General features: G+C 58.7%; 92 protein-coding genes and 3 pseudogenes (1 of these 95 cut by a window edge). 50 read left to right on the top strand and 45 right to left on the bottom strand.

Translation table 11 applies throughout. The features are described 5' to 3' along the window. Nucleotides 1–235: 235 nt before the first annotated feature. Nucleotides 236–1,933, bottom strand: coding sequence for a methyl-accepting chemotaxis protein (locus DXX3274_RS18300; protein WP_042860990.1), 1,698 nt, complete (start codon nt 1,931–1,933; stop codon nt 236–238). Nucleotides 1,934–3,089: 1,156 nt separating this feature from the next. Between DXX3274_RS18300 and DXX3274_RS18305 the strand changes: the two genes are divergently transcribed. Both DXX3274_RS18305 and DXX3274_RS18310 read left to right on the top strand, forming a co-directional pair. After that, a complete protein-coding gene (locus DXX3274_RS18305; RefSeq protein ID WP_238556057.1) occupies nt 3,090–4,520 on the top strand; it encodes a sensor domain-containing diguanylate cyclase in 1,431 nt (476 codons plus the stop codon). Between the two features lie 274 nt (nt 4,521–4,794). After that, nucleotides 4,795–6,117 (top strand): diguanylate cyclase, encoded by a 1,323-nt coding sequence (locus DXX3274_RS18310; RefSeq protein WP_193747046.1) that lies wholly within the window; start codon nt 4,795–4,797, stop codon nt 6,115–6,117. 4 nt (nt 6,118–6,121) lie between these two features. On the opposite strand, the gene DXX3274_RS18315 is transcribed toward DXX3274_RS18310, so the two are convergent. Both DXX3274_RS18315 and uvrA read right to left on the bottom strand, forming a co-directional pair. Continuing rightward, nucleotides 6,122–6,541: a secondary thiamine-phosphate synthase enzyme YjbQ gene (locus tag DXX3274_RS18315; RefSeq protein ID WP_042860993.1), complete on the bottom strand. Its 420-nt coding sequence runs from the start codon at nt 6,539–6,541 to the stop codon at nt 6,122–6,124. A gap of 90 nt (nt 6,542–6,631) precedes the next feature. Next, nucleotides 6,632–9,463, bottom strand: a complete 2,832-nt coding sequence (uvrA, locus tag DXX3274_RS18320; RefSeq protein WP_042860994.1) for an excinuclease ABC subunit UvrA — start codon at nt 9,461–9,463, stop codon at nt 6,632–6,634. Between the two features lie 243 nt (nt 9,464–9,706). Here uvrA and ssb1 point away from each other — a divergent pair. From ssb1 to DXX3274_RS22435, 3 genes and pseudogenes are all read left to right on the top strand, one after another. Then, nucleotides 9,707–10,253 (top strand): annotated as a pseudogene (gene ssb1, locus DXX3274_RS18325) (single-stranded DNA-binding protein SSB1). A gap of 108 nt (nt 10,254–10,361) precedes the next feature. Further along, nucleotides 10,362–10,559: a hypothetical protein gene (locus DXX3274_RS18330; protein ID WP_042860995.1), complete on the top strand. Its 198-nt coding sequence runs from the start codon at nt 10,362–10,364 to the stop codon at nt 10,557–10,559. 53 nt (nt 10,560–10,612) lie between these two features. Continuing rightward, nucleotides 10,613–11,302 (top strand): hypothetical protein, encoded by a 690-nt coding sequence (locus tag DXX3274_RS22435; protein WP_152495279.1) that lies wholly within the window; start codon nt 10,613–10,615, stop codon nt 11,300–11,302. Between the two features lie 71 nt (nt 11,303–11,373). Here the strand turns inward: DXX3274_RS22435 and DXX3274_RS18340 are convergent, their stop codons facing one another. From DXX3274_RS18340 to DXX3274_RS18350, 3 genes are all read right to left on the bottom strand, one after another. Continuing rightward, a complete protein-coding gene (locus DXX3274_RS18340) occupies nt 11,374–11,952 on the bottom strand; it encodes a flavin reductase family protein (protein ID WP_042860997.1) in 579 nt (192 codons plus the stop codon). 34 nt (nt 11,953–11,986) lie between these two features. Then, nucleotides 11,987–12,616 carry an NAD-dependent dehydratase gene (locus DXX3274_RS18345; protein WP_042860998.1) on the bottom strand — a complete coding sequence of 210 codons (630 nt, stop codon included), beginning with the start codon at nt 12,614–12,616 and terminating at the stop codon, nt 11,987–11,989. Nucleotides 12,617–13,017: 401 nt separating this feature from the next. Further along, on the bottom strand, nt 13,018–13,527 hold the full coding sequence (locus tag DXX3274_RS18350; RefSeq protein WP_042860999.1) for a hypothetical protein: 510 nt from the start codon (nt 13,525–13,527) through the stop codon (nt 13,018–13,020). Between the two features lie 384 nt (nt 13,528–13,911). On the opposite strand from DXX3274_RS18350, the gene DXX3274_RS18355 reads away from it, so the two are divergent. From DXX3274_RS18355 to DXX3274_RS18425, 15 genes are all read left to right on the top strand, one after another. Beyond that, entirely contained in the window at nt 13,912–14,484 is a 573-nt protein-coding gene (locus DXX3274_RS18355; RefSeq protein WP_042861000.1) for a DUF4255 domain-containing protein, read from the top strand. 22 nt (nt 14,485–14,506) lie between these two features. After that, nucleotides 14,507–15,316 carry a hypothetical protein gene (locus tag DXX3274_RS18360; RefSeq protein WP_042861001.1) on the top strand — a complete coding sequence of 270 codons (810 nt, stop codon included), beginning with the start codon at nt 14,507–14,509 and terminating at the stop codon, nt 15,314–15,316. A gap of 133 nt (nt 15,317–15,449) precedes the next feature. Beyond that, nucleotides 15,450–17,003: a phage tail sheath C-terminal domain-containing protein gene (locus DXX3274_RS18365; protein ID WP_039692527.1), complete on the top strand. Its 1,554-nt coding sequence runs from the start codon at nt 15,450–15,452 to the stop codon at nt 17,001–17,003. Nucleotides 17,004–17,054: 51 nt separating this feature from the next. Beyond that, entirely contained in the window at nt 17,055–17,525 is a 471-nt protein-coding gene (locus tag DXX3274_RS18370; RefSeq protein WP_042861002.1) for a phage tail protein, read from the top strand. Between the two features lie 80 nt (nt 17,526–17,605). After that, nucleotides 17,606–18,064 carry a phage tail protein gene (locus DXX3274_RS18375; RefSeq protein ID WP_042861003.1) on the top strand — a complete coding sequence of 153 codons (459 nt, stop codon included), beginning with the start codon at nt 17,606–17,608 and terminating at the stop codon, nt 18,062–18,064. Between the two features lie 19 nt (nt 18,065–18,083). Then, a complete protein-coding gene (locus tag DXX3274_RS18380) occupies nt 18,084–18,266 on the top strand; it encodes a hypothetical protein (protein WP_042862209.1) in 183 nt (60 codons plus the stop codon). A 15-nt stretch (nt 18,267–18,281) separates the two neighbouring features. Continuing rightward, nucleotides 18,282–18,929: a peptidoglycan-binding protein gene (locus tag DXX3274_RS18385; RefSeq protein ID WP_042861004.1), complete on the top strand. Its 648-nt coding sequence runs from the start codon at nt 18,282–18,284 to the stop codon at nt 18,927–18,929. 12 nt (nt 18,930–18,941) lie between these two features. After that, nucleotides 18,942–20,732 (top strand): type VI secretion system tip protein VgrG, encoded by a 1,791-nt coding sequence (gene vgrG, locus DXX3274_RS18390; protein WP_042861005.1) that lies wholly within the window; start codon nt 18,942–18,944, stop codon nt 20,730–20,732. Nucleotides 20,733–20,893: 161 nt separating this feature from the next. After that, nucleotides 20,894–21,193 carry a PAAR domain-containing protein gene (locus DXX3274_RS18395; protein ID WP_042861006.1) on the top strand — a complete coding sequence of 100 codons (300 nt, stop codon included), beginning with the start codon at nt 20,894–20,896 and terminating at the stop codon, nt 21,191–21,193. Between the two features lies 1 nt (nt 21,194). After that, on the top strand, nt 21,195–21,614 hold the full coding sequence (locus DXX3274_RS18400; RefSeq protein ID WP_042861007.1) for a GPW/gp25 family protein: 420 nt from the start codon (nt 21,195–21,197) through the stop codon (nt 21,612–21,614). Between the two features lie 70 nt (nt 21,615–21,684). Beyond that, nucleotides 21,685–25,770: a baseplate J/gp47 family protein gene (locus DXX3274_RS18405; protein ID WP_042861008.1), complete on the top strand. Its 4,086-nt coding sequence runs from the start codon at nt 21,685–21,687 to the stop codon at nt 25,768–25,770. A gap of 81 nt (nt 25,771–25,851) precedes the next feature. Further along, on the top strand, nt 25,852–26,679 hold the full coding sequence (locus DXX3274_RS18410) for a hypothetical protein (RefSeq protein ID WP_042861009.1): 828 nt from the start codon (nt 25,852–25,854) through the stop codon (nt 26,677–26,679). A 3-nt stretch (nt 26,680–26,682) separates the two neighbouring features. Further along, nucleotides 26,683–29,217 carry a hypothetical protein gene (locus DXX3274_RS18415; protein WP_042861010.1) on the top strand — a complete coding sequence of 845 codons (2,535 nt, stop codon included), beginning with the start codon at nt 26,683–26,685 and terminating at the stop codon, nt 29,215–29,217. Continuing rightward, the gene (locus DXX3274_RS18420; protein ID WP_042861011.1) at nt 29,214–32,978 is read left to right on the top strand and encodes a contractile injection system tape measure protein; all 3,765 of its coding nucleotides are present in this window, start codon (nt 29,214–29,216) and stop codon (nt 32,976–32,978) included. Before DXX3274_RS18415 ends, DXX3274_RS18420 begins: the two co-directional genes overlap by 4 nt. Before the next feature lie 59 nt (nt 32,979–33,037). Continuing rightward, a complete protein-coding gene (locus tag DXX3274_RS18425) occupies nt 33,038–35,569 on the top strand; it encodes a hypothetical protein (RefSeq protein WP_042861012.1) in 2,532 nt (843 codons plus the stop codon). A 16-nt stretch (nt 35,570–35,585) separates the two neighbouring features. On the opposite strand, the gene DXX3274_RS18430 is transcribed toward DXX3274_RS18425, so the two are convergent. Next, nucleotides 35,586–37,064, bottom strand: coding sequence for a PLP-dependent aminotransferase family protein (locus DXX3274_RS18430; RefSeq protein WP_042861013.1), 1,479 nt, complete (start codon nt 37,062–37,064; stop codon nt 35,586–35,588). Between the two features lie 139 nt (nt 37,065–37,203). Between DXX3274_RS18430 and DXX3274_RS18435 the strand changes: the two genes are divergently transcribed. The 4 genes from DXX3274_RS18435 to DXX3274_RS18450 all read left to right on the top strand — a co-directional run bounded on the left by DXX3274_RS18435 (nt 37,204) and on the right by DXX3274_RS18450 (nt 39,828). Then, a complete protein-coding gene (locus DXX3274_RS18435; protein ID WP_039692509.1) occupies nt 37,204–37,644 on the top strand; it encodes a carboxymuconolactone decarboxylase family protein in 441 nt (146 codons plus the stop codon). A gap of 138 nt (nt 37,645–37,782) precedes the next feature. Next, nucleotides 37,783–37,911, top strand: coding sequence for a hypothetical protein (locus tag DXX3274_RS24420; protein WP_256379564.1), 129 nt, complete (start codon nt 37,783–37,785; stop codon nt 37,909–37,911). 134 nt (nt 37,912–38,045) lie between these two features. Beyond that, the gene (locus DXX3274_RS18445) at nt 38,046–39,155 is read left to right on the top strand and encodes an AAA family ATPase (protein WP_238556058.1); all 1,110 of its coding nucleotides are present in this window, start codon (nt 38,046–38,048) and stop codon (nt 39,153–39,155) included. Then, nucleotides 39,148–39,828, top strand: a complete 681-nt coding sequence (locus tag DXX3274_RS18450; RefSeq protein ID WP_042861016.1) for a DUF4276 family protein — start codon at nt 39,148–39,150, stop codon at nt 39,826–39,828. Before DXX3274_RS18445 ends, DXX3274_RS18450 begins: the two co-directional genes overlap by 8 nt. A 21-nt stretch (nt 39,829–39,849) precedes the next feature. Here DXX3274_RS18450 and DXX3274_RS18455 read toward each other — a convergent pair whose 3' ends face one another. The 6 genes from DXX3274_RS18455 to DXX3274_RS18480 form a co-directional block, all read right to left on the bottom strand. Next, nucleotides 39,850–40,926, bottom strand: a complete 1,077-nt coding sequence (locus tag DXX3274_RS18455; RefSeq protein WP_042861017.1) for a LacI family DNA-binding transcriptional regulator — start codon at nt 40,924–40,926, stop codon at nt 39,850–39,852. Then, nucleotides 40,927–41,979, bottom strand: coding sequence for a carbohydrate ABC transporter permease (locus tag DXX3274_RS18460; RefSeq protein ID WP_042861019.1), 1,053 nt, complete (start codon nt 41,977–41,979; stop codon nt 40,927–40,929). 15 nt (nt 41,980–41,994) lie between these two features. Further along, the gene (locus tag DXX3274_RS18465) at nt 41,995–42,993 is read right to left on the bottom strand and encodes a carbohydrate ABC transporter permease (protein ID WP_042861021.1); all 999 of its coding nucleotides are present in this window, start codon (nt 42,991–42,993) and stop codon (nt 41,995–41,997) included. A 15-nt stretch (nt 42,994–43,008) separates the two neighbouring features. Beyond that, on the bottom strand, nt 43,009–44,109 hold the full coding sequence (locus DXX3274_RS18470; protein ID WP_042861022.1) for an ABC transporter ATP-binding protein: 1,101 nt from the start codon (nt 44,107–44,109) through the stop codon (nt 43,009–43,011). A 66-nt stretch (nt 44,110–44,175) separates the two neighbouring features. After that, nucleotides 44,176–45,297, bottom strand: a complete 1,122-nt coding sequence (locus DXX3274_RS18475) for a glycoside hydrolase family 105 protein (RefSeq protein WP_071603984.1) — start codon at nt 45,295–45,297, stop codon at nt 44,176–44,178. Nucleotide 45,298: 1 nt separating this feature from the next. Continuing rightward, nucleotides 45,299–47,764 (bottom strand): hypothetical protein, encoded by a 2,466-nt coding sequence (locus DXX3274_RS18480; protein WP_042861023.1) that lies wholly within the window; start codon nt 47,762–47,764, stop codon nt 45,299–45,301. 745 nt (nt 47,765–48,509) lie between these two features. Between DXX3274_RS18480 and DXX3274_RS18485 the strand changes: the two genes are divergently transcribed. From DXX3274_RS18485 to DXX3274_RS18495, 3 genes are read left to right on the top strand one after another with little or no spacing between them, the layout of a single operon-like run. Beyond that, nucleotides 48,510–49,817, top strand: a complete 1,308-nt coding sequence (locus tag DXX3274_RS18485) for an ABC transporter substrate-binding protein (RefSeq protein WP_042862211.1) — start codon at nt 48,510–48,512, stop codon at nt 49,815–49,817. A gap of 9 nt (nt 49,818–49,826) precedes the next feature. After that, entirely contained in the window at nt 49,827–50,375 is a 549-nt protein-coding gene (locus DXX3274_RS18490) for a glucosamine kinase (RefSeq protein ID WP_042861024.1), read from the top strand. Next, nucleotides 50,372–51,283, top strand: a complete 912-nt coding sequence (locus DXX3274_RS18495; protein WP_050569904.1) for a BadF/BadG/BcrA/BcrD ATPase family protein — start codon at nt 50,372–50,374, stop codon at nt 51,281–51,283. Before DXX3274_RS18490 ends, DXX3274_RS18495 begins: the two co-directional genes overlap by 4 nt. A gap of 11 nt (nt 51,284–51,294) precedes the next feature. Here DXX3274_RS18495 and DXX3274_RS18500 read toward each other — a convergent pair whose 3' ends face one another. After that, complete coding sequence (locus DXX3274_RS18500; RefSeq protein ID WP_042861025.1) at nt 51,295–52,062, bottom strand: ABC transporter permease subunit; 768 nt, start codon at nt 52,060–52,062, stop codon at nt 51,295–51,297. Nucleotides 52,063–52,070: 8 nt separating this feature from the next. After that, nucleotides 52,071–53,006 (bottom strand): extracellular solute-binding protein, encoded by a 936-nt coding sequence (locus tag DXX3274_RS18505; RefSeq protein ID WP_042861027.1) that lies wholly within the window; start codon nt 53,004–53,006, stop codon nt 52,071–52,073. Between the two features lie 384 nt (nt 53,007–53,390). Here DXX3274_RS18505 and DXX3274_RS18510 point away from each other — a divergent pair, with 384 nt between their 5' ends. The 4 genes from DXX3274_RS18510 to DXX3274_RS18525 all read left to right on the top strand — a co-directional run bounded on the left by DXX3274_RS18510 (nt 53,391) and on the right by DXX3274_RS18525 (nt 56,689). Further along, nucleotides 53,391–54,128: a metal ABC transporter ATP-binding protein gene (locus tag DXX3274_RS18510; RefSeq protein WP_042861029.1), complete on the top strand. Its 738-nt coding sequence runs from the start codon at nt 53,391–53,393 to the stop codon at nt 54,126–54,128. After that, a complete protein-coding gene (locus tag DXX3274_RS18515; RefSeq protein WP_042861030.1) occupies nt 54,125–54,979 on the top strand; it encodes a metal ABC transporter permease in 855 nt (284 codons plus the stop codon). Before DXX3274_RS18510 ends, DXX3274_RS18515 begins: the two co-directional genes overlap by 4 nt. A 50-nt stretch (nt 54,980–55,029) precedes the next feature. Further along, on the top strand, nt 55,030–55,908 hold the full coding sequence (locus DXX3274_RS18520) for a metal ABC transporter substrate-binding protein (protein WP_042861031.1): 879 nt from the start codon (nt 55,030–55,032) through the stop codon (nt 55,906–55,908). A gap of 214 nt (nt 55,909–56,122) precedes the next feature. Next, nucleotides 56,123–56,689, top strand: coding sequence for a TIGR00730 family Rossman fold protein (locus DXX3274_RS18525; protein WP_042861032.1), 567 nt, complete (start codon nt 56,123–56,125; stop codon nt 56,687–56,689). Nucleotides 56,690–56,819: 130 nt separating this feature from the next. Here DXX3274_RS18525 and DXX3274_RS18530 read toward each other — a convergent pair whose 3' ends face one another. The 4 genes from DXX3274_RS18530 to DXX3274_RS18545 form a co-directional block, all read right to left on the bottom strand. Further along, nucleotides 56,820–57,317 (bottom strand): VOC family protein, encoded by a 498-nt coding sequence (locus tag DXX3274_RS18530; protein WP_042861034.1) that lies wholly within the window; start codon nt 57,315–57,317, stop codon nt 56,820–56,822. Nucleotides 57,318–57,544: 227 nt separating this feature from the next. After that, nucleotides 57,545–58,372, bottom strand: a complete 828-nt coding sequence (locus DXX3274_RS18535; protein ID WP_042861035.1) for a DeoR/GlpR family DNA-binding transcription regulator — start codon at nt 58,370–58,372, stop codon at nt 57,545–57,547. A gap of 226 nt (nt 58,373–58,598) precedes the next feature. Beyond that, a complete protein-coding gene (locus tag DXX3274_RS18540) occupies nt 58,599–59,579 on the bottom strand; it encodes a D-threonate 4-phosphate dehydrogenase (RefSeq protein WP_042861036.1) in 981 nt (326 codons plus the stop codon). After that, nucleotides 59,572–60,858 (bottom strand): four-carbon acid sugar kinase family protein, encoded by a 1,287-nt coding sequence (locus tag DXX3274_RS18545; protein ID WP_042861037.1) that lies wholly within the window; start codon nt 60,856–60,858, stop codon nt 59,572–59,574. The genes DXX3274_RS18540 and DXX3274_RS18545 overlap by 8 nt, the downstream gene beginning before the upstream one ends. A 214-nt stretch (nt 60,859–61,072) precedes the next feature. On the opposite strand from DXX3274_RS18545, the gene DXX3274_RS18550 reads away from it, so the two are divergent. The 7 genes from DXX3274_RS18550 to DXX3274_RS18580 all read left to right on the top strand — a co-directional run bounded on the left by DXX3274_RS18550 (nt 61,073) and on the right by DXX3274_RS18580 (nt 68,006). Next, the gene (locus DXX3274_RS18550) at nt 61,073–62,209 is read left to right on the top strand and encodes an iron-containing alcohol dehydrogenase (protein ID WP_042862214.1); all 1,137 of its coding nucleotides are present in this window, start codon (nt 61,073–61,075) and stop codon (nt 62,207–62,209) included. Nucleotides 62,210–62,316: 107 nt separating this feature from the next. Further along, entirely contained in the window at nt 62,317–63,201 is an 885-nt protein-coding gene (locus tag DXX3274_RS18555; RefSeq protein WP_042861038.1) for a dihydrodipicolinate synthase family protein, read from the top strand. Between the two features lie 37 nt (nt 63,202–63,238). Beyond that, nucleotides 63,239–64,660 carry a sodium:solute symporter family protein gene (locus DXX3274_RS18560; protein ID WP_038920201.1) on the top strand — a complete coding sequence of 474 codons (1,422 nt, stop codon included), beginning with the start codon at nt 63,239–63,241 and terminating at the stop codon, nt 64,658–64,660. A 6-nt stretch (nt 64,661–64,666) separates the two neighbouring features. After that, nucleotides 64,667–65,842 (top strand): exo-alpha-sialidase, encoded by a 1,176-nt coding sequence (locus DXX3274_RS18565; RefSeq protein WP_042861039.1) that lies wholly within the window; start codon nt 64,667–64,669, stop codon nt 65,840–65,842. 140 nt (nt 65,843–65,982) lie between these two features. Then, nucleotides 65,983–66,456: a YhcH/YjgK/YiaL family protein gene (locus DXX3274_RS18570; protein WP_038665800.1), complete on the top strand. Its 474-nt coding sequence runs from the start codon at nt 65,983–65,985 to the stop codon at nt 66,454–66,456. Between the two features lie 6 nt (nt 66,457–66,462). After that, on the top strand, nt 66,463–67,146 hold the full coding sequence (locus DXX3274_RS18575) for an SDR family NAD(P)-dependent oxidoreductase (RefSeq protein ID WP_042861040.1): 684 nt from the start codon (nt 66,463–66,465) through the stop codon (nt 67,144–67,146). A gap of 119 nt (nt 67,147–67,265) precedes the next feature. Further along, the gene (locus DXX3274_RS18580) at nt 67,266–68,006 is read left to right on the top strand and encodes a TerC family protein (RefSeq protein ID WP_042861041.1); all 741 of its coding nucleotides are present in this window, start codon (nt 67,266–67,268) and stop codon (nt 68,004–68,006) included. A 45-nt stretch (nt 68,007–68,051) separates the two neighbouring features. Here the strand turns inward: DXX3274_RS18580 and yacL are convergent, their stop codons facing one another. From yacL to DXX3274_RS18600, 4 genes are all read right to left on the bottom strand, one after another. Beyond that, on the bottom strand, nt 68,052–68,414 hold the full coding sequence (yacL, locus tag DXX3274_RS18585; protein ID WP_042861042.1) for a protein YacL: 363 nt from the start codon (nt 68,412–68,414) through the stop codon (nt 68,052–68,054). Nucleotides 68,415–68,515: 101 nt separating this feature from the next. Beyond that, a complete protein-coding gene (gene acnB, locus DXX3274_RS18590; RefSeq protein WP_071603987.1) occupies nt 68,516–71,113 on the bottom strand; it encodes a bifunctional aconitate hydratase 2/2-methylisocitrate dehydratase in 2,598 nt (865 codons plus the stop codon). 359 nt (nt 71,114–71,472) lie between these two features. Further along, nucleotides 71,473–72,339: an alpha/beta hydrolase gene (locus tag DXX3274_RS18595; RefSeq protein WP_042861044.1), complete on the bottom strand. Its 867-nt coding sequence runs from the start codon at nt 72,337–72,339 to the stop codon at nt 71,473–71,475. 70 nt (nt 72,340–72,409) lie between these two features. Next, entirely contained in the window at nt 72,410–74,782 is a 2,373-nt protein-coding gene (locus tag DXX3274_RS18600; RefSeq protein ID WP_042861045.1) for a TonB-dependent siderophore receptor, read from the bottom strand. Nucleotides 74,783–74,963: 181 nt separating this feature from the next. Here DXX3274_RS18600 and DXX3274_RS18605 point away from each other — a divergent pair, with 181 nt between their 5' ends. Together DXX3274_RS18605 and DXX3274_RS18610 are read left to right on the top strand one after the other, a co-directional pair. Then, nucleotides 74,964–75,950, top strand: coding sequence for an AraC family transcriptional regulator (locus tag DXX3274_RS18605; RefSeq protein WP_042861046.1), 987 nt, complete (start codon nt 74,964–74,966; stop codon nt 75,948–75,950). 124 nt (nt 75,951–76,074) lie between these two features. Beyond that, nucleotides 76,075–77,452, top strand: a pseudogene (locus tag DXX3274_RS18610) (MmgE/PrpD family protein). 65 nt (nt 77,453–77,517) lie between these two features. On the opposite strand, the gene DXX3274_RS18615 reads toward DXX3274_RS18610, so the two are convergent. From DXX3274_RS18615 to pdhR, 5 genes are all read right to left on the bottom strand, one after another. Beyond that, a complete protein-coding gene (locus DXX3274_RS18615; protein WP_042861048.1) occupies nt 77,518–78,687 on the bottom strand; it encodes a dienelactone hydrolase family protein in 1,170 nt (389 codons plus the stop codon). A 187-nt stretch (nt 78,688–78,874) separates the two neighbouring features. Then, nucleotides 78,875–80,299, bottom strand: coding sequence for a dihydrolipoyl dehydrogenase (lpdA, locus tag DXX3274_RS18620; RefSeq protein ID WP_042861049.1), 1,425 nt, complete (start codon nt 80,297–80,299; stop codon nt 78,875–78,877). A 213-nt stretch (nt 80,300–80,512) separates the two neighbouring features. Beyond that, on the bottom strand, nt 80,513–82,393 hold the full coding sequence (aceF, locus tag DXX3274_RS18625; RefSeq protein ID WP_042861050.1) for a pyruvate dehydrogenase complex dihydrolipoyllysine-residue acetyltransferase: 1,881 nt from the start codon (nt 82,391–82,393) through the stop codon (nt 80,513–80,515). Nucleotides 82,394–82,406: 13 nt separating this feature from the next. Beyond that, complete coding sequence (gene aceE / locus DXX3274_RS18630) at nt 82,407–85,070, bottom strand: pyruvate dehydrogenase (acetyl-transferring), homodimeric type (protein ID WP_042861052.1); 2,664 nt, start codon at nt 85,068–85,070, stop codon at nt 82,407–82,409. A 132-nt stretch (nt 85,071–85,202) separates the two neighbouring features. Further along, nucleotides 85,203–85,967: a pyruvate dehydrogenase complex transcriptional repressor PdhR gene (pdhR, locus tag DXX3274_RS18635; RefSeq protein ID WP_038665766.1), complete on the bottom strand. Its 765-nt coding sequence runs from the start codon at nt 85,965–85,967 to the stop codon at nt 85,203–85,205. 647 nt (nt 85,968–86,614) lie between these two features. On the opposite strand from pdhR, the gene DXX3274_RS18640 reads away from it, so the two are divergent. After that, complete coding sequence (locus tag DXX3274_RS18640) at nt 86,615–87,961, top strand: amino acid permease (protein WP_042861053.1); 1,347 nt, start codon at nt 86,615–86,617, stop codon at nt 87,959–87,961. 59 nt (nt 87,962–88,020) lie between these two features. Here the strand turns inward: DXX3274_RS18640 and ampE are convergent, their stop codons facing one another. Beyond that, nucleotides 88,021–88,875, bottom strand: a complete 855-nt coding sequence (gene ampE, locus DXX3274_RS18645; protein WP_038665760.1) for a beta-lactamase regulator AmpE — start codon at nt 88,873–88,875, stop codon at nt 88,021–88,023. A gap of 6 nt (nt 88,876–88,881) precedes the next feature. Continuing rightward, nucleotides 88,882–89,442: a 1,6-anhydro-N-acetylmuramyl-L-alanine amidase AmpD gene (gene ampD, locus DXX3274_RS18650; RefSeq protein ID WP_042861055.1), complete on the bottom strand. Its 561-nt coding sequence runs from the start codon at nt 89,440–89,442 to the stop codon at nt 88,882–88,884. Between the two features lie 439 nt (nt 89,443–89,881). On the opposite strand from ampD, the gene DXX3274_RS18655 reads away from it, so the two are divergent. From DXX3274_RS18655 to hofC, 5 genes and pseudogenes are all read left to right on the top strand, one after another. Further along, the gene (locus DXX3274_RS18655) at nt 89,882–90,745 is read left to right on the top strand and encodes a nucleoside-specific channel-forming protein Tsx (RefSeq protein ID WP_042861056.1); all 864 of its coding nucleotides are present in this window, start codon (nt 89,882–89,884) and stop codon (nt 90,743–90,745) included. A 142-nt stretch (nt 90,746–90,887) separates the two neighbouring features. After that, the gene (gene nadC, locus DXX3274_RS18660; RefSeq protein ID WP_042862216.1) at nt 90,888–91,778 is read left to right on the top strand and encodes a carboxylating nicotinate-nucleotide diphosphorylase; all 891 of its coding nucleotides are present in this window, start codon (nt 90,888–90,890) and stop codon (nt 91,776–91,778) included. 261 nt (nt 91,779–92,039) lie between these two features. After that, nucleotides 92,040–92,483: a prepilin peptidase-dependent pilin gene (gene ppdD / locus DXX3274_RS18665; RefSeq protein WP_042861057.1), complete on the top strand. Its 444-nt coding sequence runs from the start codon at nt 92,040–92,042 to the stop codon at nt 92,481–92,483. 5 nt (nt 92,484–92,488) lie between these two features. Then, a pseudogene (gene gspE, locus DXX3274_RS18670) lies at nt 92,489–93,911 on the top strand (type II secretion system protein GspE). A gap of 9 nt (nt 93,912–93,920) precedes the next feature. After that, nucleotides 93,921–95,126 carry a protein transport protein HofC gene (hofC, locus tag DXX3274_RS18675; RefSeq protein ID WP_042862217.1) on the top strand — a complete coding sequence of 402 codons (1,206 nt, stop codon included), beginning with the start codon at nt 93,921–93,923 and terminating at the stop codon, nt 95,124–95,126. A gap of 110 nt (nt 95,127–95,236) precedes the next feature. Here hofC and DXX3274_RS18680 read toward each other — a convergent pair whose 3' ends face one another. Further along, nucleotides 95,237–96,277 (bottom strand): GMP reductase, encoded by a 1,041-nt coding sequence (locus DXX3274_RS18680; protein ID WP_042861058.1) that lies wholly within the window; start codon nt 96,275–96,277, stop codon nt 95,237–95,239. A 165-nt stretch (nt 96,278–96,442) separates the two neighbouring features. Between DXX3274_RS18680 and coaE the strand changes: the two genes are divergently transcribed. The 3 genes from coaE to yacG are packed head-to-tail and all read left to right on the top strand — an operon-like array spanning nt 96,443 to nt 98,040. Continuing rightward, nucleotides 96,443–97,069 (top strand): dephospho-CoA kinase, encoded by a 627-nt coding sequence (coaE, locus tag DXX3274_RS18685; RefSeq protein ID WP_038665742.1) that lies wholly within the window; start codon nt 96,443–96,445, stop codon nt 97,067–97,069. Further along, nucleotides 97,062–97,811, top strand: a complete 750-nt coding sequence (gene zapD, locus DXX3274_RS18690; protein ID WP_042861059.1) for a cell division protein ZapD — start codon at nt 97,062–97,064, stop codon at nt 97,809–97,811. The genes coaE and zapD overlap by 8 nt, the downstream gene beginning before the upstream one ends. Before the next feature lie 43 nt (nt 97,812–97,854). Continuing rightward, nucleotides 97,855–98,040, top strand: a complete 186-nt coding sequence (yacG, locus tag DXX3274_RS18695) for a DNA gyrase inhibitor YacG (protein ID WP_042861060.1) — start codon at nt 97,855–97,857, stop codon at nt 98,038–98,040. Between the two features lie 128 nt (nt 98,041–98,168). Here the strand turns inward: yacG and mutT are convergent, their stop codons facing one another. From mutT to secM, 3 genes are all read right to left on the bottom strand, one after another. Continuing rightward, complete coding sequence (gene mutT, locus DXX3274_RS18700; protein ID WP_084478828.1) at nt 98,169–98,570, bottom strand: 8-oxo-dGTP diphosphatase MutT; 402 nt, start codon at nt 98,568–98,570, stop codon at nt 98,169–98,171. Nucleotides 98,571–98,639: 69 nt separating this feature from the next. Next, nucleotides 98,640–101,333, bottom strand: a complete 2,694-nt coding sequence (secA, locus tag DXX3274_RS18705; RefSeq protein WP_042861063.1) for a preprotein translocase subunit SecA — start codon at nt 101,331–101,333, stop codon at nt 98,640–98,642. A 97-nt stretch (nt 101,334–101,430) separates the two neighbouring features. Continuing rightward, nucleotides 101,431–101,931, bottom strand: coding sequence for a secA translation cis-regulator SecM (gene secM, locus DXX3274_RS18710; RefSeq protein WP_042861065.1), 501 nt, complete (start codon nt 101,929–101,931; stop codon nt 101,431–101,433). Between the two features lie 27 nt (nt 101,932–101,958). On the opposite strand from secM, the gene DXX3274_RS18715 reads away from it, so the two are divergent. Beyond that, nucleotides 101,959–102,480, top strand: a complete 522-nt coding sequence (locus DXX3274_RS18715) for a DUF721 domain-containing protein (RefSeq protein WP_042861066.1) — start codon at nt 101,959–101,961, stop codon at nt 102,478–102,480. A 16-nt stretch (nt 102,481–102,496) separates the two neighbouring features. Here the strand turns inward: DXX3274_RS18715 and lpxC are convergent, their stop codons facing one another. From lpxC to murE, 11 genes are all read right to left on the bottom strand, one after another. Continuing rightward, nucleotides 102,497–103,414 (bottom strand): UDP-3-O-acyl-N-acetylglucosamine deacetylase, encoded by a 918-nt coding sequence (gene lpxC / locus DXX3274_RS18720; protein WP_024107274.1) that lies wholly within the window; start codon nt 103,412–103,414, stop codon nt 102,497–102,499. Nucleotides 103,415–103,508: 94 nt separating this feature from the next. After that, entirely contained in the window at nt 103,509–104,660 is a 1,152-nt protein-coding gene (gene ftsZ, locus DXX3274_RS18725; protein ID WP_012886159.1) for a cell division protein FtsZ, read from the bottom strand. Between the two features lie 74 nt (nt 104,661–104,734). Then, nucleotides 104,735–105,991 (bottom strand): cell division protein FtsA, encoded by a 1,257-nt coding sequence (gene ftsA / locus DXX3274_RS18730; RefSeq protein WP_013319461.1) that lies wholly within the window; start codon nt 105,989–105,991, stop codon nt 104,735–104,737. Next, a complete protein-coding gene (gene ftsQ / locus DXX3274_RS18735) occupies nt 105,988–106,842 on the bottom strand; it encodes a cell division protein FtsQ (RefSeq protein ID WP_042861067.1) in 855 nt (284 codons plus the stop codon). The genes ftsA and ftsQ overlap by 4 nt, the downstream gene beginning before the upstream one ends. A 164-nt stretch (nt 106,843–107,006) precedes the next feature. Beyond that, a complete protein-coding gene (gene murC, locus DXX3274_RS18740; protein WP_042861068.1) occupies nt 107,007–108,467 on the bottom strand; it encodes a UDP-N-acetylmuramate--L-alanine ligase in 1,461 nt (486 codons plus the stop codon). A gap of 50 nt (nt 108,468–108,517) precedes the next feature. Beyond that, entirely contained in the window at nt 108,518–109,609 is a 1,092-nt protein-coding gene (gene murG / locus DXX3274_RS18745) for an undecaprenyldiphospho-muramoylpentapeptide beta-N-acetylglucosaminyltransferase (protein WP_042861069.1), read from the bottom strand. After that, nucleotides 109,606–110,808, bottom strand: a complete 1,203-nt coding sequence (gene ftsW / locus DXX3274_RS18750; protein WP_042861070.1) for a cell division protein FtsW — start codon at nt 110,806–110,808, stop codon at nt 109,606–109,608. Before ftsW ends, murG begins: the two co-directional genes overlap by 4 nt. After that, nucleotides 110,808–112,121, bottom strand: a complete 1,314-nt coding sequence (gene murD / locus DXX3274_RS18755) for a UDP-N-acetylmuramoyl-L-alanine--D-glutamate ligase (protein WP_042861071.1) — start codon at nt 112,119–112,121, stop codon at nt 110,808–110,810. The genes ftsW and murD overlap by 1 nt, the downstream gene beginning before the upstream one ends. A 3-nt stretch (nt 112,122–112,124) precedes the next feature. After that, the gene (mraY, locus tag DXX3274_RS18760) at nt 112,125–113,207 is read right to left on the bottom strand and encodes a phospho-N-acetylmuramoyl-pentapeptide-transferase (protein WP_042861072.1); all 1,083 of its coding nucleotides are present in this window, start codon (nt 113,205–113,207) and stop codon (nt 112,125–112,127) included. Further along, the gene (gene murF, locus DXX3274_RS18765; RefSeq protein WP_042861073.1) at nt 113,201–114,562 is read right to left on the bottom strand and encodes a UDP-N-acetylmuramoyl-tripeptide--D-alanyl-D-alanine ligase; all 1,362 of its coding nucleotides are present in this window, start codon (nt 114,560–114,562) and stop codon (nt 113,201–113,203) included. Before murF ends, mraY begins: the two co-directional genes overlap by 7 nt. Continuing rightward, nucleotides 114,559–115,343, bottom strand: partial view of a UDP-N-acetylmuramoyl-L-alanyl-D-glutamate--2,6-diaminopimelate ligase gene (murE, locus tag DXX3274_RS18770; protein ID WP_042861075.1) — the 3' portion only. The gene runs 700 nt beyond the window's last position; 785 of the gene's 1,485 nt are visible here — the last part of the coding sequence; the start codon falls outside the window, past its right edge; its stop codon occupies nt 114,559–114,561. The genes murF and murE overlap by 4 nt, the downstream gene beginning before the upstream one ends.

Below are 115,343 nucleotides of genomic sequence, written 5' to 3' on the forward strand. Positions count from 1 at the left end.
TTTAACTCAATCACAAGGTTTATAGCCCTGGCTCTCATTCGAAGCTCACTCTGTTTCATATCGTGATAGCTGATCACGACATGAGCAAGATACAAGCCTCTCCTTGTCGTACGGGCGATGAAGTGGCAAAGAAACGACACCGTTTATCCCGCACGAAACCCTTCACAGCACCGACATGTTCTCTCTACCCTCATCCGGCAGTATTCCCTCCCCCACTCGGGGAGGGAAATATCACTCAGAACGACGTCCAGTCGTCATTGCTGCCGGCGGCGGCGGCACGTTTTTCAGTCGCAACCGGGCGAACGGAAGCGGCAGACGGCAGCGCGTGGGATAGCGTCGCCGACTGGCGGACCGGCGACGGCGCGCCGTTGTTGCCCTGCGGCGTCAGGCGGAACGCGCTGACCGCTTCGGCCAGCAGCGACGCCTGCGATTGCAGCGACAGCGCGGCGGATGCCGACTCTTCCACCAGCGCCGCGTTCTGCTGGGTGGTGGTGTCGATTTGTCCGACCGCGATGTTGATCTGGCTGATGCCATCGCTCTGCTCATGGCTGGCCTGCGAGATCTCGTTGATAATGCTATGCACATCTTTAACGTGACCAGTCAGTCCATCCATCGTGGACTCGGCGGTATCCACCAGTTGCATCCCTTCCTGAATCTTGTCCACCGAATCGTCGATCAGTTCCTTGATCTCTTTAGCCGCCGTGGCGCTGCGCTGCGCCAGCGAACGCACTTCGCCGGCCACCACCGCGAAACCGCGCCCCTGCTCGCCGGCGCGCGCGGCTTCCACCGCGGCGTTCAGCGCCAGAATGTTGGTCTGGAACGCGATGCCATCGATCACGCCGATGATTTCAGCCATACGCATTGAGGCTTCACGAATACTCCGCATCTTATTGGTGACCGACAGCATCACTTCACCGCTACGGTGCGCGGCCGACGACGCCTGATTGGCGATCGACGTAGCCTGCTGGGTGTTTTCCGCGGTGTTTTTAATGGTCGACACCAGTTCTTCCATCGACGCCGCCGTCTGCTCCAGCGAGCTGGCTTGTTCTTCGGTACGGGACGAGAGATCCTGATTACCCGCGGCGATTTGCGAGGCGGCGGTGGAAATGGCCTCCGCGCCGTCGCGCACCTGGCCGACAATCTGGCGCAGGCTGTCGTTCATGTTGTCCAGCGCCTGCAATAGTAATCCGGCTTCGTCCTTACGAGTGGAGGAGATCTGCAAGGTGAGGTCGCCCTGCGATACGCGGTCCGCCATGACCAACGCCTGTTGAATCGGCTGGGTGACGCTACGGGTGATCGCCATCGCCACCCAGACGCTAAGCGCCACGCCAATACCCAGAATCGTCAGCAGGACCAGCCGGATATCGTGATAAGTGGCCGACATGGCATCAACGGTGCTCATCATCGCATTGTCCTGATAATCCACCAGTTGGCGCACCGCATTACGGTACTCCCGCTGCGCCGGGTTGAGACGCTGATTAAATTCATTCAGCGCTTCTTCCCGATTGTTGGCTTTCACCAGTGCCACGACTTTTTGCCCGGATTCCAGAAACTGCGCACGGATACGACGAATATCGCCAATCTGTTGCTGGAGTTTCGCATCGTTGGATTCATTGGCATTTTTTTCCAGCGCATCCATCAGACGGGTGATTTCTTTCGATATGGGGGGAATTTGATCAGACACCGCTTTGATACGGTCATCGCCCGATACCAGCAGCAGTTGCTGGAAAATCCGCACGCCTTCATTCACATTTTCGATCAGGGTGTTGGCATCAACGGTTTGGGGATAAATCTCCTGAACAATATCACGCGCACTGTCATGAAAACTCGACAGCCTGGTTATCGATAATATGCCCACAACGACCAGCATGACGGCCAGAACGGCAAAACCAGCCCCCAGCCGATACCCGATTCGCCAATCAGATAAACGCATATTCAGCTCCTCACTCCTTTATTAAGAACAAAATGTCATAAAACATGACTTCCTCAGGGGCAAAACGCAGAGCCGCGGCTAAATACAGCAGGTATCGCATCCGTTACTGTTAGTAATCGTGATAAAAAAAGAAACAACCTCGCCAGTTGGTAACTGTCCATCACGATGAAATACTTCTCATCGCCTTTTCAGGCGACAAAAATCATTTCTTTTCCACAGTGTGTAAGACAAAAACATTATAAAAAAAAGAAATTCAAAAATAGTAAGGCTAAGACCGGACGCGAAATAGTATTCACCGGCTGCCATGACATGCACTCTGGCCTGCTCCCTGACCTACTATCGGCACCTCATTCTAGCAACCTTTATGATTCGATCGATAAAAACATTCAAATAATAACTATAAATAGCAATAGGCTATTGGTTTTCAGATATCGATCGGAAATAACCACAAAAAAGACATACTATTATCAAGGTTAACGCACACCAGCAGCGAAATGTTAACAAGGCACAACGGTAGCGCCGGTTAAAAAAGAGCGGTGGAAAAGAGGCGCGGCCTGATTACTTTTCATTAATAAAAATAATCAGTTGCAAAAAAATGTTACCAACAGCGGCCGTGGTGAACGGCTCGTCTGAGTTAAAAAGACAGCCGCCAGACGGGTTTTCTTATTACCTGTCGTCAGGTAAGCCAGGATAAAAAGCGAAACAACCGAAATTAATACCAAGCTAATAAAAATCAGTCGGATATGATAACAATTCTTATATCTGACACTCGCAATCAGACAATGTAATTTATTAAAACACGGTTTCTTTCCCTATTACCGTTCCTGCTAAAAATTTCCCATAACCTGTGTTGACACTATTTTAAACCTTGACTAATACTTAATCATTAAGGCCGACATTCCACCTTAATTGGGAAATGAATTAATTGCACATTTTGTGCAACCAGAAATGGTAATAAGCCGGTAAATATAACTAAATGCGGATAAAAAAACTGCTACAAATAAATCTTTTGCATTTAATACTGTTCATTTCTCTCGCCAGCATGTTCGTTACGCTATTGAATAGCTATTTCACTTTTTATCACGTTCAAAAGAAAATTCTTGTTGAACAAGCAGTTAAAGTCAACTCAAGTTATTCAGCCAAATTATCCGCGACCGTGGATAACTTTTTCTCTACGTCGGAAGAACAGCTGGGCTACAGCGCCAGGCTGATCGCCAACCATATCCAGTCCGGTAATATTCGGTCGTTACAAGCCGAGTTGCAACGTATTCATCAGTTAAGCCACGGATTTAACTCAATGCTGGTGATTACGGCAAACAGCCAGATCATTGCAGCCTCGCCGACGTCACTTAATTTGACGGGCATCACACTTACCTCAAACCGGCATCTGACCACGTTAAGAGAAAAGCGGTTTTTTATCAGCCCTCCTTACACGTCCCTGAGCGGCAATTATATTATCTTTATTTCCCACCCTATTCTGGATGATGGCGGGAATTATCTCGGTTATATCGGCGGTTCCCTTTATCTTAATAACCGTCGTATTCTGAATGAATTCATGAATACGCAATTCAGTAATGACAGCTTTAATACTTATGTGATTGATAAAGAAGGCACCATTATTTATCACCGCGACGCCAGTCAGATTGGCAGAAAATTCAACGACTCGAATATTCTGGGTTCGATCGCCAACCAGGATAAAGGCAGCTTTATGATGCCTGATGAACAGGGTATTCCGTCACCAGCATCGTTTATCCGAACCCAGAAGGCGGACTGGATTATTATCACCCAGCAGTCGTTCCATTCGCTTGAGGAAGCGCTGAATGATGTGATGCTCAGCGTCCTGAAGCAAGGCACGCCGTTGGGTATCATCACCCTGCTGGCGCTCAGCATTCTGGCCTATTACATCTCCAAACCGCTGCGCCAGTTGGCCAAATCGGCCAGCAGCATGGATCAGCTCGGCGTCATTAGCAAAATCCGCTCGGTCAAATCCTGGTACCTGGAAGCAGAACAGCTAAAACGGGTCTTGCTGATGGGCACAGTCTTGCTGCACAAGCGTATTGGCCGCCTCAGCTCGGAAGCCCATACCGACCTGCTTTCTGGCATGCTGAACCGACGGGGCATGCTGGAAAGTATGGAAGAGATCCGCAGCGAATATAAGAAAGTCTCGGTGATCGCCATTGATATCGATCACTTCAAAACGATCAATGACTCGTTTGGTCATGACGTCGGTGACGAGGTGATTCGCAAACTGAGCCAGCAGATCCGTAAAAACTTCCGCAAGACCGACCTGGTCTGCCGCATCGGCGGCGAAGAGTTCCTGATTCTGCTGCCGGGCGCGGATGTTCATGTCGCCACGGTGATTGCCGAGCGGTTGCGTAATAACGTCGCCAACACCGTCTATATGCCGGGTTCCCGTCACCATCAGGTCACCATTTCCATTGGCGTGACGACCTTTAACCCGCAGAAGTCGGCGCTGGATATCGCCATCAAAACGGCGGACAACGCGCTGTACAAAGCCAAAAATGGCGGCCGTAATCAGGTGGTGGTGGAATACCTCTCCGACGATATTTCTCTGGCACAACATTAACCGCGCCCGACTTCTTGTGTCGCGGCGCGGTTCCTCCGTCTGCCGAAAGGCTCGCTTCTGACGCATCCGCTGAATTGTGAGACCCTGCCTAATGTTATAGATTCGTGTATCAGAACAAAAAATCGGACTTTCAACGACAATGGCAGACTGTCAAAAAACCAAACTTTTTTTTACCGGTTTATTGGTATCATTTTGTTTGTCTTATTTATTTCTGTTTAACATCCAGAATGCGAAAATTGCCCCGCTCTGGCCGGTTAACGCTTTTATGGCTTTCATGGCGATAACCAACAGAAAACAGCTGCATTACTCCGTTTTTTTCGTCCTGTTTTTTATTAGCCACACCGCGGCCTCATTCAGCATCCCGCAGGATATTTCCCGGCAAAATCAGACGCTGCTCGGCATTATCGACAGCCTGTTTGTGCCGCTCTATTTCCTGTCCTTGCAGACTGTTATCCGGTTTAAGAACCTGTACTACCCCATTCGAAGAACGGTCATTTTGTGTGCGCCGATAGTGATAACCAGCATTCTTCAGTCGCTGGTGTATTGCAGCCTGCTGTACTCGCTTGATAACGGCAATTATGTGGTGGCGTCGCTCGACTGGGCTACCGAACAGATCGCCACCGGCGTTCTGCTGTTCCTGATTCTTAACGGATTCATGGCCTATAAACGGGCAGGAGCGCCATTATTAAAGGCAGTTCAGCGGCATAAAGCCGACGCGATGCTGATCGCCGCCTCGGTGCTGGTGCAAATTCTGCTGATACAGAGCAGCACGCTGGAACAAACCATCCTGCTGCTCATCCCGCTGGCGCTGGTCTCGATAAAACTGAATTTCTATCCGTCGGCCCTGCTGTCGGGCCTGACGCTATCCATCGTCTATACCCTTATCTCCACACGTTATTATGGCGATTACTGGAAAGACACCTCGCTTATCTATCTTGAAAACCTGATTTCCTATCGCCTGAACACCCTAATTTCCTGTCTGGTGATCATGCTCATTTGTGAAAAGAATTATGCCAAACGTTTTGCCATCAACATTATCAAGCGGAAAGTTTATACCGATTATCTGTCGGGGCTATATAACCGGAAATTCCTGTGGAAAAAGGTCCGCGAAATACCGAAAGAGACCACGCTGTCGGTATTGATCTGCGATATTGATAACTTCAAACATATTAACGACACCTATGGACACGGCAATGGCGATAAAATTATCCAGGCCGTCTCCCAGACCATAAAAACGCATATTTCGAACCACGATCTCGCCGTGCGCTGGGGTGGCGAAGAATTTCTGATTTTGTCGCGCTCACCGGACAAGCAGTATCTCGATACCCTCAGCACGCGCATTCTGGACAGCATCCGTCAGTTACAAATTACGCTTGACGGCGACATTGCCCGGCACGTCACGGTGAGTATCGGCGGTTGCACATTCGAGTATCAGCAATCGCCGGATTTTGTCATGGCGATCGAAACGGCGGATAAATTACTGTATCAGTCCAAGCAGGCGGGGAAAGATAGAGTCACCCTGCGCTCGCTGACGCAGGACGCTAACGAATCGGAATCATACCTGCCCGTCTTGCCGGCGGAACACGAAAAACGGTAATAACCTACTCGCCCTGCAGCGTCGCCACCAGCGAACGGCTGCCGCCGTGGTTGCGGTGTTCGCACAGGTAAATCCCCTGCCAGGTGCCGACATGCAGCCGACCATTGCGCACCGGCAACATCAGGCTGCTGCCCAGCAAACTGCTTTTCAGGTGCGCCGGCATGTCGTCGCTGCCTTCGTAGGTATGCCGGTAATAGGGCTCATCTTCCGGCACCAGATGGTTGAAGGCGCTTTCGAAATCCTGCCGTACCGTCGGATCGGCGTTTTCATTGAGCGTCAGCGAGGCCGAAGTATGGCAGATAAACACATGCAGCAACCCCACCTTCACGTCACGCAGATCCGTCACCTGCGCCAGCACCTCATCGGTGATCAAATGAAAACCGCGGGGACGGGGCTTCAGCCGAATATCGTATTGTTTCCACATTGCGCGTCTCCTGTGGTGATGAATGATTGCCAGAGGATGCCATAAAAAAGCGCGGCAAGCCGCGCTTAACAACCTCCATCTGGAACACGCTTAACCGCGTTCCAGAATCGGTTTCAGGAAACGGGCGGTGTGGGATTTCTCACACTGCGCCACCGTTTCCGGCGTGCCGGAAACCAGAATTTCACCGCCGCCGCTGCCGCCTTCCGGCCCCAGATCGACGATCCAGTCCGCGGTCTTGATCACGTCCAGATTGTGTTCGATCACCACAATGGTGTTGCCCTGATCGCGTAATTGATGCAGTACCGCCAGCAGTTGCTGGATATCGGCGAAGTGCAGGCCGGTGGTGGGTTCGTCCAGAATATAGAGCGTCTGCCCGGTGCCGCGTTTCGACAGCTCGCGCGCCAGCTTCACGCGCTGCGCCTCGCCGCCGGACAAGGTGGTGGCGGACTGCCCCAGCCGGATGTAGGACAAACCGACATCGATCAGCGTTTGCAGTTTACGCGCCAGCGCCGGAATGGCGTCGAAGAACTCGCGCGCTTCTTCGATAGTCATCTCCAGTACTTCATGGATGCTCTTGCCCTTGTATTTAATCTCCAGCGTTTCGCGGTTATAGCGTTTGCCTTTGCACTGATCGCAGGGGACATAAATATCCGGCAGGAAGTGCATTTCCACCTTGATCACGCCATCGCCCTGACAGGCTTCGCAACGCCCGCCGCGCACGTTAAAGCTGAAACGGCCGGGGTTATAACCGCGGCTGCGCGCTTCCGGCACGCCGGCGAACAACTCGCGGATCGGCGTGAACACGCCGGTGTAGGTGGCCGGATTGGAGCGTGGAGTGCGGCCGATCGGGCTTTGATCGATGTCGATCACCTTGTCGAAATGCTCCAGCCCCTGAATGTCGCGGTACGGCGCCGGTTCGTTCAGCTCGCCGCCGTTGAGCTGGCGTTGGGCGATCGGGAACAGGGTATCGTTGATCAACGTCGACTTGCCTGAGCCGGACACCCCGGTAATGCAGGTGAACAGCCCGACCGGCAGGGTCAGAGTAACGTCTTTCAGGTTGTTGCCGCGTGCGCCAATCAGCTTAAGAACTTTGCCCGGATCCGCCGGTATGCGCTGCGCCGGGATCTCGATTTTGCGCGCGCCGCTCAGGAACTGGCCGGTCAGCGATTCCGGCACCGCCATGATCTGAGAGGCAGTCCCTTCGGCGATCACCTGCCCGCCGTGAACGCCCGCGCCGGGGCCGATGTCGATGATATGGTCGGCGGCGCGGATAGCGTCTTCATCGTGCTCCACCACAATCACGGTGTTGCCAAGATTACGTAGATGGATCAGCGTCTCCAGCAGGCGCTCGTTATCGCGCTGGTGTAGGCCAATGGACGGTTCGTCCAGCACGTACATCACCCCGACCAGACCGGCGCCGATCTGGCTAGCCAGACGAATACGCTGCGCCTCGCCGCCGGACAACGTCTCCGCCGAGCGCGACAGCGACAGGTAATTCAGGCCGACGTTAACCAGAAAACGCAGGCGGTCGCCAATCTCTTTCAGCACTTTCTCGGCGATTTTCGCCCGCTGACCGCTCAGTTTGATGTTATGGAAAAACTCCATCGCGTGGCCGATGCTCATATCGGCGATCTGCGGCAGCGTGGTCTGCTCCACATAGACGTGGCGCGCTTCTTCACGCAGCCGGGTGCCGTTACAGCTGGCGCACGGCCGGTTGCTGATGAACTTAGCCAGTTCCTCGCGCACCGCGGTCGATTCGGTCTCTTTGTAGCGGCGCTCCATATTATTGAGCACCCCTTCGAACGGATGGCGGCGCACCGACGTATCGCCGCGATCGTTAATGTATTTGAACTCGATATTTTCCTTGCCGGAGCCGTAAAGAATGACTTTCTGAATCGCCGGACTAAGGCTATCGAACGGCGCTTCAACGTCGAATTCGTAATGATCCGCCAGCGAGCGCAGCATCTGGAAATAGTAGAAGTTACGGCGATCCCAGCCGCGAATGGCGCCGCCGGCCAGCGACAGTTCGCCGTTTTGCACCACGCGCGCCGGGTCGAAAAACTGCTGTACGCCAAGCCCGTCGCAGGTCGGGCAGGCGCCCGCCGGGTTGTTGAATGAAAACAGCCGGGGCTCCAGCTCATGCATGCTATAGCCGCACACCGGGCAGGCGAAGTTGGCGGAGAACAGCAGTTCCGGCGCGTTCGGGTCATCCATATCCGCCACCACGGCGGTGCCGCCGGACAGCTCCAGCGCGGTTTCAAACGATTCGGCCAGACGCTGCGCCAAATCGTTGCGCACTTTAAAACGGTCCACTACCACTTCAATGGTGTGCTTTTTCTGCAACTCCAGTTTCGGCGGGTCCGACAGGTCGCACACTTCGCCGTCGATACGGGCGCGGATGTAGCCCTGCGTCGCCAGATTTTCCAGCGTCTTAGTGTGTTCGCCCTTACGTTCTTTAACGATCGGCGCCAACAGCATCAGCCGTTTGCCTTCCGGCTGCGACAAGACGTTGTCCACCATCTGGCTCACGGTCTGGGCATCAAGCGGAATATCGTGTTCCGGGCAGCGCGGCTCGCCGACGCGGGCGAACAGCAAACGCAGGTAATCGTGGATTTCAGTGATGGTGCCGACGGTAGAACGCGGGTTGTGCGAGGTGGATTTCTGCTCGATGGAAATGGCGGGCGACAACCCTTCGATGTGATCCACATCCGGCTTTTCCATCAGCGACAGGAACTGGCGGGCGTAGGCCGACAGCGATTCCACGTAACGACGTTGCCCTTCGGCATACAGCGTATCGAACGCCAGCGAGGATTTGCCGGAACCGGATAACCCCGTCACGACGATCAGTTTATCGCGTGGAATAATCAGGTTGATATTCTTCAGGTTATGGGTACGGGCACCACGAATTTCGATCTTATCCATGCACACTTTTCCCGCAATAGACGCTGTTCTTTCATCCTTTCCGTACGAAAGGAAACCGGTAGAAACGGCCGATTATGGCACAAAATAAACTGAATGGATATCCAGTATCCGATTGCAACAACGGCAACGCAGGAAAAAAGACCGGAGCTGGCTCGCGACTCTCACACCGGTATAATCTGCGGCACTGACATGCTAGAATTCTTCGCTTAAACTTTAAAAAGTGATTGATCAGGAGACACCAACATGGCCAGCAGAGGCGTTAATAAAGTGATTCTTATCGGGAATCTGGGTCAGGACCCGGAAGTCCGTTATATGCCGAATGGCGGTGCAGTTGCTAACCTGACTCTGGCCACGTCGGATAGTTGGCGCGACAAGCAGACCGGCGAGCAGAAAGAGCGTACCGAGTGGCACCGCGTCGCGCTGTACGGCAAGACTGGCGGAAATCGCCGGTGAGTACCTGCGCAAAGGTTCTCAGGTGTATATCGAAGGTCAGTTGCGTACCCGTAAATGGCAGGATCAGGGTGGTCAGGATCGCTACACCACTGAAGTGGTGGTCGATATCTCCGGCAGCATGCAGATGCTGGGCGGCCGTGCCGGCGGCGGCGCTCCGGCCGGCGGCGGCATGGGCAACAATGCGGGTGGCAACGCGCCACAAGGCGGTTGGGGGCAACCACAGCAGCCGCAGCAAGCGAACCAGTTCAGCGGCGGCGGTCAGTCCCGTCCGCAGCAAAGCGCGCCGATGCCGAGCAACGAGCCGCCGATGGATTTTGATGACGATATTCCGTTCTGATAAGCGTCATCAGTGCCGGGGCCAACACTGGCTTCGGCATTATGTACAGGTTCAAGGATGAACCCGGTTACCACAATAAATTCAGAAAAAAGGACGAGGATATTGCCTATGTCACGTTCATTTGAATTGCAGAGAATTTCCGAAGCACACCGCCAGGCTATGTTGCAATCCGTCGAACAGGCATCAAACCGCAACAGCGCCGCAGGTGTGGCGGCAACAGTCAGAACACTCTCTCAGTCGGATCTGAACGAGATGATTCATCAGGCTATGAGTCAGGTATTACGCTCCAGTGACGAACAAGGCTAACATTAACTGCTGCTTGAAAAACCTTTCGTGTTAACAAAGGACGTTGTTTTAGAGTGATGGAAAGCGATAATTCTTTGGTTATAGCTAATGAAAAATCATGGGTTTTTCAGTTACTGGTAAAAAGTCCAGAAGACAGTATTGGCTTGATAGCCTACTCATTCTATAAACTTGAAAAAAACCAATACGCTGAAAAACTGCGTGCTAATGGTCAATCCGATCAGGAAATTGATCTTGCCGTAAAGCAATTTCATGAGCAGGTTGTACATACTCAACGACGTTTAGATGCTTACCGTGATAATGCCAGAACAATGTTTTCTCGCCTGTTGGAAGACTGGGAAGAGGAAATCAGGAAGGATTATCAGCAGCAACTCGATATTATTGATAAGAAAAACTCGGAAATAGAAAATCTTAAAATAGAAATAGATAAAAAAAATCGAACAATAGCCGAGAACGACATAATAAAAAATCGGGCCATTGAGAATGCAAAAGAAGAGGCTATCAAAGAATTTTTTCGAGCCGCATCAAGAAAAGAAAAACAAAAAACACCAATTACATTACGTGTATTATCCTGGATATGGAGTGGCTTCTCAGGAATCATTGCCAGCGTTATCTTATTTATTTTCTTCTATGGCATGGTGGGGTTATTAACTACACCAGAAAGAAAATCACAAATCTGGCAATGGGGTATAGAATCATTTAAATCCTCATCCCCTTTACCGCCAATAGAAAACAGTAAACCATAATAAATACGGTCAGCTGTATTATGACGCTTATTTCCCCCAACGCCCTGCCCTTGCAGGGCGTTCGTTTATGGTCACGACGCTTTCGCATCCAGCGCATCGCCGATGGCGTAGTAGTGCCCGCCCGCCACATGATGCAGGCTGCGCCATTTCGGGTCGGCGTCTTCAAAATGCCAGTGACCGTGGCTGAATACGTGCGAATCAGCCCAGGCGCCGATGATCTCGCCGATAAACAGGTCGTAGGTTTGCTGGTTGTGAGGTTCAGGAATCAGTTTGCACAGCAACCAGGCGGCGCAACCGGCAACCAGCGGAACATCCGATTCACCGGTGCGGAACAGTTCCACCTGACAGAGCGCCAGCTTGTCCGGGCTATCCCGCAGGCTAATGCTGCCGACCTGATTGGTCAGTTCCAGCTGTGCCGCCGTCGGCACCTGAATGGCGAAATAACCGCTGTTTTCCAGCAGCTCGCGTGTTTTTGTCGCCTTATCCAGCACCACGGTCAGCTTGGGCGGTGTGAAATCCAGCGCACAGCACCAGGCCGCCGCCATCACATCGTCCACACCATCATGACAAGCCGACACCAGCACCGTCGGTCCGTGGTTAACCAGACGATAGGCTTTTGCCAGTTCAACCGGTGAAATCGCGCTATTCATATTGACTCCTGCGTTATGCACTTTGCCCTTCACTTTACACCAGATGTTCAGAGGTAATCGCCCGCACGCCAGCGGCAGGGTTCAGCGCCGCCGCCAGCAACGCATCCGCAATCCGTTCAGCCGGATTGATACGCCAGCTTAACGGCAGCAACGGATGTAGTACGCGCAGCGCCTGCTGCGCTACCCATTCTCCGGGCCGGCGCTCGTCACGCTGGCCGCCTATCAGCCCAGGGCGCACCAGCGTCAACGAGGAGAACCCCACCCCGGCCAGATCCCGTTCCAGTTCGCCTTTCACCCGGTTATAGAAAAAACGTGATGATACGTTGGCGCCCGACGCCGAATTCAGCACATAGGCCGGCGTGCCATGCGCGTGAGCCAGCCGCGCTGCGCTCAGCGGATAGTCGTGATCGACCCGATAGAACGCCGTCTGACTGCCCGCCGCCTTGATAGTGGTGCCCAGCGTGCAAATTACCGCATCCGCCTGCCACCAGTCGGCGTCTTCCGGTAATTGTTCAAAATTCACCTGCGGCGCGCTCAGTTTGTCATGGGCCGGCAATGCACGACGCGCCGGTGCCACCACCTGCGTAATACGTGTATCGGCCAGCGCTTTTACTAACACCTGATGACCGACCAGCCCGGTTGCTCCGATCAGTAATAATCTCATGTTTATTTCTCTGTATTGGGTAATGACGCGAAACAGTTTAGAAAAATAGTAGATCACGCTAAAGGTATGTAGTCCGAATAGTGCGATCGAATTAATCGCCAGATATCACAAATCACCAATCGGGCTGAGTCATATTCGACATAGCATTTAAGCATAATTGCAATCGATGGGCGGTGATGTTGCGGAAATAGAAACGAATGCCCCGTCGGTTGTTTGTGTTTCTAAAACAGATAAAATTCAAAAAACCGTACAATAACAATAATTGTGCTTCATTTCCAAAGCTATAACAAAGCGCCGAAATGAATGAGGCCTAATATAGAAATGAGCGGACCGCGCAACTTTTTGCGCAAGTCCGTTCAACCGGTAGATCCGTTCAACTCAAAGGTTGAGCTGCCTCACCATTATGGTTTGCAAACAATGTCCTTGCCTTCAACCTTCGAAAATTTGACCGTCTTGTCATTGATGCGCCAGGCGTGTTCAACCGTCCTTGGCCATGGTTTTTCCTCCGATGGGATAAACGTAACAAACGTATCGAAGGAATTCGAACCATCAACTACACACGAAACGATTTGTGCTTTAGGGTTTTCTTTCGGTGAACGTGACGATAGGACGTCTTTGACGATTTCGCGACGCTCGAGTAAGAAATACTCCCGACCGCATATTTGCCATGACATAAGCGACCATGGATCACCATCACTTTCCATGCCGTAAGTCCCCAGATCTTTTAGATCAATACTCTTGTAACGCTCTTCAATGGCAACAACACGCTCATTTGGCATATGACGCCCGATTAATGCCGAGGGAATATCACTCTTACAGGTTATACCATCGAATGACTTCGCCGCTCCAATAGCGTGGGAAGAGAGTAAAATAAGGGGTAAAAGTAGACTGACAGAACGCCCCAAGGTCATGTATAGCCTCCGAATAGCTAATATAGAGATAATAAAATCATCAAGAAAAAAGATGAGAAAAACCTCAAATACAGGTTTAAACTCCTGACAATCGGCAGGGTCAAACCCAATAATCGTGTAACAATATCATAAGAATCAAGCACAAAAAAGCGCCAAATAGATTTAACAAAAGCAGGTAAAAAACGTTACATCAAAAACAGAAGCAATAAAAAAGACAATAAAAATGAATAAATCATTTCAAACACCAGTAAAAACCATGATTAATTCAGTCAGAAATCCGAATGATCTTTTCGGCATGAATTTCATCAGCAATACTTGCTGTACGACTTACAGCCACCTCATTTATAGCGAGTTCTAAAGAGGATAATTAATAAAGGAAAACCCATGATTCACGCCTCTCTCAATTATCTCGCAAGACAACTGAATCAATACCTGAAAAACACCCTGAATCTGCATGACGATGTCGTGGTGATAGCTAACCCGGCCGATGACGATGGCAAGATGTTTCCGCTGGCGAAAAATAAGCTGGTGGTATTTCTGTCGAATATTGAAAGGGAAACGCTGACGCACCGAAGCAATGCCGCTAATCCCGGTAACCGCTTCGCGGTCGCTACGCCGCCGTTATACGTTCGGGTTTCCATGGTGGTGGCGGCGAATTTTACCGGCGCGCAATACGCGGAAGGATTGCAGGTGATTGCGCATGCAATGGCGTTCCTTCATAAGAATGCCTTGCTTAACCGTTATAACGCCCCAGATATGGACGAGGCAATTGAGCAAATATTATTGGAAATGGACAGCCTGCCGCGCCATGAGCTTGGAAATATGTGGAATATGCTGGGAATCCGTTATTTGCCGTCCGCGGTGTATCGCCTGCGGGTGAGAATCGCCGACAGTCAGGCGATTCAGTCTCAGTCGGAAGGCGTCGGGCAGTTGCATACTGTCGTGACAAAGGATTAAGGTAGCAAAGGATTAATCATCCATGAGCGATTACGGCCTGCTGTTTCAGTTGCGTATTGAGCACGAATTCTTTGCCGGCTGCGCCAGCCTGCCGTTTTATGGCGAACTGGCGCCGTCCAGCCAGCACGCCGCAAAACAAGCCGGACTGCTGTTCAAGCCATTGGCCGACGGGCTGATGGTGTTGGCGGATCGGGCGCAGAGCGCCCTGCTCATAACGGAAGCGTTATCGTTGCAATGGTGGTTTTGCAGTCGGGACGCCGGGTTTTTCAGCTATACCGCGATACCTGGGCTGGCGGAGCGGGATACGCCGCGCTTTCGCTACACGCTTGGCGAGTCGGAACCCGGCGAGGTGCGTTTGCAGGCGGCCAACGAAACGGCGCCGGAGGGAACAGCCAATCCGCCCTCCAGTCTGCGCGCCCGGCCGGCGGGCCTGGCCTGGCTGGTTGATATCGAGATAAACGCCGCCGCTATCGCTGCCTTTATCAATCATCAGGCGGCGCCATTATTGATTGTGCCGTTTCTCAGCCAACGGCGGCGCTGGAAATATCTGTTCACCGCGCCGTATGTGAATGCGCAATCGCGTATTCAGGATAGTCGTCAGGACAATCAGTTTGATTATCTGGGAACGGAAACTCTGGCTAACGGAAAAAATGCGCAGGCGTTTATTTCCCGGGAGCCGTTAAAAATGCAGAAAAGGTCTGATTACCATTTTCAGCTTTATCAGGAAAACAAATTATTAATTGACCCATTACCCGTGGCGATGCCGCTTAGTCAATGTCGGTTAAAAACCGAAAAGACATCAGAAGTCGTGTCGGAAATTATTGTTAACTGACATACCGATTAGAAATCGGCAATAAAACATCAACAATCAGCACATTAATCACTGGAGCAGGCACCATCCTTTATTATACGCGCCGTAATGCGGGGGGTGGATATATATACCTCAAATCAGAAGGAATCAAATTATGGGTGTAATGAAAACCCCGGGCGTTTATATTGTTGAGAAAAATGCCTTCCCCAATTCAGTGGTGGAAGTCGCCACCGCGGTGCCGGCATTTATCGGTTATACCGAAAAAGCGGAAAATGGCGGCGTATCGCTACGCAATAAAGCATGGCGTATTACCTCCATGTCGGATTTTCGCCATTATTTCGGCGGCGCGCCGCTGCATAAGTTCGATATCGTCGAAAAAACCGACACGGTATTGGGCGACGCCGCGTTCAGTCAGGCCGGCAAAACCTATGCCCTCACCCAGGCCAATACCCGCTATCTGCTGTATTACAGCATGCTGTTCTTTTTCCAGAACGGCGGCGGCCCCTGTTACATCGTATCGGTGGGCGGCTATCAGGACGCAATCGACGCCGATACCCTGAAAAACGGCATCACCCCGCTGCTCAAGGAGCCGGAACCGACGATGGTGCTGACGCCTGAAGCGGTATGCCTGAAGGAAGACGACTGCATCAATGTGCAGCAGGCGGTGCTGGCTCACTGCGGCGGCACAATGAAAAACCGCGTCGCCATCCTCGACGTCTGGGAAGGTTATAAAGACAGGCAGGACCCCAGCGGCGATTGCATCGCTACCTTTCGTTCCAAGCTGGGCATCAACTACCTGGACTACGCCACCGCGTACTACCCGTGGCTGAACACCTCGATCATTCAGGACAGCGACATCAGCTTCGCCAATATCAATAACCCGGACATCCTGACCACGGTGCTGAACGCCGAGATCGCCGGAGCGTTCAAAGATCTGGACGGGCTGAGCGCCGAGCAGTTGAACAGCGGCGGCAACAAGCTGAAAGCGGCCAAAAAGCAGCAGATGCTGGACGAAGTCGCCAAACTGACGGTGGATCAGAGCGAAGCGGAAAAAACGCTGCTGCACAAGATCCTGTTCTCCATCAGCCCTATCTACAAAAGCGTGCTGGAAAACATCCGGCGCCAGCAGAACCTGCTGCCGCCCGCCGCGTCGATGGCAGGCATCTACACCATGGTCGATAACGCCCGCGGCGTGTGGAAAGCCCCGGCCAACGTCAGTCTGAACGCGGTGGTCTCCCCCAGCGTCAACATCAGCGCCGACGAGCAGGAAGACCTGAACGTCACCACCCAGGGCAAGTCCATCAACGCGCTGCGCACGTTTACCGGCGAAGGCACGCTGGTGTGGGGCGCCCGCACGCTGGACGGCAATAGCCTCGACTGGCGCTACGTCAACGTGCGCCGGACCATGATCATGCTGGAAGAATCCATCAAGCAGGCCGCCAAAGCCTACGTGTTCGAACCCAACACCGCCAATACCTGGGTATCGATGGAAAGCATGATCGAAAACTTTCTGTTTGGGATCTGGAAACGCGGCGGGCTGGCGGGCGCGTCGCCGGAAGACGCCTACAGCGTGGACGTCGGGCTCGGCAAAACCATGACGCCACAGGACATTCTGGAAGGGATCCTGCGCATTACGGTGCTGGTGGCGATCAGCCGCCCGGCCGAATTTATCGAAATCACCTTCCAGCAGCAGATGCAGAAATCCTGATTCTGACCGCTGACGACCTGATGTTTTATCACTTCTTCAAGGAGAACACCCATGGCAGATGACGGTTCCGCTCAGTCAAGCACCGTATGGCCGATGCCCAAATTTCACTTTGAAGTGAAATGGGACGGCGGCGCGGGCGCCAGCATGGTGGCGTCGTTTCAGGAAATTACCGGCCTGGATATCGAAGCCCAGATTATTGAATACCGCGCCGGCAACAGCCCGGTATTTTCCACCATCAAGATGCCCGGCATTATCAAATCCGGCAACGTGACCCTGAAAAAAGGCATTTTCGTCAAAGACAATAACTTCTACGACTGGTTCTCGAAAATAAAGATGAACACCATCGCCCGCACCGCCGTCACCATCAATTTGCTGGATGAAAGCGGCAGCCCGGCCATGACGTGGAAGCTGAAAAATGCCTGGCCGACCAAAGTCAGCGGCACGGATTTGAAATCAGACGGCAATGAAGTGGCGGTGGAAACCATCGAGCTGGCGCACGAAGGGCTGGAGGTTTCGGTGTAACCGCTCCCGGTTTATATACCTGGTTAACGCGGCGATCAGCCGCGTTAACCACATACCAATAAACTGACCCGGTAATGCCGATGCAAAAAAAATCGCCCGGCGGCGAATGGCCGCTACCCGCGTTTTATTTCAGCGTGAATATCGACAACAGCGGCGACGACCAGGCTTTTCAGGAAGTGTCCGGCATCGAATCACGCATTGAAACCGAACCGTTCACCGAAGGCGGCAATAACAGCGTCTATTATCTGCCGACCGCGGTGAAACAGGGGCCGCTGATGCTGCGCCGCGGCCTCAGCCCTGCCGACTCGCCGCTGGTGCGCTGGTGCAAAAGCTGTTTCGAAGGACAGTTGAACCGCCCGATCGTCACCAAAGAGGTGAGCGTCAGTTTGCTGGATGAACGGGGCGACCCCTTGCGGATTTGGCTGTTTTATAACGCCTATCCGATCAGTTGGAGAATCGATCGCTTCCACGCCACCCGTAATGACGTGGCGATTGAAGAGATCGTCTTGTGTTTCAGCCGTTCCAAACGCAAACAGTGACCCAGAAGGAAGCATGATCATGGCAATAGAAGTGCGACAACTGACGATTTATTCCCGGGTCATCCAGCCGAATGAACCGGACTCGCCCCATCAAGCGGAAAGCGCCGCGGAAAACCACGACGCCGGGCCGTCGGCCAACCCGCCCGCCACGCCGGGAGCGATCTCATTTCATCACCTGCAAACCGAGCCGCGGGAACGTTAACCGGAGCCGTTCATCATGCAAAAGCTGACTATCCGCACCGTCGACAAGAAACAGCAATTTGACGTGATGCTTAACCCTGCCGGCATCCGCCATGAACACGGCATCAATTACACCAACCGGTCAGCCGCGGGCAATCGCGCGCTCGGCAGTCTGGCGCCGCGGCTCGGTTTCGCCAGCTATCAGAGCGAAACGCTCAGCTTCGAAATGATGATTGACGGCACCGGCGTGGTGGAGCAACCGCAAAAACCGGACGTCGCCGGCCAAATCACCCAGCTTAAAAACGTGGTGTACCGCTATGTCGGCGACAAGCACGAACCCAGCGTGGTGGTGCTGACCTGGGGCACGCTGTCGTTCAAAGGGCGGCTGACCCGCCTCGCCATCCGCTATTCGCTGTTCGACGCTGCCGGCGCGCCGCTGCGCGCCACCGTCGAGCTGCGTTTTGACAACTATCTGGATAGCAACGAGCAGGCGCTACGCGCCAACCGTTCCTCGCCCGACCTCACCCACAGTGTGGTGGTGAAACAGGGCGATACCCTGCCGCAGCTGTGCCACGCAATCTATCAGGACAGCGCCTATTACGTGGCGGTGGCCCGTTACAACAATCTGACCAGCGTGCGTCACATTGTGCCGGGCACCCGTCTCTACTTTCCTCCACTGGCCTAATGGAATGACGATATGGCGGACTCCCCGGCAGCACACAGTGACGGCGTGGTGACTTATACCATCAGGAGCAACGGCGCCGAAATCGGCAACGATATCCAGCTGTTATCCATTCACGTCTGTAAACGGGTGAATCATATCGCCCGCGCGGAGCTGGTGATTCAGGACGGCGACATGCCGCAAAACCGCTTTCCGCTCAGCAGCGGCGACCTGTTCAAGCCGGGCAACAGCCTGACCATCGCGGCCTGCTACGCCAGTCAGGAACAGCTGCTGTTCGACGGGGTCATCATTCGTCACGGCATCAGCATCAGCGGCGCCGGTCATTCACGGCTGGTGATCGAATGCCGGGACAAGGCTATCGCCATGACGGTGGCCCGCCGCAACGACAACTACCTCAAGCAGAAAGACAGCGACATTTTAAGCCGCCTGATTAGCCGCTGCGCCGGACTCAGCGCCCGCGTCGACACCACCCATACCCAGCACGACGAACTGGTGCAGTTCAACTGTACCGACTGGGATTTTTTGCTCGCCCGGGCGGAAGCCAACGGGCTGGTGGTGTGCAACGACGACGGCGCCGTCGCTGTCGCCGCCCCCAGTCTGAGCGACTCGCCGGTGCTGACCGTCACCTACGGCGACGACCTGATTTCAATCACCGCCGACATCGACGCCCGCCACCAGTTTACCTCGGTGACCGGCGTGGGCTGGGACATCAAAAACCAGCAGCCGCTACAGGAAAAGGCCGCTGCCCAGTCCGTCAGCCGGCAAGGCAACCTGAGCGCCGACGAGCTGGCCCGCGTGCTGGGACTGACGGAATACCGGCTGCAAAGCGCCACGCCGCTGGTTAACACCGTGCTGCGGGATTGGGCCCGCGGCCAGCAGGTAAAATCCGCCCTTTCTCGCCTGCGCGGCACCCTGACCTGCCAGGGCTGCGCCCGCGCGCGCATCAACACGCTGATCGAACTGGCCGGGGTCGGCGCGCGCTTTAACGGTCACCTCTACGTCAGCGGCGTCCGCCATCATATTCAGGACGGCCAGTGGCTGACCCACATCGACTTCGGCATGCCGCCGACGTGGTCGGCCGAACACCGCGATCTGACGCCGCCGCCCGCCGCCGGTCTGCTGCCCGGCGTGGACGGATTACAGATAGGCATCGTCAAAAAACTGGATGGCGACCCGGAACAGCAGCATCGCGTTCAGGTATCGGTGCCGGTGATGCAGGCGGAAAACGACGGTATCTGGGCGCGGCTGGCCAGTTACTACGCCTCAACCGGCATCGGGGCGCAATTCATGCCGGAGGTGGGTGACGAGGTGGTGTTGGGCTACTTCAACAATAACCCGTCGGACCCGGTGATCCTCGGCAGTTTGTACAGCAGCAAAAACCCGCCGCCGGTCACGCCGGACGCCAAAAACACCATCAAAACGCTGGTGACCCGCAGCCAGTTGACGTTGCAGTTCAACGAAGAGGACAAGGTGATCACCATTACCACCCCCGGCGGCAATCAGGCGGTGCTGAGCGACAAGGACAAAATGGTGACGCTGCTGGACCAGAACGGCAACAGCGTCACGCTGGATTCCTCCGGCATCACGCTGGACAGCCCGAAGAACATCACCCTCAACGCCAAAGGAAAAATCGAACTGACCGCCGCCAGCGCCATCAATATCAGCGCCAAAGCCAACGTCACCGCCGAGGGAATGAACGTCAGCCTGTCAGCCAAAACCGGCCTGACCGCCAAAGGCAACGCCACCGCCGAACTGTCGGCCTCCGGCCAGACGGTGGTGAAGGGCGGCATCGTGATGATCAATTAACGCTGATTAACAGAGATCAATAGAGAGGCAGTTATCGAATGTCTGGCGGAATTGAGCAAAGTTTCGTGCGGGATAAACCTCATTTTTTCTTTGCAACGTCATCGCACGCACGACAACGAGACAGCGTTGTTAGTTATCTACAAAAGTGAGGGGAAACACCGATGCCGCCAGCCGCTCGCCTGACCGATTTACACGCCTGCCCGATGGTGACGCCGGGGCTGCCGCCGATCCCCCATGTCGGCGGTCCGGTCATCGGTCCCGGCGTGCCGACCGTATTGATCGGCAAACTGCCGGCGGCGGTGATGGGCGACAACTGTATGTGCGTCGGGCCGCCGGACGTCATCGTTAAAGGCTCCGCCACCGTGCTGATCGGCGGGAAACCGGCCGCCCGCATCGGCGATGCCACCGCTCACGGCGGCAACATCGCGCTCGGCGACTTCACCGTATTGATAGGAGGATAACGTGGATAACGATAATGCGTTTCTCGGCACCGGCTGGGGGTTCCCGCCGCAGTTTGACGCCGCCGCTCAAAGCATCGGCATGGTAAGCGGCGACGAAGACGTCCGGCAAAGTCTGGCACTGCTGCTCTCTACCCGCCCCGGCGAGCGCATCATGGCGCCGGAATACGGTTGCGATATTCAGGGCATGGTGTTTGAAGACCTCACCCTCTCCACCCTCACCGACATGAAAACCCGCATCGAACAAGCCATCCTGTTCTTCGAGCCGCGCATCCGGCTACAGGCGATCGTCATCGACAACCAGCAGGCCATCGACGGCACACTGTTGATTCATCTCGACTACACCCTGATCGCCACCAATACCCGCAGCAACATGGTGTACCCGTTCTATCTGCGCGAAGGCACGCTGGTGGCGACGCCGTGACGCGCGCCGCCACGCCAAACCACCGGTTTTCATCCATCACTGACAACCATTAACCGAGGCCTGCCGCCCCATGACCATGAGCTGGAATCCCCCGCTGCCGCCGCCGGCCACTTCGCAGCAACAGCGCCTGCCGCCGGCACTGGAAGACGGCGCGTTCCTGGCGGATGAGATGTCGTTTGAAACGCTGCTGGTGCTGGCCAGCGACATCGCCGCGCAGTTGTCATTTGACCGCGGCGACGCCGCACAGCCGGGCAACTGGCAGACGCTGTTCGCCAAAAGCGAAGTCACTGGGATGGCGATCATCCTGTCGTTCGACGCCGCGCTGGAACAAAACCGTTTTCGGCAGGCGCAGTCGCGCGGCATGGATCAGACGCTGACGTATCTGATCGCGCTCTACGCCAATCTGGATCGGTGGTACCGCGCCTTTATTCCCGTCCAGACCACCAGCGCCGACCACATCAAACTGGCCATCCAGACGGTACTGAAAGCGCAGCTGGTGCGGCCGTTCCAGTACGTGGTGATTTTGGCGCAGGCGCTGGACGGCTACCGCCCGTCGCTGCTGGCGGACCCCGCGTTGAAAACCCTCGACCCGCTGTGGGGAATTCGCTACGACAACGACCGATTTATCGCCAGCGAACAGCAACAGTTACTGCAACAGCAGTTGCCGGGCATTCAGGTGCTGGAAGAGCAGTTACAGCTCTGTTTTTCCGCCGCCGTCAACGCCGTCAGCCAGTTGCAGACCGACGGCCGCCGCCGGATGCAACAGGCGCTGTCCCACGCCGATCACGCCCCGGAAGTCGCGCTGTACCTGACCTTCCTACAGTTATTCGCCCGAGCGCAGACCCGGCTTAACCGTTTTACCGAACGACACCTCGACTTTTACTACCGTAAGGTACTCCGGCAGCAACCGCAGCCGCTCACGGCTGACGCGGTGTTCCTGAAACTGACGCCGGACAGCGGGCTGACCACGCCGCTATCGCTTGAGCGCGGCGCACTCTTCAGCGCCGGGCAAGACGCCCGCTTGCACGACATCCTCTATCGCAGCGAACAACCGCTACAGGTTAGCGACGCCGAGGTCAAACAGGTGCATTCGCTGCTGCTCAAGCGCGACCCGTTGATGTCGCCGGAACGGGAGCTGGATTTCGTCACCGCCATTCACAGCGACAGCCTGTGGCCGTGGCGCAGCGACCAGCCCCGCTCCCGCACGCTGCTGACGCTGTTTGGCGAAACCCCGGCCTTGCAGCGCCATCATTCGCCGTCGGCGCCGGGCATCGCCATTATCGACCCGGTGCTCTACCTGCCGGAAGGGCGGCGGCGAGTCAGCCTGACCGTCAATCTGGACGAGGCGGAGCGGCCGCATCTGGCGCAGCAACTGTACCTGCTCAGGGATGCCCCTTACCCGGCGATATTGCGAAACCGGCTGACAACCCTGCTGCTGACGCTGGCGAAGACGCTGACGCCGCTGCTGCCCGACGACGACGCGCCCGCCGCCATCGGCGCGCTGGTCGACGCGCTGACGCCCCGCCAGCTACAGGCGTTGCAGCGCAGCCGTGACGATGAAGCCATCGGCCTGCTGTACAAGTATTTCCTGCTTGGCGTACTGCGCCAGACCCGCGATCCGGCGCGTTGTTGTCGTGTGCTGGGGCTCCTGTTCAGCCGCCAGACCCTGAGCCGCGCCGACTGGCTGAATGACGATGAACAGCGGTTGGTGCTGGAAAAAAGCCGCCAGTTGCTGCCCGACGACAGCCAGCCGCCGCTGGCGGAACTGCTGAACGGCAACCGGCAGGTCAATTTTTACCGTCTCTACAGCGAGCTGTTTACGCTGCGTCTCAGCACCGAAAGCGGCTGGCAAACCATCGCCTCTTACCGTATCCACCCGTTGGGCGCGGACGACGACGGCCCGTACGGCTTCCGGCTCACCTTTACCCTGTCGCCCGGCTTCGGGGCGGTAATTCCCTGCGATCCGGCCATTCATGGCGACCTCTGGGATTACCGCGCGCCGGCGCTGCAACTGGAAATGAAGCCGGAAACGCCGTTTTTTCCCTACTCGGTGTTCCGCGATTTCGTGCTTGGCCCGTTGCTCCTCGCCACGCGGGTATCCGGCGTGCAGACGTTCCAGATAGATACCTGCGACGGGCAGGTCGACATCAGCAAAACCTTTTATCCGTTCGGCGCGCAGCCAACCGGGCAGCCGTCTATGACCCTCGCCAGTTACGAACTCGCCCAAAAGTCGGTGCAGGACATTACGCTGACGATCGACTGGGCGAACCTGCCGGGCGGCAGCGACGGCTTTCGCCAGCATTATCAGGGTTACCCCGGCGACTACGCTAACCGCCGTTTTCAGGCGCAGCTAGCGGTGTTGCGCGAAGGCGAGTGGAAGGCGGTCGGCGGCCCGTTTGCGCTGTTCGCCAGTGAACCGGGCAGCGATCGGCTGCGCCCCGGCATCCAGATTCAGGCCGACCTGAAGCAGGATTTTCAGCCCGTCCGCCCCGCCGCCGACGCTGACGCGTTCCGCTTCGGCAGCGCCAGCCGCAACGGGTTGATCCGCCTGTCGTTGTGCGAGCCGGAGCAGGGGTTCGGCCATCATCAGTACGGCACGCTGCTCAGCCAGACGCTGATGCACAACGCCCGACGCCGAAAACCACTGCCGCTGCCCAATCCGCCCTATACCCCGGCGATCAACCGGCTGACGCTCGGCTATCGGGCCTGCGCCCGGATTCATCCGGGCCACTCCGGCCACGAACCGGCGTCAGACAGCCATCTCCTGCATCTGCACCCGTTCGGTCATGAGATGCTGTACCCGGCGGCCGAAAACCGCGGAGATACCCGTCCCGTCGACTTTTTCCCGCGCTATGACGACGACGGCAACCTGTTCATCGGGTTACAGGCGTCGTCGCTCGGCGGCGCGCTGAACCTGTTCTTCCAGCTCGACGATCGGGCCGCCCCCACGGCCATTCGCCACCGGCAGGCGTTCCAGTGGCGTTATCTGGTCGACAACGACTGGCGCGTGCTGCCGCCGCATCAGGTGATCGCCGACACCACCCACGGCTTTATCACCTCCGGCATCGTCACGCTGGATATCCCGCCGGCGATCAACGACCGGCACACCGTGATGCCGGACCGGCTCTACTGGCTGCGGGTCAGCACCCGGCAGGGCATCGGCGAGTACGCCGGTTGCCTGCACGTCGCCGCCCACGTGGTGCGGGCCGTGCGCCAGTGGCCCGACGGGCAGGAGCCGGACGACGAGCCGACGCCGCCTGCCGCTGCGGCAGGCTGGCGAGCGCTCAACCCGCCGGCCGGGCTGGGCGCCATCAGCCAGATGATGCCGTCGACCGGCGGCGCGCCGCGGGAATCTTCGCGGCAATTCCGGCAACGATTAAGCGAACAGCTACGTCATAAAGGGCGGGCGCTAACCGGCTGGGACTACGAGCGGCTGGTGTTGCAACACTTTCCCGAAATCGAACAGGCGCGCTGTTTTCCGCATACCCGTTTCGGCGTGCCGGGTCACCATCCGGGACAGGTACTGCTGTTGGTGCGCCAGCGCCACCCCGCCTGCCGGCACCAGCCGTGCGAACCTTTGCACGCCAGCGCCGCGCTGCTGCACCGGATACAAACCTGGCTGCAGACGCTCGCGCCGCCGGGCGCCGTCGTTACGGTTCGCTCGCCGGTGTACGAAAGGGTTCAGGTGCGCTGTAGCGTCGCCTTCCAACCGGGGCATCATCCGGGGCAGGCGCTGCGCCGGTTGAACCGGGATATCTCCGCCTACCTCTGTCCGTGGCGCGAAGAAAGCCCCAATCAGGGGTTTGGCGCCGGAATGGCGCTGCGGCAAATCGAAGCCTTTATCGCGCATCTGGATTACGTGCGTTTTGTGACCGGCTTTTCGTTGATCACCCTCCGTCAGGCCGGCCTCGGCCAGAGCGACGGGCAAACACAGCGCTGGCGACTGACCGACAGCGCCGCGCCGCACGACCAAACCGGCGATCCCGCCGGAAACAACCCGAGTCTGACCGGGCTAACTCCGCGCTATCCCTGGAATATTATCCTGCCGGTTGAGCAGCATGACCTGCGGCTCAGCCCGGACCTCAGGCTGCGAGCGCCGGAAAAAATCGGTATCGGCGACCTGATCATCGGCGACAGCTTCATCACCGTCCGTTAGTCCATCGCGGACACACGCCCGCGCGGCGATATGGGGAATAGCAGCGACATGGGGAGTAACGGCGATATGAGGAGTATGTGAGTGGCAAAACGAAATCGCGGCACCTTGAAAAACTATTTCCGACAGGGCGCCATGCCGTCCGCCGAGCATTTTTCCGACCTGATCGATTCGTCAGTCAACAAAATCGAGGAAGGATTTGATAAAACGCCGGAACAGGGGCTGAAGATCGCCGCGCTCGATACCCACGCCAGACTAATGACGTTTTACCGCGACAGCGACCCCACCCGGGCGTTGTGGTCGGTCAGCCTGCAACCGGATAGCGACCTGCTGCGGGTCAACCGCCACGCCGGCGACGGGCAGGACGCCATCGCCGACGCCGACCCCTTGCTGACGTTCACCCCCGACGGCCGGGCAGGCATCAACACCACCACGCCGCGCCACGCGCTGGATGTCAACGGGGTGATCGGCGCACAAGGGCGCGCCGGCGTACAATGGGCGGACCGCCTGCCCGCCGACGGCGAGTGGCACGACCTCACGCCGAAACTGGAAGGGTGCCAGGCCTTTGAGGTGGTGGCGGGCGTCGGCATCCGTCACTCCGGGCGCTATGCGCTGATCCACGCCATCGCGCTGAACACCTGCGCGCCGAGCGGTTTTTTCTTCAATTTTTTCAACCGCAAAAATCGCATCAGCGCCCGCCACGCCTATTACCATTCACGCGCCGACAAGCTGACGCTACGCTGGTTGCGCGACGACACGCCAGCCGGCGGCCACGACGGCATCCGCCCCTACCGGTTGCAGATCCGCACCCACACCAGCTATGGCGACGGCATCGTTATTCGTTACCACCTCACCCGGCTGTGGCATGACGCCTACATGCACAACAGCCTGCTGCCGGCGGACGAGGAGTAAGGCATGGCGCAACCGTCATTTATTCCCAGACAGGCGCCCCATGACGACCCTGACAGCGTCGCCAGCCTGCTGCGCGCTGGGCTGGAGCAGGTCCAACGGCTCAGCGGCAACCGCTGGACCGACTACAACCTCCACGACCCCGGCGTCACGCTGCTGGAACTGCTGTGCTTCGCCCTCACCGACCTGATTTACCGCACCGACTTTGAGGTCGCGGACTACCTGACGCAGCCGGACGGGCGCCTCGACTTCGCCGCGCAGGGGCTGATGCTGCCGGAACAGATTTTCCCGCCCCGCCCCTGCACCCGGCAGGATTATCAGCAGGCGCTGCTGGACGCGATGGACGAGGTGGAACAGGCGTGGGTCACGCCGGACGGTCAGGGGCGCTACCACATCGATCTGCTGCTGACCGAGGCGGCGCGTCAGCGTTGCGACCACCATCCGGCGCTGCGCGACGACATTGTCGATGCCGCGGCGCATCTCTACCACTGCGACCGCAATCTGGGCGAAGACCTCGCCGGCATTCGCATCATCGACAGCCGCGGGCTGCGGCTACACGCCGATATCGAGCTGCACTATTACGACAACACCAACAATCTGCACGATAACGCCGACAACCTGGCGGCTGAAATCTACTTTCAGGCCGAACAGTGGCTCCGGGGCGACGAGACCGACAACCACACCGAGAGTTACGCTGATCACGATGCTGATCACCGTGCCGATAGCCATTCTGATCACTACCCTGATAGCCATTCTGATAACTACCCTACTAACTACACCGACACCCACGGCGCGCCGGGCAACGAGCGCGTTGCCGCCGCCAGGCCGCTATCGGCGCTTTATACCCGGTTGATCAACATCGACGGCGTCGGCCATATCCGGCAGTTGCAGCTGATCCCGCAACCCGGTCGGGACGACCATCCCGATAATGCGCCGGATCTCTTTAGCCCCGGCGACTGGATCCTGCTGCCGAAAAAGCACGACGACATCGACCTCAATCTGACCCATCAGGGCCACCCGCTGTCGATTGACTTCAGCGCCATGAGCATCCGGCTGGTACGGCGTCAGGCGCAAAACGACACGCTGCGCGAACAGATCCGCCGCCAGACCGCCGCCCTCACTCCGCCGCCGCGCGGCATCTGGCGCGCGCTGGCGGATTACCGGTCGATCCAGTCGCTGTTCCCCGGCGTCTATCGGCTGGACACGCCGCGCGTTCCGGCGACGCTGAATCGCCAGGAACGGGCGCAGATCCAGCAATTTCGCGGCTATCTGCTGCTGTTTGAGCAGCTAATGGCCAACTTTTGCGCCAACCTGGCCAACCTGCGCGATCTGTTTTCCCCCGCCACCGACGCCGGGCGCAGTTACGCCTTCAACCTGCTGGATGATGAGCAGTTCCGCGGGGTGGACTTTCTGTACCCCGACGACGCGGCGGCGCGTTTTCATCACCTGCTGGCCGACGTCGACCACTACCCGGACCGCAAAGGACGGCTGCTCGATTATCTGTTGGCGTTATACGGTGAAACGCTGGACGCCCGACTGTGGCGTCAGCCGGGCGAAGCGCCGGATGACCGCGTGCAGGGCCGTCAGCAGCTTGAGTACCAGCGCCGGTTTATTCAGGCCATCGACCGCCTGACCCGCGATCGCGGCGCCGGTTTCAACACGCGCCGGCCGATGACCGAACGGGAAAATCGGGGCGGCTTCACTGACCGGGTGGCGCTGCTGCTTGGGATGGACGACGCCGACACATGGCCCTATAGCCAGACGCTGGCCCGGCAGGGGTGGCAGTTGATAGCCGATGACGCCTTCCTGCACAGCGCGGCGGGTCAGTCGCATCTGCAATGGCTGGATCAACCGGCCCTCGACAGTTTGCTGGATGTGCCGCTGAACGACGCGCCGCCGCCGGGCAGCGCCGATGCGGCGGCGCGCGATGTGCTGGCGCTGCGCCTGCGGCCATTGCCGGTCGACCTGCTGCAACGCGGCGTGATGCTGGAGCATTACCGCATTCTGCCGCCCGATGTCAGCGGCTTTTATCAGGCGCTGTTCCGGCTGTCGGCGGCGCCGGGCTCACAAAACGGCTTATGGCTACATCTGGGCGCCAGCAGCCAGCCGGCGCACCTGGTGCGCGTCATCAACCAGCTGCGCCGCGAACTTATCCGCCTTAATCAGCGTTGCGAAGGGGTGTATGTGGTGGAGCATCTGCTGCTGCGCCCGGCGCACGGCGGTGATGACGCCCGCGCCGACAGCGACCCGTTTCCCGGCCAGATCAGTCTGATTCTGCCCGGTTACACCGCCCGCGGCGGCAACCCGGTGTTCCGGGCGCAGGCCGACGCGCTGATCGCCCAACAGTGCCCGGCGCATCTGCTGCCGCGCTGTCACTGGCTCGATATTCGCGCCACCGTCGAGTTTGAAACCGCCTGGCTGGCGTGGCTCGACGCCAGACGGGAAGCCCCCGGCCAGCCATCGTGCGACGACGCGGCCGCCCGGCTGACGGCATTGTTGCAATCGTTGCACGCTCCTCAAAAAAAAGGACAGGACGCATGACGCAGCCACACCGGATTCACACCGCCAGCCTGACGCTCGACTTTCGCCATTCGTCCGAGGCGGAGCGGTTCGAGCGCGACGCCCCGCGCTTGGTGCAGCAACAGCTGCTGCCGTTGATCGACGCGCTGTTCGACCAATTTTCACCGCCTCATCAACTGTGGGTGATCGACCACCTGAGCGTCGATCTGGGCGCGCTGCCCGCGTCGGATCTGGAGTCGGCGCTGCTGGCGGCGCTAAAGCGGCAACTGACGGAGGCGCTGCGCGCGCAGCAACCGTCCGACCCGGCCCAGCCACATCAACGCCACGACGCCGATGCCGCGGAAATACAGGTGCTGGACGGTCCGGCGGCGCAATGGCGTCAGTTGCAGTTCTTCCTGCAACACGGCGTGATGCCCTGGCATTACCCCGGTCGGCAAGGCTGGCGGCAGGCAGACAGCCACCGTCACTGGCTGGCCGACGCCGTGCGCCAGCACCGCGTCGAGCTGAACCGGTTACTGAACGCCAGCGCCCGCCCGGCCAGCCTGATCGCCCGGCTGGTTTCTCAGTTGCCGGCTACCGCGCTAAACGGCTGGCTGGAACAGCTGACGCCCGCGCATCAGGACATTGCGCTGCGTTGTCTGGCGGCCCAGCCGGAAACGGATGCGATGCCTGCCGCGCTAAAGACACGGTTGCATCGCCACTGGCATCAGCGCATCCATCAGGCGCTGCGCCAGCGCCGTCTGCAACAGGAGTTGCTGCCGGTCTGGGCCACGCTGCTCGGCGACCAGCGCACCCGGTTTCTGCTGGCGCTTTACGCCTGCGGGCAACAGCCCGAGGTGGTGCGCGGCATGGCGCAGGCGGTGGATGACCACGCCTTCGACGATCTGCTGAGGTTGCTGGCGCCGCAGGCGCGACCGTTCATCCAACAGGTGCTCAGGCATCCGGCGTGGTTCCATCATCCCGACGACGCGGCGCCCACAGACCCGAGCGCCCCGCTGGATCAGCTGCTGCGTGAATTCACCCTGCATTATCTGCTGGTGCAGCGCGGCAGTCAGTTCAACAAACAGCGCTACATGGCCGGGCTGATTGGCCGCATGGCGGCGCACCACAATCTGGAACGGACCGACCTGCTGCAAACGCTGTACCTGCGGCTGGCGGCGTGGCCGGGCGAGCACGCGCTGAAACAGCCGTTGCTGGCGCTGCTGACCACATTATGGGGAGAAATGGCGCCGCTCGCCCGCGCGCTGCCGGTCATGAGGTCGGGCGCTCAACCGGTGCGACGCGGGCTGGTCAGCGGCGAATCAATCAGCCCTCGGGAAGCGGCCGCGGCAGCACCCGCCGCCCACACGCTGCGGCAGCAGTGGGCAGACGCGCTGCAACAGGCGGATGAAGCGGCGCTGAATCGGGTGTGGTGCCAGTGCACGCCGGCGATGCTGCTGACGTTACGCCCGGCGCTGATCGACTGCGGCCGGCAGAGTCAGGTACGCCAGCGTTGGGTGGTGCGCTTTTCCACGGCGACGCAATATCGGCTGCTGACCCTGCTGGAACCGGCGGACGCGCCGTTTATCCGCGAGCTGATGGAAGAAGTGCGCGCCAGCCAACCGGCTATCGCCGATCATTCCGCCCACGCCCCCGGCGAGCCGCTGTTGACGCACAGCCTGTGGAGCCTCACGTTCAGCTACCTGCTGGCGGAGCGCGGCAGCGAATTCAACCGGCAAAGCTATCTGGACGCGCTGCTGCGGCAACTGGCGGCGCACCATAACCTGTCGCGTCAGGCGCTGATCGACGCCTTGCTGCAACGCCTGCGCCACGCCCCGGCCGATACCGCGGTGCGCCGGGCGCTGCTGACGCTGCTTACCCGGCTGCGTGAAAGCTCGCCTCCCGCGCCGCCGCCGTCACTTCAGCCCGAGCCGCAACCTCAGTCTCAACCTCAACCGCAAGCCGCGGCGCCATGTCACATCGACGCTGACCTGCCGCCGCCGGAGCAGCCGTTGCTTGACGCCGCCTGTTACCACTACCTGTACGACGTGTTAGTCCACGGCGACCCGACGCGCCGCTTTACGCCGCCGGATCAGGCACGCACCGTTTGGCGCGCCGCGTCCTCGTATGCCGGTAGTGACTTACAGCGCTGCCTGCAACGGTTACTGACCCATAACCCGTTGCTGCTCCAGCGCTGGCTGGCGGTATCCACACACCACCCCGCTAGCTGGCTGCGGCTGTGCGCCGCCCTGCGCCCATCGCAGGCCGCCCAGTTGCTTGCCCAGCTAATCACGCTGCGTCAGCCATCGGTCAATCTACGCAGCCTGTCGGCCACGCTCGACAACGTCACCCGTCGCCTGACCGTTGCACAGCGGCAGGCGTTTTACGGGCAGATGATCGACGCGCTGGCCGCCAACCGCACGCCGGACTGGCTGGCTCTGCGCGATGCGGTCAGCCAGTCCGCCCCGCCGTCAGTTGATGCCCCGCGCCAGCCTGTCGGCGCCACGACGCCTGATGCCCCAATGCCATCGGCGATGGATGACGACGCCGCGCTGGCGCTGCTGAACCGGATCGCCGGACACGCATCAGCGACGCTCGCCGCCGATGACATCGCCGCGCTATCCGCCGCGCTGGCGCGCCTGCTGCCCTCGCAGCCGGAAGCGGTACGCCGGTTGCTGCTGCCCGCGCTGCGTTCGCCCGCCCTGATCGAACGGTTGGCGGACACGCTATCCGACAGGCTGCACACCGCCTTACTGCTGCTGTTGCGCCGCACCGACTTTCTGGCGCTATACCCTTACGGCCGCTTTATCGCCAACCTCTGTCATCGTCACCCGGCGTACCGCGGCGCGGCGCAGGCGCTGGAAAACCTGCTGTGGCGCGCGCTGTATCACCGTCTGTTCGCCGCCGGTGCGCCAGCGGATATCGCCGCCTTTATCAGCCATTATCTGGGCAGACAGGCCGCCGACTGGCAACAGCGCAGCCATCAGCCGTCGCCGTCTGCGTTCTACCGTTTTCTGCTGGAACAGGCGCAGGCCGAGCGGTCGCCCACAACCCACACGCTGGCCGACCGCCTGCAACGGCTGATCACCACCGCCGGGTTGCATCAGGACACGCCACCGGTCGTCGCCGTCGCGGATGCCGGGCAACCGCCGGAACGCGACATCGCCGCCGCGTCGCCCCCTGAACAGCCGGACCTCGCTGATGCCGCAGCCGATGCCGATGCACCACAGCCTGCGGCCGTGCCGGCTATCGCGGCTCCGGCGGTTATCGACTGGCGGGGCGACGAGACGCTGGGCACCGATGAGCCGGTGCCGGTCGCCAATGCCGGGCTGGTGCTGGCCGCGCCCTGGCTCCCCCGCTTGCTGACAAAGCTGGCGCTGGTGCGGGACGGCGCCTTCCCGCAGCCAGACGCCCGCTATCAGGCCATCCACTGCCTGCAATATCTGGTCGAGCAGGGGCAAAACTGCGCCGAATACCAGCTGGCGCTGAACAAGCTGCTGTGCGGCCTGCCGCTCAACGCCCCGCTTCCGTTAACGCTACCGCCTGACGCCGCCGCCCGCGACACGCTGGACGCGCTGCTGGCCGCCCTCCTTCAGCACTGGAATGCGCTAGGCCACACCTCGGTTGACGGATTGCGCCAGACCTTCCTGCAACGCGAAGGCACGCTGTGGCGACAGGCGGATAGCTGGAAACTGGAGGTGGTTCCCGGCCCGTTCGACATGCTGCTCGACCGGCTGCCGTGGGGATATTCGACCATCAAATACCCCTGGATGGACCGGCCGCTGCACGTGGTCTGGCGCTGAATACCGATTGCCGGACAGCCTGCGCATCACTGACAACCGTAAGGGAGAGAGCCATCGCCATGAGGATTCACCGTTTCACCGGGCGCAACGCAACGCTGGCGCGGCTGCTGGCCTGGCTGCTTCCATTGGCATTACTGCTCCCGCTGGCGGCCTATACCGCACCGCCGGAACCCGCGCTCATGCCATCCGTCGCACCCGACGCCCCGACTTACGCCCAATGTCTTCAGGCGCTGGAACGGATGGACAGCCGACGCTTTACCCGCATCACGCAGGATAAACTGGCGATTATCTATCACGACGACCCGGCGTATCAGGCGGATTACCGCCAGCCGGGCGACTACCTCGCCGACGGGCTGTTCGGCCCCAAGACGCGCAAATGGCTGGCGACGTTTTGCGGCGAATTCGGCATCACGCCGCCGCCCAACCGCAATACCTTCGCCGAAGCGCTGCTGGTATCGCTGGCCAAAGTATCGGAGCTCGATCAGCTCTACCCTTACTGGCGCAGCCGCATGGGCGCGCCGGAGCTGTTGCAGTGGCCAGCGCAGAAAACCATCGAATTCCTCACCGCGCAAGCGGACGCCGCCGTCGTCCCGCCGCCGCCGGAAGTGGCGTCGCCGCAGTACTACGCCCTGACGGAGGATGACCTGCGCAAACTGGCGGAACGCAACGCCATCCAGAGCCAGCTGGACGGCATGATAGGCCACCAGTTCACCAGCCCGGTGGAACTGAACAACGCGGTGCGCCCGTTGATCCGCCAGTTGCGCGGCAATGAGGAGCGGATCCTGCAACAGATCGTGGACGCCGTACCGGTCAGCGACGGCAACCCCAGCCGCACCCAGACCACGACGCACAGCCAGACCACCACCACGCTTTCCGCGCCGGCCGATATTTCTACGCAGAACGGCAGTTCTTCGCAAAACGACAGTTCTTCGCAGAACGATATTTCTTCGCAGAACGATAATGAGCAACCCGACAATCAGCTACGCACTGAAATCGCCGACACCCGGCAGAACAGCGACGCCAGCACCGCCACGCCGATCACCGTTTATTCGCTTAATCAGAATGCGCTGGAGCTGGCTTATCTGGATCTCAATCTGGTATCCGTAGACAAAGACGCGCTGGCGCGGCTGGCAACGCTGAAAGATACCCCGTTCGCCGACCGCTATCAGCTGGCGGTGGCGATGAAAATGGCTGGGCTTGACCGCCTCAGCCACCAGAGCTGGCAACGCATTCTGGAAATCGCCCGCAAAGACGGTACGCCTCCGTCAACCACCCCGCCGATGGTCTGGCGCGCGCCCGTCGACTGCGGCTGTGAAGACAGCACGGCGAACGTTAACGGCGTCGACGCCACCTTCTACGGTTTTTACCCTTACTGGCAGCCGCTGGCCGACGGGCAGACCCTCAACTTTCGTCAACTGGACCGCATCGGCTATTTCTCCGCCGCGGTCTTGCCGGGCGCGCGCGACCCGCAACTGGTGCTGCCGCCCAACTGGCGGAAAACCCGCCCCTACGCCGATTTTATCCGGCTGGCGCATCGCTACCGCACCCATGTCGATCTGGTGGTGTCCACGCCGAGAAAACTGCCGTCGCCGACGCTGGTCAGCCTGTTCACCTCGTCGCTGATCGCCCGTCTCGGCGCCAGCATTCAGACCCCGCTTGACGATGACTGGATCAATCGGGCCAAACCCTGGCTGACCTTCGGTTTGAGCCCGTCGGATACCCTGGCCGACGGCGTAACGCTGGACTTCGACCTGACCCGGCTCACCACCCGCGCCGGTCAGCAGACGTTTATTCGCTTTGTGCAGGCGCTGCGCAAAACCCTCACGCCCGCCGGACACGCGCCCGACTCACCGCCCCGCTACGCCGTCAACCTGATGGTGCCGGTGGAGCCGCTGCTCAAAGGACAAGGGTTCTATACGCTGGATAACCTGCGGGAACTGCTGCCGTATGTGGATCGGTTTATTTTGCAGCCGGAACCCCCTGACGGGATGGTCAAACCGCGCCGGACGCTCGATCAGTTGAGCGACCTGCGCCGTTTTTTAAGCCAGCAGCCGCAGGCCGCGGTTCCCGAGCTGTATCGCAAGATGGTGCCTGTCCTGATTACCGACGCCAACCGCCATCAGACGACCGAGCTGGCGGAACTGGTGCGTTACAGCAGTTGGAGTTTTCTCAGCGCCGCCTACTGGCCGCTGCCGCTCGACGAAGCCAGCCAGCAGCTCATCAGCCAGACCTACTACCCCACCGCCGATCTGCCCGCGCCGCTGGCGCACATCGCCGCGGCCGCCAATGCGATCATCGACGTTATCTGCCCCAACCGCTGGGTGCTACGGCTGATGCTGTTCATCACCTTCTGGGGGATTGTCGTCACCGGAATCGCCAGTCTGTGGCTGTTCCCGGTGCGCAAGGTCACCGACTCGCTGTGGTTCGCCGGTTTTGTGGTGCTGTTCGCCGCGGCATTGATGCTGGCGCTGGTGGCGGACCCGTACTGGCAGCAATATCAGACGTTAATCCTGCTGCTGTTCGCCGCCGTGGTGGTCGCCGTCGCCGTGCTGCAACGCATCAGGGAAAACCGGCGGGAGCGGAATCCGTGAGCACTGGCGGCAGCGCTTAGTCAAACCCCGCCAGCACGGTCGCCATTGTCGCCACACCGGCGTCAATCTCCTCGGGGGTAAAGGCGGAGAAGCCCAGGATCAGACCGCCGGCTGATGCCGGCTGGGTGTGATAAAACGACAGCGGGCGCGCCGTGATGCCCGCCAGCGCCAGTTGTTGCGCCACCGCGCCGTCACGCACCGAGGTGGTCAACATGGCGGTGGCGTCCAGCCCGGTGGTAATGGGCAGCAGATGCAACGCGCCGGCCAGTCGGCTCTGGCAGGACGCCGCCAGCGCCTGCGCCCGCTGCTGATAGATAAGACGCATACGCCGCAGATGGCGGGCGAAATGCCCGTCGGCGATAAACTCGCTCAAAATGCGTTGGGTAGCGAGCGGGACATGACGGCAAAGGGTGCAGAGGGCGTGGCAGAAGCTCTCCTGCAACCAGTCAGGCAGTACGACGTAAGCCAGACGCACCGATGGGAACAGCAGTTTGCTGAAGGTACCCAGATAAATCACCCGCCCGTCGTCATCCAGACTTTTGAGCGAAGCCAGCGGCATGCCGTGATAGCGGAATTCGCTGTCGTAGTCGTCTTCGATAAGGGTGGCGCGCCGGGCTTTGGCCCATGACAACAGCGCCAACCGACGTTCCAGCGCCAGCGATACGCCGAGCGGCGACTGATGCGCGGCGGTGACATACGCCATGCGGGCGTCCGGCGACCGCCGTATGCCTTCGTCAACCTGCAAACCGTCGCCATCCACCGGTACCGGCACCAGACGAGCGCCGGCGCAGTCAAACATGTGCCTCGCCCCCGGATAGCCGGGTTCTTCCATCCACACCTCGTCGCCGTCATCCAGCAACAGACGGGCGCAAATATCCAGCGCCTGCTGGGCGCTGCCAACAATCGCAATCTGCTGCGCCGAGCAGTGAATCTGCTGCGAATAGCGCAGATGTTCGGCAATCGTCTGTCGAAGCGGCAAATAGCCGGCGGCGTCGGCATACCCCATTGCGGCGCTGCGCAAGGCATTGGCGCGTTTCGCGGCTATACGATTCCAGATAGCCAGCGGAAACTGGCTGAAATCCGGCTGGTTGGGCTGGAACGGCTGGCGCGTTTGCCCGGCTTCGTGCAGCGGAAACGGGCTGCTTGCCAGCCGCACCCCGCGCGCCGACAGCCGGCCGGGGCGGCCTGTACCCGCCGGGGTACGGCTATCGCTCCGCATCTGCAAAGAGTCCGGCAATTTTTGTGACACATAGGTGCCTTTGCCGACATTTGCCGCCAGATAGCCTTCCGCCAACAGTTGGTCGTATGCCGCCAGCACCGTGCCGCGCGATACCCGTTGCTGACGGGCAAAGTCACGTGAGGCAGGCAGCCGTGCGCCGGGTTTGAGGCGGCCGGACAGAATCGCCTGACGGATTTCCCGGTAGATCCACTCCTGCCGGGACAGATGTTCGGGCCTCGGCTGAATAGCCAGCTCCACTTCACTCGCCTGTCTCACATCACCGCCTTAATGGTTCAGTCATTTTTGCACTAAATGGCTACATTGAATAAGCCATTACGCCGCCATAATACCTTCCGACACGACCGGTCTGCACGAGATAAACCACAACACACTGTAAAAGAAGAGGTAAATCATCATGAGTCATCGCTTCACGATTGACCCTAACGGCTACAAGGCGATGTACGGCGTTCATCAGTATGTACAAGGATGTGGGCTGGATATCGGTTTGCTGGAACTACTGCGCCTGCGCATTTCGCAAATCAACGGCTGCGCCTATTGCATCGCCATGCACATTCCGATGGCGCTGGAATCCGGCGTCAGCGGCGATAAGGTGAACCTGGTCGCCGCCTGGCATGAAGCCGGCATTTTTTCGCCGCGGGAGTGCGCCGCGTTGGCCTGGGCGGAAGCCGTCACCCTGCTGCCGCAACGTACCGTGCCGGATGAGGTTTATGCGCAAGCCCGCGCCGAATTCTCCGAGCAAGAGCTGGCAAACCTGACGATGGCGGCGGTGGAAATCAACAGCTGGAACCGGCTGATGATCGCCTCGCAAACCCCTCCGGAGCTGAAAAATAGCTGATGCAGTCCGTCAGGCGGCGTAGAGCCTATTCCACCAGTGCTACCGGGATAGGCTCTTATGCAAAAAACGGACGCGGCTATTGATTGGCGGCGTCCGTGTATTGACTGGAGACAGCGATACCTTTCATTGATTACGTGTGTGCTGCTGGTAGTTGTTCCGTACTGGCAGCAATATCAGACGGTAATCCTGCTGCTGTTCACCGCCCTGGTGGTCGCCGTCGCCATGCTGCAACGCATCAGGGAAAACCGGCGGGAGCGGAATCCGTGAGCACTGGCGGCAGCGCTTCAGCGCCGCCGACGAATACGCTTTGGCTGCCTGTCGGGTTACTGTTACATTACCTGCCGAAATAGCGGGTATTTGATATACGTGAGCAGGCCATGACGAGGGCTGGTTCAGGGGGAATGATGGCAACGACTTTGGATAAACTGACGATCAAAGGGTTTAAATCAATCCGATCACTGGTCGATTTCGAACTGGGTAGCCTGAACGTCGTCGTGGGCGGCAATGGCGCGGGTAAAAGCAACCTGATCGCGTTTTTCAAAATGCTACGGGCATTGATCGACGGCAATCTGAATCGTTACGTTCGCGACAGCGGCGGTGCGGGAGATCTCCTGTTCAACGGCAGGAAAATCACGCAAAAAATGGAATTCGAGGCCCGCTTTGGGTCGCGCGGTTTTCGCTTCAAACTGGTTCCTACCCCAGCCAACAGTTGCGCGATTGAAGACGAGGCACGCTACTATCAGGGCGGTACAACGGGCTGGTGGGTACTGGGCGACAGCCATGACGGCACCTCGCTGATGGTCGCCGAGGTCAAAGATAAAAAACTCGATGCCCGCTTTTCCCAGCCGGTGTACGACGCCATCGCGTCCTGGCAGATTTACCACTTTCACGATACCGGTTCCACCGCCGGTATGCGTAACTATGAAATCGTACAGGATAACCGGGTATTGCGTACCGATGCCGCCAATATCGGTCCATTTTTACTGAAACTGAAACAGTCCCACCCGGCTGAATACAGCGCGATCGTGAACGCTATCCGGCTGGTGACGCCATTTTTTGACGATTTTCTGCTGGAACCCCGCCAGAGCGGCGATCGTGAAGAAGTCAATATTAGCTGGACGCAGAAAGGCTCAGACTATCCGATGCAGCCTTATCACCTCTCTGACGGCTCTATCCGCTTTATTTGTCTGGCGACGGCCCTGCTGCAACCGGTGTTGCCGTCTACCATCATCGTTGACGAACCGGAACTCGGGTTGCATCCGGCCGCTATCGTTATTCTGGCCGAACTGATACAACAGGCCGCCCAGCGCACTCAGGTGCTCATCGCTACCCAATCGCCCGCGCTGATCGATCAGTTCAGTATCAACGATATCATTGTGGTGAATCGTAAAGACGGTGCCTCGTCGTTCGAGCGACTCAACGAGGCTGACTTTGCCGTGTGGCTGGAAGATTACTCAGTGGGCGAGCTCTGGACCAAGAACGTCATTACCGGGGGACCGGTATATGAGTAACTACGCAGAGGTTGTTGCCATTGTTGAAGGCAAAACCGAGCAGGTGTTTATTGCGTCAGTCCTTACCCCTTATCTTGCCGAACGCAACGTTTACCTGAGTGCAACGCAGGTTAGTAAGCCCGGACAGAAAGGCGGTGATGTTCGCTTTGATCGTACTCTTGCAGATATTGGCCTACACCTGAAGCAACGCCCGGATACGTATATCACCACCATGGTGGACTATTACGGCCTCAAATCATGGCCAGGGCTGGAACAATTACCCGCCGTTGCAACCCCCGCCCAGATTGCGGATGCGCTTAACCACGCCGCGTACGACAGCGTCGTGGCGAGATTCGCGCTGCAACAGGCGGAAAGACGGTTTATTCCCTTCATGGTCATGCATGAATTCGAAGCGCTGTTATTCAGCAACAGCGAAATACTGGCCGGTGAATTAGGTATCCGGCAGGCTGATATCGATCGGGTAATTGCACACAGCGGTGGGCCGGAAGGCATTAATAACAGCCCGCATACCGCACCGTCGAAACGGCTGGATGGCTGGTCGGCACACGGAAAATTCGCCAAAACCACCATAGGTATTGCCCTTGCCGGCCGCATTGGCATTCCCCGGATCCGGGAACAATGCCCATTATTTGATCGCTGGCTCAGCCAGATGGAAGCGTTAGTGGGCGCCTAGCGCCCATCCCGCACGTTCCCACTACAGGATTGAATCGTTCCCGGCCGCTTTTGAAACAACCGGCGGCGTAATCCCCCGCACCGAATCCCTTACCTTCAACTGCCCGGCCAGCTCGATGCGCTGGGCGACGCCGAGCGCCTGCGCGGGCAGCAGTTGCTGGGTGAGCAGATGCAGCGCCGCGCGCGCCATCTCTTCAAACGGCAGGTGCACGGTGGTGAGCGCCAGCGGCAGCATATCCAGCGGCAGAATATCGTCCATCCCCATCACCGACATGTCGTCCGGCACCCGCAGGCCGTGCTGGTTGAGCGCCTCCGCCACGCCAATGGCCTGATTGTCGGCGGCGCAGAAGATGGCGGTGACGCCGAGCCGGTCCGGGTGGCGCGTCAGCCAGCCGAGCAGCGCGTCGCGGGCGGTCAGCGGCTGGAAATCCGGCAGCGACAGAATCAACCGCTCGTCCAGCGGGATACCGGCTTCAGCCAGCGCGTCGCGGTAGCCGCGCTCACGCTCGCGGATGGTCAGGCGGGAATGCCAGGTCAGATGCAAAATACGCCGATGCCCTTGCGCAATCAGGTAACGCACCGCCGCCGCGGCCGAATAGTGGTTGGCGGGCATCACGGTGTTGAGCCGCATGGTCGGGTCTTCGCCGTTGATCAGCACCGCCGGCACGCCGCTTTCCGCCACCGCGTTGAGCAACGTGGGGTGGTCGTCGTTGACGATCAGAATGCCGCTTTCCCGTCCGCCGCGCAGCGCCTGCAACAGCTGTTGCTCGTTGATGCTGTCCGGCTCGCCGACAAACGGGCTGAGCTGAATGTTGCGCTGCTGACACAGGGTTTTCAGCCGGTTGATCAGCGTCAGCGACACCAGATTGAGGTCGCTTTCCAGCATCAGGTTGCGCGGCGTCGCCAGCATGATGTGGCGCAGCGGCTCCGGGTTATCCGCCGTTTTGCTCGCCTTATGCAGCGGATACCCCTGCTCGGCGGCGATCGCCATAATCTGCTGGCGCACTTTGGCGCTGATGGGCGCGGTGCCGTTCAGCACCCGGGATACCGTGCTGATCGACACCCCCGCGCGGTCGGCAATATCCTTGAGCGTCGCCATTTATTTCATTCCCGTGTTGGCAATACCGGTGGTGATGTATTTTTGCAGGAACACAAACACCGCCGTCACCGGCAGCAACGACAGCATGGTCATCGCCAGAATGTAGTGCCACTGCACCGAGAACTGCCCCTGAAACGCATTCAGGCCGATCTGCAACGTGAAGTTGTCCTGACTGGACAGCACGATCAGCGGCCACAGGAAGTCGTTCCAGCGCCAGATCACCGAGAAGATCGCCAGCACCGCCAGCGCCGGCGCGGTGAGCGGCAGGATGATTTTCCAGTAGATGCGAAACTCGCTGGCGGCGTCGATACGCGCGGCTTCAATCAGCTCATCCGGGATGGTCAGCATGTACTGGCGCAGCAGGAACACCCCGGTGGGCGTAGCGATGGTGGGAATAATCACCCCCCACAGGTTGTCGCCCATGCGCAGGCCGATCACCACCAGAAAGGTCGGCACCATCACCACCGACAGCGGGATCATCATGGTGGACAGAAATAGCGTCAGCACCGTGCCGCGGCCGCGAAACTGGTATTTCGCCAGCGCGAACGCCGCCATTGAACTCAGCAACAGCGTCAGCAACGTCGCCATCACCGTTACGAACACGGTGTTTTTCAGGTAGGTGGCGAAATGGAATTTCGACATCGGCGTGGTGTAGTTGTCGGTTTCCAGATGCAGGGTTTTCTGCGGCGTCAGGTTCTGCACCGGCACCCGCACCACCTCCTGCGGCGCTTGCGGGTCGACCATCTGCGCCAGCAGACCGATGCGCCGCACCATCGCCAGCGTCTTGCTGCTGCCGTCGTCCTGCTTCGCCTGCCACAGCTCCAGCGGTTTCGGGTAGTCGGGCAGCGTGACGGTGCTGGCGGCCTCCGGCAGAAAACTGGGCGGAAAGCGGTTGATCTCCGAAGGTGTTTTTAACGACGACATCGCCGCCCACATCACCGGGATCAACACCAGCAGCGTGCCCACCACCAGCCAGACCCAGCTCAGGATGTCGGTGACGTGAATCCGCCCCGGATAACGGGTACGGGTAAGAAACGCGATTATCTTCATCATGCCGGCTCCCGGTTATTATTTGCCTTCCAGACGGCGGGTCAGCAGGAACTGCAACGCCGTCAGGATCATCAGCACCACCCCCATCAGCACCGACGCCGCCGAGGCCAGCCCGTACAGCGACGCATTGGACGAAAACGCGGTCTGATAGATGTACTGCACAATAAAGTTGTTGGCGGTGCCCGGCCCGCCGCCGTTGGTCAGCACCCAGGCTTCATCGAAAATCTGTACGCTGTTGATGGTCAGCAGGATCACCACCACCAGAATATTGGGCGCCAGCAACGGCAGCGTCAGGCGATAGAAACCGCGCCAGCGCGAGGTGCCATCCACCGCCGCCGCCTCGTAGATATCACGCGGGATCGCCTGCAACCCGGCCAATAAAATCAGGGTATAAAAACCGACGTGAAACCACACCGACACGAACACCACCCAGAAGCGCGCCAGCGACGGCTCCAGCAAAAACGTAATCGGCTGGCCGCCCAGCGACGACAGCACCAGATTCAGCAGCCCGTTACGGTTGAGGAACCACTGCCACACCAGCCCGACCACCACCGGCGACAGCAGCACCGGGTAGAAGAAGATGGCGCGGAAAAAGCCGCGGGCGATGATCTTGCGGTTGAGGATTAGCGCAGTGACCAGCGCCACGCCGAGCGTGCAGGTCACATTAAAAAAGGTGAACGAGACGGTGTTGTAGACGCCGGTCCAGAACAGGTCCTGCTCGCAGGTGGCCGGCACGGTGTACTGCTCGCAACTCAGCAGGGTGGCGAAATTCTGCCACCCAACGTACGGCCGATCCCACAGCAGGATGTTGGTGCCGCCGGTGAAGGCGTAGCACACCGCCAGCAGGATCGGAATAAACACGAACACGGCGAACAGCAGCATGTTCGGCGCGATGAAAAACCACGGCATCACCCGGCGGCCGCCGAATTTTTGCAGCAGGTTGACCGATTTCTCCACCGGCGTCACCAGCGTATCCACCAGCGATGCACCGGGCTGAATCAACGATTTTCGGTTCATGCTTGTCTCCTGCAATCAGGCATGCTGTTCCGTCAGACGCGGCAGCGTCTGGCCGCTGTCGGCGTCAAACAGGTGGCAATAGGCTTCCGGGAAGCGGACAAACACCCGCTCGCCGGCGCGAAATTCATGATGCCCCGGCAGGTGCACGATCAGTTCGTCGTCGATACCGCCGCAGCGGCCATAGATAAAGGTTTCATGCCCCATCATTTCGCAGCGGTCGATGCACAGCGACACGCCGTCGTCGTGCTCGCCCACCAGTTGACAGTGCGACGGACGAATACCCAGCTCCACCGTTTTACCCTCTGCGCCGCGAAACGGCAGGCGTAGCAGGTTGCCGGACGGACAGCGCACTTCCACCCCGTCATCCGACGCACTGCTGATGGCGGCGTGGAACATGTTCATGCGCGGCGAGCCGATAAAGCCGGCCACAAACTTGTTTTTCGGCCGGTTGAACAGCTCCAGCGGCGTCCCCACCTGTTCGATGCGCCCGCTGTTGAGCACCACGATGCGCTGGGCCATAGTCATCGCCTCCACCTGATCGTGGGTGACGTAAATCATGGTGGTGCGCAGTTTCTGGTGCAGCCGGGTCAGCTCGCCGCGAGTCTGCACCCGCAGTTTGGCGTCAAGGTTGGACAGCGGCTCGTCAAACAGGAACAGATCCGGGTCGCGCACGATGGCGCGGCCGATGGCGACGCGCTGCTGCTGCCCGCCGGACAACGCCCGCGGTTTGCGATCCAGATACGGCTCCAGCCCCAGCATGCGCGCGGCTTCCGTGATGCGCCGTTCAATTTCATCTTTGGGGAAATGCAGGTTTTCCAGCCCGAACGCCAGGTTCTTGCGCACCGACAGATGCGGATACAGCGCATAAGACTGGAACACCATGGCGATTTTGCGCTCCGCCGGGCCAAGATCGTTGACCTTACGATCGCCGATCCACAGCTCGCCGTCGGTGATCGGCTCCAGGCCGGCGATCATCCGTAGCAGCGTGGATTTACCGCAGCCGGACGGCCCGACGAACACCATGAACTCCCCGTCGCGGATCGTCAGATCCACGCCTTTGATAATCTGTATCGACCCATAGCTTTTATGGACGTTTTTCAGTTCCAGACTCGCCATCACCGTTTCCTCAAACCCGTTTCTGTTTTCAAACCTGGCTCTGTTTTTCAAACCCGTTTCTGTTTTTCAAACAGAATGCCGCTGCGCCAGCAGCATCAGCATGACCAGCGCCTGCCCGTACGGCACGGCGACATTGGGGATATCGTGATAAAACTGCAGGTCGTGACCCATCGCGGTGCCGTCCGACACCCCTTGCACCACGCCCTGTTCATCAATCTGCGCCATCACCGCCGCCAGCCCTTTGTCCAGCACCGCCTGCGGGAAATCCGCCAGCATGCCGAGCTGGCGGGCGGTGAGAATGCCGGCGATGAAACCGGCGCTGGCGGAGGTTTCCAGCGGCGAATCCGGGTCGTTGAGCAGGGTGTGCCACAACCCGGAGTTATGCTGACAGGCCGCCAGCGCGCGGGTCTGCTGGGTGAGGATCGCCTCCAGCGTGCGGCGCACCGGCACCGAGAGCGGCGCGTCCGCCAGACAACAGATTTCCGGCAGCACCAGCGTCACCCAGGCGTTGCCGCGCCCCCAGAACGCCCCGGCGTAATGGTGGCGGCCAAGGAACGTCCAGCCGTGATACCACAGCCCGGTGGCGGCGTCCGCCAGATAGCGCGCGTGGGTCAGCAACTGGTATTCGGCTTCATCCAGCAGTTCGCGGCGTTTGAGCACCCCGGCGCTGACCACCAGAAACAACCCGGCCATAAACAGCGTGTCGTCCCACAGTTGCCCGGTGTTGGGGCGCTCCTTGACCGTATGCTGGAAACCGCCGTCTTCGGTTTTCGGCAGCGAGTGCAACAACCACTCCGCCCACTCCGCCACCGCCGCCAGCCAGTGCGGCCGCGGGTTGTCGCGGCACAGCAGCGCCAGCACCAGCATCGGCGCGGTGGAGTTGATTTGCCGCGGCGGCAGCCCGGCCTGCAATTTCTGTTCGTACCACTGTTCCAGCGCCGCCAGCATGGCGTGATCCTGCCGCTGTCGCGCCAGTTTCCAGAAGCCGTACAGGCCGACGCCCACTTCCCAGTCCCACTCTTCGAACTGGATGGTCAGCGTGTCGCTGGCCTGCGCGTCATCGGTCACGCTGTTGATGGCCTTCAGGCGGCAGAACGCCAGCGCCACCTTGTCCAGCAGCGCATCAATCTGCTCGCTGTCGGATGGCCCGATCGTGGATAAAGGCGCATTCATGGATTGAGTCGTCATGTTACCGATCCTCCTCGGTACGCTCAGGCATCACCGACACCGTGTCGGGAAACGCAAAGGGATGATGATTGACAGAAAAACCGCTCGCCGGCTGCCAGGCCATCAGGCCGAAGTCCGGGTCGTCAAACTGCGCCGCGCCGTCGTCCGACAGTTGCGCCTGGCGGTGGCGGAAGCGTTCGATAAACGCCGGGAAACCCGCCGCGCCCTGCCCGCAGTCCACCGCGATGTACCAGACGTTGCGCTCGCCGAAGGCGCGCAATTCGCTGTCCGGCTGTCCGCCGTCCGGCGTATGCAGGTGCAGCCCGGCCGGGTTGTGCAGCGCGGCATAACCGTTGCCGCCGCGCACAAAACACCAGCTCGCCGCCACCACCACCTCATCCAGCGCGGCGCGCGGCAGGTAAAGATGGGTCCAGCGGCGCAGGTCGTGCTGCAAATCGAAAATCATCCAGGCACGATTGCGATGCTGCATCACGTGCGGCAGGCGGCCGTTGCCTGCCCAATAAGATGGGCGATGCACGCCGTCCGGGCGATCTTCGCCGGGATGGTTGACCCACAGCCGGGCGGCGTAATGCCGGCCAAGACGGATGTCCAGCACATGCTGCTGGTGCCCCGGCTGGCCGGGGTGATGATCGAATACCGAGGAAAACGCCACGTCCTGCTGCTTCCAGGCAATCACGCGGGCGCTGCGGTTCAGCCCCTGCACCCAGCGCGCCTGCGCGCCCTGCGGCGACGGCCAGTGGGCGATGGCGAGCGTCTCGTCAGGCGGTTGATACTGGCTCAGGCACAGCAGCGGCAGCGCCGCGCAATGCGGAATCAACCAGCCTTCGCCCCAGACCAGCGCGCACAGGCCGGACAGTTCGGTCAGCATGCCGGAGCGCAGTTCCTTATCGTAGGCCCGGCCCATGGTGCCGACCGCCACGCCGTTCTGATGCACCCAGGCGGTCATCAGCAGGATACGGTCGATAACGGTACGGGCGCGTTCGCGCAGGCTTTCATCGCTGGCCAGTTCGGCTAGCGCCACCAGCCCGATCAGATCGATCGGGTAGTAAGCGGCGGAGTTCCACTCCACCAGCCCGTGTTCCAGAATGGCGTCAAACCAGCGATCCAGCCGCTGATGAGCGATGGCCTGCTGCTCGCGGCCCCGACGGCCGCTGCACACGAATACCGCATCGGGAAAGTTTTGCCCGGCCAGATACTGCGCGACGTGGAAACAGAGGCAGTGGTTCTCGCTCCAGAACCACATGGTGTCGTTGCCCGGCTCGTCGATCCAGTAACGAAAACCGAGGATCACGCTGCGCACGCGCCGCCAGTCATGCGCCGTCAGCCGCTGGCCCTGATAGCGCTGCCACAGCCAGATTAGCGGCACCAGTTGAAAGTCGGCGCAGTCTTCCCGGCGGCTGATCTTGTGCAGCGCCTGATTGAGGGCAGGCATGATACCCGCCGTCCCTTCGCCGGTAGCGAAGGCAGCCAACACCCGGCCAATCCGTTCGAAGCCGTGCAACGCGGTGTGGCGCAGCAGGTGGTCGCGCCGGGCGGCCAGCGTCGGCAGCGACGGCATGGTCTGCGTCGGCAGGCGGCCGAAGCTGACACTGCGATTCAGGGTGATGCCGTCGCACGTCGCGCTGCACGCCAGATCGTAATAGCCCACCAGCCCCGCCGGCAGCGTCACCTGCCAGCCGGCGTTGCCCGCCGCCAGCGATTGCTGTTGCCGCCAGGGCGGCGCCGATTCGTTGACGTTGCATAGCAGCCGATGACTGACGCCGACCGCTTCCGGCAACGGCGCGGCGGCGCGCAGCGTCAGGGTATCGTGATCAATCAGGTTATCGACCAGCGACAGGCTGTTGAGCCAGCGGTCCAGCGCCTGTATGCGTTCGCTGCAGGCGGCGTCCGGCGTGGCCTGCCAGCGCAGCGGCGGCTCACCAAGATAGCGCAGGCTGAACAGGTAGTCGGTATCACGCTCGCACAGCTCCTCGGCGTGCGCCACCAGCGTATTCAGCCCCAGTTGCAGCGGCAGCGTCAGTTCACAGTGTTGTTCGGTGTTGCGGCTGAACGGGGTAAACCGGCAGATCTGACGGCCGTTAAGCCAGACGGTCACGCCGCCGCAGGTAGACAGCAGGAAACGCGCCGGTTGCAGGCTATCGCTGTGCAGGTAACAGCGGGCAAAACGCTGCACATGGGTGGGGCAAGGCCAGAAATCGCTGAAATTGACCGACTGGCTGTCATCGCCGCCGCTCCACAGCGTATGAAAACGGAGATGCTCCGGCAGGCTGACGGCGCGCGGCGCGGTTTCTTTCAGGAACCGCACCCGACAAGGCAATACGCCGACATCCACAAAGCCATTAATAAAGCGGTAATTAACATTATCCGGCAGGGTGTCCGCTTCGGCAGGATAATATTTCTCCTCCAGTTCGGTAATCATAAACCGGTTAATCACGCTATTTTTCTTTAACACCCAACCGATATTCATGGCGAATCCTTGTTACCGCGCGAGCGAATAAATGAAATATCGAAAACGCATTGCCAAATAAAAAACGTTAATGAATAAGAAATACCTGATGACATTTATTTGCACCGTTATCGTGCGTGCGCCGCCTTTATTTGGCGCAATGCAACTTTTCAGTGCCCAACCCGGAAATCAGCGGCGGTTAATGCAAAATTTGCATTCACTGGCAATTTGCACTTAACATCGTATTTTTGCATTATAGAGTAAATTATCGCGTGAACAATATGCGATTCTTATCACAAAAAGACGTTGACTCAGCCATGAGTCGAAATATATTTAATATGCTTCACAAAAAAGAACGCTATTTTTGTTCATGATTAGTCACTGAATAGGCTATTAATGCAAATTTGCATAACGCATCAGGGCTGTCGAATATACCCGGAGTAATAAAGCCAACGCGCCTGTAACTTCCTGCAACTTGAAGTATGACAGGGCTACCCAAAATAATTCGAGTTGCGGGAAGGCAGCAACCGAGTAAATCCCCAGAAGCTTACATAAGTAAGTGACTGGGGTGAGTGAGGGAAGCCAACGCACCGGCAACTTGAAGTATGACGGGGCTACCCAAAATAATTCGAGTTGCGGGAAGGCGGCAACCGAGTGAATCCCCAGGAGCTTACATAAGTAAGTGACTGGGGTGAGTGAGGGAAGCCAACGCACCGGCAACTTGAAGTATGACGGGTATATATATCCATATGGGTGGGAGAGTATGATGAATCGCTATCAGCACGCGCTGTTATTTTCCTTTATGACGCTGGGCGCTTTTGCCAGCAGCAATGCCATTGCCGCCAAAACGCAAATCACCTTTTTATACAGCGACGACGACCCGGAACTGGTCCATTTCATGGAACAGAAGGTTAAGACGTTTTCACAAAGCAACGATCACATCGACGTGAATTTCGTCAGCACCGGCTACAACGCACTGCAAACCCAGTTGCCGATGCAACTGGCCGCCGGTCTGGGGCCGGATATCGCCAAAACCACCCAGATGGGCCTGCTCTCCTACACGCTCGACCTGCGCCCTTATCTGGCCGACCCGGCCGGTTTTGAAAAACGCTACGGCGCCAGTATTGAAAAAATCATGCGCATCAAAGGGGTACACAAGGATAACGCCCTGCCCGGCTTCGTCGCTTCCTGGACCGCCGACCTGCCGTTCGTCAACGTGACCCTGTTCCAGCAGGCCGGCGTGCCGCTGCCGCAACCGGGTTACACCCTGGAACAGCTGATGCAGGCGTCGAAAGAGGTGGCGGCAAAAACCGGCGTCGCCATTCCCTTCACCATTGACCGCAGCGGTTTTCGCTTCTCCGGCCCGGCCTACTCCTACGGCACTCGCTACGATAAAGACGGCCTGATCAACTTCCCGGACGCCGCCGCGCAGGCGTGGATCAAGGACCTGAAGCGCTGGTCGGACGAAGGCATCTTCCCGCGTGAAATGTGGGGCGCCGCCGGCGGCGGTCAGTACAAGAGCATGGCGGACGACTTCGTGAACGGCAACATCGTCACCTACTTCTCCGGCAACTGGCAGTTGAACCAGTTCAGCAAGCAGATCGGCAACGGCTTCGACTGGAAAATGCTGCCCGCCCCCTGTAAGGAAAAATGCATCTCGATGGGCGGCGCCACCTTCATCATGCCGTTCAAGACCACCAAGCATCCGAAAGAAGTGGCGGAATTCATGGAATGGCTGGGCAGCGATGCCAACCAGCGAGACATTGCCGAGCACTTTAATATCATCGTCGGTGCCGATATTCCGGACCTGCATTACCAGACCAAGGATCAGCACGTGATCGACGGGCTGAACACCGCCCGCGCCGAGATCGCCAACATCCCGGCCTACGTGTTCGACTGGGAGAAAATGGAAAGTCTGGGCGGCAACGAGCTGTACCCGATTATCCTGACCCGTTTTACCCAGTATCTGAACAATCAGGTGTCCTACGACGAGTACCTGCGCCTGACGGAAAACGACGTGAAACGGCTCAATCAGACCATCGCCGCCAATCGTCAGCAGCAGAAAGCCCAGTAACGGAGGGGTATGAAACGCCAGCTGATTCACCTGCCCATCGATGGCGACACGCCGTTTGACTGGCAGACGGAAAACGACCTCTGCCAGCAACGGTGGCCGGATGAAGACCGTTTTTTGGTGGTGACCGGCACCTTCACCCGGCTGCTGTGCTGGCGGCAAGGTCGGCTGCAACGCTACGGCGGCAGCCTGTTTCCGGTCGGCGATCCGGCCAGTCAGGCGCGGCTCGGGCTGTGGGGCGTGCAGGCGATGCTGCAGGCGGTGGAAGGCATGACGCCGCTCACGCCGCTGGCCGGCACGCTGTTTGCCCGTTTCGACAGCCACATCGAACAGGTGGTGGATTGGTCGAAACCGGCGCAGGCCGGTGATTACGCCGCGCTGGCGGCCGATATTCTCGCGCAACCGGACGACCCGCTGGCGGTGCCGCTGCTAAAACGCAGCGCCCGTGAACTGGTGGCGCTGCTGCGCATGTCTGAGGCACGCCAGCCGGAGCAGGTCTGCTTTAGCGGCGCGCTGGCGGCGGCCTGTCTCCCTTATTTCACGCAGGAGGCTCGCTCATGACCGCCGCGCCTTATGCCACTGACATACCCTATGCTGGAGAAACGCTTTATGCCGGCGTTGACGGCGGCGGCACCGGCTGTCGGGCACGGATTTACCGGGCCGACGGCACGCCGCTCGGTCAGGGCGGCGGCGGTCGCGCCAATCTGCTGCTGGGCGTGGAAACGGTACGTCAGGCGGTGGACGACGCGCTGATGCAGGCGCTGAAACACAGCGGATTGGGCGAGCAGGACAGCTCGCGTCTGCACGTCGGGCTGGCGCTGGCCGGCGCCGAGCACCGCAGCGCTTATCAGGCGTTTCTGGCTTTGCCGCATTCCTACGCCGCGCAGGTGTTGAATACCGATGCGCTGGGCGCCTGTCTGGCGGTAAATCAGGGAGCAGACGCCGGGGTGGTGATCGCCGGTACCGGCTCGTGCGGGCTGGCATGGCATCAACGCGCCATCACCGCTTACGGCGGCCACGAATTTCCGATTTCCGATCAGGGCAGCGGCGCGCGCCTTGGGCTGGCGGCGCTGCAATACCTCTGGGGAGTCAAACAGGGGTGGGCTTCGCCGTCGGCATTAAGCCGGCAGCAGACGCTGCCGTTTGACGGCGAAGCGCAAGCGACCGACTGGTTGCATCAGGCCAAACCGGGCGATTACGCCCGTTTCGCCCGACCGGTGTTTGACTGTGCCCGTCAGGGCGATGCGCTGGCGACCAGCCTGCTGCAACAGACCGCTCGTGAAATTGAAGGGTTGCTCACTGCGGTGGCGAAACATGAACCGCCCCGCCTGTCGCTGATGGGCAGCATCGGTTTGCATATCCGACCCTGGCTGGCCGAAGCATGGCAGCAGCGGCTGTCGCCGCCCGCCGGCGACGCGCTGGACGGCGCGCGGCTGATCGCCGTCAACCGCTACGCGCTCTACTCCTGACGTTCATACTTCTATACCCCACGCCCTAACGCACGTGCCTGCCGCTGCGTCGCCCAGCGCAGGCAGAGCAACGGCAGCGGCAACGTCATCGCCAGCAGCAGCCACACCAGCGCATACACCGCGTCCACGCCGTCATTTTGCAGGTTGATATACAGCTTCACCGGGATGCCCTGCGGAAAATAGGCGAAAATCATCACGATGCCGAATTCGCCCATCGCCCGCACCCAGGCGATGGCGACAGCCGCCGCCAGCCCGGAAGCGGCCTGCGGCAAGGTCAGGTAGATCAGGCGTTGCCAGGCGGTCGCCCCCAGAATGCGCCCGGCCTCGTCCACCGCCTCCGGAATACCGGCGAAAGCGGAGCGCGCCGCGGTGATGAAATAAGGTAAGGCCCCGTACACCTGCGCCGTCACAAACGCCGCCGGGTTATTCACCAGCGCCAGTCCGGCGCGGGATAACAGGCCGCCGATCGGGCTGTACGGTCCGTACACCGACACCAGCAGGATCCCCATCGCCAGCGGTGGCGTCAGCAGTGGGATCATCACCAGCAGTTCCACCAGCCAGCGACGGCGAGAGCTATTCGCGCGCGCCAGCCAGAGCGCCACCGGCAACCCCAGCAGTATCACCAGCGCAATCGCCAGCAGGCCGAGGCTGACGGAAACGGCGATCGCGTCGCCGTCGCCCCACGCCAGTTGGAAATGATGCCACGGCGTAATACCGAGCAGCGTGACAAACGGCACCGCCAACAGCAGCAGTGCCGGTATCGTCAGCCAAAACGCCATTGTGGCGGTTACTTCGCGGCGTAGAGCGCAGTGCCTTTCGGAACGTCGTAGCCGTTCTGGCGGAACAGCGTCTGCCCTTCCGGGCTGAGCATAAAGTCGACGAATTTACGGGCCTGCGCCGCATCGGGCGCGTTTTTCAGCACCGCGGCGTAGAACACCAGCGGCTGAGTGTGCAGCACCTGATCTTTGCCCGCGCTGTCTTTGATGGTGAAGCTGACGGTGTCATACCACTGTTTCGACATCGCCGGGTTGCTGAGGTTAATCTCATCCGGCAGCGACACATACGGCAGTTTGGCGGAGCGTACCGCGCTTTCGTAACCGGAGGTGGCGTCGATCTGACCGGATTCCAGCCGGGTCAGCAGCCCGCCTTCCATGAACACCTGCGCCGGGTTCTGCACCTCGCCCAGCGCCTTTTTGGCGGCATCCGGCTGATGGTAATACTTCTCGGCCAGCAGCATGGTGAAGACGATATTCTGTCCCTGCGGGTCGTTATACGGATCGGTGCGGCCGAATTTCAGCGATTTGTCCTGCAACACGCTCAGCCAATCACTATTCTGCGCCTTATCGGACGCCGCCAGTCTGGCGGCAAACGGGCTTTTCGGGTTGTAGGCGATAACCATACGGGTGCTGGCGACCGGAATGGCGTCGTCGATAAGTCCGGCATCTTTCAGAATCTGCATCGGCCCCGGCGTGATCGACACGAATACGTCCGCCACCACCTTCTTGCTGGCCAGCAGGCGCGCCATGCCGTACGCGCCCTGTCCCTGTCCCTGATAGGCCAGGTTCTCTTTTTTGGCGAACGTCGGCCCCAATGCCTTGTCCATCACCACGCCCATCGACCCGGCATAGGTTAACTGAATTTTATCCTGCGCCTGTGCCGCACTGCCTGCAAATAACGCCGCAGCCAACACGACTGCAAACTGATACCTCACCCGAATGTTCACTCTCGACTCCATCCGCTATATACAAAAAGAAACAACGAGATTCCTCCTGAATGCAGGCAAATTCAAAAAATAAAATGCGACAAAATATGTGATCCCGATGGTGCGGTAAGGCGTTACAGGGCCGGGTAGCGGCGTCAATACATTGAAATTCCTTGATAACGCCTTTCGCCACGGCGTTTGCCTGACTGACGTGTCGTTTCACGATTCAGACACATTTTTTTACCTCTCGCCGGCTGGCGTAAAATCGTTATGTTATATTATAACGATAATGATGGAGGATACTGTGACCAGTCTTTACGCTTTTTCCGCTTTTGCCCGGCTGGGTATCGCCGGTGTTGTGCTGGCGCTGTTATGGGGTCTGATTTCCTGGGCGGTGACGCTGGCATGATTGCATTACACACGTTGATGTTTGGTTATCCGGGCCAGCCCCCGCTGGGTACGCTGGACGGCTGTTTTGACAGCGGTTCGCTGACCGCGATCGTCGGCGCCAACGGCACCGGTAAATCCACCCTGCTTAAAACCCTGGCCGGCTTGTTGCCGCCGCTTGGCGGTCATTTCTGCATGGCGCCGCAGGCGCGCCGTCAACTGGGCTACCTGCCGCAACTGACCGAGTTCGACCGCCAGTTTCCGCTCAGCGTCAACGATCTGGTGCTGATGGGGTGCGTGCCGCATTGCGGCATGTTCGGTCGCATTTCCGGCGCATGGCGCAAAAACGCGCTCAATGCGCTGGATACCGTCGGCATGGCGGAATTCGCGCAGGCGCACATCGGCACGCTCTCCGGCGGCCAGTTGCAGCGCGTACTGTTTGCCCGGCTGCTGGTGATGCAGTCGCCGGTGATCCTGCTGGATGAGCCCTTCACCGGCATTGATGCCCAGACCACCCGCGCGCTGCTGACGGTGATCCGGCAGTTGCATCAGGAAGGACGCACCATTCTGGCGGTGCTGCACGACCTGGAGCAGGTGGAAGCCCACTTCCCCCGCGTGCTGATGCTTCATCCGGAAGGCCACCGCTGGGGCGACTGCGGCGAGGTGCTGCCGTCCACAGCCCGCGCAGCTACACCTTTGCAAACAGCCTCACCGTTGCAAACCACTACGCCGCCGCAACTGAGGCTGGTGCCATGACGCTGATTCATTTATTGACCGAACCGTTCGGCGATTTTGGTTTCATGCGCCGGGCGCTGGTGGGCTGTCTGGCGCTGACCCTGAGCGCCGCGCCGCTCGGCTGTTTTCTGTTGCTGCGCCGCATGAGTCTGATCGGCGATGCACTGTCTCACGCGGTGCTGCCCGGCGTGGCGATCGGCTACCTGATTTCCGGAATGTCGCTGGTGGCGATGGGCGTGGGCGGGTTTATCGCCGGGCTGGCGGTGGCGATGCTGTCCGGCGTGGTCAGCCGCCACACCGAACTGAAGGAAGACGCCAGTTTCGCCGGGTTCTATCTCGGCTCGCTGGCGCTGGGGGTGACGCTGGTGTCGCTGCGCGGTTCCAGCGTCGATCTGCTGCATGTGCTGTTCGGTTCGATTCTGGCCATCGACGCCGATGCGCTGATCACCATTGGCATCATCAGCTCCTGCTCGGTGCTGGTGCTAGCGCTGATTTACCGGGCGCTGGTGATCGAATCCTTTGACGTCACCTTCCTGAAGATCCTGTCGCGCCGCTCGCGCGCCTTGATCCACGGTCTGTTTCTGTCGCTGGTGGTGCTGAATCTGGTGGCGGGCTTCCAGTTGCTCGGCACGCTGATGGCGGTCGGCATGATGATGCTGCCCGCCGCCTGCGCCCGCTTCTGGAGCCAGCGCCTGCCGGTCATGCTGATGGTGGCGGTGGGTATCGGCGCCTGCGCCAGCCTGGTCGGGCTGACCTGGTCTTATTACGCCGACCTGCCGGCCGGCCCGGCGGTGATCCTCACCACCACGCTGTGGTTCTGTTTTTCGGTACTGTTCGGCTCTAATGGCGGCATGTTGCGTACACGCCGCTGATATTTGATTATTCGATACACTGCCTGTCACACGACACTGAGAGGAAAAAAATGAAGCGTTCTGTTTTGGTTATGGCGTTGTCTAGCCTGCTGTTGAGCCCGCTGGCGATGGCGAAAGATCTGAATGTGGTAGCAAGTTTTTCGGTACTGGGCGATATGGTTAGCCAGATTGGCGGCCAGCACGTGCACGTGACCGACCTGGTGCAGCCGAACGGCGACCCGCATGAGTTCGAACCCTCGCCGAAAGACAGTAAAACCCTGTCGCAGGCCGATGTGGTGTTCGTCAGCGGCCTCGGGTTGGAGGGCTGGCTGGACCGTCTGATCAAAGCCTCCGGCTACAAAGGCGACGTCATCACCGCGTCCAAAGGCATCAAAACCCTGAAAATGGAAGAAGACGGTAAAACCGTAACCGATCCGCACGCCTGGAACAGCATGAAAAACGGCATCACCTACGCTCACAATATCGTCGATGCGCTGGCCAAAGCCGACCCGGAACACGCCGATGATTACCGCAAACAGGGCGACAGCTACATTCAGCAGCTACAAAAACTGGATGACTACGCCACCCAAACGTTTTCCGCTATTCCGAAGGAAAAGCGCAAGGTGCTGACCAGTCATGACGCCTTCGGCTACTTCGCCGCCGCCTACGGCGTACGTTTCCTGTCGCCGATCGGTTACTCCACCGAGTCCGAAGCCAGCAGCAAAACCGTCGCCAGACTGATCAATCAGATCAAGAAAGAGCACGTGAAACTGTACTTCATCGAAAATCAGACCGATCCGCGTCTGGTGAAACAGATCGCCGACGCCAGCGGCGCGCAGCCGGGCGGCGAACTCTATCCGGAAGCGCTGACCGACAGCAACGGCCCGGCCGCTACCTACACCGCCGCGTTTAAACACAACGTCGACACCATTGCGGCAGGCATGAAGTAAGCCGCCAGATTGCCCGGCGACGCCGGGCAATCCCACGATCACTCAATCCGTCCCATGCCGTCCCCCTCTATCGGTCCGATAGCTCCCTCTTCCGGTTTCGATTATGCTGATGACCCACGGTAAACCCCGGTTCGTCGTGTGGATTCATACAGAACTCACCTCTCCGCCGTCACCTTGCAGGCGGCACGGATAAACACAGCTCAAAAGGGATACTATGTTGAAGTTCGGCGTATTTTGCGGTTCAGCCCCCGGCAACAACGCGATTTACCAGCAGCAGACGGAAGCCCTCATCCGTTATCTGGTCGGAAAAAATGCCGGGATTGTCTACGGCGGCGGGAAAGTGGGCCTGATGGGGCTGGTGGCGGATACCGCGTTGCAGCACGGCGGTTCCGTGACCGGAGTCATGCCCGTACACCTGGTGGAAAAAGAGATTGCCCACCCGAAACTGACGGAGCTGGTCATCACCGCGGACATGCATGAGCGCAAAGCGAAAATGGCCGAACTGTCGGATGTCTTCATCGCGCTGCCGGGCGGCGCCGGTACGCTCGAAGAGATCATCGAACAGTGGACCTGGGCGCAGTTGGGCATTCATCACAAGCCCTGTATCCTGTTCAACGTGAATGGCTACTACGACGAATACATCACCTTCGTGAACAAGATCGTCACCGAAGGCTTCATGAAAAAAGAGTACCTCGACATGCTGATTGTTTCCGACTGCCCCGAAACTGTGCTGGACAAGGCACTGTCTTATCAACCGCCCAAAGCCAAGTGGGATAAATAACCGCGGCGCTTACGCTGAGGCAGCCATGCCTCAGCTTTTTACACTATTTATTAACCAGCCAAAACGTCATTAACCAGCCAAAACGTCATTAATCAACCGGAACGTCATTAATCAACCGAAACGTCATCAATCAGCCGAAACGCGCCAGTTCCCGCGCGAAGTCCAGCGGCTGAATGCCCTGTTGATCGCGGTCCGCGTCCGTCAGTTGGTCGGCGGGAATAAACCAGGTGGCCTCAAACAGCAGGCCGTCCGGGTCGTGGCCATACACGCTTTTGTGCACGCCGTGGTCTTCCTCCAGCCCCAGCCGCCCGTCTTGTGCCAGCCGGTCGCGAATCCGCTTCAGTTCATGCAGCGTATCCACTTCCCACGCCAGATGATACAACCCCGCCGGCGGCTCGTGTTCGCCGGGCTGCTCGCCGCGAGCGTGAAACACGCCGGCCCGCTGCTGACCGAGATTTTTGGCAAACAGCGCCAGATCATGATCGTTATCCGATTCCGCCGCCTGGGTAAATACGGCCTGACTGCCGCCCGGTTTGGGGCGAAAACCTAACGTATCGCGGTAGAATGCGGTGCTTTTCTCCACGTCGGACACATACAGCACCGCGTGATTCAGGCGGGTAATCCCCATAGTCATCTCCTTGTGGCCTGATGGCGTAAGCGACCATCCTGACACACTATGGCGGCGGGACATATGCCGATTTCCGGCAACCAAAGTCGCCGCACGCATGAGCCGGTGGAAATCGAAACGGGACAGAGAGCGAAAGGAACAGAGAGTGAAGCGAAACGGAAAAGTGAAGAGAAATAGAGAGTAAAGAGAAAAGAAAGGGAAATAGAGAATAAAGGGAAGGCCGCCGGTCAGCGGCCCGCCACGTTCACCAGTTGCAGATTGAACGGCTGCGCCCGTAGCTGACGCTCCACCTCCGGCGGCAAATTGCTGTCGGTGATGATATCGGTCAGTTCAGACAACGGCGACACACAGAACAGCGAGTAGGCGCCGTATTTGCTGCTGTCCGCCAGCAGCACCCGGCGGCTGGCGTTCGTACCCAGATCCTGCTTGATGCCGGCTTTTTCCTCGGTGGGCGTGGTGATGCCTTTCTCCAGACTCCAGGAGTTGCAGCTGATAAAGGCGATGTCCGGATAGACGCTGCGCAGTAAACGGCGACCGTGCTCGCCGATACAGGACTGGCTGCTGTCGTCGATGCGCCCGCCGATGATCGTCACTTCGATCTGCTTGAACTCGGAGAGAAACAGCGCGATCTGCAAATCGGCGGTGATCACCCGCAGCGGTAGATGCGTTAAATTGCGCGCCAGCTCCAGCATGGTGGTGCCGGCATCCAGCACTACCGCGTTGCCGGGCTGCACCAGCGACGCCGCCTGCCGCGCAATGGCCTGTTTTTCCGACAGATTACGCTGCAGCTTTTCATTGGTGGTCGGCTGGGAAGGGATAAAGCGGTTGAGCGTCACCCCGCCGTGGCTACGGCTGATGACGCCCTGCTCGTCCAGTTTGATCAAATCGCGGCGAATCGTCGCCGGGGACGCATCAATGACCGTTACAAGTTCATCCACCGTCACCAGATTATGGCTTTTCAGATAGTCCAGAATCTGATCGAGACGGCTTTGTCCTTTCACTCGTTCTCCATTTACACGCAACGTATCAGTCAATGTGTGTGCCCCACGACGTATTCAAAAAAATCATACCCGTCATACTTCAAGTTGCAGATGCGTTGGCTGCGTTACTCGGTCCATTTCATGGACCTCGCCCCTTCGGGGCCGCTGCTCGCAGCGTTCAAATTGGCTTCGCCAATTTGTCACTCACCCCAGTCACTTACTCATGTAAGCGCCTGGGGATTCACTCGGTTGCCGCCTTTCTGCAACTCGAATTATTTAGGGTATATACTCTGCGATTCTATCAGGCCAGTTGCATCGCTAATTTGATAGAGATCGCCATGCTCTCAGACTTCGCTTTACCTGTCCAGGCGATATCAAACGCGGTGCCGTGGTCCGCGGAGGTGCGGATAAACGGCAGTCCGGCGGTGATATTCACGCCATCATAAAAGCCCAGCAGCTTGAGCGGAATGTGCCCCTGATCGTGGTACATCGCCACCACCATGTCGTATTGCCCCTCGTACGCCTGCAGGTAGACGGTATCCGGCGGGCACGGGCCGTAGGCGTCGATGCCTTTGGCTTTCATCGCCTCGATGGACGGGCCGACGATCTTGATCTCTTCGTCGCCGAACAGGCCGTTCTCGCCCGCGTGCGGGTTCACCCCGGCCACGGCGATGCGCGGCGTCTGGTAGCCGACACGTTTCAGGAAGGTGTCCGCCATCGCAATCACGGTTTCCACCCGCTCACGATTAAGCGTATCCAGGAATTTGCGCAGCGCAATATGGGTAGTAACGTGGATCACCTTCAGTTTGTCGGTGTACAGCACCATCGCGTAGTCGCGACTGTTGGTCAGCTTCGCCAGCAGCTCGGTGTGTCCCGGATAAAGGTGCCCGGCGGAGTGCAGCGCTTCCTTATTCAACGGCGCGGTGGCAATGGCATGTACCTCGCCCGCCATCGCCAGTTCGGTGGCGCGCTTCACGCAGCGATACGCCAGATCGCCGGCCTGCGCCTGCACCACCCCTTTTTTCAGGCCCTGCGGATCGGCCAGCGGTTCGTTGATCACGTTGACAACGCCGGGAGCGAAACGCGCATCGGCAGGACGCTCGATCTCATTGAGTTCCACCTGCGGCACAACGCCTAACGCCAGAATGCGGCGCAGCGTCTGCACGCAGCCCACCACCACCGCCGGCGCGCCGGACAGTTCACCTTCGGCCAACGATTTGATGATGATTTCCGGGCCGATGCCCGCCGGGTCACCCATAGTTACCGCAATAATTTTACTCACACGCGCTCTCCTCAATAAATCGCAAAACATGTAGCAGGGTGGCCTCATCGCCAAACCCGCCCGCTTTCGTCATCACGGGAATATCGCCTACCAGACTGTCCAGCAGACGTCCCCAGGGTACGCAGGATGCAATCTGTCCATTGATACGGAATCCGCTGGCCTGCAATGCGGTCGCCGCGGCAATGGCGATATCCCCGCCGGATAAATAGAGCCCGCCCGGCCGCTGACGCTGCACAATGTGCCGCGTCAGCTCGCCCAGCCGGCGACTGATCGTGTCTCCCAGTTGCTGACGGCTCATGCCGTAGCGCTGGCACAGACGGTCCACCTCAAATCGCTGGTTATCGTCGTGACAGGTACGAATCACGCAGTGGCGGCCCGCCGCCAGCACCGCCGCCGCCTGCCGGCACGTTTGCGCCAGCGTGTCGTCGTCGCTCGCCAGCAATCCGGCGATATCCAGGTCAATCAATGTGACGTCCGGCCGCTGGCTGACCGCCTTAATCTGCAATTGAGCGATTTCACTCATCGAACCAATCACCGCCAGCAACGCGCGGCAGGGCGCCGGAAACGCCAGATGTTGCGCCAACGCCTCGCTCAACCCGGCGGAGCCGACCAGCAGCGGTTTTTCCGCCAGCTGTGCCGCCGCGTCAATAATCCGGTCGAGGTCCTGTTGATGTTCGGCGTCCAGCACCACCAGCCGTGTCCCGCTGTGCTGCAACTGTTGCAGGCGCGCCGCCAGATCGCCGCCGCGAATCTCGTTCAGAGACAGCGCCGCCTGCGCCAGGCCGGTCTGTTCCGCCAGCCGCTCGCCGATTGACGCCGAACGCACCGGCGTTTTCGGGTCACTGGCGAACTCGGTGTCGGTCAGCAACTTACCGTGCACCCATACCTGCCCGTCACGGGTGATGCGGCCCAGCGCCGGCGCCGCAGGCGCTATCAGCGCCAGCGACAGATCGGCGGCGTTCAGCGCGGCTTCGATTTCCGCGCCCGGGTTGCCGCGCAGCGTGGAGTCCACCTTTTTAATAATCCAGCCGCGCGCGCCGCTCTTGCGCCACATTCCCACCGCCTGCGCGGTGCGTTCCGCCGCCAGCGAAGCCGCGACCGCACGGCTGTCGGTGTTGACCACCAGCGCGTCATCCGGCTGCCCGGCACGGATCGCCGCGGCGTCAAACATCACATTCACCCGCGCGCCCTGCAGCGCCAGTCCGACGCCCGCATCGTTGGCGCCGGTGAAGTCATCCGCCACCACCAATATCCGGGTGAGTTCACGCCCGTCCGGCATAGCCGTTCTCCGTCAGTTCGATTACCTGAAAATGATTATATTGAATCACGTTTGATTATATGTGAGCAACATCAAATTATTCAAAACCAATTTAACCTATAAATTATCCACACAATGCGAGCAAAACGATTTTTTTCTGTCACATAACGGAAATATGATTGAAAAAAATCAGACTTATCCAGCTGAAGTCACAGCGAAAAGACAAGGTACCAGTATGAATATCAACAGCACCCTCATCAGCGGTTATCAGGCACTTCAGGATCTGGGCTACCTCCTGCGCGGCAGGCAGCACGTGCTGCTGGTGACGGACAAGAATATCGTGGGGCTGGCCGGGGTACAGGCCCTGATAGCACAGCTGAAAGCAGGCGTGCCGCAACTTTCCCTGATTGATAATGTGCCGGCCGAACCCAGCCAGCATGATGTGGCGGCCGTGCTGCAACAGTTGCCGACCACCCAGCCGGACCTGGTGGTCGGCGTGGGCGGCGGCAGCGTACTGGACGTGGCGAAACTGCTGTCGCTGCTGTGCGCCGGTGAAGAGGGCATCACGCTCGACAGTCTGCTGGAAGGCCGCAAGCCGACCCGCCGCACCACTTCCCTGTTGATCCCGACCACCGCCGGCACCGGCTCTGAAGCCACGCCGAACGCCATTCTGGCGATCCCGGAGAAAGAAACCAAAGTCGGTATCATCACCCCGGTAATGCTGCCGGATTACGTGGCGCTGGTGCCGGAACTGACCACCAGCATGCCGGCGCATATCGCCGCGTCTACCGGCATTGATGCGCTGTGCCACCTGATCGAATGCTTCACCGCCACCATCGCCAACCCGGTAGCGGACAACTATGCGCTGATCGGCATGAAGAAACTGTTCGCCAACATCGAAACCGCGGTGAACGAGCCGGACAATCTGGAAGCCCGCCTGAATATGCTGTGGGCCTCTTACTATGGCGGCGCCTCCATCGCGCATTCCGGCACCCATCTGGTGCACGCCATGTCTTACCCGCTGGGCGGCAAGTACCACATCCCGCACGGCGTGGCGAACGCCATCCTGCTGGCGCCCTGCATGCGCTTTGTTCAGCACGCGGCGGCGGAAAAATTCGCACAGGCCTACGACCTGCTGCCGGATGCCGACCTGTCGCTGACCACCGAACAAAAAGCCCAGGCGCTGGTGGATTACTTCACCGCACTGGTGAAACGGCTGAACCTGCCGTCTTCGCTGCAACAACTGGGGATCAGCCCGGATCACCTGCCGTATCTGGTGGAATCCGCACTGCAGGTGCAACGGCTGATGAAAAACGTCCCGACCGCCGTTACGGCGCAAGACGTCCACGCCATTTATTCAACGCTGTTTTAACCGTGAGTTTTAACGATTTGTTTTAACTAATTGTTTTAACTGATTGTTTTAACTACGTGTTTTAACAACGTCGCTCTGGATGATGAAGATAACGAGGAACAATAACGATGACTAGACCGATTACAGGCGTACTGACGGCGATCGTCACGCCTTTTGACCATCAGGGGGAATTCAGCCCCGCCGCCATGCGCCAACAGGTTCAACGCCAGATGCGCTACGGCAACGGCATTTTCTGTAACGGCACCAACGGTGAGTTCTTTGTGTTGCACACCGACGAGAAAGTAGCCGTCACCGAAACCTGCGTCGATGAAGTCGCCGGCAAGGTGCCGGTGGTAGCGCACATCGGCGAAATTTCCACCCGCGAAACCATCAAGCTCGGCAAACGTATCGCCGCGCTGGGCGTGGATGCGGTGTCGGTGATCACTCCTTACTTCGTACCGCTCAAACAAAGCGAGCTGATCGCCCACTACCGTGAAGTGGCGGACGCGCTGCCGGTGCCGGTATTCCTGTACAACATTCCGGCTCGCACCGGCAACACCCTGCAACCGGAAACGGTGCGGATTCTGGCCGAGCATCCCAACATCATCGGCATCAAGGACAGCGCCGGCAGCTACGAAAGCCTGAGCGGCTTCTTGCAGGCGGTGAAAGACATGCCGAACTGCGACGTGCTCAACGGGCCGGACTCGCTGATCCATCAGGGCTTTGTCGACGGCTGTTCCGCCTGTATTTCCGGCCTCGCCAACGTGGCGCCGGAAGCCATCAGCCAGATCTGGCATCGCTTCCACGCCGGCGACATCGAAGGTTCCCGCCAGGCGCAGGAGCAGGTGAGCGAACTGCGTAAAACGCTGTACGCCGTGGCGTTCTCGCCGGCCGTGGTGAAGAAAGCGCTGACGTTGATGGGACAGGATGTGGGCGTCAGCCGCTACCCGATTCAGTTCTCACAACAAGACGAAGACACCATTCGCACCATTATCAAACCGTTCTCGCACTGAATGAGAACTTACCCTTACTCCTACAGGATCGAAAACCATGAACCATTTTGATCTGACAGACACACTTATCATCGTCGGGATAATTGTCGTCTACATCGCCCTTACATCCTTGCTGACCCTGCGGCTGCGCAGTAACTCCAACTCGGAGTTCATGGAAGGCTCGCGCGCGCTGCCGGCGTTTATCGTCGGCGTGCTGCTGATGACCGAGTTTATCGGCGCCAAATCTACGGTCGGCACCTCGCAGGCAGCCTTTGAAAGCGGCATCGCCGCTTCGTGGTCGGTGATCGGCGCCGCCATCGGCTTCCTGCTGTTCGGGATGATTCTGGTGAAAAAGATCTATAACACCGGGAAAATCACTATTTCTGGCGCTATCGCCGAACGTTATGGCAATACCACCAAGAACATCATCTCCATCATCATGATCTACGCGCTGTTGCTGGTAAACGTGGGTAACTACGTCAGCGGCGCCGCCGCCATCTCCACCGTGCTGAAAGTGAGCCTGCCGGTAGCGGCGCTGATTACCGCCATCGTCAGTACCTTCTACTTCTACTTCGGCGGCATCAAGGGCGTGGCGTACGTGACGCTGATCCACAGCGGCCTGAAGTACGTCGGGGTGATGATCATCCTGTACGTAGCGCTGAAAATGACCGGCGGCATCACGCCGATGGTCGAGAAGATGCCGGAATTCTACTGGACCTGGGACGGCAACATCGGCGCCAGCACCATCGGTGCGTGGCTCATCGGCACCATCGGCTCCATTTTCTGTACCCAGTTCGTGATTCAGGCTATCGCCTCCACCAAGGATGAGAAATCCGCCAAGCGCGCGACCTGGATTGCGTTCCTGTTCTGTATGCCGATCGCGCTGGCGATTGCCATTATCGGCGTTGCCGCCAAGTTCGTGCACCCGGAAATCAAGAGCCTGTACGCCCTGCCGATCTTCCTGCAGGATATGAACCCGTGGCTGGCCGGCGTGGTGACCACTTCGCTGGTGGCGTCGATCTTCATCAGCGTGAGTACCGTCGCACTGGCGATCGCCTCGCTGATCGTGAAAGATTTCTACGTGCCTTACTGCAAACCGACGCCGGAAAAAGAGTTCAAGATGACCCGCGTGTTCTCGCTGATCATCGGTTTCCTGCCGCTGGTGTTCGTGCTGCTGGTGCCGGAAGTGCTGAAGCTGTCGTTCTTCACCCGCGCCATTCGTCTGTCGATTTCCGTGGTGGCGATGGTCGCTTTCTACCTGCCGTTCTTTAGCAGCTCCCGCGGCGTCAACACCGGCCTGATCCTGTCCTGCGTGGTTACCTCCATCTGGTACATCATGGGTAACCCGTTCGGCATCGACAATATGTACATTGCACTGTTGACCCCGGCGGTGGTGATGGCGATCGACCGTCTGATCCCCAACAAGGCGGCCAAGGCCAAACAGCAAAGCGAACCCTCCGTACCTCATTCTGGAGCATAAATAGTCATGACGACCGAAACCATTACCATCGAACGCAGCGGCCTGGTTCACCCGGCAGACAACGACAGCCAGCGCATCGACGCCTACATCCCGTCGGAGCGTCCGCAGAATCACGCCGCCAACCTGCTGCACCTGCCTAACGGCGATGTGCTGTGCGTCTGGTTCGGCGGCACCCAGGAAGGGGTGTCGGACATCTCGATTTACCAGTCAAGGCTGGTAAAAGACAGCGGGCAATGGACGCCCGCGGTCAAACTCTCCGACGACCCGGCCCGTTCCGAACAAAACCCGGTGCTGTTCCTGGCGCCGGACGGCGTGCTGTGGTTGCTGTACACCGCGCAGAAATCCGGTAATCAGGACACCGCCATCGTGCGTTACCGCCAGTCGCTGGATCAGGGTTACACCTGGGGCGACATCGGCACACTGCTGGAACAACCCGGCACCTTCATCCGCCAGCCGATTACCGTGCTGCCCAACGGCGACTGGCTGCTGCCGGTGTTCTACTGCCGCACCCAGCCGGGCGAGAAATGGGTCGGCAACGACGACATCAGCGCGGTGAAAATCTCCAGCGATCAGGGTAAAACCTGGCGTGAATCGGTGGTGCCGAACAGCACCGGCTGCGTACACATGAACATTACCCCGCTCAAGGACGGTTCTCTGCTGGCGCTGTTCCGCAGCCGCTGGGCTGATTTCATCTACCGCAGCCACTCCACCGACGGCGGCGCCACCTGGTCCGAACCGGTGCCGACCGTTCTGCCCAACAACAACTCGTCCATTCAGGTGACGACGCTGGACAACGGCCATCTGGCGCTGGTGTTCAACGCCATGAGCGCCGACGGCGCCACCGAACGCCGCCTGTCGCTGTATGACGAAATCGAGGACGAAGAAGAAAACGACGCCAAAATGCCGGAAATCTCGTCCGGGCGCAGCGCCTTCTGGGGTGCGCCGCGCGCGCCGATGACGCTGGCTATCTCCGAAGACGGCGGCAAAACCTGGCCGTGGCAGCGCAATCTGGAAGTGGGCGACGGTTACTGCATGACCAACAACTCGACCGAGAAACTTAACCGCGAGTTCTCCTACCCCAGCATCAAGCAAGGGCCGGACGGCAAGCTGCACATCGCCTTTACCTACTTCCGGCAGGCCATCAAGTACGTCTGCGTTAGCGAAGAGTGGGTCAAAGGTTAATACCTCGCTCGCCCTCCCCCGACCAGGGGGAGGGACCACACAGGTTTCCCACTCGCCGACGCACGGCGCCGCCCGGTGGGCTGTCACATCCATTGCCTTCAGGGAGGCTATCTCCGCCTCCTTCAGTTAAGGAGCCATCCATGATCGCAGGCAATCTGAATCATCTGCCGCTGGCAACGTTACCCGAGCCGCTGTGGCGCATCCTTTCCGGTTTCACGCTCGACCAGTTGAACGCCCTGCCGGAAGGCAAGTACCAGCCGGACAATGTCGACTGGTTCTACTCCATCGGTACCGTCTCCACCGCCCCGAAAGCCGAACGCCATACCGAATTCCACCGCCGTTATCTCGATATTCAGTTGATTCTCGCCGGTGAAGAGATCATCGGCTACGACCTGAATGACGCCGGCGATCGCGCCGCGACCGAGCGCAAACCGGACCTGTTCATACTGGAACAGCCGCAGGTGCCGCACGCCATCCGGCTGGCCGCCGGGGATTTCGTCACCTTCTATCCGGGTGAACCGCATCAGGCGCTGTGCGCTATTGACGATCAGCCGGCTCCGGTGAAAAAAGCGGTGTTCAAGGTGCCGGTCGAATTACTGAACGCACAGGGGTAACGCCGTATGTCAGGACCAAAACAGGTGGTGATCACCGGCAGCAGTTCCGGTATCGGCGCCGCCATTACCGCTACCCTGCTGGCGGCGGGCTGGAAGGTTGTCGGGCTATCGCGTCAGCCGGGCGCGCACCAGCATCCGAACTTCACCCATCACCCGCTGGATATCACCGATACGCCGGCGCTTATCGCGTTGCTGGACAGTCTGCCCGCCGTCGATGCGGTGATTCACGCCGCCGGGGTGATGAAAGCCGCCACGCTGGGCACACTGTCGTATGCCGACAGCGAGCAACTGTGGAAGCTGCATATTCAGGTGGCCGAAGTGCTGGCCGACCGGCTGGTGGACAAACTGCCGCAAGGCGGCCGCATCGTACTGCTGGGCAGCCGTACATCCAGCGGCGCCGCCGGTCGCAGCCAGTATGTCGCCACCAAGTCGGCGATGATCGGCATGGTGAGAAGCTGGGCGGCGGAACTGGCGCCGCGCGGCATCACCGTCAATATCGTCGCGCCGGGCGCCACCGAAACGCCGATGCTGAATCAGCCAGGACGGCAAAGCTCGCCGCCAAAGCTGCCGCCGATCGGCCGGTTTATCCAGCCGCAGGAGGTGGCGGATCTGGTGGCGTATCTGCTGTCGCCTTCCGCGGCGGCCATCACCGGGCAACAACTGGTGATTTGCGGCGGCGCCTCGTTATAGCCGCACGCGTCACGCATTTATAGTTACGCACCGCCACAGTTAACCCAGATATCTGACGGGGGTATAATCAGCCTGACTTCGACGCCGCCACCGCGCCGCCCGGAAAAAGGAGTACCCCCATGTTGATGTGGCTGGCCGATCCCAACGCCTGGCTGACCTTGTTCACCCTGACGTTGCTGGAAATTATCCTTGGTATCGACAACATTATTTTTCTGTCCCTGGTCGTCGCCCGACTGCCGCACGCTCAGCAATCCCGCGCCCGTTTTACCGGGCTGGCGGGCGCGATGCTGATGCGCCTGTCGCTGCTGGCCTCGATAGCCTGGCTGATGCACCTCACCGACCCGCTGTTTACCATCGCCGATCGCGCATTTTCCGCCCGCGACCTGATCCTGCTGACCGGCGGTTTGTTCCTGATCGTCAAATCCAGTGGCGAGATTCGCGCCACGCTGGCGGGGGAAGAAGAGGCACAACGCCGTAGCCGCACCCCCGCGTTCTGGGGCGCGATCGTGCAGATCATGCTACTGGATATCATCTTTAGTCTGGATTCGGTGATCACCGCGGTCGGGCTGTCGCAGCACCTGCTGATCATGATGCTGGCGGTGGTGCTGGGCGTCGTGATCATGATGCTGGCGGCGCGCACCATCGGCGAATTCATCGATGCGCACCCGTCGGTCAAAATGCTGGCGCTGGCGTTTCTGATTCTGGTGGGCGGCACCCTGATGCTGGACAGCCTGCAAATCCATGTGCCAAAAGGCTATGTCTACTTCGCCATGTTCTTTACCATCGGCGTGGAGATACTCAATCTGGCGCGCCGGCACAAGCACCATCCAGCGCTGGAAACACGCCTCAGCGAGCAATAATCCGTATTCCTGCGGCTTCGTTTACCTGACCCGGTGGCACCCGGGTCAGGACTTGTCCACAAACGTCCGGTATTTCTCCAGCAGCTCAAGAAAGTCTTCCAGCCCGCACAGAGACAGGCTTTCTTCATCGTAATAACTCATGCCTTCTTCCAGCTCGTCGGTTTCAAACGCCAGCTGATTGGCACGCACCATCACTTCCTCGCTGTCCAGCAACAGCGTGTATTCGTGGCCGGGGCGCTCCCACTGGCGCTCGCTGCCAGCCAGCTCACGAACCGCGGCTTCCACTTCATCCAGCACGGCCTGCTGGCCCTTAACCTCTTCATTCAGCCAGTGCCCTACCGCTTCATGGCCCATCGACATCCGAACCACGACCTGCCCGGTCACATCACGCAAAAACTCATAGTCCATGATCGTTCTCCTCTGCCTGATTCGCCACCGCGCGCCACTACAGTAAAAAAAGGGAGACCTCTCGGCCTCCCTTCCTGTTAATTGCTGCGAACTATAGCGGTTTACACGGCGGTCTGGAAGATCACCTTGTCCGCTTTGTTGGTGTACTGCTGCAACTGGTCAAAGTTCAGATAGCGGTAAGTGTCGTCCGCGGTCTTGTCCACCTGCGCCATGTACTGCTGGTATTCCTCCGGCGTCGGCAGACGCCCCAGCAGCGACGCCACCGCCGCCAGTTCGGCTGACGCCAGATACACATTCGCGCCCGCGCCCAGCCGGTTCGGGAAGTTACGGGTCGACGTCGACACCACCGTCGCGCCATCCGCCACCCGCGCCTGGTTGCCCATGCACAGCGAACAGCCGGGGATTTCGACCCGCGCGCCGCTCTTGCCGAATACGCTGTAGTAGCCTTCTTCGGTCAGTTGCGCCGCGTCCATACGGGTCGGCGGCGCCACCCACAGCCGGGTCGGCAGCTGCCCTTTGTGCTGATCCAGCAGTTTGCCGGCGGCTCGGAAGTGACCGATGTTGGTCATGCACGAGCCGATGAACACTTCATCAATCTTGTCGCCCTGCACAGCGGACAGCAGACGCGCATCGTCCGGATCGTTCGGCGCGCACAGGATCGGCTCTTTGATATCCGCCAGATCGATGTCGATCACCGCGGCGTATTCCGCATCGGCGTCGGCTTCCAGCAACTGCGGGTCCGCCAGCCATTTTTCCATGCCCTGCACCCGACGCTCCAGCGTACGGCGATCGCCGTAGCCTTCGGCAATCATCCACTTGAGCAGAATGATGTTGGAGTTCAGATACTCGACGATCGGCGCCTGGTTGAGCTTGATGGTACAGCCCGCCGCGGAACGCTCCGCCGAGGCGTCGGTCAGTTCGAACGCCTGCTCCACCTTCAGGTCCGGCAAGCCTTCGATTTCCAGAATGCGGCCGGAGAAGATGTTTTTCTTGCCCTTTTTCTCCACCGTCAGCAGACCCTGCTTGATCGCGTAGTACGGGATCGCGTGCACCAGATCGCGCAGCGTGATGCCCGGCTGCATCTTCCCCTTGAAACGCACCAGCACCGATTCCGGCATATCCAGCGGCATCACGCCGGTGGCGGCGGCAAACGCCACCAGACCGGAGCCGGCCGGGAAGGAAATCCCGATCGGGAAACGGGTGTGGGAGTCGCCGCCGGTGCCCACCGTATCCGGCAACAGCATGCGGTTCAGCCAGGAGTGGATCACGCCGTCGCCCGGACGCAGCGACACGCCGCCGCGGTTCATGATGAAATCCGGCAGGGTGTGGTGGGTGTTGACGTCGACCGGCTTCGGATAGGCGGCGGTATGGCAGAAGGACTGCATCACCAGATCGGCGGAGAAGCCCAGACAGGCCAGGTCTTTCAGCTCGTCGCGGGTCATCGGGCCGGTGGTGTCCTGCGAGCCGACCGAGGTCATCTTCGGCTCGCAATAAGCGCCGGGACGAATGCCGGCGACGCCGCAGGCGCGGCCGACCATCTTCTGCGCCAGCGAGAAGCCGCGGCTGCTCGGCGCCACGTCTTTGGCGTGACGGAACACGTCGCTGTGCGGCAGGCCCAGCGACTCGCGCGCTTTGGACGTCAGACCGCGGCCGATAATCAGCGGAATACGGCCGCCCGCGCGCACTTCATCCAGCAGCACGTCGGTTTTCAGTTCGAAGCTGGCCAGCAGTTCGTTGCTGTCGTGGTGACGCACTTCCCCCTGATACGGGTAGATATCAATCACGTCGCCCATGTTCAGCCTGGCGACATCCACCTCGATCGGCAGCGCGCCGGCGTCTTCCATGGTGTTGAAGAAAATCGGCGCGATCTTGCCGCCCAGCACCACGCCGCCCGCGCGTTTGTTCGGCACGTTCGGGATATCGTCGCCCATGAACCACAGCACCGAGTTGGTGGCGGATTTACGGGACGAGCCGGTGCCGACCACGTCGCCGACGTAGGCCAGCGGGAACCCTTTCCGGTTCAGCGCCTCGATTTGTTTGATCGGGCCGACCACGCCGGGCTGATCCGGCTCGATGCCTTCGCGGGCGTTTTTCAGCATCGCCAGCGCGTGCAGCGGAATGTCCGGACGCGACCAGGCGTCCTGCGCCGGGGACAGATCATCGGTGTTGGTTTCGCCGGTCACCTTGAACACGGTGACGGTAATCTTGTCCGCCAGTTTCGGGCGGGACAGGAACCACTCGGCGTCGGCCCAGGATTTGACCACCTGCCGGGCGTGGGCATTGCCGGCGTTGGCTTTTTCTTCCACGTCGTAGAAATTGTCGAACATCAGCAGGGTGTGAGATAACGCGTTGGCGGCGACCGGGGCCAGAGCGGGATTATCCAGCGCTTCAATCAGCGGCTGAATGTTGTAGCCGCCTTGCATGGTGCCCAGCAGCTCGGTGGCTTTTTCCGGGGTAATGAGCGGAGAAACGGTCTCGCCTTTGGTGATGGCAGCCAGGAAACCGGCTTTGACGTAGGCCGCCTCATCAACGCCCGGCGGAACACGATTGACTAACAGATCGACTAAAAACTCTTCTTCTCCGGCGGGGGGGGTTTTCAACAATTCCACCAGTGCCGCCATTTGCGAAGCCTCTAGCGGTTTGGGTACGGTCCCTTGTGCAGCCCGCTCGGCTACGTGCTTGCGATAATCTTCTAGCACGACGTTCTCCTCGCTCTCATTGTCTAATTATGCCCGGCGCTCAGTTCCAGCTTTAGGCTGATTATCAGCGTGTGGATAAGTAAGGTCAGAGTGCCCGGTCCAGCCCGTTGAGCATATCAGAGTTTGAATCGATTGTTAATTCGTTTACATAAAGGCAACATTTTATAAATACGGTGCCCTTTCAGAGGTATTACTGCGTTCAGAAGCATAAATCCGGGCGTCCTGACTTCAGGCCAGCATAGCAGTTAGCGGCAAAATCAACCACCGGTTACCCCGCAGAAACGACAAGGAGAATAAAGAAAAACGCGCGAGTGTCGCTGGTGCCGGACGCGTTATCGCACGTCCGGCGGTTGACGTCGTTACGACGACTGGAAGTGATGGCGCAAAGCGTGCAGCAGGGCCGGAAACGACGCCGACATATGGGACTGTTCGGCGTAAACATGCAGCGAAACCGCCAGCAACGGCGTCTTCAGGCGCAGCTGCGTCGCCAGTTCCCGAATGCCATCCACCATCCGCCGCTGGCCGCGGTGCTGGCGCAGCCAGCGTTGCCGCTCGTCAGGCAGCCGCTGCTCCCACGCTTCCAGCGATTGCTCGTATTCTCCCACCGACAGCGCCAGACTCACCGGCGTATTCAACGGCTGCGCATCTACGTGCTCGACAAACACGTGCGCGACAAACGCTTCGGCCTGCCGGGACAGATAGCCGCCGTTCCACCACACCGACGGGCTGGAGGCATAAAAATGCTGAAAACTGTCCGGCTGTTCAAGCAACGTATCCACCGTGAATAACCCGCCGTAGGAGTGGCCGAACAGCGCCTGGCGCTGGCTGTCGATGTCGTAGCGTTGATGGATGAACGGTTTGAGCTCCTCCAGTAAAAAACGGCGAAAGCCGGCGGCATCCCCTTGCTCACCGGGGGGACGGAGCCCGCCCGCCGGGTCAGGTTCCGGAATCAGCCGCTCCACCGCCGGGCGGTAGTCCCGGTCGCGTCGGGTCGGGCCGTCGTAATCCACCGCCACAATAACGCCCGGCGTCATGCCGCAACGCGGCTCGCGCATCGCCGCCAGCAGCGATACCGCCGTGGCAAAGTAGCGCTCGCCGTCCAGCAGGTATATCACCGGCCAGCCCCGTTCGGGCGCCGGGCCGTCCGGCCAGGCGGTCAACAGGCGGTAGTGCCCGCACGCCGCCGACGCAAACGTCTCGACCCGGGTGTTGGACAACTGGTACATATCGACATTCTCACTGAATTAGTTACGGCATCGGCCGGCGTCAACGCGCCGGCCGTGTCACCGCTTATTGTCAGAAGTGGGTGTTGATGCTCATGTAGAAGGTTCTGCCAGACTCATTGTAGGTCGCCGCCCCGGCGCCGGCGATGTTAATCACGCTGCAACTGCCGTCGGACGCCACGGTACAACCGGCAGAGGCGTTGCCGCGGCGGAACTGGCGTTTGTCGAACAGGTTGCTCACCCCGCCGGTCACGCTGACGTTCTTGGTGATGGCGTAGGTCGCGCTGGTTCCCACTACCGCATACGGACTGAGTTCGTTCAGTTCGTCACCCGAGGCGGCAAGGCCGCGATAGTTGTATTTCTTCGGTTTCTGGCGACCATACCAGGTCAACGTCGACTGCAACGACAGATCGTCCGTCGCCTGCCAGCTCAACGAGGAGTTCAGCGTGAACTCCGGCGTCACCGACAGAATATCGCCGGTGCTCTTGTTCTTCGAACGCAGCATCCAGGTGATGTTGTTGTTCCACTTGATGTTTTCCGATACCGGCACGTTCAGGGTGCCTTCCAGCCCCTCGACCACCGCGCGGGGAATGTTCTCCCAGCGGTAGACATTGGTTTTGCCGTTGGTAGTGGTGCCCACCGGCGTCAGCCCAGATTCAATCTTGTTGCGGTAATCGTTGCGGAAATACGTCACCCCGGCCTGATAGCCGTTGCGTTTGAACTCGATACCGATCTCTTTGTTGACGCTGGTTTCCGCCTTCAGTTCCTCGTTACCGATCAGATAGCAGTTATTGCTGGCGCCGTTGATCAGATAGCAGCCCTGCCCGCGGCTGTAGAGCAGATAGTTAGGGTTTACCTGATACAGGTTGGGCGCTTTGTAAGCCTGCGCGATACCCATTTTCAGGGTGAAATCATCGCCCAACCCCTGCGACAGGTTCAGACCAGGGCTGACCTTGCTGCCCGCCAGCGAGTGGTAATCAAAACGCAGCGCCGGAGTCAGCATGGTGCTTTGGGTCAGTTCGACGTTATCTTCGGCGAACAGCGCGAAGGTATGGGCCTTGATATCGCCGCTGCGGTTACTGCTGCCATAACCCGCAATCGTGCCGGTGGAGGACATGTCATACGAGGTGGAGCCGGGGTCCGTCATTCGTTGATCCGACGCTTCAATACCCAGGGTAGCAGTCTGGCTGAAGTACGCCTCAAACGGGATATTCACCTCGCTATGGGCGGTCAGGGTGCCCAGCTTGACGGTGGTGTAGTCGTCGGGGGAAGAGAAAATCCCCTCGGTGCCGCCCGCCAGCCCTTCGCTGATGCGGGTGTTATGGGTACGCTCGTATTGCAGATAAGACGTGGAGCTGACGCCGTTGTCCCAGAAGCCGCGATGCGTCACGGCATAGGTCTGCCGGTACATGCGGTTGGTTTCTTTGCCGTAATTGCTGGCGACATAGCTGTTGGTGTTGGTGTTTTGGGTATCGCCGGCATAGATATTGCCCTGACGGCTGGAACCGGCTTCAAACTCCAGCGACTGCTGTTTGGTGATATCCCAGCGCAGTACGCCGTTGATATCTTTGTTGCGCACCCCTTCGCGGCCGGACGGCACCGAATTGGCGTAACTGCCGGTTCGCGCCGATTTATAAGGCTCGTTGATGTCGGCGGCGTCCGCCTGCGTTTTGTTGAGGTTGCCGTACAACCGCAGGCTCAGATTGTCGCTCAGTCCGCCGGACAGGCTGAAATCGGTGCGTTTGGTGGCGCCTTCCGCTTTATGCACCGGCGCATTGAAATAGGTATTCCAGCTACCGTGCCACTCCTGGCCCGGTTGTTTGGTGATGATGTTGATCACCCCGCCCATCGCGCCGGAACCGTAGCGCGCCGCCGCCGGGCCGCGCAGCACTTCAATGCGCTCCACCATGTCGGACGGCACCCAGTTGGTATCGCCGCGGCTATCGCGCTCGCCGCGCCAGCCGTAGCGCACGGCATTGCGGCTGGAAATCGGCTTGCCGTCCACCAGAATCAGGGTATTCTCCGGCCCCATGCCGCGGATATCGATCTGGCGGTTGTTGCCGCGCTGCCCGCTGGTGGAGTTGCCGGTCAGGTTGACCCCAGGTTGGGTGCGGATAATGTCGGACAGATCGTTGGCAGGAGGATGTTTAGCGATATCCTCGGCGGTAATCACCGATACCCCCGGCGCCTGACGCGTCTGCTCCGCCGCCGTCACGACCATCGTATCGTTTTGCGTCTGACCGGCATCGCCGGCCGATGTGGTACTGGCTGATGCCGTATTGGCCGCGGTTTTATTGGTCGCTGTTGTCGCGGTGGTTGCTGTTGTCGCAGAGGTTACTGTTGTCGCAGAGGTTACTGTGTCTGCCGCCCAGTTCAGGCTCGGGAAAGTCGCGCAACCTAACCCGATCAGCGTCGCCAGATAATGGCGTGGTCGTAGTGTTATCATCAAAGTCGCCCTGTATAAATTAAAGTCAGCAGCCAAAGGTGCTACTGAGAAGTATTTGCATTATCATGCAGGCGCGATCATTGTTACATGTGTTGTTCGGGAAGGGGTTTGCATAAACCGCAAATTGCTTTGCGAAAGCGGCAAAATGGCCTGAAATAACCAGACAGAGCAAGGGGAAATCATGCGTAATCATGTTCCGTCATCAGCATCCATTTATAAGAACCAGATTATGCAGATGTCCAGCCTGGTCTCCAACCATTACCGTTTCCTCGGCCCTCAGGTGATCGATGAAACGCCGCTGCTGTTCGGCCATTTCAACGTCACGCCGCTGCATCGCGATTTGATTCTGCACACCGCCGACGTGATCAACCTACATAGCATGCAAACCCAGACCACGCTGAACGGCGCGCTGAAGCTGGCGGTTGTCGTGAACGGCAACGCGCATATCAGCTATGGCGAACGGCGGCTGCATTTGGGCGAACGCCAGCCAGCCTCGCTGGTTTCGCTGACCGAACCCACGCTATTTAGCCGCTACGGCAAGCGTGACGACTATGAGCGCACCGTTTCTCTGACCTTTAGCCGGGAATGGCTGTACGGCAACCTGATGGACAGCGTCGACGACTGGCAAGCCATCTATGATTTCACGCAGACTCACCTGGCCACTCATCGCTGGATGCCGTCGCGTCAGGCGCTGGCCGCCGCCTGGCAGATCCTTAACGCCGGCGACTGTCGGACGCCGCTGCAACGCCTGTATCTGGAAACCCAGTGCATGACGCTGATTATCGAAGCGTTCAGTTCGCTCACCGAGCAAGCGTCGATGAATAAACAGATGTCGGGACTGCCGCTGCGCCACCACCAACGGATGCAGCAGGTGAAAGAGATGCTGGAAAGCGGCGAGGCCGATCATCTTGCCATCGCCGATATCGCCAAAAGCGTCAATATGAGCGAAAGCTCGCTACAGCGTTATTTCCGCCAGTCCTTTGACATGACGGTGTTTGAATACCTGCGCAACTGCCGCCTGCAGCGCGCGGTACTGGCGATGCAGCGGGAAGGCGTCGGCATCGCCCAGGCCGCCAGCCTTGCCGGTTACACCAGCCCTGCCAATTTCGCCACCGCCCTGCGGCGCGTCTACGGACTGACGCCGGGGCAGTTGAAACATCGCGTTTAAGCATGCCCGGTGGGCCGCCCAAACCACCCGAAAATGAAAAAATCACTATGCTTCGCGCGTCATTCGCGGCATTGTCTGTGATCATGTTCACCGCTAAATAACACGTACCGATACCGATATCGCCATGTCCGCCCATTCCAGCATCACCACCCAACTGGCGCGCCTGATCGTCGCCACCCAGCCGGATACCGCCGTCATCGACCTCGCCCGCGACGGGGTGACGGATTTTATCGCCTGCGCGCTGCCGGTCTGGCATGGCGCGGTCGCAGACAGCGGGCTCGCGCCGTTGAAATCGGTCTATCACGGCTACGACAGCCAGACCCGCAGCCTGTTGCTGGGCTACGCCGGTCACGCGCTGGATTTTGACGATTTCCATTCCGGCTTTCGCGGCCACCCCGGCACGGTTATCCTGCCAGCCCTGCTGGCGCTGGCTGGCGAGCAGCCGGCAATCACGGAAGAACGGTTTCTCGTTGCCTATGTCATTGGCGTAGAAACCGCCGGTCGACTGGGGCTGGCCGCCGGCCCGCGCCATTACAGCCAGGGCTATCACAACACCGCTACGCTGGGCGCCATCGCCGCAGCCGCGGCGATTTGTCGCCTGACAGGCGCCACGCCCGACCAGACCGCCAATGCGCTGGGGCTGGCCGCTTCACAAGCCGCCGGGTTGCGGGCGCAGTTCGGCTCCGCCATGAAACCGCTGCACGCCGGGCTGGCGGCGCGGGCCGGGTTAAGCGCCGCCCAACTTGCATTGGCCGGGTTCCACGGCAACCACGATACCGTGCTGGAGGCTTTCCTCGCGGCTCATGGCGACGGTCAGCATCACAGCGACGCGTTGATAACCGATTGGGGCAAACCGTGGCGCCTGGTTGCTCCCGGGCTGACCTTCAAGCGTTACCCTACCTGCGGCGGCACCCACAGCGCGGCGGAAGCGGCATTTATCCTGCGGGAACAATACCTGCAAGAACAGGGGTTGCAGGCACAAGGATTGCAAAAACAAGGACTGCAACGCCCCGGACAACCCTCTAGACGACGTGTCCGCCGCCGTTGATCGCATCACGGTGACGTTCCCGCCGGGCGGCGACGCCGCGCCGTTTATCCGGCAGGCCGCTACCGGCGTCGAAGGACGATTCAGCCTCGAATACGTGATCGCCGCCGCGCTATTGGAAGGCGAGCTGCGGTTGGATCGTTTTACCGAAGGCCCGGTCGATCCCCGCATTGCCGCGCTGGCTGACAAGGTATCGCGTCAGGCAGACCCCAACGCCCCGCCGGATGAGCAGAATCCCGACGCCCGTTTTCATGACGTCAGTCTGTGGTTGCAAGACGGCTCGCGTCTCAACGCCAGAGTCACCTGGCGGCAAACCGCGGCCGTAAAAACCGATGTCGCCGCCAAACTGCGTCAGACGCTGAGCCTGCTGCCGCAGTTGCCGGCCGACAACGTGCTCCAGCATTGTCAGTTGCGTGCGCCCGGCTCACTGGCGGCGCTGGTTCGGCTGCTGTCATAACAGCCGCCGGCAAGCCGCCGCGATACCATCAGGCTAGCGCGCCGCGCTTCCCGCCGAACCTCCCGTCAGCGGGGCGATACCAGCCAGCGATCCAGCCACCGGAACACCGCTTCCTGCTGCTCCTGATAGAACACATGGCCCAATTCGGGCCAGATACGGGTTTCCAGCCGCTCGTCGGCATGTTGCGACCGCCACACCTGATGCATGCGATCGTACGCCGCCTGCACCGCCTGCTGCGGGAACAAGGTGTCTTTGCCGCCGTTGAAGAACAACATCGGCCGCGGTGCGGCAATACTGGCGACATCCGGGAAATCAAGCCGGGCCGGCAGCCCCGGATGCAGCATGTAGAAAGAAGACTGACCGCGCAGCACGTTATTGCCCGGCACCATCAATCCGTCATAGGTGCCAATCCAGGAAATAGCCGCCGTCGCGGCGGCCTTATCCGACAATGCCGCCAGTTGCCAGGCGCGGTAAGCGCCCATAGAGAACCCCACCACCCCGACCCGCTTCGGGTCGACCGAGCGCAGCGAAGCCAGAAAATCCAGCGAACGCATGTCTTCATACGCCAGCGTGCCCGCCAGCGAGCGCCCCAGATTGAAGAAATTACTGGCCAGCGCCTGCTGTTGTTCATACTTGAGCGGCCCGCGATCGCCCCACCCCAGCGCATCCACCGCCAGCACTACATAGCCCCGCTTCGCCAGTTCATCGCCGACAAACCGACCGGTGAAGTAACGGTCAGCCCAGGCAATGGCGGAGGCTAAACGCGTATCGTCGCCCCACGGCCGGATCATTTTTTCCTTGCCGATATCGAATTTCGCGCCGTGGTCATGCAGTAGCAACACCGCCGGATGCGGCCCCGGCGTTTTCGGCGTCAGCAGCAACCCCGGCACCCGGCTTTCATCGGTAAGGTTGAAGGCAACCTTCTGCGCCACATAGGTGTCGCGATCCTGACTGTCGACGACCTGCGGTTCAAAAGCGCGGTGGGAATCCGGCGTCAGCAGCAGCGAGCGCACCACCTGACGGGCATGTTGCCGCCATTCGCCGAAATGCGCATAACGCCCGGACTGCCACGAGTCAGGATAGGTCAGTTGCTGTTTCAGTTGCGGGTAGAACGTGGGCAACGCGTCGTCCGTTACCGACGCCGTTGTATAGGAATGATCATTTGCCATAAGCGGGGTGCTCGCCAGACAGCACATCAGAACACAGAGGGTACGACGTAATCCGCGTCTTTTCATTATTATTCTCCAAAAATAAAACATCGTTTCTTTTCGGTGATTTGGATTGTAAATGAAGCAGATAACTCTGGCAGGAAGAGATCGGAATTCTGGGAGGCAGGTAAAAAAAATCCGGCAACACGTGCCGGATAGACATTGAAATGGCAAGAAGCATCGCGTCCCGCCGCTATCGCGACGGGGAAACGGATTATTTCTTCTTCGCTTTCGGGTTCGGCAGGTCGGTAATGCTACCTTCGAACACTTCAGCGGCCAGACCCACGGATTCGTGCAGGGTCGGGTGAGCATGGATCGTCAGTGCGATATCTTCCGCATCGCAACCCATCTCGATCGCCAGGCCGATTTCACCCAGCAGCTCGCCGCCGTTGGTGCCGACAATCGCGCCACCGATCACACGGTGCGTTTCTTTATCGAAAATCAGCTTGGTCATACCGTCGGAGCAATCAGAGGCAATCGCACGGCCGGACGCCGCCCACGGGAATACCGCGGTTTCATAGCTGATGCCTTTTTCCTTCGCTTCTTTCTCGGTCAGACCGACCCAAGCCACTTCCGGCTCGGTGTAAGCGATGGACGGGATCACCTTCGGATCGAAGTAGTGTTTCTTGCCCGCGATGACTTCAGCCGCCACGTGGCCTTCGTGCACGCCTTTGTGCGCCAGCATCGGCTGACCGACGATGTCGCCGATAGCATAGATGTGCGGCACGTTGGTGCGCATCTGCTTGTCGACACGGATGAAGCCGCGATCGTCAACTTCCACGCCAGCCTGACCGGCATCCAGCAGTTTGCCGTTCGGTACGCGGCCGATAGCCACCAGCACCGCGTCATAACGCTGAGGTTCAGCCGGCGCTTTCTTGCCTTCCATCGACACGTAGATACCGTCTTCTTTGGCTTCTACCGCGGTCACTTTGGTTTCCAGCATCAGGTTGAATTTCTTGCTGATGCGTTTGGTGAAGACTTTGACGATGTCTTTGTCGGCAGCCGGAATCACCTGATCGAACATTTCAACCACGTCGATCTGAGAGCCCAGCGCATGATACACGGTGCCCATTTCCAGACCGATGATACCGCCGCCCATTACCAGCAGACGTCCGGGAACGCTCTTCAACTCCAGCGCATCGGTGGAATCCCATACGCGCGCGTCGTCATGCGGAATGAACGGCAACTGAATCGGACGAGAACCGGCCGCGATGATAGCGTTGTCGAAGTTCACCGTGGTGCTGCCGCTTTCGCCTTCCACCACCAGGGTGTTCGGGCCGGTGAATTTACCAAAACCGTTGACCACTTTGACCTTACGGCCTTTAGCCATACCAGACAGACCGCCGGTCAGCTGATTGATGACTTTTTCTTTCCAGGTACGAATCTTATCGATATCGGTTTGCGGTTCGCCAAACACGATGCCGTGCTCAGCCAGCGCTTTGGCTTCTTCGATAACTTTCGCAACGTGCAGCAGTGCTTTGGAAGGGATACAGCCTACGTTCAGACATACGCCGCCCAGCGTGGAGTAGCGCTCGACCAGCACGGTGTCCAGACCCAAGTCTGCACAACGGAACGCCGCGGAGTAACCTGCGGGGCCCGCGCCAAGTACCACCACCTGAGCTTTAATTTCAGTACTCATCATGACCTCTTAATTAATTTCCGGCGGGTCTGTGACGTCATTATTGTGAGTCTTAACGCCCTCTTCCACCGGGACGTGTCTTTGCCGCGGTAGTTTACAAAATCGTTAACAATTTTGAAACAACAAGCGACTAACGATTTGTCCTTAATCACTGATAGCTGTAACAAATAACAGCTTATCAGAAAAAAGCCGGCCGTCAGGCCGGCTTTTCGATTACATCACCAGACGGCGGATGTCAGACAACGTATTGTTGATGATGGTAATGAAGCGCGCACCATCAGCACCGTCAATGACACGGTGGTCGAAGGACAGAGAGATCGGCATCATCAGACGCGGAGTGAACTCTTTACCATTCCAGACCGGTTCCATCGCGGACTTGGACACACCCAGGATAGCCACTTCCGGCGCGTTAACGATCGGCGCGAAGTGAGTGGTACCGAGGCCGCCGATGCTGGAGATGGTGAAGCATCCGCCCTGCATTTCGCCTGCGGTCAGCTTACCGTCACGGGCTTTCTTGGAGATAACCGTCAGTTCACGAGACAGCTCGACGATGCCTTTCTTGTTCACGTCTTTGAACACCGGAACCACCAGACCATTCGGGGTATCAACCGCCACACCGATGTTGATGTATTTCTTCAGCGTCAGACGTTGGGCATCTTCAGACAGCGAACTGTTGAAACGCGGCATCTGCTCAAGCGCAGCGGCAACGGCTTTCATGATGAACACAACCGGCGTGAACTTCACGTCCAGTTTGCGCTTCTCAGCTTCTGCGTTCTGCTGTTTGCGGAACGCTTCCAGATCGGTGATGTCGGTTTTGTCGAAGTGCGTAACGTGCGGGATCATGACCCAGTTACGGCTCAGGTTCGCGCCAGAAATCTTCTGGATACGGCCCAGTTCCACTTCTTCGACTTCGCCAAACTTGCTGAAATCGACTTTCGGCCACGGCAACAGACCCGGCAGAGAACCACCGGTAGCGCCAGCCGCCGGTGCGGACTCAGCACGTTTCACTGCGTCTTTCACGTAAGCCTGAACGTCTTCGCGCAGGATACGACCTTTACGGCCGGTACCTTTGACTTTCGCCAGATTGACGCCGAACTCACGCGCCAGACGACGGATAACCGGAGTAGCGTGAATGTAAGCGTCGTTCTCGGCGAATTCGCCTTTGCTGTCGGCTTTCGCAGCAGCAGGAGCGGCGGTCGGCGCGCTGGCAGCCGGTGCCGGCGCGGCAGCGACCGGAGCAGCGGCAGCCGGGGCGGCGCCTTCTACTTCGAACACCATGATCAGCGTACCGGTTTTCACCTTGCTGCCGGTGCTGACCTTGATTTCTTTGACGGTGCCCGCGAACGGCGCCGGCACTTCCATGGAAGCCTTGTCGCCTTCCACGGTGATCAGCGACTGCTCGGCAGCCACTTTATCGCCGACTTTCACCATCACTTCGGTCACTTCGACTTCATCGCCGCCGATATCCGGCACGTTGACGTCTTTAGCGCCGCTGCTCACTGCCGGAGCAGCAGCCGGGGCACTGGCAGCCGAAGCCGGGGCTGCGGCAGGCGCAGCGCCAGCCACCTCAAACACCATGATCAGCGAACCGGTTTTCACCTTGTCGCCGGTCTTGATGCGAATTTCTTTCACCGTACCGGCGAACGGCGCCGGGACTTCCATTGAGGCTTTATCGCCTTCAACGGTGATCAGCGACTGTTCTGCCGCCACGGTGTCGCCGACTTTTACCATCACGTCGGTCACTTCAACTTCGTCACCGCCGATGTCCGGCACTTCGACTTCTTTGGCAGCGCTGGCAGCGGCCGGAACCGCGGCAGGAGCTGGTGCAGCAGCAGCCGGAGCCGGTGCGGCAGCCGCCGCACCTTCTGCTTCAAAGACCATGATCAGTTTGCCGGTTGCGACCTTGTCGCCCACCGCCACTTTAATCTCTTTAACCACACCGGCTTGCGGTGAGGGCACTTCCATGGACGCTTTGTCGCCTTCAACAGTGATCAGCGACTGCTCGGCTTCCACTTTGTCACCCACTTTGACCAGCACTTCGGTGACTTCAACTTCATCTGCACCGATATCCGGTACGTTGATTTCGATAGCCATTACTCTTTCCCTCTTATGCTACGCGCGGGTTAACTTTTTCAGGGTCGATGTTGAATTTCTTGATGGCTTCAGCCACCACGGATTTTTCAACTTCACCGCGTTTAGCCAGTTCGCCCAGCGCAGCCACGACCACGTAGGACGCGTCCACTTCGAAGTGGTGACGCAGGTTTTCACGGCTGTCGGAACGCCCGAAGCCATCGGTGCCCAGTACGCGATAATCGCTAGCCGGAACGTAGGTGCGAACCTGCTCGGCAAACAGTTTCATATAGTCGGTAGACGCGACCGCCGGTGCATCGTTCATCACCTGAGCGATGTACGGTACGCGCGGAGCTTCGGTCGGGTGCAGCATGTTCCAGCGTTCGCAGTCCTGACCGTCGCGGGCCAGTTCCGTGAAGGAGGTAACGCTGTACACATCGGAACCGATGCCGTAATCCTTCGCCAGAATCTGCGAGGCTTCGCGCACGTGACGCAGGATAGAACCGGAACCCAGCAACTGAACTTTGCCTTTGCTGCCCGCCACGGTTTCCAGCTTGTAGATACCTTTGCGGATGCCTTCTTCGGCGCCCTGCGGCATAGCCGGCATGTGGTAGTTTTCGTTCAGCGTCGTGATGTAGTAGTAAACGTTTTCCTGCGCTTCGCCATACATGCGGACCAGACCGTCATGCATGATTACCGCAACTTCGTAAGCGAAAGCCGGGTCGTAGGAAATACAGTTCGGGATGGTCAGCGACTGAATGTGGCTATGACCGTCTTCATGCTGCAGACCTTCGCCGTTCAGCGTGGTACGACCGGAGGTGCCGCCGACCAGGAAGCCGCGCGCCTGCTGGTCGCCCGCCGCCCAGCACAGGTCGCCGATACGCTGGAACCCGAACATGGAGTAGTAAATGTAGAACGGGATCATCGGCAGGTTGTTGGTGCTGTAAGACGTTGCCGCCGCCAGCCAGGAAGCGCCTGCGCCCAGTTCGTTGATGCCTTCCTGCAGGATCTGACCTTTCTGGTCTTCCTTGTAGTAAGCAACCAGTTCGCGGTCCTGCGGGGTGTACTGCTGGCCGTTCGGGCTGTAGATACCGATCTGGCGGAACAGACCTTCCATACCGAAGGTACGCGCTTCGTCGGCGATGATCGGAACCAAACGGTCTTTGATCGACTGGTTCTTCAGCATCACGTTCAGAGCACGAACAAACGCGATGGTGGTGGAGATTTCTTTGGTCTGCTCTTCCAGCAGAGGACCGAAATCTTCCAGCGTCGGCAGATCCAGTTTTTCATCAAACTTCGGCTGACGGGACGGCAGGTAGCCTTCCAGCGCCTGACGACGTTCGTGCAGGTATTTGTACTCTTCGGAATCTTTGTTGAAGGTAATGAACGGCAGGTTTTCGATATCGGCGTCAGACACCGGCACATTGAAACGGTCGCGGAAGTAGCGCACGCCGTCCATGTTGATTTTCTTGACCTGGTGAGCAATGTTCTTGCCTTCGGCTGCGTCGCCCATACCGTAACCCTTGATGGTATGAGCCAGGATAACCACCGGCTTGCCTTTGGTTTCCTGCGCTTTTTTCAGTGCAGCGTAGACTTTCTTCGGATCGTGGCCACCACGGTTGAGTGCCCAAATCTGATCGTCGGTCCAGTCTTTGACCAGTGCGGCGGTTTCCGGGTATTTGCCGAAGAAGTGCTCACGCACGTAAGCGCCGTTTTTGGATTTGAAGGTCTGGTAGTCGCCGTCAACGGTTTCGTTCATCAGTTGAATCAGCTTACCACTGGTGTCTTTACGCAGCAGTTCGTCCCAACGGCCGCCCCAGATAACCTTGATTACTTCCCAGCCGGCGCCACCGAAGATGCCCTCCAGCTCGTTGATGATCTTGCCGTTGCCGGTGACCGGACCATCCAGACGCTGCAGGTTACAGTTGATGACGAACACCAGGTTGTCCAGTTTTTCACGGGTCGCGATGGTGATGGCGCCCTTGGATTCCGGCTCATCCATTTCACCGTCGCCCAGGAAAGCGTAGACAGTTTGTTTCGTGGTGTCTTTCAGACCGCGATTGTTAAGATACTTCAGGAACTTAGCCTGATAGATCGCGTTGATTGGACCCAACCCCATTGATACGGTCGGGAACTGCCAGAATTCCGGCATCAGCTTCGGATGCGGATAGGAGGACAAGCCGTTACCATGAACTTCCTGACGGAAATTGTTCATCTGATCTTCAGTCAGACGACCTTCCAGGAACGCACGCGCGTAAACCCCTGGAGAAATATGTCCCTGGAAGAACACCAAATCACCGCCGTCCTGCGCGTTGCGGGCACGGAAGAAATGGTTGAAGCACACTTCATAGAAGGTGGCGGAAGACTGGAAAGACGCCATGTGACCGCCCAGCTCCAGATCCTTTTTAGATGCACGCAGAACTGTCATGATCGCGTTCCAACGGATGGTGGAACGAATACGGCTTTCCAGATCAAGGTTACCCGGATATGCGGGCTCATCTTCAACCGCGATGGTGTTAACGTAGCTGCTGCCGGCGCTGCCCGCAGCCACTTTCACACCACCTTTGCGTGCTTCGGACAGTACCTGATCAATCAGGAACTGAGCGCGCTCAACACCTTCTTCACGGATAACCGATTCGATCGCCTGCAGCCAGTCACGCGTTTCGATCGGATCCACGTCATTGTTCAAACGTTCTGACATGGTGTATTCCTTATCTGTTTCTAATCAGTGGATTTGTCTGGAGCCTGTCTTCCTGCGTTCTGTTCCTGCCGGAGAAAGCGCAGGAAGACAGGCCCTTCGTCTTGTTACCGCACACGACCGCCACCTGGCGGTCTAATCCTTGCGTTGCTGGAGCCGGCGCAACGAGCGTTCCCGCCGACTATGTTCCCGGTTAAGTTCCAGCAGTACTTCCTCAATAAATGCCAGATGGCGATGTGATGCTTCGCGCGCCTTTTCCGGCTCGCGGGCGACAATCGCCTCAAAAATCCTGGCACGATGGCTACTCACCTGCGTCAGGACTTCACGACTCAGATAAAGCAACTCAAAATTCTGTCTGACGTTCTGTTCGAGCATCGGTCCCATACAGCGTAACAGGTGCAACAGCACTACGTTATGCGTGGCCTCGGTCACCGCCACCTGGTAGTGCATGACGGCCTCGGATTCCCCTTCCAGGTCACTGGCTTCGCGCGCGGTTTCAATCTGGGCATGGCAATCGCGGATGCGCTGCAGATCTTCTTCAGTGCCGCGTAACGCAGCGTAGTAAGCGGCGATCCCTTCCAGGGCATGACGGGTTTCGAGGAGGTCGAACTGAGATTCGGGGTGATTACTCAACAGTTCCGCCAGCGGATCGCTAACGCTCTGCCAGAGGTTGTTCTGCACAAAGGTGCCGCCGCCCTGACGGCGCAACAGCAAACCTTTGGCTTCCAACCGTTGAATCGCCTCGCGCAGCGAGGGACGGGAAACATCAAACTGTTTTGCCAGTTCGCGTTCCGGCGGCAGTTTCTCACCGGGGCGCAAGGTTCCCTCAAGGATCAGAAACTCCAGTTGCTGTTCAATCACATCTGACAGTTTGGGCTGACGGATCTTGCTGTAGGCCATGTGGATTCTTCCCGGCGAAAAAGCGCGGAGTCAATTGGTAATACCAATTTTAAAAACGTGACGCACAAAGTAACAAAGTATTCACCTTCTGTCCATACGGACGTTGTGCGAAATCACCAATCACCTCACTTTTTAACAAATGCCCATAATCTTGCGGCAAAAGCACGAATCGGTCAGTGGTATGACCATTCTTGAAGCCCGGACGTTTTAACTTTTTTGAAACCCTAATCAGGCAAAGCTGAACCGTTCAACCTGCAACAATTAGCAATTTTATTCAAAATAAAAGAATAAAAATTCAAAACAGTGATGACCCGTCATCGTCTTATTCAGCAATATCCCTAACCTATCGCAACTGTATGACATGGATAAGGCAACCTCGCCGGTTCCTGTCCACGCCACGATAAAATAGCAACCTCACACCGTACAAATGACGGCGATCATGACATCACACTTTTATGTCGTGTCTCGCAAGAAATCAGTGCAATTCTCTGCGCTTATCACTATTCTCTGACGCGCGATAGCGTTGGCGGCGATTTAGGTTTGTCAACGTCGTAAATATAAAATTACACATACGTAAAAAGACAAACGCCAGCCCGCACCACACCGTCGGTGAACGGTTTGTCTTTTCATCGGCAGAGGGTAAAAGTATGCAAGATCAACAAGACGGTACGCTGCAACGCGGCCTGAAAAACCGTCACATACAGTTGATTGCTCTGGGGGGTGCGGTCGGTACCGGGCTGTTTCTTGGTATCGCGCAAACGATCAAAATGGCCGGGCCGTCCGTCCTGCTGGGTTATGCGATCGGCGGTCTGATCGCGTTTTTCATCATGCGCCAGTTGGGCGAAATGGTGGTGGAAGAGCCGGTTGCCGGTTCGTTCAGCCACTTTGCCTATAAATACTGGGGTAACTTCGCGGGTTTCGCTTCCGGCTGGAACTACTGGGTGCTCTATGTGCTGGTGGCGATGGCGGAACTGAGCGCCGTCGGCATCTACGTTCAATACTGGTGGCCGGGTATTCCCACCTGGGTTTCCGCTGCGGTGTTCTTTGTGCTGATTAACGCCATTAACCTCGCCAATGTGAAAATGTACGGCGAACTGGAATTCTGGTTTGCGATTATCAAGGTAGTGGCGATTGTCGGCATGATCGCGTTCGGCGGCTGGCTGCTGATGAGCGGTCACGGCGGACCGGAAGCCACCATCACCAATCTCTGGGCGCAAGGCGGTTTCTTCCCCAACGGCGTCGTCGGTCTGGTTATGGCGATGGCGGTGATTATGTTCTCTTTCGGCGGGCTGGAGCTGGTGGGTATTACCGCCGCAGAAGCGGACAAACCGGAAGAAAGCATTCCCCGCGCCACCAACCAGGTTATCTATCGCATCCTGATTTTCTATATCGGCTCACTGACCGTTCTGCTGTCGCTCTATCCGTGGGGTAAAGTGGTGGAAGGCGGTAGCCCGTTCGTGATGATTTTCCATGCGCTGAATAGTGAGCTGGTCGCCAATATCCTGAATATCGTGGTGCTGACGGCGGCGCTGTCGGTTTACAACAGCTGCGTCTACTGCAACAGCCGCATGCTGTACGGTTTGGCTAAACAGGGGAATGGCCCGCAATCGCTGCTGAAAGTCGACCGTCGCGGCGTGCCGGTGGTGGCGATTGGCATTTCCGCGCTGGCAACCGCGCTGTGTGTGCTGATCAACTATGTGTTGCCCGGCAAAGCGTTTGAACTGCTGATGGCGCTGGTGGTGTCCGCCCTGGTCATCAACTGGGCGATGATCAGTCTGGCGCACCTGAAATTCCGCGCCAGTAAAGAACGCGAAGGGGTACAGACCCGCTTCAAAGCGCTGTGGTTCCCGTTCGGCAACTACCTGTGCCTGGCTTTTATGGCCGGTATTCTGGTGATCATGTACCTGACGCCGGGAATCCAGATCTCCGTCTTGCTGATCCCGGTCTGGCTGGCGGTGCTGGGCATCGGCTATCGTTTCAAAAAGCGTCGTTAATCCGCAACGCAACTATCATGGCCGCGTCGGCGGCCATGATGTTTTCACCTTGCCGCGCGTTATACCAACGTACCGTAGATAGTCAGCAACGCTACGACGACAACCAGCACCAGCGTTACCTTCTTCGCCAGCGACACCGCCGCCCTCGGTGTGGAAATCGGATCGCTATGCGTCTCCCGCTCCAGTGAAAATTGCGCCAGTTGCGTCAGTACCCAGTATTGGGAAGAACGCACGTCCATCATCGCGGCAAACCAGGCCGGCAGCGCCTTCTCGCCATGCCCCAGCAGCGCATAAGCCGCGCCGGCCAACCGCACCGGGATCCAGTCCAGCCAGTGCAATAAAGTATCGACGCCGGAATTTGCCCGCTCCAGCGGCGTGTGATGCCGGGCCAGGCAGCACTGCCGTGCGCGCAACACCGCGTAACCGACCAGCGCCACCGGGCCATAAGGGCCGGCAGCCACAAACCAGAACAACGGCGCCAGATAAAAGCGGAAATTCAGCCATAGCAACGCGTTCTGCAATTCCCTTAGCCGTTCACGTTCGCTGGCATCCAGCGGCAGGCCGTGAATCAGCGCCAGTTCCTCGGCCATTTCCCGGCAGGCGTTCGCTTCGCCGCGCTGGGCGGCCTGAATATAGCGATGATAGTGCTGCCGCGTTTCCCCGGCACCGATGCACAGCAACCCAACCGCAATCCATAAGAGCAACAGCGGCAAGCCAAACAGCCATCCGCTAAGCAGCCACTGCGCCGCCAGCACTATCGCCATTCCAGCGATAGTCAGCAGCAAGGTCTGTACCAGCGATGGCGCGGAAAGATGACGGAACACCCGTTCCAGATGGTGATCCAGTTGCCAATGGTCGCCACGTTTAAACAACCGCTCCCACCCCAGAACCAGCAATAGGCTAAACAACGTCATCAGTGGTTACTCCCCTTGTTCCGGCTGTGTCTGCCATAACCGTTGATACCGCGCCCAGTCGAACATGGGACCGGGGTCGGTCTTGCGTCCCGGCGCGATATCGCTATGTCCGGTAATGCGTTTCGGCGTAATGCCATAGGTTGCGCTCAACAGGCGAGTCACTTCCGCCAGCCGGGCATACTGTTCAGTGGTAAACGGCAGCGTATCGGTGCCTTCCAGTTCAATGCCGATGGCGAAATCGTTACAACGCTCCCGTCCTTCAAACTGCGACACCCCGGCATGCCAGGCCCGCTGACCGAACGCCACGTACTGTACGATTTCACCGTCGCGGCGGATCAGGCAGTGCGCCGACACCCGCAGATGGCATATCGAGGCAAAATAGGGATGTTCTCCCCCATCCAGCGTACCGGTAAACAGTTGATCGATATAAGGCCCGCCGAATTCGCCCGGAGGCAGGCTGATGTTGTGAATCACCAGCAGAGAAGGCGACTCACCTTCCGGACGGTCGTCCTGATGCGGCGACAGAACGCGCCTGACGTCTGTCAGCCAGCCATGTTCCAATTCCATCAACGCTCCTTTAATCTGACCTGCCATTCAGCAAACTATCGTTGCCCATCCAGCCTGTTTATATCCGGCCCAATCCGGACAAGGCGTTACGTAATCTAACCGACTGATCGCACTGATCATGCGACCATCTTACCGCATCCATCATGTTCCTGACGTGTTAAAAAAACCATTCCGGCTTATCCGCCGGCGCCATGTCAGGATACGCACACAAATCATGATGTTCTTCTCTTCTTCTGGTATGCTGCGCCCCTTCTTTCCGACAGGCACCCGACGTGCGTGCCACAACAGGCAAACGTTTTCGTCACTGCGCATCGCCGGAAAGTTTTTCAGCACTTATGTTTGTTATCACAGTTCTATTATCACGGTCCGAATCGCTATCCGCTGACCCGGCAGGCATGCCAGTCGGCTGACAACGGTTCTGGCAATACAGAGAATCGCCATGAAAAAAATCCTTGCCGCCTGTGCACTCAGCACACTGTCATACAGTTTACCCACCCTTGCCGATGGGAATTCCCCGCAATATCTCTCCGACTGGTGGCACCAGAGCGTCAATGTGGTGGGCAGCTATCACACCCGTTTCGGACCTCAGTTAAACAATGATTTGTATCTGGAATATGAAGCTTTCGCCCATAAGGACTGGTTTGATTTCTATGGCTACGTCGACGTACCGAAAGTTTTTGGCGCCGGCAACACGCCAGATCGCGGCATCTGGGATAAAGGCTCTCCGCTGTTCATGGAGATCGAACCGCGCTTTTCCATTGATAAGCTGACCAACACCCAACTGGGCTTCGGGCCATTCAAAGAGTGGTACGTCGCCAACAACATCATTTACGATCAAGGGCAAAATAACGACTCACGCCAGAGCACCTGGTACGTAGGTCTGGGAACCGATATCAATACCGGAACAGATCTGTCGCTGTCCGCCAATATCTATGCCAAGTACCAGTGGCAAAACTACGGCGCGCCGAATGAAGATCGCTGGGATGGCTACCGCTTCAAAATCAAATACTTCTACCCGATTACCTCATTGTGGGGCGGCAAGCTGACTTATATCGGCTTCACCAACTTCGACTTCGGTTCCGATCTGGCTAATAACGCCGGTCCGTCCCGCACCAGCAATGCGATTGCCTCCAGCCATATTCTGGCGCTGAATTATGATCACTGGCACTACTCGGTAGTCGCCCGTTACTTCCATAATGGCGGCCAGTGGGCCGATGGCACCGAGCTGGATTTCGGCCGCGGTCCGTTTAATGTCCGCTCCACTGGATGGGGCTATTATCTGGTGGCCGGTTACAACTTCTGATCCTCCACCATTGCGTATCCCGGTCATGGCCGGGATACCAAAGAGTTCAAGACAATACATTGAATCACATAGATATTTAATGTAAACACCGCCTACTAATCAGCGGGTGGCACGAATTCCGGATTTCCGTCGGAGTAAAATGATGACAACACGTCGTTATAGTCAGGAACAGCGTCAGGTTGAACTGTTCAGCCGCATTGAGCTGGATATCCCCGTCAGCGTAAGTCTGGCATTACGTGAAGACCTGGGTGGCGAAGTCAACCCGGAGCACGATATCACCGCGCAGCTGTTACCAGCGGAAACGCAGGCCAACGCGGTAATCATTACCCGCGAAGCCGGCGTTTTCTGCGGGCAGCGCTGGCTTGACGAGGTGTTTCGTCAGTTGGGCGGCCACATTGCCATTGACTGGCTGGTCCGCGACGGCGACGTTCTGACGGAAAACCAGCCGCTGTGCCGTCTGCACGGCCCTTCCCGCATACTGCTGACCGGTGAACGCACCGCCCTGAATTTCCTGCAAACACTGTCCGGCGTGGCAACCGAAGTCAGCCGCTATGTAGCGCAGCTGGCAGGTACCCCTACCCGATTGCTGGACACTCGCAAAACGTTGCCCGGCCTGCGCACAGCGCTCAAATACGCGGTACTGTGCGGCGGCGGTAGCAACCACCGCCTTGGCCTGTCGGATGCGTTTCTGATTAAGGAAAACCACATTATCGCCGCCGGCTCCATCAAACAGGCCGTCGAGCAAGCCTTCCGGTTGCGTAGCGATGTGCCGGTGGAAGTCGAAGTGGAAACGCTGGATGAACTGCAGCAAGCGCTGAGCGCCGGCGCGGATATCATCATGCTGGACAACTTCACGCTGGAAAGCATCCGCGAAGCGGTAACGCTGACGCATGGCCGTGCGCTGCTGGAAGTGTCCGGCAACGTGACGCTGCAAACGTTGCCGGATTACGCCGCCACCGGCGTTGACTATATCTCGGTGGGCGCGCTGACCAAGCATGTGCAGGCGCTCGATCTGTCGATGCGTTTCAGTTAGTTCTTCTCGCTCCATCATGGCTCTACTCCATCAGCCCGGCATCTCCGGGTTGGTGGTTATCCTGCTTCCTCTCTGGCCGTTTCACTAACACATCTTTCGCTTTACCCCATCATTTTGCGAGCGAGCGCGCCTGTTTTCTGCAACCACCAATCGTTGCACTCCCGGTTTTCGTAGCGGATTCCTGATTGAAAACATGGCCGTCGCCAGCCATGCCCCTTGTCGTTATCCTGCCGCCACCAGCCACACCAGGGAACCAATAACATGACACAACAAGGATTTTCACTGATTGAACTGATGGTGGTCATTGTCATCATCGCCATCCTGAGCGCGCTGGGGATCCCGGCGTATCAGGGCTATCTGCAAAAAGCCGCCATGACCGACATGCTGCAAACCATGAGCGCTTATAAAACCGCCGTAGATCTCTGCAGCCTCAGTAACGCGGGACTGGATGGGTGCAGTGCAGGCAGCCAGGGAATTCCAACGCCAACCACATCGCGTTATGTCAGCGCGGTCACGGTCAATCAGGGCATCATTACCCTGACCGGCCAGTCGACCCTCCAGGGGCTGAGCATCGTCATGACGCCCACGCTGGATGCTCAGAACGGCGCCTCCCGTTGGACGAGAGCCTGCCAGACCGGCGCCAACGCAGATAGCCTGCGTCAGGCATGTGAAGACGTCTTTCGTTTTGACGCTACAGGCGGATGATCATCATGGCTCACAACGCGTTACAGCATGAACTGCAATTACTTTGTCGGCGCTACCACGCCCTGCTGCTGGATATGGATGAGCAGGTGGTTTCTATCGCCGTGGCAGGCCCGGTGGCGGAGGAACTGGTTGCCGCGCTGCGTTTCGCCAGTCACCGGCGAGTTCTGGTTGAGCAATGGCCCGCCGCGCGACTGGAACAGCAGCTCACGTCGCCGCAGGCCGAAGAAACCATCGCGCCTTATCAGCCCGATGCAACCATGCTCGACGAATCCGATGATGCGCCGGTGGTCCAGTTCATCAATCAGACGCTGAAACTGGCGATCCAGCGGCGCGCCTCTGATATCCATTTCGAACCGTTGCCTACCGGTTACCGCATCAGATTACGTATTGACGGGGTCTTGCATGAAATCCCGTCCGCACCGGATTCTTTGGCCGGTCGGCTGATCGCACGGCTCAAAATCATGGGAAAACTCAATATCGCCGAGCGACGTTTGCCGCAGGACGGCCAGTTCAGCCTGCGGCTGGATCAGCACGCCTACTCGCTGCGCATCGCCACGTTGCCGGTTCAGGGCGGTGAGAAAGTGGTGCTGAGAGTACTGCAGACACAGCAGCAGGCCCTGGAACTGGATGCACTGGGCCTGTCAGCCCGCGCGTTGCAGCAATTCAAACGGACGCTGAGTTTGCCGCAAGGGCTGATTCTGGTTACCGGCCCTACCGGCAGCGGCAAGACGTTCACACTGTACAGCGCTATCCGCTGGCTGAACGACGTCAGCCGTAATATTTGCAGCGTGGAGGATCCCGTTGAAATTCCGCTGGCCGGCATCAATCAAACCGCTATCCATGCCCAAAGCCAGTTGGATTTCGCCCGGGTACTGCGTGCCCTGCTGCGCCAGGATCCGGACGTGATCATGATTGGCGAAATTCGCGATGCTGAAACCGCAGAAATTGCCGTCAAAGCAGCACAAACCGGCCATCTGGTACTGTCTACCCTGCATACCAATTCCGCCGCCGACACGCTGGCCCGCCTGGGGCATCTGGGGATTCCCGGTTATCTGCTGGCTGCCGCGCTCAAGCTGGTGATAGCCCAGCGACTGGTCAGGCGATTGTGCCCACATTGCCGCCAGTTGTCCGAGGATGTCGCAACCTTGCCCGATAATCTGTGGCAAGGCCCGTTACGACAGTGGCGAGCGACAGGGTGCGAACACTGCTTCTCCGGTTACTACGGCCGTGCAGCGCTTTATGAACTGCTGCCAGTCACGCCAGCGCTTCAGCAGGCGTTGACTAGTTCCACATCATGGTCCGATAGCGGTCAGGTACGGCTACCAGCAACAGGAAACCGGGCTGCTATCCGCCGGGCTGTCGCTGGTTCACGAAGGCATCACCTCGCTGGAGGAAGTCTATCGGGTGGTGGGCGACCGTATTGAATAAGGGCGAATGATGGCGGTACAAAAACTCTATTACTGGCAAGCGCTTCGCGGTGATGGCGAATTCTGCGCCGGTGAACGCATCGGTACTAGCCGGGATGAGATTTACCAGTATCTGCTGGAGCTCGGCTACCAGCCGCTGCGCCTCAAAACCGGGCAATACCTAACGTCGCGTTACTGGCGCGGCCCCCAGCTATCGGTCATCATCCGGCAACTGGCGACATTGCTGCAGGCCGGGCTGCCATTGCTGGATGCATTAGACCTGCTGGGCCGTCAGCACGAAAAAGCAGGCTGGCGCTGCCTGTTGCAGGAAATTCGCTTACAGGTGTCCCAGGGGCGGGCATTCTCAGAAGTATTAACCGATTATCCCGCCGTCTTTCCGGTGATGTGTAGTTCGCTGGTGGCTGTCGGCGAACTGACCGGGAAACTGGATGACTGTTGCGCCCGACTGGCAAACTATCAGGAAAACCAGCGTCAACTAACCGGGAAAGTGGTCAAAGCCCTGCGCTATCCGGCCTTTGTGATTACAGTAGGGCTGCTCGTCGCACTGCTGATGTTAACGCTGGTCTTACCGGAATTCGCCGGGTTGTACGCCTCCTTTGATGCGCCGCTCCCCTGGCTGACCCGCATGATGCTGGGATTATCGGATACGCTGAGTCGTCACGGTACGTTGCTCGTCACTCTTCCCGTGGTGATATTGCTGGGCTACCGGCAGATACGCCGACAAAAAGTGGAATGGCAAAAGCGAGAGCAGCGGCTACTGTTGAAGCTGCCGCTGCTATCCACACTGGTACGAGGCCATTGCCTGAGCCAAATCTTTCATACTCTGGCAATGACGCAGCAGGCGGGATTAACGCTACCTTCCGGCCTGAGTGCCGCCGCAACACTGAATAACCCGGTTTATCGGCAATCGCTCGCTGAGATCAAAAGCCAGCTTGAACAAGGCATTCCGCTCGGACAAGCTATCCATGATGATCCCTGGCTCTATCCTGCCCCTTGCCATCAACTCGTCAGCGTCGGGGAGGAAACCGGCGCGCTGGATCAACTATTCGCCCGGCTAGCAAGCTGGTATGAGAACCATACCCGGCAATTTGCGGACACACTGACACAAACGCTGGAGCCGCTGTTGCTGGTCATCGTCGGCGGGCTGGTGGGAACATTGGTTATCGCCATGTATCTGCCGATTTTCCAGTTAGGGAATGTACTGGCAGGCGCCTAAACCCGCCAGTACATATACTCGCCATACTTCAGGTACTCGTCATACTTCAGGTTGCCGGCGCGTTAGCGTTCCTGCCACTTGAATATTTGGGGTATATCATCAGCAGGGGATCAACCGTTAAACACCCGGTTTTCCTGCTCGGCAACCCGAATGAAAGTAGTACGTTTGGTCAGTTCTTTCAGCCGCGCGGCGCCCACGTAAGTGCAGGCGGAACGCAGCCCACCGAGAATATCGCGCACGGTATGTTCTACCGGACCGCGCAACGGCAAACGCACCGTCTTGCCTTCCGCGGCACGGTAATCGGCAACGCCGCCGACATGCCGCTCCATCGCCGAGGCGGAACTCATGCCGTAAAACAGCATCATTTTGCGGCCATCTTCCTCAATGATATCGCCGCCGCTCTCTTCATGAGCCGCCAGTAACCCGCCCAGCATCACGAAGTCGGCGCCGCCGCCAAAGGCTTTGGCGACATCGCCCGGCACGCTACAGCCGCCGTCGCTGACAATCTGCCCGCCCAGCCCATGCGCGGCATCAGCGCACTCGATAACCGCCGATAACTGCGGATAACCAACGCCGGTTTTCACTCGCGTAGTACAGACCGAACCGGGACCAATACCCACTTTGACAATATCCGCCCCTGACAATAGCAGCTCTTCTACCATTTCCCCGGTTACCACGTTACCGGCACAAATCACTTTGTCCGGAAAGACTTCACGCGCCTTCTGCACAAAATTGACGAAATGCTCCGAATACCCGTTAGCCACATCAATGCAGATAAATTTCAGAGCCGGCGATAACGCCAGAATCTGCGTCATTTTCTCGAAATCACCGTCAGACGTACCGCTCGATACCATCACATGACGTAAAACGGCGTCGGGCGTACTCTCGATAAACTGCCGCCACTCGGCTACCGAATAGTGTTTGTGTACGGCGGTCAGCAGCTCAAATGACGCCAGAACCCGCGCCATCTGGAACGTACCCACCGTGTCCATGTTGGCTGCAATAATCGGCACGCCGGACCAGTCGCCGCCGGCGTGCAAAAAGGCAAACTCACGCGTCAACTCCACGTCTGATCGGCTCTTCAACGTAGAACGTTTGGGGCGGATCAGCACATCTTTAAAACCCAACTTGATATCTTCTTCAATACGCATGATAAACGACCTGATGAAGTGAGAATGATGGTCAGGGAAGGAACGGGCGATAAGCACCAATTCATAATGATCATACGCCCGAATAATCCGGCGGCAAGACTGCGATTTTCCCTCGATTTGGGCTAGAATCCGGTAAATTTACCCAGCCATTTCCAGTTGATTACCATGGCATACATCGTCGCGCTGACAGGCGGTATAGGCAGCGGAAAAAGTACGGTTGCTCAGGGCTTTGCAACGCTAGGCGCCACCATTGTCGATGCGGACGTAATCGCCCGCCAGGTGGTTTCTCCCGGGCAGCCCGCTCTGGCAGCCATTGTTGAATATTTTGGCCGGGAGATATTACAGCCAGACGGCGCGCTGAACCGAAGCGCCCTGCGAGAACGCATTTTTTCCAGCCCGGAGGACAAACGCTGGCTCAACGCCTTGCTGCATCCGTTGATCCACCAGGAGACCCGGCGTCAGTTGGCGGCCGTCACCACCCCTTATGCGTTATGGGTGGTGCCCCTGCTGGTGGAAAATCAGCTTCAGGGGCAGGCGCAGCGCATTCTGGTGGTGGATGTTCCCCTGGAGACGCAATTGCAACGCACCATGGCCCGGGATGGCGTTTCCCGCGCTCAGGCGCAAAACATTCTGGCGTCGCAGGCCAGCCGCGAACAGCGGTTAGCCTGCGCCGATGATATTATCGATAATAATAGCAATCCGAGCGTACTCGCTCCGCGGATTGCCGCTCTGCATCAGCATTATCTGGCGCTGGCTACATCCGCAACTGACAGGACGACCCATAATGAGTGACGTTTCCTCAACAGTTCTTTTTGAATATCCGCTGAATGAAAAAATGCGTACCTGGCTACGCCTGGAGTTTTTGCTGCAACAGATGTACGACAACCACGCGTTGAAGGATATTGGCGTTGCCCTGACCTTCTTCCGCGCGGTGGCGGAATTGCTGGATATTCTCGAACGCGGGGACGCCCGCCCCGACCTGCTGAAAGAGCTGGAACGTCAGCAACAAAAACTGGCGCAGTGGGCCGAATTGCCGGAAGCGGATATTGAGCGCATTAACACGCTGCGTCAGAAGCTACGAAACCTGTCGGGCGAACTGATTGCCGCTCCGCGCATGGGGCAAGGGTTGCGTGAAGACAAGTTGATCGGTATGGTTCGGCAGCGCCTGAGCCTGCCGGGCGGATGTTGCAGTTTTGACCTGCCCACACTGCATATCTGGTTACACCAGTTGCCAGAACAAAAACAGTGGCAGACCAGCATCTGGCTGGACAGTGTATCGCCGTTGAAGCGCTCGCTCGACAGCATACTGGAATTGATCCGCCATGCGGGCGCCTTCAAGGAACAAATCAGCCTTAACGGTTTCTATCAGGATAATGCGATCGACGCCGACCTGTTACGTTTACGGATTGGTCTTGAGCACCAGATCTATCCGCAAATATCTGGTCACAAGACCCGTTACGCCATCCGTTTCCTACCGCTGGATAGCGATGGGCAAATACCTGCGCGACTGGCATTCGAACTGGCTTGTTGCTAAGCGAGAGCTGTTTTCTGGAGATAACCATACCGAGGATAACAAGATGACCGTTGTAAAATGCCCCACCTGCGCCAAACCGGTGGAATGGAGCGAAAATAGCCCTTATCGGCCGTTTTGCAGCAAACGTTGCCAGTTGATCGATCTGGGGGAATGGGCCGACGAGGAAAAACGTATTCCCAGCGCGGAAGATGTATCCGACAGCGACGCCTGGAGCGAAACACAGCATTAATCCGGCATTCGCTACTAATTTTCGGCATTCGCTACTAATCCGGTATTCGCTTATTGCCATTTCGCACCGCGATTCATACCGGCTCCAGCGCATGAATCGCCGGCAGTACGGCAAACCCCGGCTGGAATTTAGGCGATATCCGCCTTCAGACGACGAATCATCTCGGCGTTGGCGGGCGGAAATTCTGCTTCATCCAGTTCGTCAGCCGTCAGCCAGCGCGAGGGTTGGCCTTCACGACCATACGGCTCGCCGCGCCATTGCTCCACCAGGAAGAAATGCAACGTAATCAGGCGTTCGCCCGCCGAAAACGTTTTGCTGTCCAGCGGTTTTGGATTGATCACCTCAATCCCCGCTTCTTCATGCAGTTCTCGCACCAGCGCCTGCTCCGGCGTTTCACCTTCTTCGACCTTGCCGCCGGGAAACTCCCATTTACCGGCCATGTGCACCCCGGCCGGGCGACAGGCGATGAAGAACTCTCGCTGCGGATTCCGGATAATCCCTACCGCCACAGATAAAGTTTTTTGCATCATTATCCTTTCAACCAGTGAAAAGGCGGTCAATGACCGCCTTTTATTTGATATATCGCTACGTTACCGGCCTTATTTCTGCAGGCGACCGTGGCACTGTTTGTATTTTTTGCCGGAGCCGCACGGGCATGGGTCGTTACGTCCGATCTTGCGATCGGCATAAGGTGAACCGGTAGCCGCTTCATCCTGATGGCTCAATTGCTGCTGACGGGCCAGACGCTCGGCTTCTTCACGGCGCTGCTGTTCCAACGCTTCGATTTCTTCCGGCATCCGCACCTGAACCTTACTCAGGGTGCTGATCACTTCATACTTGAGGCCTTCCAGCATAGCAGCAAACATGGCGAACGACTCGCGCTTGTATTCCTGTTTCGGATCTTTCTGCGCATACCCGCGCAGATGAATCCCCTGACGCAGATAGTCCATCGCCGCCAGATGTTCTTTCCACAGCGAATCCAGCGTCTGCAGCATCACGCCTTTCTCGAAGTTGCGCATGACATCGCTGCCGACCACTTCTTCCTTACGACCATACACTTCCACCGCCTGCGCGTAGATACGTTCCCGCAGCGTCTCTTCGTGCAGATCCGGCTCCTTGTCCAGCCATTCGGCGATCGGCAGTTCGAGGTCAAAGTCATTTTTCAGACGCTGTTCCAGCCCCGGAATATCCCACATTTCCTCCAGAGACTGCGGCGGGATATGGGCATCAATGGTGACCTTGAACACGTCTTCACGAATGCTGTTGATGGTTTCGCTGATATCAGATGCATCCAACAGCTCGTTGCGCTGAGTATAAATAGCGCGACGTTGGTCATTGGCCACATCATCGTACTCAAGCAGCTGTTTACGAATGTCGAAGTTACGGTTTTCCACCTTGCGTTGCGCATTGGCGATCGCCTTGGTCACCCACGGATGCTCAATCGCTTCGCCTTCCTTCATCCCCAGTTTACGCATCATGTTGGAAACGCGATCCGACGCAAAAATACGCATCAGCGCATCTTCCATCGACAGGTAAAAACGGGAAGAACCCGGGTCGCCCTGACGGCCGGAACGACCACGCAACTGGTTGTCGATACGGCGGGATTCATGACGTTCGGTGCCGATAATGTGCAGACCGCCTGCAGCCAGCACTTCATCATGACGTTGTTGCCATTCAGCTTTAATGGCGGCGATTTGGGCTTCGTCCGGATTTTCCTGTTGCGCCACTTCCGCCTGCCAGCTGCCGCCCAGCACGATATCGGTACCACGGCCCGCCATGTTGGTGGCGATGGTCACCGCTCCCGAACGCCCGGCCTGCGCCACGATATCCGCTTCCATCGCATGGAATTTAGCGTTCAGCACGTTGTGTTTGATGCCGGCGTTGGTCAGTGCATGCGATACCACTTCGGATTTTTCGATGGAAATGGTCCCCACCAGCACCGGCTGCCCCTTGGCGGTACGCTCTCTGATATCTTCAATGATGGCGCCGATTTTTTCCTGCTCGGTCATGTATACCAGATCCGGCAGATCCTTACGGATCATTGGGCGGTTGGTCGGCACGACGATAGTGTCCAGCTTATAAATCGAGCTGAATTCGAACGCTTCGGTATCTGCCGTACCGGTCATCCCGGCCAGCTTCTCATAGATACGGAAGTAGTTCTGGAAAGTGATCGAGGCCAGCGTCTGGTTCTCGTTATTGATCTTGACGTTTTCCTTGGCTTCCACCGCCTGGTGCAAACCATCGGACCAGCGACGCCCCTGCATGGTACGGCCGGTATGCTCGTCAACGATAATGACTTCATCGTCTTTCACAATGTAGTCGACGTCGCGGGTAAACAGCACATGAGCGCGCAACGCCGCCGTCACGTGGTGCATCAGCATAATGTTGGCCGGCGAATACAGCGACTCGCCTTCTTCCATAATGCCGCCGTTCACCAGCAACTCTTCGATTTTGACCAGACCGCGTTCGGTCAGGTTAACCTGACGGGCTTTCTCATCCACCGAGAAATGGCCTTCGCCCTGGAAAGTGTCAGAATCCTCTTTATCCTGACGGATCAGGTGCGGGATGATTTTGTTTACCCGCATATAAAGTTCGGAGCTGTCTTCCGCCGGACCAGAAATAATCAGCGGGGTACGCGCTTCATCGATGAGGATGGAGTCCACTTCGTCCACCAGCGCGTAATACAGTTCGCGCTGCACACGCTCTTCCGGGCTGAACGCCATGTTGTCGCGCAGGTAGTCGAAACCGTATTCGTTGTTAGTGCCGTAGGTAATATCGGCAGCGTAGGCTTCACGCTTGGCCGGCGCCGGCATACCCGGCAGGTTGATGCCGACAGTCAGCCCCAGGAATTCAAACAGCGGGCGGTTATTTTCGGCGTCACGCTGGGCCAGATAGTCGTTGACGGTCACCACATGCACGCCCCGGCCAGTCAGGGCATTGAGGTACGCCGGCAGGGTTGCGGTCAGGGTTTTACCTTCACCGGTACGCATTTCCGCGATGCAGCGCTCATTCAACACCATACCGCCGATCAGCTGTACGTCGAAGTGGCGCATGCCAAAAACACGCTTACTGGCTTCACGCACCACAGCGAAGGCTTCCGGCAGCAGCGACTCCAGGGTTTCGCCCTTCTTGATACGGTCACGAAATGCCTGAGTTTTCGCCTTCAGCTCATCGTCGGAGAGTTTCTCCATGTCCGGTTCGAGGCGATTGATCACATCCACAATTTTGCGCATACGGCGCAACGCACGGTCATTACGGCTACCGAAAACTTTGGTCAATAACTTGATTAACATAGTAATTTTAATCTCAACAATGCCAGTCCATCGATGCTGGCACGACATCAGAAAAGGAATCTACGGCTACTTGCCATAGAGCAGCATACTATCGAAGTCAGGCGCGCGGCCCGGCACGAATGCCCTGAACCTGCGCCAGCCATAGGCCGGTATGATGGGAAGGTGAAACATGAGTCGGCACCAGATCGGCACCGGCAGAAGCGTGCGGTGTCGCCTCGCGCGTCAGCAACGCATTCAGCGTTTCCAGCAATACCTGATGATGTAGCCGGGAAGCCTCCGTCGCCTCAACCACGGTAACGGGTGGCGTAAAAGCAAACGACAGGTGACGAATCACCGTGCGGATGGCATGCTGATGCCAGAAATCATTACTGAATGGCGAACGGCGACGGGAATCTTTTAATGCCGCCAGATCGGTGAGATTGAAATAAGATACGTTCGGACGACTGATCGCCGATGCGGAATTAGGTGCGGTAGAGGCATCGCGTGATTCGGTGAAGTTGGCAGGCAGGCCGAGCGTCGCCGCGACCATCCCCAGCAGCAGGTGAGGCCAGAAATAACGTCTGCCAAATTGTCGCCAACGATTTAAAATACCAATCACAAGTTTCTTTCCGTCGGAGCCTGCGTTATGCGTGATAACCGTCCACAATCACTGGAGTCATTTTTCGATGGCGCATCGCAAGCCGGATCAGGCCCGCTGCATGATATTCAACAACGTGCGCTCGCACTGCTGAAACTCAATCGGGCGGTGCATGCCCTGTTGCCGACAGCGCTGCGCTCGTACTGCCGAGTGGCCAACTATCGTCATGGTCTGCTGGTACTGGAAACCGCCGGCGCCAACTGGCTGATGCGGTTACGTTATGAACAACCTGCCCTGCTTTCCGCTCTGCGCGCACAAATACTACCATCATTGGCGGCAATCGACATCAGGATTAATCCAGCGCTGGCCGCAAAAATGCATGAAAACGAGAAAACCCATACCATTGCACCGACAGATGAAACCACGGTGACAACGACACGAATTCTCAGTGCGCAGAGTGCGGAAATATTAAAGGGGCTGGCGGAGCAAAGTCCGGAACGACTACAGAAAATATTAAAACGACTGGCTTCGCTGGCCGGAGAGAATACCAGCGAAAACCAGCCGTCATGATGTCATGTATTGCGGATCAGGCCAGAACGGTTGACGGCGCTTTGAAAGCCAGCGGCATTTCCGCTTCATCTTCAAAGGTCACGAATTCCCACGCTTCCTGTTTAGCCAGCACAGCCTGCAGCAGTTTGTTATTCAGCGCGTGGCCGGATTTGAACGCCGTGAACGCGCCAATGATGTTGTGACCGCACATGAACAGGTCGCCAATCGCGTCCAGCATTTTGTGGCGCACGAACTCATCGTCAAAACGCAGACCGTCTTCGTTCAGCACACGGTAATCATCCACCACGATCGCACTATCGAGACTGCCGCCCAGGCACAGACCGCGGGATTGCAGATACTCGATATCGCGCATAAACCCAAAGGTACGCGCGCGGCTGATCTGGCGCACAAACGCATCAGCGGAGAAATCCAGCTTGAAGCGCTGTGAACCGGCATCAATCACCGGGTGATTAAAGTCGATGGTAAAATCAAGGCTAAAACCGTTGAACGGCTTCAATTCTGCCCACTTGTCACCGTCTTCTACACGTACAGGCTGTTTGATACGAACAAACTTCTTGGCACAGTTCAGTTCTTCGATACCAGCATCCAGCAGCAGGTAGACAAACGGACTGGCGCTGCCGTCCATGATCGGAATTTCAGGCGCATCCACGTCAACAACGATGTTGTCGATGCCTAATCCCGCCAGGGCCGCATTCAGATGCTCCACCGTCGAAATGCGCACGTCATGCTCATTAACCAGGCAAGTACAGAGCATGGTATCACGCACGGATTTGGCATCAGCCGGAAAATCAACCGGTGGATTCAAGTCAGTACGACGATAGATGACCCCGGTGTTCGCCGGTGCAGGACGCATAGTCAGGGTGACTTTTTTGCCGGTATGAAGACCGACCCCTGTCGCCTGTACGATACGTTTTAATGTACGTTGTTTGATCATCGTATTATCTCGCATTCATCTGAACCTACGGCCTTAGCTTACACCAAGGCCGGCGGCACAGTTTAGCACAAAGAGCGGAGATTCCAACCTAACCTTAGTCAGCCTGCTTACGCAGGAAAGCAGGAATATCGAGATAGTCCGGCTCTTTATTGGTCTGCACGCTCTGGTCATTCACCACTTTGGCCGCAGGTTTTTCCTGCGTCAGCGGCGCCATGCCATGTTGCTGATAGCGGTGGTCCATAACCGGCTGGCTGCTTTGCTTGTTGGTAACCAGCGTAATTTCCGGACGTTTGTCCATGCCGATGCCGGTGGCGACCACGGTCACCCGCAGTTCGTCGTTCATATCCGGATCCAGCGACGTACCAATCACTACCGTCGCATTATCGGATGCAAACGCGCGAATGGTATTACCAACAGTCTCAAATTCATCCAGACGCAGATCGAAACCAGCGGTAATGTTAACCAGCACGCCGCGCGCGCCGGAAAGGTCGATATCTTCCAGCAGCGGACTGGAGATAGCCATTTCCGCCGCCTCTTCCGCACGGTCTTCACCGCGAGCCACGCCGGAACCCATCATGGCGTAACCCATTTCGGACATCACGGTGCGCACGTCGGCGAAGTCGACGTTCATCAGACCCGGACGGGTAATCAGCTCGGCAATACCCTGCACCGCGCCTTTCAACACGTCGTTAGCCGCGCCGAACGCGTCCAGCAGAGAGATGCCACGCCCCAGCACTTTCAACAGCTTGTCGTTGGGGATGGTGATCAGCGAATCAACGTGCTTGGACAGCTCCGCGATCCCCTGCTCGGCAAACGCCATGCGTTTTTTGCCTTCAAAATTGAACGGTTTGGTCACTACGGCAACCGTCAGGATACCCAGATCCTTGGCGACTTCCGCCACCACCGGCGCAGCGCCGGTGCCAGTGCCGCCGCCCATTCCGGCTGCGATGAACACCATGTCCGCACCTTCCAGCGCAGAACGCAGTGCTTCGCGATCTTCCTCGGCGGAATTGCGGCCCACTTCCGGGTTGGCGCCAGCGCCCAGACCCTTGGTGATACCGCTGCCGATCTGGATGGTCTGGCCGACCGCCGTTTTGCGCAGTGCCTGAGCATCGGTGTTAACCGCAAAGAATTCAACACCTTCGATGCGTTCACGCACCATGTGTTCGACAGCGTTGCCGCCGCCACCACCGACGCCGATGACTTTAATCACCGCGTCGTTGGTTAACTCCATTGGTTCAAACATAGTTTCTCTCCGTCTTGTGCCTGTGTTACTTCAAGATCAAAAAAGTCGTGCTAAATGATCTCTTTTGATAACCGTCAAAATTCCTTTCTCAGCCAGCTGTTCAGGCGTTTAAACCAGTTGCTGACCGAGGCGCGTTTCTCAACCTCGTGTTCGCCACTCAGATGAGACTCTTTGCCGTAATGCAGCAGCCCTACAGCCGTCGAGTAATAGGGCTCCTGCGCATAATCCGTTAATCCGGTGATATTCAGCGGCTGGCCGATGCGCACCTGCGTGTGGAACACGCGCTGCGCGCAGGCCGCCAGACCGTCAATTTGCGCCGCACCGCCGGTCAGCACGATGCCGGCCGCCAGATGATGCTTCACGCCCTGCTGGCGCAGCTGTTCCTGCAACTGCAACAGCTCGTCATTCACCAGATTCAATAACTCGGTATAGCGAGGTTCAATCACCTCCGCCAACGTCTGACGCTGCAGACTACGCGGCGGACGACCGCCGACGCTCGGCACTTCCACGGTTTCATCTTTGCTGACGATGGAACCGAGCGCGCAACCGTAACGTACCTTGATCGCTTCCGCATCCGTGGGCGGCGTGCCAAACGCATAGGCTATATCGCTGGTGACTACGTTACCAGCATAAGGAATCACTTTTGTGTGACGCAGCGCGCCGCCGGTATACACCGCCATATCCATAGTGCCGCCGCCGATATCCACTACGCACACGCCCAGTTCGCGCTCGTCTTCGGTCAGCACCGCATAACTGGATGCCAGCCCGGCGAAAATCAGTTGATCCACCTTCAGACCGCAACGCTCCACCGCTTTAACAATGTTCTTCGCCATGTCGTTATGGCAGGTGATCAGGTGCACCTTGGCCTGCATCCGCACGCCAGACAGCCCGACCGGGTTTTTAATCCCTTCCTGATAATCGATGGCGTATTCCTGCGGGATCACATGCAGAATACGGTGCTCGTCACGGACCCGGACAGATTTGGCCGTATGCACCACGCTTTCGACATCGTCCTGCGTGACTTCTTCTTCGGAGATAGGCACCATGCCGATCTCGTTCTGGCAGCTGATGTGCTTACCGGACAACGCCAGATACACGGATGAAATCTGGCAATCAGCCATCAGTTCGGCCTGATCGATGGCGCGCTGAACGCACTTGACCACCGATTCCAGATCGTTAACGCCGCCTTTATCCATGCCCCGTGACGGGCAGCTTCCCACACCGATGATATTGATCATGCCATCTGGCAGAACTTCACCTACCAGCGCAGCTACTTTTGCTGTACCGATTTCCAGCCCAACTACCAGTTTTCTGTCCGTCGACTTGATCATTGCTGTTTAGCCTGTGCCTGATTTTGTTGCTGATTACCGTTCTTTTGCTGATCAATGTCTTTTTGCTGATCAATAAATGCCGGGCTCCAACCTACCGCTGCGCCGGTTTCATAGCGCAAATCCACGTAGTTAACCCGCTTGTTTTCATTCTGGGCCTGCCGCTGCAACAACGGATAGATCTCCAGAAAACGCGCCAGACGCCGACTTCTGTCATCACGTCCCAGATCGAGGCGGATATCATCGTCCAGCCCAACCTGCCATGAATGGCGCGCGGTCATCGCCACCATCTTCACCGTGAACTTGCCTGCCGCCAGTATCTGGTTCATCTCGCGATACCCCTCCAGCACGTCTTCTTCACCGCCCTCCGGACCGTACAGCATCGGCATTTTCTTATTGCCGATGCGCTCAGCCGGCACGCTGAAGGCGTTACCCTCGCTGTCAACCATAAGCTGGTCATTCCAGCGCGCAAATGGAACGTATTCAACCAGATGAATCTTTAATTCGTCCGGCCACTGCTTACGTACGCTGGCCTGTTTAATCCAGGGCAGGCGCTCGATCTGCTGCTGGATGACATTCACATCCTGCGTCATGAACGTCCCCGGCGATCCCAGCGACAAAATCGCCTGGCGAATATCGTCATTGGTGGTGTAGTGTCGCTCGCCGGTCACCACCAGTCTGGACAGCGGCAGACGGCTGGCATCTTTCATCCAGCCCAGCACCATCCAGCTTCCCCACAGGATGGTGCCGGCCACCATCAGCAGGAAAAAAATCCCCGCCAGCTGACTGCCATTGCTGCGTCGTGCGCCCTTTTCCTGCTCACGTCCGCGTGTATTCAACGCCGCCTGCGACATACTAATCAGCCAACTCCACAACAGATACGCGGCGGTAACCGTTGTCTGTCCGGACTGAGCGCGAAACGTCGGCGCACCGAACCTCAGCCGACCGGCGGCCGGTTTCGTCGCGGTCAGCGTGGGTGCGTTTCATCACTACCATCACGTGCTCAGTCATCTCGTTCTCAGTCTTTGGTCTTCGCCTGCAGACGATTTTCCGCCAGCCGACGCGCCAGTTTGCCAATGTTGCCGGCGCCCTGAACCAGCACCAGATCATCGCCCTGCAGCGCCTGCGCCAGCAGTTCAGGCAGCGTTTCCACATCCGGCACCATAATCGGGTCGATTTTGCCGCGCCCGCGGATGGTGCGACACAACGACCGGCTGTCCGCTCCCGGAATCGGCGCTTCACCGGCCGAATACACATCCAGCATCAGCAGCACATCCACCTGGGACAGCACGTGCGCGAAGTCATCGTACAGATCCCGCGTGCGGGTATAGCGATGCGGCTGAAAAATCATCACCAGACGTTTATCCGGCCAGCCGGCGCGCGCCGCCTTGATGGTAGCGTCCACTTCCGTCGGGTGATGCCCGTAATCATCCACCAGCATGGCGCTACCGCTTTTGCCGTTGACCGGCTGGAGCGGGAATTCACCCAGAAAATCGAACCGACGCCCCGTCCCCTGAAAACGCGCCAGCGCTCGCAGAATCGCGTCGTCGTCAATGCCTTCTTCCGTCGCCACCGCTACCGCCGCCGCCGCATTCAGCGCATTGTGGCGGCCCGGCGCATTCAGCGTCACATTCAGCAGCGGTTTACCCTGACGCGCCAGCGTAAACAGCCCCTGCGCCCCAACCTGCCGGTAGTCAGCCACCCGCACATCCGCATCGTCGCTGAAACCATAAGTGGTGATGTGGCGCCCCACTTTCGGCAACAGCTCCCGAATCACCGCATCATCCAGGCACATCACCGCATGGCCGTAAAACGGCAGGTTGTGCAGGAAGTTGATGAACGTCTGTTTGAGGTTCTCAAAATCGCCCTGATACGTGTCCATATGGTCGGCTTCGATGTTGGTCACAATCGCCACCATCGGCTGCAAATGCAGGAACGACGCATCGCTCTCGTCCGCTTCCGCAATCAGGTAACGGCTCGACCCCAACCGGGCGTGCGTCCCCGCGGCTTTGACCAGACCGCCATTGACGAACGTCGGGTCCAGCCCCGCTTCCGCATAGATACTGGTCACCATCGCCGTGGTCGTGGTCTTGCCATGCGTTCCGGCAATGGCGATGCCATGACGAAAGCGCATCAATTCTGCCAGCATCTCTGCCCGGCGAATCACCGGAATACGGGCCTCATGTGCCGCGATAATCTCCGGGTTATCCGCCGTAATCGCGCTGGATACCACCACCACGCTCGCTTCATTCACATTTTCCGGGCGATGGTGGAAATAGATCTGGGCGCCCAAATCAGTCAATTGCTGCGTCACGGCGTTGGGCGCCAGATCAGAACCGCTGATCTGATAGCCCTCGTTAGCCAGGACTTCGGCGATACCGCCCATGCCGGCACCACCGATGCCAACAAAATGGATGTGCCGGACGCGGTGCATCTCGGGCACGATTGAACGCAGTTTCGCCAGTTCTTGAGTATTCACTATCTTCTATCGCAACCTACATCAACGCCGGCTATTGCCGGCCATTATCATTAATTCCGGACAGCATGAACCGCCCGCTGCATCGCCGCCGCCGCGACTTCGGCCGCCACTCGTTCCGTCGCATCGGGAATCGCCACGGTTCGGGCTTTTTGCGCCATATCGCGTAATGTGGCGCGATCCCAGGCCGACAACACCTCGCTTATCGCGTCCACGCTGAGGTCGGCCTGTTCGATAATCTTTGCGGCGCCCGCCTGTTCCAGCGGCAACGCATTCCAGTACTGCTGCCGATCCTTATGCAGGAACGGCACAAATAACGCCGGCAACCCGGCCGCGGCAATCTCGCTGACGGTTAGCGCACCGGAGCGGCACACCACCACATCGGCCCAGGCATACGCCGCCGCCATGTCGTCGATAAACTCGGTAATCCGATGCTGCGGCTGACCGGCTTGCGCATAAGCAGCCTGTACTTCCGCCTGAGCGCCTTTGCCGGTTTGGTGCCAGATGGTAACGGCGTCATGCAGCCGCGCCGCTACGCCGGGCAGGGTTTGATTCAACACCCGCGCCCCCTGGCTTCCACCAACCACCAGCACCCGCACCGGGCCGCTGCGCTCAGCCAGCCGCTCCGTCGGCGACGGCAGCGCCAGCACATCGGTACGCACCGGATTTCCCACCACATCCGCGTGAGGAAACGCCCCTGGGAATGCCTGTAATACCTTTTTGGCGATGCGCGACAGCCAGCGGTTGGTCAACCCGGCGATACCGTTTTGCTCGTGCAAAACCACCGGGATGCCGCACAGCCAGGCAGCCAGGCCGCCGGGGCCGGACACATAACCGCCCATCCCCAGCACAACGTCCGGCTGATAACGGCGCATAATCGCCTGCGCCTGCCGCACCGCCCGAAAGATACGCACCGGCGCCAGCACCAATGCCGCCAATCCTTTGCCGCGCAGACCGGAAATACGGATAAAGTCGATGTCGATGCCGTGTTTCGGCACCAGATCCGCTTCCATCCGGTCGGCCGTGCCCAGCCAGCGCACCTGCCAGCCCTGCGCCATCAGATGATGCGCCACCGCCAGACCGGGAAACACATGCCCGCCGGTACCGCCAGCCATCACCATCAAACGCTTGCCTTCGCCACTCATCGGGCACCTCTCGTAAACGCCTGCGCTTTGGTCAGGCGCGTTTCATAATCAATTCGCAACAACAACACGATAGCCGTCGACATAATCAGCAGACTGGAACCGCCGTAGCTGATCAGCGGCAATGTCAGCCCTTTGGTCGGCAACATGCCCGCGGCTGCGCCGACATTCACCAGCGTCTGAAAACTGAACCAGATACCGATGGAGCAGGCCAGAAAGCCCGAAAAACGCTGATCGATTTCCAGCGCCCGTCTTCCTATCGACATCGCACGAAAAGCGACGAAGAATATCATTAACAACGCCAAAACCACACCGATATAGCCCAGTTCCTCCCCCAGAATGGAGAAAATGAAGTCGGTATGCGCCTCCGGCAGATATTCCAGTTTCTGGATGGAATTGCCGAGCCCCTGCCCCCACAGTTCGCCGCGGCCAAACGCCATCAACGACTGGGTCAACTGATAACCGCTGCCGAACGGGTCGTCCCACGGATTCCAGAACGACGTCACGCGGCGTACGCGATACGGCTCCGCGATAATCAACAGCGCGACGGCGAAGATGCCACAACCGATGATCGCCAGGAACTGCCACAGTTTGGCTCCGGCCAGAAACAACATCGCCAGCGTGGTGATGAACAACACCACCACCGTACCAAGGTCCGGCTGGGCCAGCAGCAGCACCGCCAGCACCACCATCACGCCCATCGGCTTGCAAAATCCCCAGAAGTTATTCCGTACCTCTTCGACTTTGCGCACCATGTAGCTGGAGAGGTAGCAGAACAACGACAACTTCGATAACTCTGCCGGCTGAATACGCAGCGGGCCAAGGGAAATCCAGCGTGACGCCCCGTTGACCGAGCTGCCCACCACCAGCACGATCAGCAGCATCACCATCGACACCAGCAGCAATACCACGCTGTAACGCTGCCAGACCTCCATCGGAACCCGCATGGTGACCAGCGACAAACCAAACGCCAGCCCCAGATACAGCGCATCGCGCTTGGCGAATAAAAAGGGATCGCTGGCCAGCCGCTGCCCGACCGGCATCGACGCCGAGGTCACCATCACAAAGCCGATCACCGCCAGCCCCAGGGTCAACCACAGCAGCGTCCGGTCGTACAGCACGGTGCTGAGGTTGTCGCTTTCACGCGTCCCCATCACCCAGCTTTTCAGACGTTCGACCATGCCGGCCCCGATAAAACGCATTATCCCAGCTCCTCCGCCAGTCGGGCGAACTCGTCGCCGCGCTGTTCGAAACTGCGGAACTGATCGAGACTGGCGCAAGCCGGCGACAGCAACACCATGTCTCCCGGCTGAGTGCGGCTGGCGATAAGGCGCATCGCCTGCTCCATGGTTTCGGTCTGCTCGGCGATTTCCGGACGCAGCGCCGCCAGTTGCCCACCATCACGACCAAAGCAGTACAGACGAATGCTGTCGCCCTGCAGGTAATGCAATAACGGAGAGAAATCCGCCGATTTCCCGTCGCCGCCCAGCAGCAGATGCAGCGTGCCATCGACATGCAGCCCGCTCAGCGCCGCCTCGGTGCTGCCGACGTTGGTAGCCTTGGAATCATTGACCCAGCGCACGTCATGACGCGCCAGCGTCAGTTGGAAACGGTGCGGCAAGCCGGTAAAGGTAGTCAGCGCGATCAGGGCCGACGAGCGGGGAATACCCACAGCGTCCGCCAGCGCCAGCGCCGCCAGCGCATTGGTGTAGTTGTGCTGACCAACCAATTTAATTTCGCGGGTATTCAGCACCCGCTCGCCTTTCACCCGCAGCCAGGTTTCACCCTGCTGCCGGTTCAGGTGGTAATCGCCCACATCCACGCCGAAACTCAGGCAACGCGCGTCGGCGCCGCGCACCGGCATGGTCAGGGCGTCGTCCGCGTTCACAATGCAGACTTTAGCGTTTTCATAAATGCGCAATTTGGCGGCGCGGTACTGTTGCAGCCCCAACGGGTAGCGGTTGGTGTGATCCTCGGTTACGTTGAGGATCGTGGCTGCGGCGGCGTGCAGGCTGTAGGTGGTTTCCAACTGGAAGCTCGACAGCTCCAGCACATACAGCTGGCTTTCCTGCTTGAGCAGTTCCAGCGCCGGTACGCCGATGTTGCCGCCCACGCCGGCGGCCCAACCGGCCGCGCGCGCCATTTCACCCACCAGCGTGGTCACGGTGCTTTTACCGTTGGAACCGGTGATAGCGACGATCGGCGCCTGCGCTTCGCGGCAGAACAGTTCGATATCGCCGATAATTTCAATGCCGGCTTCCGCCGCCTCGCACAGGATCGGCGTCGCCAGCGCGATACCCGGACTGGCGACGATCAGATCGGCGGACAGCAGCCACTCATCATTGAGGCTGCCCAAATGACGTTCAACGGACTCAGGCAGTTTATCCAGGCCCGGCGGACTAATACGGGTATCCACCACGCGCGGCACCACCCCGCGTGCAAGGAAAAAATCAACACAGGAGAGCCCTGTCAGCCCTAACCCGATAATGACAACCTTTCTACCCTGATAGTCCATTTTTTACCGTACCTTGAGCGTTACCAGGCCGATGAGCATCAGCATCAGCGAAATAATCCAGAACCGCACGATCACCCGCGGCTCCGGCCATCCCTTAAGTTCATAGTGATGGTGGATCGGCGCCATACGGAAAATCCGCTGGCCGCGCAGCTTGAAGGAACCCACCTGCAAAATCACGGACAGCGTTTCCACCACAAACACCCCGCCCATGATCACCAGCAAAAACTCCTGACGCAGCAGCACCGCGATGGTGCCCAGCGCGCCGCCCAGCGCCAGCGATCCGACATCACCCATAAACACCTGCGCCGGATAGGTGTTAAACCACAGAAAACCGAGGCCGGCGCCGACAATCGCGGTGCACACCACCACCAGCTCGCTGGCATGCCGGATATACGGAATGTGCAGGTAGCTGGCGAAATTCATGTTGCCGGTCGCCCAGGCCACCAGCGCGAAACCAACCGCCACAAACACCGTCGGCATGATGGCCAACCCGTCCAGGCCATCGGTGAGGTTGACGGCGTTGCTAGTACCGACAATCACGAAGTACGCCAGCACGATGTACATCACGCCCAGTTGCGGCATCACGTCCTTAAAGAACGGCACCACCAGCTGCGTCGCCGGCGTATCCTTGCCAATCACGTACATGGAAAACGCGACTACCAGCGCCAGTACCGACTGCCAGAAGTACTTCCAGCGGGCAATCAGCCCGCGGGTGTCCTTACGCACCACCTTGCGGTAGTCATCCACAAACCCGACGATGCCGTAACCCACCAGCACCAGCAGTACGCACCAGACATATGGGTTAGACAGGTTGACCCACAACAGCACCGAAATAATGATCGACGCCAGAATCATCACCCCGCCCATAGTCGGCGTGCCGCGCTTGCTGAAATGGGACTCCGGCCCTTCGTTACGCACCACCTGACCAATTTGCAGGCGTTGCAGCCAGGCGATCAGATGCGGCCCCATCCACAGGGAAATGATTAACGCCGTCAGCAGGCTGACAATGGCCCGGAACGTCAAATACGAAAAGACGTTAAAGCCGGAATAAAACTTGACCAGATGCTCGGCCAGCCAAACTAACATGTGGCATTCTCCTGTAATGCGTGTACTACCTGTTCCATCGCAGCGCTGCGTGAACCTTTAATTAAAACGGTAATGGTATTGTGCTGCGCCACCAGCTCCCGCAAACGGGCGATCAGCGCAGTTTTATTGTCAAAATGCTCGCCTGCGCCGCTGGCGTCGCCGATAAGCGCGCTCAGCACGCCCACGCTCAATACTTTCTCAATGTTTGCCTTGCGGGCCGCCTCGCCCACCTGACGGTGACACGCCTGCGCATTCTGGCCCAGTTCAGCCATATCGCCGACCACCATCACCCGGTAGCCCGGCATCTCCGCCAGCACCTGCGCGGCCGCGGTCATTGACCCGACGTTGGCGTTGTAGCTGTCGTCCAACAGCAATTTCCCAGGCGCCAGCGCAATCGGGAACAGCCGCCCCGGCACAGCCTGCAATTGCGCCAGCCCGGCCTTCACCGCGTCCAGCGACGCGCCCACCGCCAGTGACAGCGCCGCCGCCGCCAACGCGTTGGCGATGTTATGACGCCCCGGCAACGGCAAGGACACCGCGATATCGCCTGTCGGCGTATGCAGCACGAAATCGGTCCCACGCTCGCTGATGCCGACATCGCTGGCGTAAAAATCGACGCCCGCGCGCGCCTGCGGCGAAAAGCGCCACAGGGTTTTCCCGGTCAGCGCATCGTGCCAGCGCGCCTCATCGTGGCTGTCGGCATTGAGGATCGCCACGCCCTGAGCCGGCAAGCCGCTAAAGATTTCGCCTTTAGCCTGCGCCACGCCTTCGAGCGAACCAAATCCTTCCAGATGAGCGGCGGCCAGGTTATTCACCAGTGCCGCTTCCGGGCGCACCATCGCCGTGGTGTAAGCAATCTCGCCGATATGGTTGGCGCCCAGCTCAATCACCGCGTAATCATGCTCAGGCGTCAGGCGGAACAGCGTCAGCGGCACGCCGATATCGTTGTTGAAATTACCGGCGGTATACAGCACGTTGCCACACTGACGCAAAATCGCCGCGGTCATTTCCTTGACGGAGGTTTTTCCCGATGAACCGGTCAGCGCCACCACGCGCGCCCGGCTTTGCTGCCGCACCCAGCCCGCCATCGTACCCAGCGCCAGACGCGTATCATCCACCACCAGTTGCGGCACTTCTATTGGTAAGTGCTTACTTACCAATAACGCGGCCGCCCCATGATTAACGGCATCCGCCGCGTAATCATGAGCGTCAAATTTTTCCCCACGCAACGCGACGAACAGACAGCCGTCGGCAAGTTTACGGGTATCCGTGGACACCTCGCTGATAGTCAGGTCGTCTCCCACCAACCGGGCGCCCAGCACATCAGCCAGCTGCCGCAACGAAACGCTGATCATACGATAACCCCCAGCAGCCGCGCGACAGTAATGCGATCCGAATAATCCAACCGCTCATTTCCTACCAACTGATAGTCTTCGTGCCCTTTGCCTGCGACCAGCACCACATCATCGGCGGCGGCCTGCATCACCGCGCTGGTGACGGCTTCCGCCCGACCGGCGATCACCTGCACCCGGCCCGCATCCAGCAATCCGCTCAGGATATCGGTCACAATCGCCTGCGGGTCTTCGCTGCGCGGGTTATCGTCGGTAACAATCACCCGATCCGCCAGTTGTTCCGCAATCGCGCCCATTAATGGGCGCTTACCTCTGTCACGATCGCCGCCGCAACCGAATACGCACCACAGTACGCCCCGGCAGTGCAAACGCGCCGCCGCCAGCGCTTTTTCCAGCGCGTCCGGGGTATGGGCGTAATCCACCACGACCGTCGGCCGGCCGCTGGCAAGAAAAACTTCCATTCTACCGCAGACCGGCTGCAGCGCTGAGCCGGTCTTCACCAGCTGTTCCAGCGAATAGCCCAGCGACAACAGCGTCGCCAGCGCCAGCAACAGGTTACTGACGTTGAACGCGCCCATCAGGCGGCTATTGATCTCACCGGCGCCCCAGTTGGAGTCGAATTGCACGGTGAAACCGCTGTCGTGATAATCGATACGGGTGGCTTTCAGCCAGTGCGCCCGGCCGGCATCGATCTCGCCCGCCACGCTCACCGCCACCGCTTCCGGCAGGCGGCTTAACCAACGACGGCCAACCTCGTCATCGGCGTTAATGATTTTCTGCCCGA

It is taken from the genome of Dickeya sp. NCPPB 3274, from assembly GCF_000406205.1.
GTDB classification, from domain to species: domain Bacteria; phylum Pseudomonadota; class Gammaproteobacteria; order Enterobacterales; family Enterobacteriaceae; genus Dickeya; species Dickeya fangzhongdai.

What these genes read in the sequence shown, in the direction of transcription:
- DXX3274_RS18300 (WP_042860990.1), bottom strand. Translation starts at nt 1,933, where the DNA reads ATGCGTTTATCTGATTGGCGAATCGGGTATCGGCTGGGGGCTGGTTTT.
- DXX3274_RS18310 (WP_193747046.1), top strand. Translation starts at nt 4,795, where the DNA reads ATGGCGATAACCAACAGAAAACAGCTGCATTACTCCGTTTTTTTCGTC.
- DXX3274_RS18315 (WP_042860993.1), bottom strand. Translation starts at nt 6,541, where the DNA reads ATGTGGAAACAATACGATATTCGGCTGAAGCCCCGTCCCCGCGGTTTT.
- uvrA (WP_042860994.1), bottom strand. Translation starts at nt 9,463, where the DNA reads ATGGATAAGATCGAAATTCGTGGTGCCCGTACCCATAACCTGAAGAAT.
- DXX3274_RS18330 (WP_042860995.1), top strand. Translation starts at nt 10,362, where the DNA reads ATGTCACGTTCATTTGAATTGCAGAGAATTTCCGAAGCACACCGCCAG.
- DXX3274_RS18340 (WP_042860997.1), bottom strand. Translation starts at nt 11,952, where the DNA reads ATGAATAGCGCGATTTCACCGGTTGAACTGGCAAAAGCCTATCGTCTG.
- DXX3274_RS18345 (WP_042860998.1), bottom strand. Translation starts at nt 12,616, where the DNA reads ATGAGATTATTACTGATCGGAGCAACCGGGCTGGTCGGTCATCAGGTG.
- DXX3274_RS18350 (WP_042860999.1), bottom strand. Translation starts at nt 13,527, where the DNA reads ATGACCTTGGGGCGTTCTGTCAGTCTACTTTTACCCCTTATTTTACTC.
- DXX3274_RS18355 (WP_042861000.1), top strand. Translation starts at nt 13,912, where the DNA reads ATGATTCACGCCTCTCTCAATTATCTCGCAAGACAACTGAATCAATAC.
- DXX3274_RS18360 (WP_042861001.1), top strand. Translation starts at nt 14,507, where the DNA reads ATGAGCGATTACGGCCTGCTGTTTCAGTTGCGTATTGAGCACGAATTC.
- DXX3274_RS18365 (WP_039692527.1), top strand. Translation starts at nt 15,450, where the DNA reads ATGGGTGTAATGAAAACCCCGGGCGTTTATATTGTTGAGAAAAATGCC.
- DXX3274_RS18370 (WP_042861002.1), top strand. Translation starts at nt 17,055, where the DNA reads ATGGCAGATGACGGTTCCGCTCAGTCAAGCACCGTATGGCCGATGCCC.
- DXX3274_RS18375 (WP_042861003.1), top strand. Translation starts at nt 17,606, where the DNA reads ATGCAAAAAAAATCGCCCGGCGGCGAATGGCCGCTACCCGCGTTTTAT.
- DXX3274_RS18380 (WP_042862209.1), top strand. Translation starts at nt 18,084, where the DNA reads ATGGCAATAGAAGTGCGACAACTGACGATTTATTCCCGGGTCATCCAG.
- DXX3274_RS18385 (WP_042861004.1), top strand. Translation starts at nt 18,282, where the DNA reads ATGCAAAAGCTGACTATCCGCACCGTCGACAAGAAACAGCAATTTGAC.
- vgrG (WP_042861005.1), top strand. Translation starts at nt 18,942, where the DNA reads ATGGCGGACTCCCCGGCAGCACACAGTGACGGCGTGGTGACTTATACC.
- DXX3274_RS18395 (WP_042861006.1), top strand. Translation starts at nt 20,894, where the DNA reads ATGCCGCCAGCCGCTCGCCTGACCGATTTACACGCCTGCCCGATGGTG.
- DXX3274_RS18405 (WP_042861008.1), top strand. Translation starts at nt 21,685, where the DNA reads ATGACCATGAGCTGGAATCCCCCGCTGCCGCCGCCGGCCACTTCGCAG.
- DXX3274_RS18415 (WP_042861010.1), top strand. Translation starts at nt 26,683, where the DNA reads ATGGCGCAACCGTCATTTATTCCCAGACAGGCGCCCCATGACGACCCT.
- DXX3274_RS18420 (WP_042861011.1), top strand. Translation starts at nt 29,214, where the DNA reads ATGACGCAGCCACACCGGATTCACACCGCCAGCCTGACGCTCGACTTT.
- DXX3274_RS18425 (WP_042861012.1), top strand. Translation starts at nt 33,038, where the DNA reads ATGAGGATTCACCGTTTCACCGGGCGCAACGCAACGCTGGCGCGGCTG.
- DXX3274_RS18435 (WP_039692509.1), top strand. Translation starts at nt 37,204, where the DNA reads ATGAGTCATCGCTTCACGATTGACCCTAACGGCTACAAGGCGATGTAC.
- DXX3274_RS18445 (WP_238556058.1), top strand. Translation starts at nt 38,046, where the DNA reads ATGATGGCAACGACTTTGGATAAACTGACGATCAAAGGGTTTAAATCA.
- DXX3274_RS18450 (WP_042861016.1), top strand. Translation starts at nt 39,148, where the DNA reads ATGAGTAACTACGCAGAGGTTGTTGCCATTGTTGAAGGCAAAACCGAG.
- DXX3274_RS18455 (WP_042861017.1), bottom strand. Translation starts at nt 40,926, where the DNA reads ATGGCGACGCTCAAGGATATTGCCGACCGCGCGGGGGTGTCGATCAGC.
- DXX3274_RS18460 (WP_042861019.1), bottom strand. Translation starts at nt 41,979, where the DNA reads ATGATGAAGATAATCGCGTTTCTTACCCGTACCCGTTATCCGGGGCGG.
- DXX3274_RS18465 (WP_042861021.1), bottom strand. Translation starts at nt 42,993, where the DNA reads ATGAACCGAAAATCGTTGATTCAGCCCGGTGCATCGCTGGTGGATACG.
- DXX3274_RS18470 (WP_042861022.1), bottom strand. Translation starts at nt 44,109, where the DNA reads ATGGCGAGTCTGGAACTGAAAAACGTCCATAAAAGCTATGGGTCGATA.
- DXX3274_RS18475 (WP_071603984.1), bottom strand. Translation starts at nt 45,297, where the DNA reads ATGACGACTCAATCCATGAATGCGCCTTTATCCACGATCGGGCCATCC.
- DXX3274_RS18480 (WP_042861023.1), bottom strand. Translation starts at nt 47,764, where the DNA reads ATGAATATCGGTTGGGTGTTAAAGAAAAATAGCGTGATTAACCGGTTT.
- DXX3274_RS18485 (WP_042862211.1), top strand. Translation starts at nt 48,510, where the DNA reads ATGAATCGCTATCAGCACGCGCTGTTATTTTCCTTTATGACGCTGGGC.
- DXX3274_RS18490 (WP_042861024.1), top strand. Translation starts at nt 49,827, where the DNA reads ATGAAACGCCAGCTGATTCACCTGCCCATCGATGGCGACACGCCGTTT.
- DXX3274_RS18495 (WP_050569904.1), top strand. Translation starts at nt 50,372, where the DNA reads ATGACCGCCGCGCCTTATGCCACTGACATACCCTATGCTGGAGAAACG.
- DXX3274_RS18500 (WP_042861025.1), bottom strand. Translation starts at nt 52,062, where the DNA reads ATGGCGTTTTGGCTGACGATACCGGCACTGCTGCTGTTGGCGGTGCCG.
- DXX3274_RS18510 (WP_042861029.1), top strand. Translation starts at nt 53,391, where the DNA reads ATGATTGCATTACACACGTTGATGTTTGGTTATCCGGGCCAGCCCCCG.
- DXX3274_RS18515 (WP_042861030.1), top strand. Translation starts at nt 54,125, where the DNA reads ATGACGCTGATTCATTTATTGACCGAACCGTTCGGCGATTTTGGTTTC.
- DXX3274_RS18520 (WP_042861031.1), top strand. Translation starts at nt 55,030, where the DNA reads ATGAAGCGTTCTGTTTTGGTTATGGCGTTGTCTAGCCTGCTGTTGAGC.
- DXX3274_RS18525 (WP_042861032.1), top strand. Translation starts at nt 56,123, where the DNA reads ATGTTGAAGTTCGGCGTATTTTGCGGTTCAGCCCCCGGCAACAACGCG.
- DXX3274_RS18530 (WP_042861034.1), bottom strand. Translation starts at nt 57,317, where the DNA reads ATGGGGATTACCCGCCTGAATCACGCGGTGCTGTATGTGTCCGACGTG.
- DXX3274_RS18545 (WP_042861037.1), bottom strand. Translation starts at nt 60,858, where the DNA reads ATGCCGGACGGGCGTGAACTCACCCGGATATTGGTGGTGGCGGATGAC.
- DXX3274_RS18550 (WP_042862214.1), top strand. Translation starts at nt 61,073, where the DNA reads ATGAATATCAACAGCACCCTCATCAGCGGTTATCAGGCACTTCAGGAT.
- DXX3274_RS18555 (WP_042861038.1), top strand. Translation starts at nt 62,317, where the DNA reads ATGACTAGACCGATTACAGGCGTACTGACGGCGATCGTCACGCCTTTT.
- DXX3274_RS18560 (WP_038920201.1), top strand. Translation starts at nt 63,239, where the DNA reads ATGAACCATTTTGATCTGACAGACACACTTATCATCGTCGGGATAATT.
- DXX3274_RS18565 (WP_042861039.1), top strand. Translation starts at nt 64,667, where the DNA reads ATGACGACCGAAACCATTACCATCGAACGCAGCGGCCTGGTTCACCCG.
- DXX3274_RS18570 (WP_038665800.1), top strand. Translation starts at nt 65,983, where the DNA reads ATGATCGCAGGCAATCTGAATCATCTGCCGCTGGCAACGTTACCCGAG.
- DXX3274_RS18575 (WP_042861040.1), top strand. Translation starts at nt 66,463, where the DNA reads ATGTCAGGACCAAAACAGGTGGTGATCACCGGCAGCAGTTCCGGTATC.
- DXX3274_RS18580 (WP_042861041.1), top strand. Translation starts at nt 67,266, where the DNA reads ATGTTGATGTGGCTGGCCGATCCCAACGCCTGGCTGACCTTGTTCACC.
- yacL (WP_042861042.1), bottom strand. Translation starts at nt 68,414, where the DNA reads ATGGACTATGAGTTTTTGCGTGATGTGACCGGGCAGGTCGTGGTTCGG.
- DXX3274_RS18595 (WP_042861044.1), bottom strand. Translation starts at nt 72,339, where the DNA reads ATGTACCAGTTGTCCAACACCCGGGTCGAGACGTTTGCGTCGGCGGCG.
- DXX3274_RS18600 (WP_042861045.1), bottom strand. Translation starts at nt 74,782, where the DNA reads ATGATAACACTACGACCACGCCATTATCTGGCGACGCTGATCGGGTTA.
- DXX3274_RS18605 (WP_042861046.1), top strand. Translation starts at nt 74,964, where the DNA reads ATGCGTAATCATGTTCCGTCATCAGCATCCATTTATAAGAACCAGATT.
- DXX3274_RS18615 (WP_042861048.1), bottom strand. Translation starts at nt 78,687, where the DNA reads ATGAAAAGACGCGGATTACGTCGTACCCTCTGTGTTCTGATGTGCTGT.
- lpdA (WP_042861049.1), bottom strand. Translation starts at nt 80,299, where the DNA reads ATGAGTACTGAAATTAAAGCTCAGGTGGTGGTACTTGGCGCGGGCCCC.
- aceF (WP_042861050.1), bottom strand. Translation starts at nt 82,393, where the DNA reads ATGGCTATCGAAATCAACGTACCGGATATCGGTGCAGATGAAGTTGAA.
- aceE (WP_042861052.1), bottom strand. Translation starts at nt 85,070, where the DNA reads ATGTCAGAACGTTTGAACAATGACGTGGATCCGATCGAAACGCGTGAC.
- pdhR (WP_038665766.1), bottom strand. Translation starts at nt 85,967, where the DNA reads ATGGCCTACAGCAAGATCCGTCAGCCCAAACTGTCAGATGTGATTGAA.
- DXX3274_RS18640 (WP_042861053.1), top strand. Translation starts at nt 86,615, where the DNA reads ATGCAAGATCAACAAGACGGTACGCTGCAACGCGGCCTGAAAAACCGT.
- ampE (WP_038665760.1), bottom strand. Translation starts at nt 88,875, where the DNA reads ATGACGTTGTTTAGCCTATTGCTGGTTCTGGGGTGGGAGCGGTTGTTT.
- ampD (WP_042861055.1), bottom strand. Translation starts at nt 89,442, where the DNA reads ATGGAATTGGAACATGGCTGGCTGACAGACGTCAGGCGCGTTCTGTCG.
- DXX3274_RS18655 (WP_042861056.1), top strand. Translation starts at nt 89,882, where the DNA reads ATGAAAAAAATCCTTGCCGCCTGTGCACTCAGCACACTGTCATACAGT.
- nadC (WP_042862216.1), top strand. Translation starts at nt 90,888, where the DNA reads ATGACAACACGTCGTTATAGTCAGGAACAGCGTCAGGTTGAACTGTTC.
- ppdD (WP_042861057.1), top strand. Translation starts at nt 92,040, where the DNA reads ATGACACAACAAGGATTTTCACTGATTGAACTGATGGTGGTCATTGTC.
- hofC (WP_042862217.1), top strand. Translation starts at nt 93,921, where the DNA reads ATGGCGGTACAAAAACTCTATTACTGGCAAGCGCTTCGCGGTGATGGC.
- DXX3274_RS18680 (WP_042861058.1), bottom strand. Translation starts at nt 96,277, where the DNA reads ATGCGTATTGAAGAAGATATCAAGTTGGGTTTTAAAGATGTGCTGATC.
- coaE (WP_038665742.1), top strand. Translation starts at nt 96,443, where the DNA reads ATGGCATACATCGTCGCGCTGACAGGCGGTATAGGCAGCGGAAAAAGT.
- zapD (WP_042861059.1), top strand. Translation starts at nt 97,062, where the DNA reads ATGAGTGACGTTTCCTCAACAGTTCTTTTTGAATATCCGCTGAATGAA.
- yacG (WP_042861060.1), top strand. Translation starts at nt 97,855, where the DNA reads ATGACCGTTGTAAAATGCCCCACCTGCGCCAAACCGGTGGAATGGAGC.
- mutT (WP_084478828.1), bottom strand. Translation starts at nt 98,570, where the DNA reads ATGATGCAAAAAACTTTATCTGTGGCGGTAGGGATTATCCGGAATCCG.
- secA (WP_042861063.1), bottom strand. Translation starts at nt 101,333, where the DNA reads ATGTTAATCAAGTTATTGACCAAAGTTTTCGGTAGCCGTAATGACCGT.
- DXX3274_RS18715 (WP_042861066.1), top strand. Translation starts at nt 101,959, where the DNA reads ATGCGTGATAACCGTCCACAATCACTGGAGTCATTTTTCGATGGCGCA.
- lpxC (WP_024107274.1), bottom strand. Translation starts at nt 103,414, where the DNA reads ATGATCAAACAACGTACATTAAAACGTATCGTACAGGCGACAGGGGTC.
- ftsZ (WP_012886159.1), bottom strand. Translation starts at nt 104,660, where the DNA reads ATGTTTGAACCAATGGAGTTAACCAACGACGCGGTGATTAAAGTCATC.
- ftsA (WP_013319461.1), bottom strand. Translation starts at nt 105,991, where the DNA reads ATGATCAAGTCGACGGACAGAAAACTGGTAGTTGGGCTGGAAATCGGT.
- ftsQ (WP_042861067.1), bottom strand. Translation starts at nt 106,842, where the DNA reads ATGTCGCAGGCGGCGTTGAATACACGCGGACGTGAGCAGGAAAAGGGC.
- murG (WP_042861069.1), bottom strand. Translation starts at nt 109,609, where the DNA reads ATGAGTGGCGAAGGCAAGCGTTTGATGGTGATGGCTGGCGGTACCGGC.
- ftsW (WP_042861070.1), bottom strand. Translation starts at nt 110,808, where the DNA reads ATGCGTTTTATCGGGGCCGGCATGGTCGAACGTCTGAAAAGCTGGGTG.
- murD (WP_042861071.1), bottom strand. Translation starts at nt 112,121, where the DNA reads ATGGACTATCAGGGTAGAAAGGTTGTCATTATCGGGTTAGGGCTGACA.
- mraY (WP_042861072.1), bottom strand. Translation starts at nt 113,207, where the DNA reads ATGTTAGTTTGGCTGGCCGAGCATCTGGTCAAGTTTTATTCCGGCTTT.
- murF (WP_042861073.1), bottom strand. Translation starts at nt 114,562, where the DNA reads ATGATCAGCGTTTCGTTGCGGCAGCTGGCTGATGTGCTGGGCGCCCGG.